Raw genomic sequence first — 112,691 nt, 5'->3', positions numbered from 1 at the left:
TGAACGTCCATTGGCAAAGACAAAAGTCTCAAAAGATTCGCTATATGACTGCGGCTTTTACCCAGTGCTTCGGCGAGTTTCTCCTGCGTATGACCAAAGCGATCCATAAGCTGTTTGTAGCCCGCCGCCTCTTCTACTGCGTTCAAGTCGGCGCGCTGGATGTTTTCGATAATAGCGACTTCCAGAACCTCAGTGTCGTCGAAATCCCGGACGATCACCGGTATATTGTGCAATTGCGCCATCTGAGCAGCGCGCCATCGACGTTCGCCCGCGACGATTTCATAGTCCCCTTCAGAGATCTCGCGTACGATCAGCGGCTGAATGATGCCCTTTTCTTTGACTGAAGCCGCAAGTTCATCCAGTTGCTCGCGCGAGAATGTTCTGCGTGGCTGATTAGGATTCGCGTGCAGTTTTTCGATTGGTACCGTCATGTCCGGACGACGCGGTTCGGATACAGAGCGACCTTCGGGTTCTTGCGTCACATCAGCCATCAAAGCGGACAATCCGCGGCCCAAACCTCGGGGTTTTGCTTTCTTTGCGGCCACGTGACCCTCCTTTTACCGCTTATGCAGCGGCTTTTTTGTTTTTATGAATGACTTCCCGTGCCAAATGACGGTATGCCATCGCCCCTAAAGAGCCGGAGTCATATTGCAATACAGGCAACGCATAAGACGGAGCCTCACTCACCCGAACATTTCTAGGTATCTTGGTTTTAAATACCATCTCACCCAGATTGTCACGCGCGTCCTTTTCGACCTGCCGGGACAAGTTGTTGCGGTTGTCATACATGGTCAACACAACACCTTCGATTCTGAGGTCGGGATTCGCCGTTTGTCGTACCTCTCGGATCGTCAACATCAGTTGTGATAAACCTTCCAAGGCGAAAAACTCGCTTTGCAAAGGAACAAGGACAGAATGCGAAGCCACCATAGCATTCACAGTCAGCAAGTTCAGTGACGGTGGGCAGTCGATCAGCACAAAATCAAATTCAAACTTGTCGATCGCCGTTTGTCGCAACGCGTCGTGCAACAGATAGCTGCGCTTCTCGTTTGAAATAAGCTCAATATCCGCCGAACTCAGATCCACTGTGGCCGGAATGACGTAGAGTCCGCCAATTTCTGTCTCTTGGATAACTGCCTCTAGCGGAGCGTCATCCAGAATAAGGTCGTAAGTTGTCCAATCCCGGTCTTCAACACCAAGCCCGGTTGAGGCGTTGCCTTGGGGATCCAGATCGACAACCAGGACATTACACCCAGCTTCGGCTAGTCCCGCTGCGAGGTTGATCGCAGTTGTTGTCTTCCCTACCCCACCTTTTTGATTGGCAACCGCAATAATTCTGGGGCCGGTGGGGCGAGACAGGTCAACCACGTGAAACTCCTTTGATCTTAAGGATAACGGCTTGGGGTTCTGTTAAACTTGTAATCGGGTCGGCTTGGAAATTCCATTCTTCCCGAGCGTCGTCCAATTCTTTTTTCCAGTTTGCGCCTTTCGGCAACAACGCCACGCCGGACTCGCTTAAATGCCTGTCACAATAGGATAAAAGCGTCTTCAGATCCGCTAGTGCACGGGCTGACAAGACTTGCGCATTCAATGGTCCAACTGTTTCAATTCGCTTAGATATGATCTTGCAATTGGCACCACATTCGCGCGCAACATTCCTTAGAAACGCCGATTTCCTTTGATCGCTTTCGACAAAAGTAAACTCTGCATTTGGGTTCTCTTCTACCGCCATCAAAGCGCAGACCATACCCGGAAAACCTCCTCCGCTACCCAAGTCAGCCCAGTTGTCGAAGGTCTCTGCACACCGATAAACCTGAACCGAGTCCTTGATGTGCCGAACCCAAATTTCATTAAGACTGTTGCGAGAGACAAGATTTATTTTGGGATTCCAGCGATTTACCAAGTCAACGTATGTCGTCAGCCGTTCCAATGTTTCACGTGAAACATCCAGACCTTCGAAAATCACCCCGATCATGCTTTTCGCACCTTTTGGTCCCGCCGAAGTTTCGCTAAGACCAAAGTCAAAGCTGCGGGCGTTACGCCTTCTACGCGTCCGGCCTGAGCGATATTTTCAGGTCTGGCAATGGATAGTTTCTGCTTCATCTCAGAAGACAGCCCTTCCAAAGCAAAAAAGTCAAAATCCTGCGGAATTTCGTAAGACTCATCCCGCTTCATCGCCTCAACATCTTTTTTCTGACGTTCGATATAATTCGCATACAAGGCGTCGCGCTCTACCTGAAGGCGTATGTCTTGGTCGACGGCCTCCAAAGCAGGAATTAATGGAAGTAAATCTTCGAACGACACATCTGGGAATGCTAGAACGGCCATACCATACCTGCGGTTACCGTCTTGGTTTACATTGATACCAGCAGATCGGATTTCCTTTGGTGTAAAACTGCGTTCAATCAACTTAGCCTTTGCAGCGCTAAGCTTTTCCATCTTTTCATAAAACGAGTTTCTGCGAACAGATTTCACACAGCCTAAATCCAAACCAATCGGTGTTAAACGTTGATCGGCATTGTCAGCACGCAAAGACAAGCGGAATTCAGCCCGAGAAGTAAACATTCGATACGGTTCAGCAACGCCACGAGTTGTCAGGTCATCTATCATAACGCCGATATAACTGTCTGAACGTGTGAAATGGACGGGACCCCTATCAAATGCCAACAAAGCAGCATTTAAACCCGCAACCAATCCTTGGGCCGCGGCTTCTTCGTAACCTGTTGTTCCATTGATTTGCCCGGCAAGGAAAAGTCCAGGCACCTCTGGAAGTGCCAATGATGACGTCAGTACACGCGGATCGACGTAGTCATATTCAATTGCGTACCCAGGTTGAAGAATCTCTGCGTTTTCTAGGCCCCTAATCGACCGAACATATTCCAATTGAACATCTTCGGGCAAAGAGGTGGAGATTCCGTTGGGATAGATTGTGTGGTCATTCACACCCTCGGGCTCAAGGAAAATTTGATGAGAGTCCTTGTCTGCAAACCTAACAATCTTGTCTTCTATAGATGGACAATACCGAGGACCAATCCCGTCAATGTGGCCACCATACATCGCTGATCGCGACAGGTTTTGCTCGATAATCTCATGCGTTCGTGAGTTGGTATGTGTTATGCCGCAGGAAATCTGAGGCGCTTGGACAGTCTTAGATAAAAATGAGAATAACGTCGGAACGTCATCACCGTCCTGACGCTCTAGACCAGACCAATCAATGGTGCGGCCATCAAGCCGCGGGGGCGTTCCAGTCTTGAGCCGACCTAATGGAAGTTCGAAGCTATCCAGTCTCTCGGCCAGTTTAACCGATGGTCTATCACCCATTCGGCCACCAGGTCTAGAAACATCACCTATATGAATGATTCCCCGCAGGAACGTACCCGAGGTCAAGATCACTGCAGCGGCGCTTAATTCGGACTCATCCGAGAGCTTTATGCCGACAACCTTGTTGCCAGACATCAGAAAGTCAACGACTTCACCAATAACTACGGTGAGGTTCTGTTGTGCTTGTGTTTCTTTCTGCATTGCAGATCGGTACAAAGCTCGGTCTGCTTGTGTTCTGGGCCCTTGCACCGCTGGGCCTTTTCGGCGATTCAGCAAACGAAACTGAATTCCTGCCGCATCGGCGACCCGGCCCATGACGCCATCCAACGCGTCGATTTCTCGAACAAGATGCCCTTTACCTAGACCTCCAATAGCTGGGTTGCAGGACATGACGCCAATATCTGACGCAGAAAGGGTCACCAGTGCAGTGTTGGCACCCATCCGTGCCGCAGCATGAGCAGCCTCGGTTCCTGCGTGGCCTGCACCAATAACTACAACATCGAAATCTGAATGTTTCACGTGAAACACTCCTTACTTACCCAGGCAAAAACTTGAAAAGATCTCGTCCAACAAATCTTCCACGCCTATTCTGCCAACCAACGCCTCGAGCGCCCGAATTGAACTGCGCAACTCCTCAGCCACGATATCATACATGTCGGGGCCTGATTCAAGAAACGACATCGCAGCGATCAAGGAGGTCTGAGCATTTACCAGCGCAACACGATGCCGTTCCCGTGTTGCAATACCAGAACTAGTGGTTCGTTGACCAAGTACCCCCGATATATCGGATACTAGTCTATCCACGCCCTGACCTGTTATCCCCGATACTCCACCATCTGATACACTGCGAAGATCAGATTTCGGCAACACATGGATATCCCCCTTTTGCATAGAGATACCCAATAATTCGGGATCTTCGGCAAGGAAAACTCTAAGATCAGCTGTTTCCGCCCGTTTCCTGGCAAGCTCGATTCCCAGATTTTCAACGTGATCCTCAGTCTCGCGAAGGCCCGCTGTATCCAGCAAGGTAACCGGAAGCCCATCCAAGTCCATCCTTACTTCAATGACGTCTCGGGTAGTTCCGGCGTATTCGGAAGTGATTGCCGCTTCACGCCCTGCCAATGCGTTAAGCAAAGTCGACTTACCTGCATTTGGAAGACCTACTATAGCCACTTCAAAACCAGATCTGATGCGTTCAGCAATCCGGACACCTTCGGCTTGATACTGCAAGTCCGTAACAACACCCGAGATCAAAGAGCGGACCTCAGGAGTTACATCTGTTGGAACCTCTTCGTCGGCAAAATCGATCACGGCCTCCAACAATGAGGCCGCTCTGATCAAATCACGACGCCATCTTTCCGCAAGCGTTCCTAGTCCACCTGCAAGTATTACCTGCGCCTGCTTGCGCTGCGCTTCTGTTTCCGCATCTATGAGATCGGCCAACCCCTCGACCTGGGTCAGATCCATCTTACCATTCTCAAGCGCGCGGCGGGTGAATTCTCCGGGTTCTGCCAGGCGCAGACCGTTCGTATCCGACAGGCAACGCATGACGGCATTCACCGCGGCTGTACTGCCATGTATTTGTAGCTCTGCCACGTCCTCGCCAGTGAAACTGGCTGGTGCCTGAAATGTCAAAACCAGCCCATCATCCAGACGTGACCCATCTGGTGTCCGCAAGGTCCGCAACTTCATCCCGCGCGGCTGTAAATCCCCACCCGTCAAATCTGCCGCTGCAGAATGCGCCATGGGCCCCGAGAGGCGGATCACCGCCACCCCGGCTTTGCCTTGCGCGCTGGCCAAGGCGAATATCGTATCCATTCGAAGGCCTCGCGTTGGTTAAGACCTGTGTCAGGTATTCATTGAATCGAAGAACTCGCCATTCGTCTTCGTCTGTTTCAACTTGGACAGCAGGAATTCGATCGCGTCGGTCGTGCCCATCGGGTTGAGGATTCGGCGCAGAACAAATGTCTTGGCCAGATCGCCCTTGTCGACCAGCAAGTCCTCTTTCCGGGTCCCGGATTTGAGGATGTCGATGGCTGGGAACACGCGCTTGTCGGCGATCTTGCGATCCAGCACGATTTCCGAGTTACCGGTGCCTTTGAATTCTTCAAAGATCACCTCGTCCATCCGGCTGCCGGTGTCGATCAGCGCTGTGGCGATGATGGTCAGCGAACCGCCCTCTTCGATGTTCCGGGCCGCACCAAAGAACCGCTTGGGTCGTTGCAGAGCATTCGCATCCACACCACCGGTCAGAACCTTACCCGAAGATGGGACCACAGTGTTAAACGCCCTACCAAGTCTTGTGATCGAATCGAGCAGAATAACAACATCTCGTTTATGCTCGACCAATCGCTTGGCCTTTTCGATCACCATTTCCGACACGGCCACGTGGCGCGTTGCAGGTTCATCAAAGGTCGAAGACACGACCTCACCCTTCACCGAACGCTGCATGTCCGTCACCTCTTCGGGGCGTTCGTCGATCAGCAGGACGATCAGATAGCACTCGGGGTGGTTCTGTTCGATCGAATGCGCGATGTTCTGCAGGATCACCGTCTTACCCGTCCGCGGAGGCGCCACGATCAGTGACCGCTGGCCTTTCCCAATGGGCGACACGAGGTCGATCACACGGGCCGATTTATCCTTGATGGTGGGGTCCTCGATCTCCATCTTCAGGCGCTCATCCGGGTACAGAGGCGTCAGGTTGTCGAACAGAATTTTATGCTTGGCCTTTTCGGGCTCTTCAAAGTTGATCTTGGTCACTTTGATCAGCGCGAAATAACGTTCATTGTCATCCGGCGCTTTGATTTCACCTTCGACGGTGTCGCCAGTGCGCAGCGAATGCTGGCGGATCATATCAGGCGACACATAGATGTCATCCGGACCCGGCAGATAGTTCGCCTCGGGCGAACGCAGGAAACCAAAGCCGTCTTGCAGCACTTCCAGAACGCCGTCGCCGCCCACGGTCCAGCCCTCGTCCGCGCGTTCACGCAGGATCTGGAACATCATCTCGCCCTTACGCATGGTCGAGGCGTTTTCGATCTCCAGCTCTTCGGCCATGGCCAGAAGGTCTTTGGGGCTTTTGGCTTTCAGATCGGCCAAATTCAGAGATTCATTGGACATGATACAAACCTTCACCGCTGACTGTGCGGCACGAAGTGGAATTTCAGTACGGAAGATACGCCGCCCGGACGGGCGTGTTGTGCGTTACATACGCATCCCGGTGGTCCGAGTCAAATGCTCGCTCAGAACTTCAGAACGACCGCCAGAACGATGATCACCATCAAAACGGTCGGAACCTCGTTCATCATGCGATACTGCCGCCCAGTGAGCTTATTTCGCCCCTCTATGAAGTCCTTGCGTCGCGCCATCAGCCAATGATGGAACCAGGTCATCCCGATCACCGCAGCCCCCTTGGCCCAGGGCCAGGCCCAGTCCCAGCCAACAATGCCGGGTGTAAGGACCATGATCAGCCCGCAGACCCACGCCACGATCATCGCCGGACGCATGATCACGCGCAGCAGCTTCTCTTCCATTTCAAAGAAGATCTCCTGCGCTCCGTCTACGGCTTGCGCCTTTTCTACGTGATAGACGAACAAACGGGGCAGGTAGAACAAGCCTGCCATCCAAGAGATCACAGCCATAATATGGACTGACTTCACCCACGGGTAGATTGCGAAAAGGAGGTCGGTCATGCTGGCTCCGAGGGTTGCTCGAAACCCTCCCTAATAAAAAAATAAGAAAAGAAAAAGGAAGATGGTTTTGTAGGGTGAACAATTTCCGTGGATTACTTTTTTACACAAGTGTTTTCCCCAGGTGGATAGAATCCAGCTTGAACAAAACGATTCTGTTGAAGAAAAAAATTATTTATAAAAAACAGTGTTTTAAATAATAATTGAATGTGTACTTCTGGGGATAACTCTTTGGGTAATTAAGGAAATTCGGGTTATACCATTCGACAGACTTATCCTTGTCCCGGATGGACAGGATTTGGGCGAATCGGGGAAGTTTCAGTCGAAAACACCGGGCTTGCGTGTCAACCTGAAAACCATACAAACCATCCTAGAACGCTCAACGATTTGCACACGGGGTTTTCCACATGTCTGTCCCCATCATCCTGGCCTCGGGGTCATCTATTCGCGCGCAGCTTTTGCAGAACGCAGGCGTGCCGTTTACCGTCCAAGTCGCGCGCGTGGACGAAGAGACGATGAAACGCGCCTTGCTGGCCGAGGGTGCCAGCCCGCGCGAAATTGCCGATGCGCTGGCCGAGATGAAGGCGCGCAAGGTCAGTGACAAGAGCCCCGGCGCGATGGTGCTGGGCTGTGACCAAGTGCTGGATTTCGACGGTCAGCTTTTGTCCAAGCCCAAAACGGCCGAAGATGCTTTTGCGCAGCTTAAGGCGATGCGGGGCAAGCGGCACATGTTGTTATCTGCTGCTGTAATCTATCAAGACGGCGAGCCGATCTGGAGGCATGTGGGTCAGGTTCGCCTGCGGATGCGGATGAGCTCGGATGCGTATCTGCGTGACTATATCGACCGCAACTGGGAGAGTATCCGCCATGCGGTCGGGGCCTATAAGCTTGAAGAAGAGGGCGCGCGCTTATTCGCCACCATTGACGGAGATTATTTTAACGTTTTGGGTATGCCTCTATTAGAGCTGCTGAACTACCTGGCTGTCAAAGGGGTGATTGATCAATGAGCAAGACAAAAATTCCTTTGGCTGGGGTGATTGGTCATCCGGTCGCGCATTCGAAGTCGCCTCAGTTACATGGACATTGGCTAAAGACATATGGGCTGCCGGGTCACTACGTGCCGATGGATGTGGCCCCGGAAGATTTGCAGGATGTGTTGCGCGCATTGCCCAAGGCTGGGTTCGTGGGGACAAATGTCACTGTCCCGCATAAAGAAGCTGCGCTGCGACTGGCCGACGAGGTTTCGGACCGGGCACGCAAGATCGGCGCGGCAAATACGCTGGTGTTCCAGAAAGATGGCCGAATTCACGCCGACAATACCGATGGCTACGGGTTTCTTGAGAACCTGCGCAGCGGTGCGCCGGATTGGTCCCCGTCGGGCGGACCTGCGGTTGTGTTCGGGGCTGGCGGTGCCGCGCGGGCGGTGCTTCAGGCTTTGGTTGACGCAGAGGTGCCCGAGATTTTGCTGACCAACCGTACCCGTGAACGGGCCGAGATATTGCGCGATGAATTTGGACCCAGCATCAAGGTTGTCGATTGGGTTCAGGCTGGAAATGTAATCGAGGATGCGGAATTGGTAGTCAACACCAGTTCTTTGGGGATGCAAGGTCAGCCCGAACTGCGTGTGCCGCTGGACGGGTTGCAGCCCGGTGCGGTTGTGACGGATTTGGTTTATGCACCGCTGAAAACGCATTTATTAAAAACCGCCGAAGAGGTCGGCTGCACCACTGTCGATGGCCTAGGCATGTTGCTGCATCAGGCGGTGCCGGGTTTCGAAAGCTGGTTCGGCGTCCGCCCCGAGGTCAATTTGGACCTGCGCGCGGCTGTTTTGTCATGAGTTTCGCGCTGGGCCTGACAGGCTCGATCGGAATGGGCAAAAGCACGACGGCGCAGATGTTTGTCGATGAAGGCTGCGCGCTGTGGGATGCGGATGCGGCCGTACATAGACTCTATTCAAGGGGTGGAGCTGCCGTTGACCCAATGCACGCAGCTTTCCCGACCGCAATCGTTCACGGCGCAGTCAGCCGGGAGGCGTTGAAACAAATCATCGGAAATGACCCGGCTGCGCTGAAAAAGATCGAAGGCATAGTGCACCCTTTGGTCGCTGCAGACCGTGCGTCGTTTCGGGCGAACGCCACGGCGGATATTCTGGTTTTCGACATTCCCTTGCTGTTCGAAACCGGTGGAGACGCTGCGATGGATGCCGTCGCCTGTGTGTCGATCCCAGCCGATGAACAAAAGCGTCGCGTGATGGCGCGCGGTACGATGACCGAGGCGCAGTTTGAACAGATCCGTGCCAAACAGATGCCCAATGAAGAAAAATGCGCTCGGTCGGACTATGTGATCGAGACGGACAGTCTGGACCACGCCCGCGCGCAGGTGCAGGATGTGGTCAGGCAGATACGGGCGGGGCTGGCAGATGCGTGAAATTGTACTGGATACCGAAACCACGGGCTTTGACCCAGAAAGCGGCGACCGGATCGTCGAGATCGGCGCGGTTGAGCTGTGGAACCACATGGCCACGGGCGAGACCTATCATGTCTATATCAACCCCGAACGCGGGATGCCCGAAGAGGCCTTTGGCGTGCATGGTATCGGCCCCGACCTGCTGGATAACCCGCGCCCGCCGGAAAAGGGCGAGGTCACGCTGAAGGATAAGCCGGTTTTCGCAAAGGTCGGTCAGGGGTTTCTGGATTTCGTGCGGGATTCGCGTTTGGTGATCCACAACGCCTCGTTCGACATGAAATTCCTGAACGCCGAACTCAAATGGATGGGTTTGCCGACCCTGCCTATGGCACAGGCACTGGATACTCTGGCCATGGCGCGCAAGAAATTCCCCGGCTCGCCCGCGACTCTGGACGCGCTGTGCCGGCGGTTTAATATCGACAATTCGAACCGAACGCTGCACGGCGCGCTTTTGGATTCAGAGATCCTGGCCGAGGTTTATCTTGAACTTATCGGCGGACGACAGCCGGATTTTGGTCTGTCGACTTCGGTGGCGGCAACAGCAGCCGGGGGTGAGGAATGGCGGCCTACAGCCCGTCCGACGCCGTTGGCCTCAAGGATCACGGAAGAAGAGCGCGCGGCGCATGAAGGTTTTGTTGAAAAACTGGGCGAAAACGCCCTGTGGACCCGCGCCTGAAGGTGTCCCCGGCGCGGGTCAGATTGTTTAGGCTTCTGCTTTCTGCGCCTCGGCCTGACGGCGCATCAGCTCATTCCGGTACAAAGCTACAAAGTCGATATTGTCCAGATTGACCGGCGGATATCCACCGTCGCGTGTTACGTCGCTGACAATACGGCGCAGGAACGGGAACAGCATCCGGGGACATTCGATCATCAGGAAGGGGTGCAGCTGATCCTCGGCCACGCCTTCCACATGGAACAGACCACAATAGTCGATCTCGCACAGGAACAGGACGTCTTCCATCCCCTTGGCTTTGGACTTGAGGTTCAGCTTGACCGAGACCTCATACTGATGCTCGACCTGACGCTTTTTAGCGTCAAGATTGACCTGAACAGAAATCTCGGGCTGCACGTCGCCCGACACACCCTTTTGGGCCATCACGTTTTCAAAAGACAGATCACGAATGAATTGTCCCAGAACGCGCATTTGAATCTGAGGTGCAGCCGGTGCGGCTGCGGTGTTTTCTTTGGCGTCTTCTTCGGCCATGGGTCTACTCCGAAACTAAAATCCGCCATTGCTTAGCAAGTTGGGCGCGGCACCTCAATGCAGGTCACGGGCCATCCACCCATTTCGATGGTTTTGATGGGTCACGACGGGGTTGAACTTCGGTGTATTCCCCATCAATCACGTCATCACCCGATGGGTCGGGGCCACCGCGAAACTGCGCGCCTGTGCCCATCTGAAATTGAGTGATCTGTACTTTTGATTTCAGATATCGAAATACAGCGACGCGAACCCCCGGAATAAGAAGGGCAAATCCGACCGCGTCGGTGAAAAAACCTGGCGTCAGTAACAGTACACCGGACAGCAGGATCATCGCTCCGTGGGCCAATGGCTCGGTCGGATCGTCAAGGTCAGCAAAGGAACGCTGCAGATTTGCCAGCGCCATGCGACCTTGTGTCCTGACCAAAGCAGTACCCATAACAGCCGTCACAACGACAATTGCAAGCGTGGGCCACAGGCCGATCAGACCCCCGACCTGAATGAACAGGGCGATTTCGATGATCGGAACCAGCAAAAATGCCAGAAACAGATACATAAGCGTTATCCTTTACTACAGGTCGGGCAGTAGACTTGTCCCGAACTGTCACCTACATAGTGGCATGAGGCCGCGTATACAAAGCTGCGGTCTGATAAAGAGGATGAAATGAACGAACCGATGATCCAGTTGCTGGTCCTGGCCGGAATTGCCGTTTTCCTGATCCTACGCCTCAAAAGCGTGCTGGGGACGCGTGAGGGTTTTGAGAAGCCCCCCGTTCAACAGCAGCCGGAAGCGCATAAATCGCGCCGAGACTTCGAGGTGATCGAAGGTGGCCCGGATCACGACATTACCGACCACGTCGCCGAAGACAGCGAGCAGGCCCAATCCCTGGCCGCGATGAAAAGGATTGAGCCCGGCTTTTCTGTCAGCGAATTCGTCCAAGGCGCCCGCGGTGCTTATGAGATGATCGTCATGGGGTTCGAAAAGGGCAACCTGGATGAAATCCAGCCCTTCTTGTCCGAAGAAGTGTTTGACACATTTGTTTCGGTGGTCGCCTCTCGCGAAGATCAGGGTCTGACCATCGAGGCCGAGTTTATCGGTGTGCGGGAAACCGCCCTAGCTGATGTGAAGTTCGACAAGGACACTAACGAGGCCGAAATCACAATGCGCTTTGTGGGTGAACTGACCTCGGTCGTGCGGGATCGCGGTGGGGATATCATCGAAGGCAACCCCAACACCGTCAAACGCCAAAAGGACAGCTGGACCTTTGCCCGCGTCATGGGCTCGGACGATCCTAACTGGCTGCTTGTTGCCACGGACGCATGATTGCTGCGCTTCGGTCGCTTTTGCTGGGGGCTGTGATGGCAACCTCTGCCAGCGCCGAGGCGACGCGTTCCATTCTGTCATTTGACGATCTTGATGGCTGGGCCGCCGATGACCACGGTGCGGCCCTTTCAGTTTTCTTGAACACATGTGGTGATCTGGAAGATCCGGACTGGCGCGCCCTGTGTGCTGTCGCCCGCACCTACCAGGCGGATGCTGCACGTTCCTTTTTTGAACTGTTCTTTCGCCCCGTTCTGGTCGAGGACGGCGATGATGCCCTGTTCACGGGGTATTTTGAACCCGAGCTGCATGGCTCTCGCACGCGGACGGAACGGTACAAATACCCGATCTACAAAATGCCCCCCGAGGCACGGGCCGACGGACCTTGGTTGAGCCGCCGCGATATTCTGACAGGCGAGGCTATGAACGGCCGCGGGCTTGAGATCGCATGGGTCGATGACCCGGTCGAGTTGTTTTTTTTGCAGATTCAAGGCTCGGGGCGTATTCGCCTGCCTGATGGCGGTGGATTGCGCGTGGGCTATGGCGGGGCGAACGGCCATCCGTATCGTTCGATCGGGAAAGAGCTGATCCGACAAGGTGCATTGGCTGCGCATCAGGTCAGTGCGCAGATGATCAAATCCTGGGTACGCAAAAACCCCGAGGCTGGTGCCGAACTGCTGTTTCACAACCCCTCTTACGTGTTTTTCCGAGAGGTCACGCGCGTGGCACCCGAGTTTGGGCCGTTGGGCGCAATGAATCGGTCTGTCACGACCATGCGCAGTATTGCCGCTGATCCGGCCTATACTCCGCTGGGCGCACCGGTCTGGGTCGAAAAGGACGGCAAAGATCCTTTGCGCCGCTTGATGATTGCACAGGACACCGGGGCTGCAATCAAAGGCGCGCAGCGGGCAGATATCTTCTTTGGAACCGGGGACGAGGCTGGCCGCGCTGCTGGTCGTCTTAAGGATTCGGGGCGCATGGTCGTTTTGCTGCCAATCCAGCGCGCCTATGCGCTGTTGCCGGATGCATTCTGATGACCCGGCGCAAACTGACCGAGGACGAGATCGAGCTATGGCGCAAAGTTGCCAAACAAGCTGAACGGATGCATCCCGAGTTGCCACAATCCGTACATCCGACCCAACTGCCCAAGCCCAAGCCGACCAAAACGCCCAAAGCGCGGGTCGACCCGTTCGAGCTTGGCCAAACAGCGCCAGCCAAGCCATCGCGAAATTCGCTGCAGCCCTCTGTCACGGATCGGCTGCGGGCTAGCCCGGTGCAGATGGACGCCAAGGCATTTGGCCGCATGAAGCGGGGCAAGATCAAGCCAGAGGGCAAGCTGGACCTTCATGGAATGCGCATGGACACGGCCCATCCTGCCCTTGTCCGATTTGTGCTGACCGCGCAGGCACAGGGCAAACGGCTGGTTCTGGTGGTGACCGGTAAAGGCAAGGATCGGGATGAACCCGGTCCCATTCCCACCCCGCGCGGCGTTCTACGCAATCAAGTGCCGCATTGGCTGTCGATCCCGCCGCTGGCGCAGGCGGTTTTGCAGGTTACTCCTGCGCATATCAGTCATGGCGGTGATGGCGCGTATTACGTCTATCTGCGACGCACGCGCTAAAACCAGCGAACAGCGCGTGTAATTCCGATCCAGACCAACGCGCTAACGGCAATAAAGAAAACACCGATCCATAAGAACTGATTGTCCAGTGCCATACCTTGGTCAATCAGAACTCCTGTCAAACCGGGACCGATTGCTGAACCCAATACCATGACCGCCGTGGCCATCGCCTTGATCGCACCAATATGGCGGGTTCCATAAAACTCGGCCCAAAAAGCGCTGGGCAGGGTACTGTTTGCCCCGACGGTCAGGGCCAGAAAGATCAATGCCAGTGCCGCTCCTCCCAGTGTATCTGTGGCCGAGACGATCATGAAACCAATTGCCATAGGTAATTGGTAAAACGGCATAATCCGCGCAGTGCCCCATTTGTCCAAAGCCCAACCCGCTGCAAACATCGAAAGCAGCGAAACCCCGGTATAGACCGGAAACAGGGCCACCAGTTCAATATGTTGCCAGTCTTTGATTTCAGCCAGGTGCACTTGATGAAAGAAGAACGCAGTGATGAAGGCGGATGGTCCCAGTGTTGCAGGGGTCATGAACCAGAAAAGCGGGTTCAGGAGTGCTTGCCTCCGGGTCCAGTGGCGCCCTTGCATACCGACAGAGGAATATTCGGTGGCAAGGCTTTGCGGGGTTCGTTCTTTCCGCAGCAGAAGCAGTAGGACCGGGATTCCCAAAACCACTACTCCGGCGGACATCACCCAAAGCACTCGCCAGTCTAAAAACACCATCGCGGCCACAAAGATCACTGGCAGCAATGCTTCGCCCACTGCGAACCCGACCGAGGCGATTGACAACGCCTTGCCCCGCGTCGCGGTGAACCAGCGCGCCATTGCGACCATGGCCAGATGGATGCTCAAGCCTTGACCAAACAAACGCAGCAAAAAAATTATGACCGGCAACAGGAACAACAGGCTATTGAGCGCCATGGCCAACGCCGCCAGCGCCAAACCGCCCAGAACTGCAGGCCCCAGCACACGCACACGGAAGATATCCGTCAAACCTCCGGCCCAGATCATGACGACAGCGGAAACTGTGGTGCCCAGCGAATACAACCCACCCCACGCTCCATGGCTCAGCCCATAGGCGGTACGAATCTCGCCCGAAAAAACCGAAATGAAAAAGGTCTGACCGAAACTGGACAGGAATGTCAGCACCACTCCCGCACCCAACCACGCCCCGTTGTCACGTAGAAACCGGGCAGCCTGAAACTGCGTCACGGAGAGCTGACCTGCGCTTGTCCTGTTTCGGTCAGAACGATCTCGGTCGCGCCGGTCGGGTTGCGGACGCTTGCTGGGGCAATCACGTCGATGCCCCGCTGTTCGGTGCCAAATGTATTGCTGACCCGGCGGGCCGACCCGATGATCGCAAGCAATGCAGGCGAGGTTGCAGCCACGAAATGCGAGGATTCTGCGTCGTCATTAAAGGCCGTCGTGTCCAGAATGCTGATCTTGTACTCGGCCAGCGCGTCGGTCGAGCTGATATTACCCAGCCGTTCGCCCTTGGTGGTGCCGCGCAGCCGGGCCGAGATGCTCAGCAGCTTGTCCTTTTGTGAAACGATGACGATGAAGGGGTCAGGCGGGGTCTTGATGACGTCCATCTGGGACCGGAACAGATCCACATCCAGATCCGGCGCGATCAGAACAACCCCCTCGATGTTGCGCTTGGACCATCCGGGTTCGCGCAGCTCGGCCTGTCGCATCATCTCCATCGTCAGGGCGGTGCCCATGGAATGCGCCACCAGAACAACGCGTTTGACACCCATGGATTTCAGGTGGCGGACGGTTTTTTCCAGCCCGTCGCGGGCAAACAGCATACTGTCCAGATCATAGGCATAGCCATATCCCGTGGCCTGACTGGGCCAGGAATAGACCATTGTCGCGCCGGGGATGTTCAGATCGTGACTAAGCTGAGCGGCACGAAAGGCGGTTTCTGCCTGGGTGGTGTTGTACCCATGAATAAATATCGACACCTCATCTGCGCCTTTGAGGCGTGATTTCATGTCTTTGGGCCCTTGCAATTCCTCGACCCCGGCCATGACAAACTGTTTTTCAGGGTTTGGATTGGCGTAAGAAAAATCCAGCGTTCCCGGCGTGTGGTTGGGCGGGATAGAGACCGTCATTTCCAGAAATTGCAGTGTCTCACCGCGTTTGAACCCATATGATCCATCCACTTCACGCGCGCGGGTGGTGGTGGCAAAAATGGTCTCGGCCGTGCCGACGCTCAGCGCAGATGGCACAGTTTTGGACACGGTGCGATCCACGCAGGCGGTCAGAGACGTCGCGGTCAGTATAATCAGAAGGTAACGCAGCACGGGGAACGGCCCTTTAGAGGTTTGGCCCTAGGCTAACGCATTCCCGCCCCACGTCCAGCGAGGCAGGTTGGCACAGGCAGCAAAAATCAGCCGGGTGCGTTACAAAACGTAACGGCTGAGATCGGTGGATTTGGTCAATTCGCCCAGATTGTCATCCACGAACTGTGCATTCACAGTGATTTCCACTCCGGCCTGATCGGGTGCTGTGAACGAGAGTTCCTCGAACACGCGTTCCATCACCGTATAAAGCCGTCGCGCGCCGATGTTTTCGACGCTTTGGTTCACATCCGCCGCGATCTTGGCGAGCGCCGCGATGCCGTCATCGGTGAAACTGACAGTCACCTCTTCGGTGCCCATCAGCGCGGTGTACTGGCGGGTCAGGGCATTGTCGGTCTCGGTCAGGATACGCACGAAATCCTCTTCGGTGAGCGCGCGCAGTTCAACCCGGATCGGCAGACGCCCCTGCAATTCCGGAAGCAGGTCCGAGGGCTTGGCGATGTGGAACGCGCCTGAGGCGATGAACAGGATATGGTCGGTTTTCACCAGGCCATGTTTGGTGGATACGGTGGTGCCCTCGATCAGCGGCAGCAGGTCGCGCTGCACCCCCTCGCGGCTGACATCGCCACCGCGCGCATCCGAGCGGGCGCAGACCTTGTCGATCTCATCCAGAAAGACGATGCCGTTCTGTTCGACTGACTCCAAGGCCACACGGTTGACGGTTTCGTCATCCAGCAGCTTGTCGGCCTCTTCCCCGATCAGCGCGTCATAGCTTTCGGCCACGGTCATGCGTTTTTTGACGGTGCGCCCGCCGAACGCCTTGCCGAATATTTCGCCCAGATTCATCATCCCCATCTGGCTGCCGGGCTGACCGGGCAGGTCAAACATCGGCATCGGGTTTGAACTGTCGGCCAGCTCCAGCTCGATCACCGTGCCATCCAGCTCTCCGGCCTTTAGTTTTTTGCGGAACATCTCGCGCGTGCCTTCGCGGGCGTCTTCCCCGGCGATGGCTTCGATTACTCGGTCTTCGGCGGCTTGATAGGCGCTCGCTTTCACATCCTCGCGCATATACTCGCGTGTCTGGATGATCGCCGCATCGGCCAGATCGCGGATGATCTGTTCGACGTCGCGGCCGACGTAACCCACTTCGGTGAACTTTGTGGCCTCAACCTTGATAAAGGGGGCGCGAGCCAGCTTCGCCAGACGGCGGCTGATCTCGGTCTTGCCGACGCCGGTGGGTCCGATCATCAGGATGTTCTTGGGATAAACCTCGTCCCGGATGTCATCGGCCAGTTGTTTGCGCCGCCAGCGGTTGCGCAGCGCCACAGCGACCGCGCGTTTGGCATCCTTCTGACCGATAATGAAACGGTCCAGTTCCGAGACAATCTCGCGCGGGGTCAGGTCGGTCACGGGTGCAGTCCTTTCGATCAGCGGTTTGGCTTACGTAGTCACCGCACAGGTGAAAACAACAGCGGCAGCGTTGGTTAGCAACGCCCCATCGTGTTTGCAATTGCTTTCCATAGGTGAAACGCGCCCATTCTGTTACGGTGGCCTGAAGGTCAGGAGCTTGAAAATGACGAAAATTGCCAAGATCACCCTGCTGTTTGTGGTGTTTGTGGACTTGCTGGGTCAGGGTCTGGTCTTTCCGATCATCAACTCGCTGATCATGGAGACGTCGTCCAGTTTTCTGCCCGAAAGTACACCGATGGGACGGCGGCATTTCTACTACGGTTTGGTGATCGGGTGCTTCTTTCTGTCGTGGTTTCTTGGGGTGGTTTATGTGTCCAAGGTCTCGGACTCGATCGGACGCAAGAACGCGCTACTGGTTTGTCTGGGTGGGGCGCTCGTGGGCTATGCGCTGACGATCGCCTCACTTTACCTCAACAGCCTGCTGCTGTTGATCATTGGGCGGTCAATCACTGGGTTCACAGCCGGAAACCAACCCATCGCACAGGCGGCGATGATTGATGGCAGCACGGATGCCGCCGACCGGGATCGTAACATGGGGTACATCGTCACCGGCGTCAGCTTTGGCCTGGTCGGAGGGCCCATCATCGGTGCCGTTCTGTCCGACGCCACTTTGCTGGGCAGCTATGCCACGCTCAAGATGCCGTTCTACGGCGCGTTTGTTCTGGTGCTGATCGCCATCTTTATGGTGATGACCTTTTTCAAAGACACAAGGACCGAGCGGACTGCTTTCGTGTTTCGCCCCCGCGATATTACCGACAGCCTGATTGCGGTGCGCGGGCATCCGATGGTCTTGAAGATCCTGCCAGTCTATTCCTTCTTCATGATCGCCAACGTCACCTTCTACGTGTTCGTCGACAATTATCTGACCAGTCGCTTTGGCTATGGCGTCATCGGAGGGAGCATGGCCATGGTCGTCATCGGCTTTGCCCTGGCCTTTTCCAGCACCTTTCTGGTGAAACCAGCACAACAAAGGTTCAGCAAGCATCAGATCATTTATGTCTCGCTGATCACAATGGTGATCTGTGGCTTTGGTTTCGCCTTTAGCCCCAGCGGTGTTCTCAGTTACGTGCCGGTGTTCTTTTTCTATTTCTTCTTCGGGGTATCTTATCCGACTTTACTGGGCTTATTTTCAGCAAGTGTCAGCGAAACCGATCAGGGCTGGGTCATGGGCGTGACAACAGCCGTCTTCTGCCTGGCTGGAGGGATCATGTCCCTGATTGGCGGCGGATTGATGAGCATCGATATCCGCGTGCCCTACTATATCGTCATCGTCGCGGCGATACTGGGCCTGATCGGCATGCACCGCCGCTGGAAAGGGAAAGAGATCAAAGCGTTATTGGCCTGAGATTTCCTCGACCGTCAGATTGCCGTTGGTGTAGACGCAGATATCGGCGGCAATAGCCATTGCCTCGCGCGCCACGGTTTCGGCGGTTTTGTCACTGTCCATCATCGCGCGGGCGGCGGCCAATGCGAAATTGCCACCCGACCCGATGGCGGCGACGTTGTGTTCGGGCTCTAGCACGTCCCCTGCCCCGGTGATCACCAAAAGGTCTTTGCCGTCGGTGACGATCAGCATCGCCTCAAGCTTTTGAAGGTACTTGTCGGTGCGCCAGTCTTTCGCCAGCTCGACCGAGGCCCGGGCCAGTTGGCCCGGCGTTGCCTCAAGCTTGGCTTCCAACCGTTCCAGCAAAGTGAAGGCGTCGGCTGTTGATCCGGCGAAACCTGCGACGACCTCGAACCCACCGGGGGACAGGCGGCGCACCTTGCGGGCAGTGCCTTTGATCACCGTCTGGCCCAGACTGACCTGCCCATCCCCGGCAATCACCACTTGGCCGCCTTTCTTGACGCCAATAATTGTCGTGCCATGCCAACCGGGAAAATCGCTGTTTGCCATAGGGGCCTCCGTTTTCAACTGGCATCCTATATGGGCCGGGCGTGCGTTCAGCGCAACAGTTCTCAAACTGCTCAAAAGATATGCATTGAGTGCAATTCGGGGTTACCAGACTAGCAATTGTGAGACTCGGGCTTTGATCCTACATGAGCCTCACAACCGACGAAGGGTCGGCTGTTTCAGTTACAAGGAATGCGCAAATGGCAACCACCGCAAATATCCATGCGCCGCTCGGAGCAGCTACCATCCTGCATGTAGTGGACGCGTTCTTCGGAACCTATGAAAAGGCACTGGCGTGGAATGAATCCCGCAAGACACGCAAGCTGTTGTGGGAACTCTCCGACACCCAGCTGGACGATGTCGGTCTGTGCCGTGCGGATATCGAAAAATTCTGATCCGCAATCAGGATACCCGCTTAGACAAGCCGCTCGAAGCCGAGCGGCTTTTTCTTTGTCAGGACAGTTTGTATTGGCCGTCCATGTCAGGCAGGAATGCCTCGATCACGGCGGTGGCCACAACATGACGCCCCGCGTCCGGGTCAACGACATCAAGCCCACCTTGAACCGCACGAACCTGCGCCCGACCGCGTGGCAAATCAGCAGCCACCTGATCACAGTCCACAGCTGACGGCTGTTGTACCCCGATCGTCACCTGAACCCTCATCGCTGTGTGATCCACACCAAGCTTGGAAAAAAGCGTGATCGAGGAATGGTGCAGCGCATCCTGCACCGCGCGTCTTGCGGCCTTTGTGTAATCCTGCCCGTACAGGTCATTTCCAGTGCCCATCTCAAGGATAATTCGCTTTTCGCTCATCAAACGGCCTCCATATCAAACGAGACTATGATTGCGGCATTGGCGATAACGGTGTGACCTTGCGCATCAGGCTTTTCTATATCCAATCCCCCTTGATTGACCTGGATCGAAGGTCGCCCATAGGGAAAAACGGCCTTTAACGCCTCGACATCCACCTTATCCGGTTGGACTACGCCGATTTCGGCATCAATGATCATGGCCTCTTTCGGAAAGCCGAACAGCTCTGCCATATTCACCGAGTTGTGCCACAAGGCATCCTTGATCGCGCGCAGCGCAGCCTCGGTATAGTCTTGGCGGCGCAAGGACGTTCCCATGCCAAATTCAACAAGAACACGTGTTTTAGCCATTTGATCCTCGGTCACAAAAAAGGCGCCCCTAGTGGGACGCCTCTTATTTCGGTTGATCCAATGGATCAGATGGACTCTTCGATCCAGCTTTGCAGCGCGGCTTTGGGTGCCGCGCCTGCGCGGTTCGAAACAACCTGACCGTCCTTGAAGATGAACAGCGCGGGAATACCGCGTACACCCATCGCTGCAGCGGCGTTCGGGTTGCTGTCCACGTCTACCTTGGCAATTTTCACCTTGCCGCCATACTCGGTCGCCAGCTCTTCCAGAGCGGGGCCGATTTGCTTACAGGGGCCACACCATTCTGCCCAGAAATCGACAACAACAGGGATGTCGGAATTCTTGACTTCGGCGTCAAAGGTATCGTCGGTTACGGCTACGGTCGACATATTCTGTCTCCTGAATGGGGAATGCTTGGCTTCAGAACCTAGGCACGGGGTATCCCGAGGTCAAGGTATCTGGGCGCGGGTCAGTGCTTGGGTCACAAGTTCGTGTGGCAACCACATCAACTGCGCGGTGCGGGTCCAAAGGATGGCGGTTTTCACTTTTCGGTCGGGATAGATTTGGGCCATCGCTTGCGCATAAGCTCCCATCTGCCGCAAAAGACCCTCGGGGCACGCAGTCGGGGCCTCTGGAACGGTGGCGTTTGATTTAAAATCAATCACCTGCACCTCAGTTTCGGTTACGATCAGCCGGTCAATCACCCCATGCATTCGTTGACCGCCCAGATCTGCGCTAACAGGAACTTCGGCCAGTGTGTTTTCCGCAAAGACAGGCCGCAAGTGGTCTGAGGTCAGAACGGCCTTTGCCTCTGCCAGCAGATCGTTGCGTTCGATGTCTTGCATATCGGGTAGTACTCTGGCGCAAAGCTGCGGCCAGTCCTGATGTGGTGCGCCGGGCAGGTGTTCCAGCAACAGATGCAGGCGGGTGCCCCTGAGTTTGGCGGCCTCTTCATCCTGCCCCGCATCACCCGGCAGCGCTTTGGCTCCACCCAGATTAGAAGGGCTGAGCGTCTCGGACTGCGGCAAAGGCGGCGCGGCGGGGGATTCAAACACTGGGGGCAGATCAGTCTGCGTGGTTTCGGCCTGTTCCTGTTCGACAAGCGACAGCCCGTCCCAATTCCCATGCGACAGGCGCAGAGTTTCCGAGCCTGGCAGTTGCGTGGCCCCTGCCCGCGCCATTGCCGCCGCGACCATCTGATACCAGCTGGTGCCATCCTTGCCGACGTCGCCCGCAGCCCCGACGATCAGCCACTTTTCTGCCCGTGTCAGAGCCACATAGAGCAATCTCAGGCGCTCATTCTCTTCCCGCGCGCGGGCCTCAGACCGGGCTTGAGCAATCAACGCGGGTGAGGCATCCGCGGGCACTTTCCACAAAGGCACCCCCTCGCCTACCATGATCTCGGCATCGCGGGGGGCCTGCCGTTTTCCGGTATCGGGCAGGATTACGATCGGAGCCTCTAGCCCCTTTGAGCCATGCACTGTCATCACCCGGATCATGTTGCCGACACCGCTCATCTGCCGTTTGATTTCCAGATCGTCGGTCTGCATCCAGACCAGAAAGCCGGTCAGGCTGGGAATATCCGTGCGCTCATAAGCCAGGGCCTGCGACAGCAGCGCGTTGATTCCGTCTTCTGCCTCGGCCCCCAGACGACCCAGCAATTTGCGCCGTCCGTCATGGCGGGTCAGGATGCGTTCGATCAGGTCATAGGGGCGCAGAAAGTCGATCTGGCCGCGCAGGTCATTCAGAATCTCAAGCGTTTCGGGGAAATCCTCGGCCCGGTGGCGCAGGGCGGCCCATAGGAACTGCTCGGACCGCCGGTGTGCCAGATCGAATAGCTGCTGCTCGCTCCACCCGAATAACGGTGATTTCAGCACAGTGGCCAGCGACAGACTGTCTTCGGGCGTGGCCAGAAAGGTGAGCAGCGCGGCGAGATCTTTCACCGCCAGTTCCGCCCCGACCTTCAGCCGGTCGGCCCCGGCGATGGGCAGATTGGCGGCCTTGCAGGCGCGGATGATCTCGGCAAACAGATCGGACCGGCGCTGCACTAGGATCAAGAAATCGCCCGGCTGCACCTTGCGCCGCAAGAATGCGCCGGGGGTGTCGTTATCCTCGGGGATCGTTTCGCCCCGGTCGATCATCTCTTTGATCGAGTGTGCCACCTTTTCCGCCAGAATAACCGTGTGATGCCGTGCGCCGGGGCGATCGACGGGATCGGTCCAGTCGCCATCCTCTTCATCCTCGACCTTTTCAACCACGGGCCACAGGTCGACTCGCCCCGGCAGGCTGGTTTTGAAAGCGCGGTGCAGGGCTTTGTCCTGAAACCCGGCCTCGGCATGGCCTTCGAACAGGATATTGACCAAGGACAGGATCGCGCTGGACGAGCGAAAGGAATATTCCAGCTCCAAACTCTCCAGTTTAGAGCCTGAATTGCTCAGCCGCCGCCCGAATTCCTGCTGCATCTGGTCAAAGGCCGCAGGGTCCGCGCCCTGGAAGGAATAGATCGACTGTTTCTTGTCGCCGACCACAAAGATCGTGCGCTCGACCCCAGACCTTGCCCCCTCGCCGCTGGTGAATTCCTGCGCCAGCTTCTCGACCACATCCCATTGGTCGGGGCTGGTGTCTTGCGCCTCGTCCACCAGAATGTGGTCGATGCCGCCATCCAGCCGGTACAGCACCCATTCGGCAACCGCCGGGTCGTTCAGCACTTGCCGTGCGCGCAGGATCAGGTCGTCGAAATCCAGCCAGCCGCGCAGCTGCTTGCGGCGCTCATATTCCGGCAGAAAGGCAGAGGCGAACCGGTGCAGCACATGGGTCTTGCGCGCCGCCACCAGCGCCAGCCGCTGTTCCCGCGCAGCCTCGATGCGCAGCATCAACGCCTCAAGCTGTGGCATCTGCCCGGCCAATGCGCCTTCGCGCAGGGCTTTGGTCGGGAACGTGTTGATCTTGGCGGTAAAGGGTTTTTTGGCGGCCTTTCCGGTCAGAAAAACGCTTTCCAAGATGGGCAGACTGCTGATCCGGGGATCGGAGAACGCCGCTAGTTTTGCGGCCGCTTTGGCGTTGTTGCCGCCGCTTTCCGTCAACGCGGGTAGGATCGCGCGGATCAGGTCGACCTCACCGCCCAGAAACACGCGCGCGATCAGAGCGTCTTCGTCTAACCCATCGGGCAGGTCGAACCGGTCCAACAGATCAGCGCAGCCCAAGGGCTGCGCAAACAGGTTGCGCTTGTGGGTGATCGCGGCGGTCAGATTGTCGAACCCTGTATCGGTAACGAAACGGGCCACATCCTCGATCAGAGCGGCCTGCGGGCCTTCGGCGAAATCCTCGACGATTTCTTCGCGCAGCAAGGCGGCGGCGCGGTCTTCCATCTCGGAAAACTGGGGGCTGACCCCGGCCTCGAGCGGGAATCGCCGCAGAAGCGAGGCACAGAAAGAGTGGATCGTCTGGATTTTCAACCCGCCCGGCGTTTCAATCGCGCGGGCAAATAGCGTGCGGGCTTGTGCCAGACGGTCGGGATCAATCCGGCCGGGGACGCCCAGATTGGTCAGTTGCGCCAGCAGCGCCTTGTCACCCAGCATCGCCCATTCGCCCAGCCGTTTGAACAGACGGTTCTGCATCTCACTGGCGGCGGCTTTGGTGTAGGTCAGGCACAAGATGTGCTGCGGCTGCACCCCGTCCAGCAGTAACCGCGCCACCCTGTCGGTCAGAACCCGCGTTTTGCCCGAGCCCGCATTTGCCGCCAGCCAGGTCGAGGCATCGGGCCGCGCTGCCTGCACCTGCCGTTCGGTCGCGTCGTTGCGGGCGCTCATGTCAGATCCTCGGGCTTGGTGTCTGCGGTGCGGTCCCATTCGCCGAACCGGGCCAGATGGTCGTAATCGCCAGAGTCGGTGCCCTTGTGCAGCATCCGACGCGAGGAAAAGCCTTGGTTAGGCTCTAAATAAGCCGAAATCAGCTCTTTTAACTCGGCCAACACCTTGTCCGTCGGTTCTTTCGCCAACGGTGCGGGGACTTCTTTGTAGCTGCCGCCCATGCCGATAAACACCGCCTCAGCCACGGGCAGAGGGTCAAAACCCTCGATCCCGCCCTGCTCGGCCATGGCGGCTTCGATCAGCAGTTGCTTGTCAAATTTGGACTGCTGGCTTTCGGTCGGAGGCGCACCGGTTTTGTAATCCACCAGCCGCAGCGCGCCCCGGCTGTTCAGGTCGATACGGTCGGCGCGGCCTGCGATGGTAAAATTCAGCGGCTCTAGCACCAGCTTCATAGCGGCCTCAAACGCCACGGGCCCGCCATCGCTGCGTCGGGCGGTTTCGGCGCGTAAGAAATCATCGGCGATCCGCTCCAGCCGTGCCAGCCACAATTTGCGGGCGGTGGGCCACGCAACATGTTGATCCAGAAGGGTTTCTGCGCGTTTCAGAAATGTTTCGAGGGTCAGCAGTGCGGTGTCCAGTACGCTGTCCTTGACGAAATGTTCCAGAATCTCGTGGATCACGATGCCACGCAATAACGCATCGGGGGCCTGCACCAACGGGTCCAGAGGCCGCAGCCGCAGCACATGTTTGGCATAAATCGCATAAGGGTCCCGTATCAGGCGCTTGATCTCGGTCACGCTCAGACGACGCGGGCGCGACGTGACCGGAGGGCGAGGAGACGGGCGCGATGCCGCCGGAATTTCGGGCGCGATTTCAAGTTGTTCCGACCAGCTCAGCCATTTCTGCCCGCGCCCGCGCATGGCCGAAAGGGCGGCTCGACCGCCCTGTTCCGGCAGGCCCTGCAACAGGTTCGTCAAACGGTTCAACCAGCGCGACGGCACGGTTTCGGCATCATCGGATCGGGTGGCCCGGGTCAGCCAGACCTCGGGCGCGCCGATGGCCTGTTGGAAATCATGCGCCGATAGACCAATCCGCCGTTCGGGCAACAGCAATCCTGCCTTGGCGCGCATCTGGCGGTTCAGCCAGGGATCAGGGCTTGGGGCCTCGGGCCAACTGCCTTCGTTCAAGCCACCAAGGATAAGTAGATCTGCACCCTGTACTCGTGCCTCGAGTGTTCCCCAGATCATGATATGGGGATGCGGTGCGTCGCGGTCCCGGACCTCTTCACCTGACAGCAATGCACCCAGCAAATCCGCAAAGTCATGCGCCGTCATCGGACCACCATGACCAGCTTCTTCCGTAAGTGCGGTCAGAACCGACAAAGCCTTTTGTCCTGCGTACTTGTCCCAAAGCGTACCGGGCCCCCCGGTATTTCCGGCTGAAATCGCTTCGGCCAGATCGCGCAACCGGATGACCCAGTCCGACAGTGGCAGATCTGTAGTCACTTGTTGGTCGCAGAAGTGATGCGACACCCAACGCACCCAATCGTCCGGCACCTCTTTGCGGATCGCAAACGCGGTCAGGCTGCGGCTGTCCGGGAACGGAGGCCCATGCCGCCGCAGGTCAAGCTCCAGATCGCGCGTGTGCAGCAGATGTGTACCGCGATCGCCACCATCGTGGCAAAGGGGATGTTTTAGTAGTGTCAGCAGGGCCTCGCCATCCAGCCGTCGCGCAAACAATCCGGCCACATGGCGCAGGAATCGCCCCGGTGGTGAAAGCTGCAGCGGCAGACCTGCGCTGTCATCTGGCAGAATGTTCCATCGATCCAAAGCAGCACTGACTTGCCGCGTCAGCATCCGGTCCGGGGTGATCAGAGCAGCGGTCTGACCTGTCTCGGCCGCTTGCCGCAAGCGCAGGGCAATGGCCAGCGCCTCGTCCCGCGGCGATTGTGCCTCGACCAGGGTCAGGTCTTTCGTCGCGCCGTCCAAATCTGTCAGCTTGGGCCCTTCGGACATCCAGGCATCCGTGATTGGTGCTGGGCGTAATGCTAGGGAAACCAAACGGTTACGCGCGGGTGACGGAGGTGTATCAGGTGTCCAGGGCGTGACTTGATCGGGCCTCAGATCAAGCTGAGTTATCAATTTGTGAAATCGGTATTGCGGGTGATCTTCCGAGGTCAGGGCATCGTCCAACCCCCGCCAGACGTGATCAGGCTGATCGAAGTCGTACCCCGGCAGGATCAAAGCACCCTGTGGAAGGCGCGCCACCGCCTCCATCAGCATCAGTGTGGTGCCGCGTGATCCGGTAGATCCCGCCAGAATGACCGGATGTTGCGGAGGTGCGTCCCGCCACCGCGCAATAAGGTTTTCGACGACGATGCGCTGTCGGGCCTGCGCGTCCAGCGCATCGGGTCCTGCGTCGATGAATTGATCTGCGATCCCAAAAAAGGCCTGCGCGCGTGCCCAATGGCCAGACAAGTCGCTGACATCCAGCTGCCCGATTGCCTCGGGCGACACGCCCTCGCCCTGCATTTCGTCGATCAATGCGGCCAGACTGTCGGACAAATCGAACAGCGAAGATCGCGCCGCCAGATCAGGTTGTTGGTCCAGTAGTTTTGAGACCAGCTGTGTCAACTCCAACCGCCTGCGTAGTGCCGGAATAGCTGGCGGAACGCTAGCCAGGTCAACGCTTTCGCCCAAGTCTGTGACCAAGGATAAACGCGGCAGAAGGCAGGCTGGCCCTTGGTCAAACAACTCTCGCACACGTCGGGCCATTCGCCTTGTGTTTACCACCAGCTGCACCTTGGCCAATGCTTCGGGCGGATAGTCCTTGCTGCGGTCGCGCAACCCTTTCACCAAAGCGGCCGGAAAATCTGTGCCGGGGGGAACGGCAAATACACGGGGTAGACCGCTGGGGTCAAACATCCGCCAACATCCTTTCAGCCAGAGCGATCCCTTCGGGACGGCCCACATCGCACCAGCGCCCGGGATATGTCAGGCCAAACAACCGACCGTTCTGATGCATTCGGTCCCACAAAACATTCAACGAAAACGCCTTGTCCGGGATATCGGCCAATCCATCGGTTTTCATGATCTGCGCGCCACCATAAACCAACCCCGGGCCGCGCGTGATGCGGCCGTCGCGATCTGCAGTGAAATCACCCTGACCCGCATGTCCAAAGGCTTGGTCTGTTGGTATGCACATCAATAGCGCATCCATCTTTTCGGGATCCCAAGCATCCCGCAGCATCCCAAGTGGATTTGGCCCCGACCAGATCGCATCTGAATTCAGGGTGAAAACAGTACTAGACCCTAACAAAGGTAATGCTGCGCGCAATCCACCTCCTGTTTCAAGGATTTCGGGTTGTTCATGGGACAGCAAAACACCCTTGGGGGCAAGATGAGTCTCAAGCTGATCTGGCAGGTAATGCAGGTTGGCGACCTTACGAATTGGATCAAGGTCGTTGACCAGATCAAGCGCGTGGTCAATCAGCGGGCGGCTTGCGCATTCCACCAGAGGTTTCGGCCGATTCTTGGTCAGCGCACCCATACGAGTTCCAAACCCGGCAGCAAACAGCATGATGGCATCAGGCGTTTCGGTCATGACTCTCTGAGCTTAGCAAGGTTTTCAGGCGTCGGTGCAGGTAGCCCATCACGTAACAGATCGGACACGGTGACCAACGCGGGATGTTCCAGATCGCGCATCAAATGCGTCCATGTCGCGGGGATCAGGTCGACATATTGCGGTTTTCCATATTCCGTCGCCAATCGGGCAAATACACCGAGAATACGCAGGTTTCGTTGCGCTCCCAGAACGGCATATGCGGTGCGGAAATCGTGGTCGTTCACTCCGGTTGTCTGAATATACCTGTTAACCATCCGCATTTCGGTTCCAGGTGCTACATCCCGGCGCACATCTTGCAGAAGCGAGACCAGATCATAAGCGGGATGGCCCAGCATGGCTGTCTGAAAGTCCAGCAACCCAACGCGGGCAACGCCGTCGCGTTCAGGCAACCAAATCAGGTTTTCGGCGTGATAATCCCTTTGGACAACAACTTTTGTTCCCGCAGTTTCCCGGTGCAGGATATCTGCAAACCGGTGTTCGAAACGATCCCGTGCGTCCTTGTCATGCGATCCTTGGATCGACTGGGCGTATTTGGTGAACGACAGTGCGGCCAGTTCTGTCATCAAGGATGGGCCATAGGATGGCAATGAAAGCGTCGGTGCCTTGTGCAGCGTGATCAAAACGTCTGTGGCTGCCTCGTAGAATTCACGTTCCATCGTCGGAGATCGCCGCAGCACACGCGCAAACAGATCGTCGCCCAAATCCTCAAGCAACAAAAAGCCATATTCGGTATCTTCGGCATAAATTTCGGGCGCGCTAAGGCCGATGGATCGCAAATGGTTTGCCATTCGGACAAACGCTTCGACGGGTTCAGCCTGACCCGGTGGCGAGTCCATCAAAACCGCTGTCTTGCCGGTATCCGGATCGGTCAGACGCTCATAACGGCGGTTCGAGGCGTCCCCGGCCAAAGGCGCACGCTGCGCATTGGCCCACGGGGTTTGAGCGATCAGCGCTTCGGCCAGCACAGCTCGGTTTGTCATTGCGCGGCCTCCAGTCTGCTGGCCCATTCGGTATTTACCCACGAAAGGGTTATAAGGCGTTTTTCCACAGTGTTAGGGTCTGTTTCAAACGAAAGTGTCAAGGCATTTTCAGGTTGCATCGACCCGAGTTTGTCAGGCCATTCCACAAGGCAAATCGCTGTTTCAAATGCCTCGGTCAGGCCAAGCTCATCGACCTCATCCACTGCGCCAAGGCGGTAAAGATCACAGTGCCAGATTTCTCCGATTTCGGTGTCATAAACCTGAACCAACGTGAATGTTGGCGAAGGAACGTCTTCGGGGATGCTCATTACCGATTGAATAAGACTGCGGGAGAAGTGGGTTTTTCCGCTGCCAATTTCGCCTTCGAGCAAGAGAGTATCGCCCAGACGTAGAATCCGGCCCAACCGAGCGGCAAAATCTGCCGTCTCACAAGGCGAATTGAAGGTGATTGCAAAGGGCGCGGTCGTCATGGCGCCACAATGACGTCGCACCGGTTTGCCTGCAACCCGGTTCAGGCGCTGATCTGGTGTAACTTAGGTTGAAGAACTGTTTTATCTTCTGTTGCAAACCGGATAATTGTCGCTCCGTTTTGCATCGGGCAGATTGTGCATTCAAGCGAAGCACCATTGCGCATACGCAACTCTGCCGACCATTCTGCCCGGTTGTCGCGCATCCCTACAAACTCTCGAATCTCACCGAAAACAGGGGATGCGGTACAAAGTTCCTGCCAACTGCGGGTGACATCCAGAACTGAATCGGCGTCAAACCCCGAGTCTCCGCTGTCGCCCCACAGATTTTGATAGGCGTAATTGGTAAAGGCCAGGGTTCCGTCATCGCCAAAAACGGCGACCGCATCCGCCAGTTTGTCCAGAACCGATTGCATCAGGTCCATTTCTGAACGGAACCGCCGGGTCAGGGTGATCTCGGCCGTGATGTCTTCGAACAAAAAGGCGACGGCACCGTCGGGATGGGGGCGGCCGCTAACCGAATAAACCGACCCTGAGGGCAGCGACCACGTTTCCTGATAATTCCCGTCCTCGGCAGCCTCAAGCAGGTCATTCATCTGACTGCGCCAGCTTCGGTAGTTCTTGGGTTCGGGCATCACGTGTTGATCCCTTAGCCGGTCGAAAAAACTGGACAGGCTTGGCCGGCAGCTGAGGAAGTCCGGGGGCAGGGCGGTCAGGTCAATTAGGGCCGGGTTGAACAGGGCCAATTGTCGGTTGCGGTCGAAAATCGCCAACCCAATGGACAGTTGGGCAAAGGTCTTGGTCATCGTCTGAACGAATTTGCGCTGGGCGGTTTCGGCGTCGACAATCGCGTTGATGTCGACGGCGTAACACAAGTGCCCCTCTGGATGGTGGACTCGTGTCAGATCGAACCAAAGCTTGATTTCGCTGCCGTCCGACGAAATTGAAATCCGCGTCTTTCCACCCAGTCGGGCATCTTCTTCGGATCCGGGAAACAACGGCGCGGTCAGATCGGTATCCTGACCCCGCACCTTGCGAACCAACGAAATATAGGCTGCGTTGCACCAACGAACTGTGTCTTGTTCATCCAGTAACCAGACGGGATACGGCGCGCGTTCCATTGCCAGGCGGATTGGATCGTTCGCCTCACGGTTGATGGTGGCAGGGCAGATGCTGTTTTCACGCAATTGAACCCTGACTATGCCGTCGATCCATTCGCACATGACGTCACGCTCGACCGTACAGTCTATGGCGGGGATGATCAGATTACCCTCCTGTCGGATGCAGTCCGGAGTTTCGGGAAAAGTGGGAAAGTCTCGCTGCAGTAAACGGCGCAGGTCGTGCCAGGACCGGACTTCTTCGAACCCTTCTAGCGCGATATCCGAGTGGCTGATCAGACGTTGATCGTCGAACAAAAACACCGCGTCAAACAAGGACGTGGGCGAGGATAGGCCGAAATTGTCACCCCTGTGCCGACGGCGCGGCAGCAGCCATTGCACCGCAAGGCCGGCAGAGACCAAGCCTATGACAGCCAGAATGAACCAGTCGACCATGAACGCCCCGCAACAGAAGTTACGAAACCGGATTATGGTTACCAATGGTTAACGGGGTCTTAACTCAGACCTGAATCCGTTGGTTCGCGCCAGACGGGACCGGGGTGTCTCCTTGTTGCGCATCAACCAGATTTCTTGGCCAAGTGACCTTGACGATAGCCCCCCGACGTTCGGGGTTTTCGGATAAGGTCTGATAGGGGTCTGAACCGTTGGCAAATTCCAGTTCCGCTCCGCTGCGCTCCAGCAGGGTTTTGGCGATGAACAAGCCCAACCCCATGCCTTCGTATTCTGGGCGTGCGCGCTGATCGGTTTCGGCGCGCCGGCGGCGCATGAATGGGTCGCCAATTCGCCCGATCATCTGAGACGGATATCCGCGCCCGTCATCCATGATGCTGACAATGATCTGATCAGAGCTCCATTCCGCCTCGACCCAAACGTTCGCGCGGGCAAAATCCACCGCATTCTGGATTAGGTTCCGCAACCCGTGAATGATTTCGGGCTTGCGCAGGATCGAGGGTTGCTGAACATCCCCGTCATCCGCAGGGCCTTCGGTAAAATGGACGGTTTTGCCCCGGTGAATGTGTGGTTCTGCAGCCTCGTTCACCACGGTTGAAAGAGGGGCTTGCCGCAGATGCAGATCATCCTTTCCGGCCCTGCCCATGTCGCGCAATATGTCCCGGCACCGGTTGGCCTGTTCTCGGATCAGCGCGGCATCCTCTTTCAGTTCGGGCCGGTCATCCAGTTCTTCGATCAACTCCGAGCTGGTCAATTTGATTGTGGCCAGCGGCGTGCCCAGTTCATGCGCGGCCGCAGCAACAACCCCACCTAGGTCGGTCAGCTTCTGTTCTCTCGCCAGGGCCATATGCGTGGCGGCCAGAGCCTCGGACATGGATTGAACTTCGGAACTGACACGATGTGAATAGGCACCCAAAAAGACGATCGCGATGACGATCGCGGCCCAGTTTCCGAACAACAGGATATCCGGGATTTCAAGATCCATTCCGACATCCGTACGCAAGGGCACATGGAATTCGGCCAGCAGAGTGGTCAGAACAATTGCAACCACGCCAACGATCAACGTCGACCGGGTGCTCATGACATTGGCCGAGATCGTTACTGGCCCCACAAGCAGCAAGGCAAACGGATTGTTCAGCCCCCCGGTCAGGTACAGCAGAACGGTCAATTGCAGCAGGTCGAACAGAACCATCAGGAAGTTCTCGAACTCTGACAAGCGCTTGTTTCTTGGGAAGATCAGGATCGCAGTCAAGTTGCCCAGGATCGATACCCCGATGGCCAGGTAGCACAGCATCACATCCAGCTCGACGTGATAGGTCTGTTGGGCGACGGTGATGGCTGTGATCTGGCCGATGATGGCAACCCAGCGCAGCAGGATCAGCGTGCGCAGCCTGATCCAGCTGCTGCGTTCCTGTCCACGCCATAATGTGATGTTGGAATTGGCCATGGGTTCACTATGTCCTGTTGCATCGGCTGATCATCTTGATAGGTGTCCGGGCCGAAACGATCAACAACCCCTCTGATCATTAGGATTGAAGTCATGGTCCGTCTTTATGCCGTTCTTGCCACCGTTGTTCTTGCCATTGGTCTGGGGGCCATGTGGCTGCTGACCCGAGGTGCCGGATCAGATGATCAGTTCGCACAATGCCGGTCCAGCCAAATCGCCGGTGGCACCGCAGCAATCGGCGGCCCATTCGAATTGATCAACGGAGAGGGTCAGACTGTCACTGACACTGACGTTATCACCGAGCCAACACTGGTTTATTTTGGCTATACGTTCTGTCCTGATGTCTGCCCGTTCGACATGTCGCGCAACGCCGAGGCCGTGGATATACTGGCGGGTCGTGGCCAGTCGGTGACGCCTCTTTTCATCTCAATCGACCCAGACCGGGACACGCCAGAAGTGGTGGCCGACTATGCCTTTAACATGGGCGGTAAAACCATCGCGCTGACCGGTTCGGCCGAGCAGGTCAAAGCCGCCAGCCAGGCTTACAAGACCTATTACAAGGCCCATGACAAAAGCGACGAATACTATCTGGTCGACCATTCCACCTTTACCTACCTGATGACGCCCGAGGCCGGATTTCTTGAATTCTTCAACCGCAATGACTCAGCTGAACAGATGGCCGACAAGGTCGGGTGTTTTCTGGACAAACTGTGATCCGTTTGACCTTTGCAATGGCGCTGCTATTACTCATAGCTAGGCCAACGGCGTGAAATAGCGGAAAGAATAAAATATGGCAGACAGCTCTGACCTGGATATCGGCCCGGACAAATCCCTGCTTCTGGTAGATGATGATGAGCCTTTTCTGAGACGTCTGGCCAAAGCCATGGAAAAGCGCGGCTTCGAGGTCGAGACCGCAGGTTCGGTCGCCGCAGGCCGTGCCATTTCAACAGCCCGCCCACCAGCATATGCGGTCGTGGATTTGCGGCTTGAGGACGGCAATGGTTTAGACGTGGTCGAAGTGCTGCGTGAAAAGCGCCCGGATAGCCGGGTTGTGGTTCTGACCGGATACGGCGCGATCGCGACCGCCGTGGCCGCCGTTAAGATCGGTGCGACCGATTATCTTTCGAAACCCGCCGACGCCACTGACATCACCAACGCGCTGCTGGCCAAGGGCGACGAACTACCACCGCCCCCGGAAAACCCCATGAGCGCGGACCGCGTGCGCTGGGAACATATTCAACGGGTTTATGAGCTGTGCGACCGGAATGTGTCCGAGACTGCCCGTCGACTGAACATGCACCGTCGGACGTTGCAGCGGATTTTGGCAAAGCGCAGCCCGCGATAAGCTTGTTTGAGTCCTCGGCGCTGAGATTCAGTATTTCTATGTGTTCTAGCCGGCAGATAAGTTGCGGTGTGTCGTCATGTGTCACGCCTTCGTGACTTGCACCTCTGCGACCTGAGGCCAAGTGTTCGCCTCGGGAAAACACTTAACAAGACAGGAACCTCTCAAATGATCGGTTACGTGACCATCGGCGTGTCAGACATGGAGCGCGCAAAGAAATTCTATACCGAGCTGCTTTCGGATCGCGATGCTAAGGTGACGCTGGATGTGGGGCGCATCGCCTTTATCGGCAACCAGCCCGGTGCGCCGATGCTGGCTGTGTGCGAACCTTATGACGGTGGTGATTGTGCGCCGGGAAACGGCACTATGGTGGCTTTTGCAGCGGATTCGAAAGAGCACGCGCAGGCGATGTACGACAAGGCGATCAGCCTTGGTGCCACCGACGAAGGCGAGCCCGGCCAGCGCGTGCCGGATGTGTTCTACGGGGCCTATGTCCGTGATGCGGACAACAACAAGATCTGTTTCTACGTCTTCGGCTAAAGCTGTGCCAACAGGGCGGCGTGCCGGTCAGTATAGGCGCGTCGCACCTCGACCGGAGGGCGCAGGACGATGTTCAGCCCCTCTGTCACCGACTTGTCGGGGCGACCAAAAAACTTGGTCGCCTCGGCCTCGGAAAAGCCCGCGATCTGGGTGGCCTCCATCCAGGCGCTGATCTTGTCGGCCTTTTTGATCTGACGTTTCACTGTCTTCGGCACCGCAGCGGGCAGGCCAAAGCGAATGTGGATCGCCGCCGCCAACCGATCATCCAACGCACCATAGTCGGGACCGACGGCGGATTTGACCGGCGAGATCATGTCTCCGATCACATATTCGGGGGCGTCATGTAACAAGGCAGCCAGCCGCCATTTGACCGGCGCATTGGGGGCCATGCGGCCATAAAGCTCTTCGACCAGCAGCGAATGTTCGGCCACGGAATAGGCGAAATCCCCTGCCGTCTGGCCGTTCCAGCGCGCCACAAAGGCCAGTCCATGCGCGATATCTTCGATCTCGATATCCACAGGGGTGGGGTCCAGCAGGTCCAGCCTACGGCCCGACAGCATCCTCTGCCACGCGCGGGGTTGTGTTGCCATTATGCCATGCCTCGTCCGTACAGCCGCGATTGCGCCTCAATTTTATGGTATGGTTTACCTGTCAAGATCACCAGCTGCCAACTTTTTCTTGAGCATTCGTGCTTTGAACAAGTGCGCGGTGATACCGACATCAAGTACCGAGGGGGGCGCATGCTTCTCCCGGTGTGCCCCTCTCGATTGAAACCAGAATCGAAAGGAGCTTGTTATGTTCAAGCGTTTATTTGGAGTTGCCCTGGCTTTTGGAATGGCCGCGACTGCGCCTCCGGCTTTTGCACAGCAGAACACTTGTGCGCAGCGTGATCACGTAATCGCCAAGCTACAGGACAGCTATTCGGAACAGCTAGCCTTTGGCGGATTGCAGAAATCGCGCGGCGGGCAATCGGTGATGGAGGTTTGGACCTCTGAGGAAACGGGAAGCTATACCGTTTTGGTGACCCATGCGAACGGCCTGAGTTGTATCGTCGCCGTTGGCACCGATTTTTTTGAGGCGATCCCCAAGATCAAGGTAGACGGCACGCCAAGCTGATTTTAGCGACAAAAATCCCGTTTCCGGCCATCTGCGTTGCCACGCTCATAAAGGGATGTTAGGGGCAACCCGGAACAGTATTTACCGGAATGGAGTACCTGATGGCCGGGGACTATATCGTCAAAGACATTTCGCTGGCCGGGTTCGGCCGCAAAGAACTGGATATCGCCGAAACTGAGATGCCGGGCCTGATGTCCCTGCGAGCAGAATATGGCGAAAGCAAACCGCTTAGCGGCGCGCGCATCGTTGGCTCGCTGCACATGACCATCCAAACAGCCGTTCTAATCGAAACGCTGGTGGCGCTTGGCGCAGATGTGCGCTGGGCGTCGTGCAACATCTTCTCGACTCAGGACCACGCGGCGGCGGCCATTGCCGAGGCGGGCATTCCCGTTTTCGCCATCAAAGGCCAGACCCTGGAAGAGCATTGGGACTATCTGGACAAGTCCTTTATGTTCGAAGATGGCCCGAACATGATCCTGGACGACGGCGGCGACGCGACGCTGTATATCCTGCTGGGCGCACGTGCCGAAGCGGGTGAAGACATCATTCCCGTTCCGGGCTCGGAAGAGGAAGAGGTGATCAAGAAGCAGATCGCCAAGCGTATGGCTGCAAGCCCAGGCTGGTTCACCAAGATGCGCGACCAGATCAAAGGTGTGTCCGAGGAAACCACGACCGGCGTGAACCGTCTGTATCAGCTGGTGAAAGAAGGCCACCTTCCTTTCCCTGCGATCAACGTGAATGACAGCGTCACCAAGTCGAAATTCGACAACAAGTATGGCTGCAAAGAATCGCTGGTCGACGGCATCCGCCGCGCCACCGACACCATGCTGGCCGGTAAGGTTGCCGTGGTCTGCGGCTATGGCGATGTGGGCAAAGGCTCGGCCGCGTCGCTGGCCGGTGCCGGTGCCCGTGTGAAAGTGACCGAAGTTGACCCGATCTGCGCGTTGCAGGCCGCAATGGACGGGTTCGAGGTCACTCTGCTGGAAGACGAAGTTGCCAGCGCTGATGTGTTCATCACGACCACCGGCAACAAGGACGTGATCCGTATCGAGCACATGCGCGAGATGAAGGACATGGCCATCGTCGGCAACATCGGCCACTTCGACAACGAAATTCAGGTGGCCAGCCTGAAAAACCACAAATGGACCAACATCAAGGAACAGGTGGACATGATCGAGATGCCCTCGGGCAACCGCATCATCCTGCTGTCCGAAGGGCGTCTGCTGAACCTCGGCAACGCCACCGGGCATCCGTCGTTCGTGATGTCGGCCTCGTTCACCAACCAGGTTCTGGCGCAGATCGAGCTCTTCACTAAAGGCGATGAGTACAAAAACGAAGTCTATATCCTGCCCAAGCATCTGGATGAGAAAGTCGCCCGCCTGCATCTGGACCGTATCGGCGTGAAGCTGACTCAGATGGACTCGGAACAAGCGGCCTATATCGGCGTGAAACCCGAAGGTCCCTATAAGCCCGAGCATTACCGCTACTGATCGCGGATCGGGTATGACGAAACGCACGGGACGCCGCCGGTTCATGCGACTGGCGGCGTCTTTCTTTTCCATCATCGTATTTCTATTTCTAGTTGGCTCTGCCGGGTTTCTGCTGGTGACACACCCGAAGTCACCCTTGCCTGACCATTGGAACCCCCTGCGCGATCTGTCGATTACGGCCCCGGTTACTCTGGTTACGCGGTTTCAGTTGAACCGTGCTCTGGCGGATGAGGCGCAATGCAAGGCGGTACTGTCTGCGGACGAAGTGGCGTTTGCTGAGATGGAAGATTTGGTCGTCGATCAGAATTGCGGGATCAGCGGACGGGGCCTGTTGTCGCGCGTTGTTACCGCAGATGTCCCGGGGGTCGAAACGCGCTGTACCACGGCTCTGCGTCTTGCCATGTGGGAACATCACGTGGTTCAGCCTGCTGCGCGGGACATTTTGGGTACTGAGGCGCGTGCTCTGCGGCACCTGGGCAGCTATAACTGCCGCCGGACGCGGACCGCGCAGGGGCAGGACAGCCGATGGAGCAGTCATGCAACTGCGGATTCTATTGATATCATAGGGGTCGATCTGGCAGATGGCCGCACGGTGAACCTGTTGCGGGATTGGCCGACCCAAGGGCCCGAATCCGAATTCCTACGCCAGATCGGGCAGGGCGCTTGTGATTGGTTCCGCGTGGTGCTGAGCCCCAATTTCAACAAGCTGCACGCGGACCACTTCCATTTGCAGGGGCCCGGCTGGAGCTATTGCAGATAATCCGGCCCCGCGAAACGGGGCCGGAGATTGGCTTAGCGTCCGCTGACCGCATCAGCCAGCGATTTGAACCGGACGATCTTGTAGATACCCTTCGAGGCATCCTCGCCATTGTTCAGTACGGGCGAGCGGTGCAACTCGTTAATCGTGGCATAGACATACCCATCCGCACCGATCGAAAACCCGTCTGGCCACGGCAATTCATCGTCCGACTGGAACAGCACTTCATAACTGCCATCCGGCTTGGTGACGCCCAGCGCATTGTCCGTCATCGCGGTGATATAGACATTGCCGCCGGTATCCACGGTTGACCCATCCGAGATCGGCTTGTCGCCATAGCGTTCAACCTTGGCTTCAAGATCGGCATCTGACAGGCTTTCATCCAGCAGCGCGGCGGTGGGAATGCGGTACATTGCGCTGGCTGTCATGGGCGCGAAGTAAACCCACGTGTTGGTCGGATCGACGGTGATCGGATTGATGCCGATCTTCGCAGGATTGCCGCCCAGCGTAATCTCGCGCCCGTCAATCACCATCGGCGTATCTTCAGGAATCGTATATTTAGAGCCTTCCAGGACCCGACGCGCCCGCCCGGTATCCAGATCAACCACGATAATGGCCGAGTTCTGCCCGTCGCCGGTATCCGAGATGTAGATAGCCCCATGATCGCGATCCACAGCCAGATCGTTCAGGAACGATGTGGGCCGCGCCACAGGCGCGCCGATATAGTGGATTGCGTGCAGCGTTTCGGTTTTGGTGTCCCAACCAACGACGCGTCCGGTCTGGTTCTCGCCCTGACCATCCAGCATCCACAGGATTCCATCGCGATCCGCCCGCAGGCCCAACACGCCGTTCAACCCGTCCGCATCATCGTTCGGGGCGCGGGCCCAGTCTTCGGTCGGGTAGGGTTTGGTGGAGCCGTCCGGCATCACTTCAACCACGCGCAATTCGGGGCCATAGAATTCATGCACGGACATGAACATGCGCCCATCCGGGCCAATGGCCAGATTGCCCGGAGGCATGGCCTTTTCAAACTCAAGATAGGTTTCCAACTCGGCTGCCGCTGCGGGCATGGCCAGCGCAAGCGCGCATGTGGCTGCGTAAAGTGATTTCATCAGGTCCTCCTCTGGTCGTGGTTCAGCAGATACCATTTGAAATTTTCCGCGATAACTGGCTCAATCTTGAAACCAGCGTTAGGAATTTTCGAATGTACCATGTGAATGACCTGCTGACCTTTGTCTCGGTCGCGAAAACCGGCGGCGTCGGGTCCGCGGCCAAGGCGCAGGGGATCTCGGCGGCGACGGTCAGCCATCGCATCACGAAGCTTGAGGAGGTTCTGAACCTCAAACTCTTCCACCGCAACAGCCGCAAGGTGCAACTGACCGAAGAAGGTCTGATCTTTCTGGACCGGATCGAACCTTTGTTGGCCGATTTGCGCGACGCCGAGCTTGAGGCCGGCAGTGGCACTGGCGCATTGCGCGGACATTTGCGCGTGACGCTGTCACCCTGGATTTTGTCGCGCTTCATCATGCCGGTTATGAGCGCGTTTCAGGCCGAGCATCCGGACCTGACGGTCGAGTTTCTGGCCGTTGATCGCTATGTCGCGTTGGTGGATGAGGGTATCGACTGCGCGATCCGGGTGGGACAGATGGCCGACAGCACACTAAAGGCCCGTAAACTAAGCGATAATGACAGGATCATCTGTGCTTCACCGGTGTTTTGCGAGACATATGGACTGCCGGCCACGGCTGAAGACTTACGCCTAATGCGCTGGGCCTGTCTGCCGTGGCAAACTCGGCTCGACATCACGGATGGTCACGGTGCTGCGCAGTTTTCGATCCCGCGCGGGATTGCAGTATCGAACTCGGATATGTTGACCGAAGCGGCGGTACAGGGGTTGGGGCTTGCGGTCAAATCCCGATTAGCTGTTCAGCGCGAGTTGGAAAGCGGAGCACTGGTTGAGGTCATGCCTGGTGTTTTGCGGTCACCTGACGCTCCGATCTCATTCGTGCATGCAGGGAACGCAACACCTGGGCGAAAGGTGCGCGCTTTCTCAGATTTGGCCAATCGCGCCTTTCAGTGAGTTTTCCGTGTTTCCTTGGGGGGAAACAAACCAGTTTTTCCCGTTGTGACCTACCCTCAGCTGAATAGATTTCCCGCACTTGTTTCAACCTTTTGTGACTTCGCAGCAAGACGCTGCTTTACGGGAGAGCCAGTCATTGGAAAACGCGACGACTTGATTGCAAAATACGCGGAAGATCTGAAGAACAAATGCGGGATGGATCCCGATATGGACTTGCTGACCAAGGTCACGATCGGTTGCGGTCCGGCGATCTACGATGCCGACGCATCGACCGTGGCGGCCTCGCAAGAGGGCGAGATTGAGACTGTCAAAAACAACTTCCTGATCAAGAAACTGGGCCTGTCCGATAGTCCTGCGTTAGATGAGGCGATACAATCGGTGCTTGGCACTTATGGCATGTCAGAGCGCAATAAATACCGCGCTGTGGTCTATTACATGCTGACCAAACACTTCGGCAAGGAATCGGTCTACGGTTGATCCAATAGCGCCCGTCGCAGCGGCGGGCGTTTCCAATTTTAAGTACTTGGTGTTTGTATCGGCGCCGCTGTTTCGGCTAGTGTCATCTTGTGGCCAGGACGGTCAGAACCGAAGAATTTCTATACGCGTGTGGTGAGTCGGGAGCACGCGGGGTAGGGAAGGTTCTGCATCCGTCGGAACCTTCCCTTTTTTATTCCGGCTGAGTCTGCCCCAGATCGCAGATCACCTGCCATTCGGCATCCGTAACCGGCTGCACCGACAGGCGCGAGTTTTTCACCAGCACCATCTCGTCCAGCCGTCCATCGGCCTTGATCTGGTCCAGCGTGACCGGTGTTTTGAAGGGCCGTACGGCCTTGATATCCACGCATTCCCAGCGCTCGTCATCGGTGGTGCTGTCGGGATGGGCGGCGGCGCAGACCTCGACGATGCCAACCACCGCCTTGTCCTTTTGCGAATGGTAAAAGAACCCCCGGTCGCCCACCGCCATCTGACGCATGAAATTGCGCGCCTGATAGTTGCGCACGCCGTCCCATTCCTCGCCTGCGTCCCCTTTGGCAACCTGTTGGTCCCAGCTCCAGGTCGAGGGTTCGGATTTGAACAGCCAATATGCCATCAGCCGATGACCTTTTTCCACGCGATCAGGTCGACGGACTGGAACAAACCGGCCTTGGCATAGGGATCATTGTCAGCCCAGCTTTGGGCGGCGGCCATGTCTTCCACCTCAAGGATGATCAGCGATCCGATCATTGCGTCGCCATCCAACAGGGGTCCAGCCTGTGCAACGACACCGGTTTCTTCGATGTAAGCCAGGTGGTCGGCGCGATTGTCCAGCCGGGTTTGCAATGCGCCGTCCTTGTCACGGGCGATCAGAGCGATGAGCATATTATTCCTCCTTCAGGGGTCTGTTGAGCAGAGTATCAATGGCCTGCGCCACACTATATGTGCCTTGGCTCAGGTCGGCGACAGTAGCGCTGATAGGCATGTCCAGCCCCTCGACCCGGGCAATGTCGGACATGGCACGCGCGGTTGCGACGCCCTCGACCGTGGTGGTGGTGTCAAAGGGCTGATTTCGACCCAAACACAGGCCGAAACGATAGTTTCTGGATAACTCGGACGAGCAGGTCAGCACCAGATCGCCCAGTCCCGACAGGCCCATAAGGGTTTCGGGCCGCGCGCCGCGCATTAGGGCAAAGCGCTGCATCTCAGCAAATCCGCGCGTCATCAGCGCGGCGCGGGCGCTGTCGCCCAAACCGGCTCCGATCGCTGCTCCGCAAGCGATGGCCATGACGTTCTTCAACGCGCCGCCCAGTTCCGCCCCGATCAGATCGGTGGTGCGGTACAGGCGCAGGTTCGCCGTGGTCAGGTCATGCTGTAGCTCATGCGCATCCTCAGAGCAGGCCAGCGTTAGCGCGGTGGGCAATCCGCGTGCGATATCATCGGCAAAGCTCGGGCCGGTCAGCAGGGCAGGGCGCGCGTCGGGAATGGTCTGCCGGATGACCGAGATCGGACCCAGCCCGGTGGATAGCTCGATACCTTTGCAGCAGGCCACCAGCGTTTTCCCAGCCAGAACCACGCCGTGATCCGTCAGCACACCGCGCAGTTTTTGCATCGGCACCGAGACCAGTAACGTTTGACTGCGCGTTGCCTGCGTAATGTCCGCCGTTACGGTGATCGCATCCGGCAAGGCCACACCCGGCAGCCGCGCCGCGTTTTCACGCGTGCTGTGCATCACCCGCGCCTGTTCCGCGTCTCGCGCCCAAAGCGTTACCGGTCCGTTTCCGGCCAGCGAAATTGCCAGCGCGGTCCCGAATGCACCCGAGCCCAGAACCGAAACGCTCATGCCTTGGCCCCTTTTTTGCCACTGCCAAGCATTGCGGGGCTGGTCTGGTCCAAAGGCCAGCGGGGGCGGGCGGTCAAGTCCAGCCCGTCGCGTGCGCCGGTGCGAAATCGCTCGATCCCGGCATAGGCGATCATGGCCGCGTTGTCGGTGCAAAGGGCGAGAGGCGGCGCGGTGAAACGCGCGCCTTTCTCACTACAAACAGTCTCTAATGCTGAACGAATGGCCGAATTTGCTGCGACGCCTCCAGCCACGGCAATCACCGGCTCCGCGGGGTTTTCGTTTAAATACAGATCCATCGCTCGGCGCGTTTTCTCGGCCAGTGTATCGACAACGGCCTGTTGGAATCCGGCGCACAGATCGGCGCGGTCCTGACGGGTCAGCCCGCCTTTCTCGGCCACGACCTGATCGCGCATCCGCATAAGTGCAGTCTTAAGGCCTGAAAAAGACAGATCACATCCGGGGCGGTCCAACAAAGGCCGCGGAAAGCGGAACCGTGTGGGATCACCTGCGCGGGCCTCGGCCTCGACCGAAGGGCCGCCGGGTTGCGGCAAGCCCAGTAGACGGGCGGTTTTGTCGAACGCCTCACCCGGCGCGTCGTCGATGGTGCCGCCCAGACGGGTAAAGTGGTCCGGCCCGTGGGCGATCAGGTATTGGCAATGTCCGCCCGAAACCAGCAGCATCAGATACGGAAACGCGATCCCGTCGGTCAGGCGCGGCGTCAGCGCGTGGCCTGCCAAATGGTTCACCCCGATCAAGGGCAGCCCTGTCGCGGCACTGATCCCTTTGGCGCACATCACGCCGGACATGACGCCGCCGATCAAACCCGGCCCCGCAGTCACGGCTATGGCGTCCATGTCGGACAGAGCCAAACCGGCCTCCTCAAGCGCCTGCATGACGCAAGTGTCCAGTTTCTCGGCATGAGCGCGGGCAGCGATCTCGGGGACAACGCCGCCAAAGGCACTGTGCAGTTCGTTTTGGCCATGAACGATCGAGGACAAAACCTCGGCCCCGTTTTCGCCATGGCGCACAACGGCTGCGGCTGTGTCGTCACAGCTGCTTTCCAACCCGAGGACAGTAAGTGTTTGCACCATTGGCCTGATCCGTTACACCTTGGTTGCCAAGCGGGGTATCACCCTGTGCGGATGCAAACAATCCCAAGGCCCAAGGCGCCGACCGTTGTATTTGTTGATGACCCGCCCGCGCGCGGCCTCTGAAAGGTTCGTTGCGCAGCTTCCGACCCGCGTCAGGTCTCGGGTGCAGGTCATCTATTCCCCGATTCTGGAAATCAAACCCCTGCCGGTTCATGTGGATACGATTGATACGCGTGGGCTGATTTTCACTTCAGCCAATGCGGTGAACGCGGCGGCCTCGGCTGGGGTTGAGCGGTCTCTACCTGCCTTCTGCGTGGGTCCTGCAACAACAGGTACGGCAAAAGGTGCTGGGTGGGACGCGCAAATGATGGGCCAGACCGCCGAGGAGTTAATCGCAGCCCTTTTGCAAACCCGACCGCTCAGTCCGCTACTGCACCTGCGAGGCGAGCACAGCCGGGGCAATATTGCCGCGCGGCTGACCGAATCCGGCCTGACCGTGCGCGAACAGCCCGTTTACCAGCAAAACCTGTTACCGCTGACACCCGAAGCGACTGCCGCCGCAAGCGGTAAATCCCCTGTTTTGGTTCCAATATTTTCACCCAGAACGGCGCGACATTTTGCCGACATCTGGCGCGGTTCTGCCCCGCTTTGGGTAGCTGCCATCAGCCAGGCCACGGCCGAACCCCTTTATTCTTTGCCCTATGCGCGGTTGAAGGTCGCGAAAGCGCCGACACCCAAGAAAATGCGTAAGGCCGTTAAAAAACTTGTGAAACATGCGTTGCGGGTTGAGGGCGACGTGGCCACCGACTAACTTAGCCGGGTCTGTTGTTCCAAGCATTTCGGATTCGATAAGGGGAATATTGCGGTGGCTGATAAGAAGAACTCCGATCAAAAACCGGTGGATGATCCCAAGACAGATGAGTCGGTTGAAGCTGTTTCCGCATCTGAGGAACCGACTATTGACGATGCAACAGCGTTAGAAGAGACCCTTTCCGAAGCCGAAGCCGAAGCCGAAGCCGAAGCCGAAGCCGAAGCCGAAGCCGAAGCCGAAGCCGAAGCCGAAGCCGAAGCCAATCTTGAACGTTTCAAGGAGAACCTGTCCGAACGTCATTCGGAAAAGAAAGGTGGCTTTGTTCCGGCGTTGATCGGCGGTGCGATTGCAGCCGCAATCGGGTTCGCGGCGGGCAGTGCTGGTTTGTTCGACTCCGGCAGCTCGGACGCGTTGACCACGCTCGAGGCAAAGCTGACCGATCAAGCCAACCAAATCGACGCGCTCTCGAAATCTCTGTCCGATGGCTCGGACTTGGAAAGCAAGATTGCTGCTTTGACAGAACAGTTGGCTCCGATCACTTCGGATCTGGACGCCGTCCAATCCGGCCTTGATGGTTTGTCAGGACAGATCCAGCCTCTGGCTGATCGCTTGGCCGCGCTGGAAAGCGGCGCGCTGACCCAAGGAGCCACCCCCGAAACCACAGCCGCATTTGAAGCCGAGTTGAAAAAACTGCAGGACTCGCTGGCTGCCCAACGCGCCGAGGTTGAAAAGATGGTTGCGGAAGCTCAGGCTCTGGAAGCAAAAGCTTCGGATGAGGCTTTGGCCGCGACCAATGCAGCGATACTGTCTAAGCTCCACGGGCAGTTGGATGCAGGGCAACCCTATTCCGACCTTCTTTCCGAGCTGTCAGCTGGCGGGGTCGAAATCCCGGGTGCGCTGTCCACGGCGGCCGACAATGGAGTTGCGACGGTTTCGGCCCTGCGTGAGGATTTTGCGCCAGCCGCCCGCGCTGCTCTTGCCGACGCCCGAGAGGCGGAGAAAGGCACGGGGATCGTCGCGTTCCTCCAGCGCCAGACGGGTGCGCGTTCGGTAACACCGCAAGAGGGTGATGATCCGGATGCGATCTTGTCTCGTGCGCAAGCGGCGCTGTCCGCCGGTGATGTGGCTGGGGCTTTGAACGAACTGAAATCTCTGCCCGAGGTGGCCCGTGCTGCGCTGGCTGAATGGGAACAAGCGGCGCAGACACGGGTATCTGCCGTGGATGCCGCAGATGCGCTTGCTTCTGGCGCGAACTCGAACTGAAGGACCTGCCATGCTGTGGTCACTGATAAAAATCCTTGTATTTGTTGCCATTGTTGGCCTTCTGGCTATCGGTGCCGGGTTCCTGATGGAAACCAGCGGCGGTATTCAGATCACGGCAGGTGGCACGGAATACACTCTGGGGCCTTTGCAATCGGTTATTGCGCTGGGCGTGTTGGTCTTTGCGATCTGGCTGTTCTTCAAACTGCTGACCCTTCTGATCGCCACGCTGAAATTCCTAAATGGCGATGAAACCGCCCTGTCGCGCTATTTCGACCGCAGCCGTGAACAGCGCGGCTATCAGGCGCTGGCTGATGGGCTGATGGCACTGGCTTCGGGCGAGGGGCGCATTGCCATGTCCAAGGCCACCAAGGCCGAAAAACTGCTGAACAAGCCTGAACTAACCAATCTGCTGGTGGCACAGGCGGCCGAGATGAATGGTGACACCAAGAAAGCCTCGGACACCTATAAGAAACTGGTGACGAACAACGCCACCCGGTTTGTGGGCGTGCGTGGTATCTTGAAGCAGAAACTGGCCGAGGGTGATGACGATACCGCCCGGAAGCTGGCCGAAAAGGCGTTGGCGATCAAGCCGCGCCACGCCGAAACGCAGGATATTCTGCTGGGTTTGCAGACCAAGTCGCAGGATTGGACGGGCGCGCGTTCGACTCTGACGGCCAAGCTTAAGGCTGGTCATCTGCCGCGCGACGTGTTCAAACGCCGTGATGCAGTGCTGGCGCTGTCCGAAGCCAAGGGCATTCTGGACGAAGGCGCCACGGTCGAACAGCAAGAACACGCGATCGAGGCCAACCGCTTGTCGCCTGATCTGGTTCCTGCCGCTGCGATGGCCGCGCGGGCCTATATCGAAAAGGGCAAGCCGCGCGCCGCGACCAAGATCCTGAAAAAAGCGTGGGAGGTGCAGCCGCATCCCGATCTGGCCCATGCCTTTGCGGAAATCGCGCCGGATGAAACGCCGGATGCGCGGATCAAGCGGTTCACCGCCCTGACCCGTATCCACCCGGAAAACCCTGAAACGCGCCTGATCCTGGCCGAGTTGAACATCGTGGCCGAGGATTTCCCCGAAGCTCGCCGTGCGCTGGGCGATGTGGTAGAAAAACAGGCCGATGCCCGTGCCTATACGCTGATGGCGGCGATTGAACGGGGCGAGGGCGCCTCGGACGCGGTGGTGCAGGGATGGCTGGCCAAGGCGCTGAACGCGCCGCGCGGGCCGCAATGGGTCTGCGACAACTGCCATGATATCCAGCCCGAATGGGCTCCGGTCTGCCAGAACTGCCACAGCTTTGACACGCTGAGCTGGCAAACTCCGCAAACGCCCGAGATCGCCTCGGCGACCGGTGTTCACATGCTGCCCCTGATCGTTGGCGCGCTTGAAGACAAGGTCGAGCCGGAGGTTGAAGAGCCGGAAGAAGAAGTTGCGCCCGACGTGATCGAAATGGAGGTCGAACCCGTGCGCCCCGATGTCGAGCCTGCGATCGAAGAGAAGGTCTGAGGACTCGGATCAACGGACACTTTAGAACCTTGATGCCACTTACGTGTCGCTGGGCAAGTACGTCCAGCGATACTTTGGCGGGGTCGGTCCCTTGTTTCGGCCACCCTGCTGAGACTGTTCCCACGCATGTGCAAGAATGCCGACAGAACGGGACAGGCAAAACAGGCCGCGTGCCAGCGGCGCGTCAAAACCAAGCTCGGCATAGATCACCGCTGTGGCTCCGTCGATATTCATCGGAATGGGTTTGCCTTTACGCTGCGCCAATTCGCCTTCGATGTCGATCGCGACAGATTTGTAGCGCCCATCACAGGCACCTGCCTCAATCGCTTCGTCCACAAGGCTCATCAAACGTGGTGCGCGTGGATCCGCTGGGGTGTGAAAGCGGTGGCCGAATCCGGGCAGAATTTTCCCTTGCGCGGCAATCCAGTCATCCAGCGCCGGGCCAACGGCGGATGGGTGAGCATTGACAAACTGATACAGGGTCACCGCTTGCTCGCCAGCACCGCCGTGGATGTCCCCTAGCATGTTCACCGCGCTTGCCATGGCATTGTTGAGTGGCAGTCCACACGTTACTGCCATGCGGGCCGTAGCGATCGAAGGGGCTTGTGGCCCGTGATCCACGGCAGCAACTAAGGCGGCCTCGAACAATTTCAACTGTGCGGCGGATGGCCTGTCTCCGCGCACTATGAACCAGATCATTTCTGCGAAACCAAGGTTGCCGATAAGGTCCTGAATAGGTGTGCCCCGCAGGTCTATTCGTCCGGGTTCCATGTCGATGATGGATGTTGACCACCAGTCAGCGACATCGCTCATATGATCCCCTCCTTCGTCAACGCGTTTATTTCGTCACGGCTCAGACCAAGCTCAGACCAGATCACGGCATTATCTGCCCCCAAGTCCGGTGGGGCGGTCCGGGGCATTCTGCGTTGACCATCCATCACAACAGGGCTGCCGGTCAGTTTCAGCTCGTCGCTGTGGGACGGCAAAGATCCAATCAATCCGCGGCCTGTAAGCTGTTCGTCAGCCAACGCTTCGGGCACGGTCATCACCTGCCCGGTCGGAACGCCAATCGCGTTCAACTCGCGAACCCATTCCCGGGAGGGTCGGGTGCGCAGCGTGGCTTCAAGATCGTCCCTCAGGGTATGGCGGTTCCTCTTGCGATCTTCACGCGAGGCATAGTCAGGGTTACCCAGCAAATCTTCCCGTCCAAGATGTCGAGCAAGCGCCTGCCATTGTTCGTCACGATTGGCCGCGATGTTGATCGGGTTATCCGCAGTGGCAAAGGTTCCTGACGGGGCGGATGTGGTGTTTTCGTTGCCATGCGCTGCCGGTGTGACATCCCCGATCAGGTAGTTCGACACCACCCAGCCCATGGTGGAGATCACCGCCTCGGACATTGCGATATCCAGAAACGTGCCGCGTGGTCTGGCGTTCAGGGCCGCACTGATCGCAAAAGCGGCCGTTAGCCCCCCGACGGTATCGGCCAGCGGGTAGCCGACGCGATAGGGCGCTGTATCGGCTGCTCCGGTGATCGACATGACACCGCTGATACCCTGAACGATTTGGTCGTAGGCCGGGTCTTTTTTGCGAGGACCGTCCTGCCCAAAACCGCTGATTGCACAATAGATCAGGCTGGCATTTTCAGCGCGCAGAACGTCATAGCCAAGGCCAAGCCGGTCCATTACACCGGGCCGGAAATTTTCGACCAGCACGTCGGCGGTTTGAACCAGCTTCTTCAGCAAGTCTTTGCCCTTTGCTGGCTTCATATCCAGCGTGACGGATTTCTTATCCGCGTTCTGGGCGAGAAAACTGATGCCCATCCCGGCCTTGTTGCGGTCTGGGTCTGCGCCCAACACCCGAGCAAGGTCGCCGCCCTCAGGCCGTTCGACCTTGATCACCTCGGCCCCCATCAGGGCAAGCTGATAGCAGCAATACGGGCCCGCCAGAACATTCGTCAGGTCAAGAACTCGTATTCCTGCCAAAGGCTCAGTCGCCATCGGCGATACCGGCAGCCCGTGCCCGTGCGCGACGCGCGCGATAGCTGGGCAGCAGCACCAGCAGCGCGGCGATGACCAGCAGGCCCAGCGTCATGGGGCGTTCCCAGATAAACCCGATCCCGTCATAAAGCTGCATGGACCTCGCAAAGTTGTCTTCCATCATTCCGCCAAGGATGAACCCGATCAGCAGCGGGGCCAGCGGATAATCGGCAAACTTCAAAGCCGTGGCGCAGACGCCGAAACCCACAAGGATCAACAACTCCGTTGCATTGTTCTGCCCAATATAAGCGCCCATCAACGTAAAGAACAAAATGAACGGTATCAGGTAGTTGCGCGGAACGGATAGCACCTTTGCGATGTAAGGAATCAGCGGCAGGTTCAGGATCAACAGGACAAGGTTTCCGATAAACATGGACATGATCACAGCCCAGAAGATCTGAGGCTCATCCAGCATCAGACGCGGACCGGGTGTCACGTTCAGAGCAATCAGCGCGCCCAGCAGGATCGCCGTGGTGCCGGAACCTGGAATACCCAAAGTCAGCAGTGGAACGAATGATCCTGTGCAGGCCGCGTTGTTCGCTGTTTCCGGGGCTGCCAGACCCTTGATCGAGCCTTTGCCAAATTCTTCCTGTTCCTCTTTCGGAGCGATGTTGCGTTCAACAGCGTAGCCGAGGAAGCTGGCGATTGTCGCACCGGCGCCGGGAAGAACGCCGATGAAGAAACCTTGTACGGACTGCCGTCCCACAACTGGCGCAATTGCTTTGGCTTCTTCTTTGGTGATGCGCAGGTCCTTGATCTCACCATCATCACCTTTCAGATCTTTTGGCTTCAGGACCAGAAACAGCGCTTCGGGCAAGGCAAACATGGCCATGGCCAGCGTGATGAAGCCAAAGCCGGATTGCAGGTCCATGATTCCCATGGTGAACCGAGGCAGGTTGAACAACGCGCCTTCGCCGACAGTTGCCATGATCAGCCCTAGGACTGTCATGATGACGGCCTTGGCGACTTGCCCGCTTCCAGCAAAGGCTGCGATGGCTGAAAGACCGACAACCATAAGCGCGAAATACTCGGCCGAATGGAACAACAGCGCCACTGATGACAGGGCAGGGGCAAACACCATTAGAAGCACAGCACCCAGCGTGCCGCCGGCAAAACTGGCGATCGCAGCGATTGTCAGCGCCTTGCCTGCTTTGCCTTGTCGTGCCATCGGATAGCCATCGAAACTTGAAGCTACCGTGCCCGCGACACCTGGCGCGTTCAGCAGAATCGAGGATGTCGATCCTCCAAAGATCGCTCCGTAATACACCCCAGCCAAAAGGATCAGTGCGGCGGATGGGTCGCCCATCGAGATCGCAACCGGGATCATGATGGCGATGATCGACATCGGTCCAAGACCGGGCAACATCCCGATGAACGTGCCGATCAGGCACCCAGCGATAACCATCAGTAGGTTTTGGATTGAGAATGCCGTTTGCAGGCCGATCAGAAGTCCTTCAAGCATGTCAGCCTCCGAAAATGCCCGGCAGGGGGCGCATGTAAATGCCAAGAACTTCCTGAACCAGATACCAGACGGCCCCAGTAGCGATGAAGGCAACAGGCAGCATGATGTGCCACTTGCGCTCACCCAGAATGAAAGAGCCAAGGATCAGGAATGCCGATGTGGAAATCAGGAAACCGACAGGACGCAGGCACAAAGCGTAGATCACCATCAAAGCCAGCAGCATTAGCGCCTGATCCAGATGGTAATCACCCAGCCGGCGATAATCGATGTCGGCTTCCTTGATCTCGGACTTTTCAAAGCCCAGCAGGATAATTGTCGTCGTGACGATACCCAGAATGGACAGCACTTTGGGGAAGGTGCTTGGCCAGATGGGATTTCTTTGCATGAAGGGGGGAAGGCTACCGTCCATCGTGAACCAGGCGGCGTAGCCATATGTTAAACAAACACCCAGCAGAACGAGCGCGATCCAGCGATCCAACGCCATGATGCCCCCTCCTTTTTTGTTGTCTTTGGGGAAGGCAGAGCGGCGGTCCGCTCTGCCGATTTTCAGTTAGAGAAAGCCCAGCTTCTTCATCAGATCACCGATCTGCTGTTCCTGCTGCTCAAGGAACGTCTGGAAGTCAGCGCCCGAGTTGTGGATGTTGACCCATCCGTTGCGCGCCCGAACCTCTTCCCATTCAGGAGTGTCGTACATCTTGGCGATTGCGTCTTGATATGCCGCCAGCTTGTCTTCCGGTAGACCAGGTGCTGCGAAGAATCCGCGCCAGTTGACGAAGGTGGTATCAATACCCTGCTCCTTCATGGTCATCGCATCAGGAGCGGCGTCAACGCGTTCTTCCGATGTGACACCGATGATTTTGACTTCGCCCGCGTTCGACAGGTCAACAGCTTCCGAGAAACCCGTCGACAGAGCCGCGATTTCGCCGGACAGAAGCGCCGCCATGGCTTTGCCGCCTGCGTCATACGGAATGTACTTTACGCCCAGAGCGTCTTTGCCAGCTGCTTCCATGACCATGGCTGCAACCAAGTGATCCATGCCGCCCGGTACCGAGCCACCACCAATTGCTGTGGCCGAAGGATCTGCGTCAAAAGCTGCCAACAGATCGTCCATCGAGTTGATCGGGCTGTCTTTGCCTACGACGATCGCCGCATAGTCACCGATGGTGCCTGAAACCAGAGTCAGGTCGCGGAAGTTATGCGGGAAAACACCGGTCAGCGAACGGATTACGATGGGCGTTGAGTTCACCATCAATGTGCCGTGATTGCTGTCAGCGTTTTCAATCAGAAAGCCGATGGCCTTACCGCCGCCGCCACCTGACATGTTCTCATAGGATGCAGTGCCAACAAGACCCGCATTCGTAAGGGCTTCACCCGTGCCGCGGGCAGTTCCGTCCCAGCCACCACCGGCACCGCCGGGGATCAGAAAGTGGATGCTGTCCACGACTTGATCTTCGGCCAATGTCGGGCCGGTCAGGCCGATTGCGGCCACAGCTGCGATTAGGGCGCGACGGCCCAGTTTAATCGTTGTCATGATTTCCTCCCGTTTGACAACCGGCCGCATGGCGGCTCAGATTGGATGGAACAAAAACACACCAACCTGACATCAACCTGTCACGCGGCAAAATACTGAAAAAGCCTGATGAAATTTCTACTTGTCGAAGACAACCTGGACCTCGCGAACGCGGTCAGTTCGCGCATGCGTCTGGACGGTCATGTCATTGATCACGCAGCGAATTTGGAGGACGCAACCGCCTTTGTCGAAACCGAAGAATACGACCTGATTCTGTTGGATATCATGCTCCCAGATGGGGATGGCCGAGACTTTCTGAAACGGCATCGGGCAAGTCGACTGGACACTCCCGTGATTGTATTGACCGCGCGCAGTCAGGTTTCTGATCGAATCGGTTCTTTGGATCTTGGGGCCGACGATTACGTCACAAAGCCATTTGATCACGCTGAACTCGAGGCTAGATGCCGTGCCGTTTTGCGTCGCAAATCAGGCATCACAAAAACGACGATCGAGATGGGCGGCATTGTCTTCGATCCGGTCGCGGGGCATTTGGTCGTCGCCGGGGACATCGTTTCTTTGCGGAATCGTGAATTGCGTATGATGGAGCTGTTCATCAACGCACCCGGTCATGTGTTCTCGAAACAGAAGCTGGCAGATCGGCTGTTTTCCTACGATGACAACATTTCAGACAACGCCATCGAGGTCTATGTGGGCCGATTGCGCAGGCATCTTGAAAAGTCGGACCTCAAGATAACTACTCTGCGCGGTCTGGGGTATAGGCTGGATCATGACAACTAATCCGACCGTTTCAGGGTCATTGCGAAACAGGCTGGTGCTCGCGTTGATTGGCGGTGCGGCTGTTCTTGCAATTCTTCTGTTTTTCACAGTTCGCAATTACGCGGCGCAGGTGGCACAACAAGGTCAGGACAACATACTTGAAGCTTCAGTGACATCAATACTGGATGCTGCGGCGCTCAGAGATGGTGCACTCGAGGTAGATATCCCGTACGCAGCATTTTCAATGCTGAGTACTCCGTCAGATGACCGAGTGTTCTATGCGATCTTTCAGGACGGTGAGTTCCTATCGGGCTACGAAGACCTTCGGTTTGCTGGTGGGCTCGGAGAAAGCGATTGGTCGTTCAAAACCGGCGAAGTTCGCGAAGAACTTATCCGACAGGTCAGCGCCAGCCGGACTCTTGTTGGACTTGACCGACAAACCGAGGTCGAAGTCGTACTGGGTCAAACTCAGGATGCGCTTTCCGAAACTCTTGATCAGATTTCGCGCAATGCTGCTTTTCTTGGGTTGGGGTTCTTTCTACTCACCGCAGCTTTATCTTTCTGGATCACGTCGACAACCATTGGTCAGCTCAACAAGTTGACGACTTCGGTAACCCGAAGGGGGCCGCAGGATCTGAGTCCTTTCAAAAAACCAGTGCCACGAGAAATGGCGCCGCTTGTCATGTCCTTGAATTCCTTGATGGGCCGGTTGGATCAGTCGCTTAGCCAATCCGAGGACTTTATCGCCGAAGCGGCCCACCGCGTCAGGACACCTTTGGCGACTGTCAGATCATACGCCGAAGCCACGCTCCACCGCGTGGAAAGAAAAGAAAACCGCGAGGCGCTGCGTGCTATGGTTCGCGCGATCGACGAAAGCTCGCGCGCAGCAGGTCAGCTTTTGGATCACGCCATGATTACGTCTCGCGCGGACCGGCTAGAGCGCGAGAATGTTGACCTTGTCGAATTGATCCAAGAGCTGGTTCAGCGTTTGACGCCTATCGCTGAAATGAAGGAACTGTCGCTCTGTCTGACGGGCGATAAATCGGTTCCGTATTCTGGAGATCCTATTCTTATTCAAAACGCTGTCAGAAACATGATCGACAACGCGTTGAAATATGCACCTGCAGACAGCATCGTAGAAATAGAGGTCACAGCGAAACCCGAGATTAAGGTCAGCGACACCGGGCCCGGCTTTCTTCCCAGCGAAGTTGACAGACTGACCCGGCGATTTGAGCGTGGGGAAAACGCTGTAGGAACCATTGGCTCTGGACTGGGACTAACCATTGCAAAGGATGTGGCGACTGCACATGGGGGAATGCTGGTTCTATCGAACCGGCCAATGGGGGGCGCATGCGTTACATTATCGCTTTGATGCTGGCTTTTCTGCCCGGCGCTGGATGGGCAGAAGACTGGGAAGATCAGTTGATTTTCAACGAAGGCGCAGAGGGTCCCAGGCTGCGGGTAATCTCGAGCACGGACACAGTTCTATTTGCGCCACTGATCGAGGAGTTTGTGGCGAAGAATCCCTCAATTAGTGTCGAATACCTGGTCTCGGGCACGGCCGATATCAACATGCGGGTCCGAGCCGCTGCTGATGCATTTGACGTGGTCGTGTCCAGTGCGATGGATCTGCAACTCAAACTGGCCAATGATGGGTATGCCCTACCAATCGACGACATCGATACACCGCACTGGGCACAATGGCACAACAGCCTTTTCTCGTTCACCACTGAGCCGGCGGCCATTGTGATCAACAGGGCGGCATTTGAAGGCCAGCAAGTTCCCGTAACGCGCCAAATGTTGATCGAAGCTTTACGGAAACGTCCGGAGGAATTCCGTGGCAAGGTAGGCACTTATGATGTTCGCCAGTCCGGTTTGGGTTACCTCTTTGCAACGCAGGATGCGCGAGCTTCGGAAACCTATTGGCGCTTGATGGAAGTTATGGGCGGGCTTGATGTGCGGCTGTATTGTTGTTCGGGCGAAATGATCAATGATCTGGCCGATGGCACGATTTTGGTCGCATATAACGTGTTGGGCAGCTACGCCGCTGTCCGAGCCGAAGGTAAAGATGCGCTTGAAGTTATTTTTCCGACTGATTTTCAAACGATTATGATGCGTACAGCTTTGGTTTCTAATGCAACTCGGGAACCAGACGCAGCAGAAGCTTTCATCCGCCATCTCGTTGCCGAAAAGTCTGCCGCGCAGGAAACGCAGTCCTCCCTCCCGCCGCTGACGTCTCCGGGAGGGGTGACTGACAGAGAAACGATTGGATTGAACCCGGCTTTGCTGACTTTTTTGGATGACCTTAAGCGTAAAAAGTTTCTTTCCGCATGGGAAAATGCGGTGATTCAATAGGCAGCGGAGACCATCAAGTAGATCTGAGCGCGAACTTGTAACGCGCTGAATTTCTAAGTCGCAAACGAAAAAAGGTTACGGCCGAGGCGAGCACCGAATTCGTGTTCAAGAGCCAATTGTCCCAATCAAATCCGTTTGCTAACGTCGTCCACGCGTCGGGGAGGGCGCCTAAACCAAAAATGCTGGACTATTCGCATAACGCTTGGCTTGTGGCAGCCTCGTTAGCTGTGGCGCTCATGGCGGGGTTTACCGGCCTTTATCTTACACATGGCGCATCGAAGCTGGACGACCAGCGCCGTAAGATCATCGTGGCGCTGGCTGCGGTGGTTCTGGGCGGCGGCATCTGGTCGATGCATTTCGTCGCCATGCTGGGCCTGCAACTTCCGATCCTGTTCTACTATGACGCGCTGATCACACTGATTTCGGCCCTTGTGGCGATCCTGATGGTAGGTTTGGCGCTGCTGTTGCTGCATTTCCGGCCACGTTCGGTGCAGACCATAGTGGGGGCGGGCGTGATCGTGGGCCTTGGCATCGTTGTGATGCACTATATAGGCATGGCCGGGATGGAACTGTGTCGCCCGGTCTACAACGTGTGGGACGTACTGTTGTCAACGCTGGCCTCGGTCGTGCTGTCGGTTGTGGCGATCTGGGTGGCCTACGACAACCGCACGCAGCGTAACATCTTGCTGGGAACGGCCTGTTTCGGATTGGCGGTGTTTACAATGCACTTCGTGGCCACCGGTCTGACCGATTTCACCGTCAGCGACAGCACCGGCGGGGCCGGTCCGGCACTGAACAATCAGGTGCTGGCGATGGGTGTCACCGTGGCGGTGTTCCTGATCTGTGGAGCGTTCCTGTTGACTGGCGTTAGCTTCCTTGAACCTGCTGCTGTTGTGGCGCCTGCTCCACCCAGCCCTGAACCTGCAACCTTGCGGGCAGGCATTCCGTTTGAGCGCGAAGGCCAGACCTTTTTCGCCACCCCGACCGAGATTGCCGCAATCCGGGCCGAAGGGCATTATACCGTTCTCTATATCGGGGCCGAGAAACTGTTCTGTCCCTGGTCCATCACCGAGGCTGAAACCCGCCTGACCCCCGATGGCTTTTTGCGTGCCCATCGCAGCTATCTGGTGAATCCCAAACATGTCTCCAGTTTTGAGCGTCACAAGGACAATGGCACTTGTTATTTCGACGGTGTGGACGCGTTGACCAAGGTGCCGGTCAGCCGGTCACGCCTATCTGACATTCGCGACGCGCTGGGCCTTTGATCGCAACTCGTGCAGCCTATTCGTATTTCGTGAAACAAGCTGCGCGCCCCGTTCTCGTTGACTGGAACGGCTGACGCGGGCGTTCTTTCCTAACGTCAGGTCCCCCAAGGCATATTGCTCGGACCCAGGGAGGAAAAACATGATACCAGCCGGTTTTGAGTATCACCGGCCAGGCGATATCGCCTCGGCCATCGGCATTTTGCAGGAACACGGAGACGAAGCGCGCGTGATCGCGGGCGGGCACAGCCTGATCCCGATGATGAAGCTGCGCATGGCCGAGATGGGCCATCTGGTCGACCTGCAAGCCATCGACGAACTAAGGGGCATTGAGGTCGGCTCCGACACCGTGACCTTGGGTGCGATGGTCACGCAGCACGAGTTGATCACTCATGACGGTCTGGCCGCTGCCATTCCGCTGATCCGCGAGGCGGCTTTGCAGATCGCTGATCCGCAGGTGCGCTATGTGGGCACCGTCGGTGGCAATGTGGCCAATGGTGATCCGGGCAATGACATGCCGGGGTTGATGCAATGCCTGAACGCGACGTTTGATCTGTCCGGCCCCGATGGCAATCGCAGCGTCGCTGCGCGTGAGTTTTACGAGGCAGCGTATTTTACCGCTCGCGAGGACGAGGAAATCCTGACCCGTATCTCGATCCCGGTGCCCAGCGCCGGAGTCGGTCAGGCGTACGAAAAGCAAAAGCGCAAGATTGGCGACTATGCCACGGCGGCGGCTGCTGTGATGGTGGGTAACGGAACGGCCTCGGTCGCAATGACCAATCTGGCCGATACGCCGGTCTGGTCCGAAGGCGCAAGCGCTGCGCTGGCGGACGGTGATGTGAATGGCTGCGTTGCTGCCATGTTGGATGCGATTGATCCGGTTGCCGACAATCGTGGCCCCGTCGAGTTCAAGAAACATGTGGCAGGCGTCATGCTGCGCCGCGCCATCGACCGCGCCCAAAGCCGCGCGGGTTGAGGGGAGGAGAACCCATGTCAAAAATGCACGTCAAACTCACCGTGAACGGCAAAGAGGTCGAAGGTCTGGCCGAGCCGCGCACGTTGCTAATCCACTTCCTGCGGGAAGATCTGAAAATCACCGGCCCCCATATCGGATGCGAAACCAGCCATTGCGGCGCTTGCACTGTTGATATCGATGGCAAGTCCGTCAAGTCCTGCACAACTTTTGTAGCGCAGGTGAACGGTGCCGATATCACAACGGTCGAAGGGCTTACCAACGACGATGGCAGCCTTGGCGTACTGCAGGAGATGTTCCGCGAACATCATGGCCTACAATGCGGTTTCTGCACGCCGGGCATGATCACCCGCGCCCATCGCTTGTTGCAAGAAAACCCGAACCCAACCGAAGAAGACATCCGTTTCGGTATGGCTGGGAACCTCTGCCGCTGCACCGGCTACCAAAACATCGTCAAGGCGATCTCGGCCTCGGCTGACATGCTGAACGCTCAGAAGGAGGCTGCGGAATGAACGACCAGACTCTGACCCCCGAAGAACGCGCCGCCAATCTCAAAGGGATGGGCAGCTCGCGCAAACGCGTCGAGGATGTGCGCTTTACCCAAGGCAAGGGCAACTACGTCGACGACATCAAGCTGGATGGCATGTTGTTCGGCGACTTTGTGCGCTCCCCCTACGCACATGCCCGCGTTGTCAGCGTCAACAAAGAAGCCGCGCTGGCGCTGCCCGGCGTGATCGCTGTTCTGACTGCCGAAGACTTATCGCCGCTGGGCCTGCATTGGATGCCGACACTGGCAGGCGATAAACAGATGGTGCTGGCCGATGGCAAAGTGCTGTTCCAAGGTCAGGAGGTCGCTTTCGTTGTGGCCGAGGATCGCTATATCGCGGCGGATGCTGCAGAACTGGTCGAGGTTGAATACGAGGAACTTCCTGTTCTGACCGACCCGTTCGAGGCGCTGAAATCCGATGTGGTCCTGCGTGAAGACCTTGAGGGTCAGACCGAAGGTGCGCACGGGCCGCGCAAGCATCACAATCACATCTTCACCTGGGAACAGGGCGACAAAGACGCGACCGAGGCTATTCTGGCCGAGGCCGATGTGGTGGCTGAAGAGATGGTCTATTACCACCGTACCCATCCTTGCCCGCTGGAGACCTGCGGCTCGGTGGCCAGCATGGACAAAGTGACCGGCAAGCTGACGCTCTACGGTACGTTCCAAGCCCCGCACGCGATCCGGACGGTTGTGTCGCTGATCTCGGGCATTGCCGAGCACAATATCCGCGTCATCAGTCCCGATATCGGTGGTGGCTTTGGTAACAAGGTTGGGGCCTATGCGGGTTATGTCTGCTCGGTCGTGGCCTCGATTGTCACCGGCAAGCCAGTGAAATGGGTCGAGGACCGGATGGAGAATTTGATGTCCACCGCCTTTGCCCGCGACTACTGGATGCAGGGCAAAATCGCGGCAACGACGGACGGTAAGATCACCGGTCTGTGGTGTCACACGACGGCGGATCACGGCGGCTTTGACGCCTGTGCGGACCCGACCAAATTCCCGGCTGGGTTCATGAACATCTGCACCGGATCCTACGACATCCCGACCGCCTATCTGGCCGTGGATGGGGTCTATACCAACAAGGCTCCCGGCGGGGTAGCCTATCGCTGTTCCTTCCGTGTGACCGAGGCGGCCTATTTCATCGAACGGATGATCGAGGTTCTAGCCATCAAGCTGAACATGGACGCGGCCGAGCTGCGCCGGATCAACTTCATCAAGGCCGACCAGTTCCCCTATCAGTCGGCACTGGGCTGGGAATACGACTCGGGTGATTATCACACCGCTTGGGACAAGGCATTGAAGGCGGTCGACTACGAGGGTCTGCGGGCGGAACAGGCGCAACGGGTCGAGGAGTTCAAAGCCGGTAAGACTCGCAAACTGCTGGGCATTGGCCTGACGCATTTCACAGAAATCGTGGGCGCGGGGCCAGTGAAGAACTGCGATATCCTTGGGCTAGGTATGTTCGACTCGTGCGAAATCCGCATTCACCCGACCGGGTCGGCTATCGCACGGCTGGGCACAATCTCTCAGGGTCAGGGTCATGCCACTACCTTTGCGCAGATCATCGCCAGTGAGATCGGTTTGCCTGCTGATGATATCACGCTGGAGGAAGGCGACACCGACACAGCACCCTATGGTCTGGGGACTTACGGGTCTCGGTCCACTCCTGTGGCCGGTGCTGCAACGGCAATGGCTGCGCGTAAGATCCGCGCCAAGGCGCAGATGATTGCGGCCTATCTGCTGGAGGTCCATGACGACGATGTCGAGTGGGACGTGGATCGGTTCTCGGTCAAGGGCGCGCCTGAGCGGTTCAAGACGATGAAGGAGATCGCCTTCGCCGCCTATAATCAGGCAATCCCCGGTCTGGAGCCCGGTTTGGAGGCGGTCAGCTACTATGATCCGCCGAACATGACCTATCCGTTCGGGGCCTATATCTGCGTCATGGAGATCGACGTGGATACTGGCGAATGGGATGTCCGGAAGTTCTATGCGCTGGATGATTGCGGCACGCGGATCAACCCGATGATCATCGACGGGCAGGTTCATGGTGGCGTGACCGAAGCGTTGGCCATCGCGATGGGTCAAGAGATTGCCTATGACGAGATGGGTAACGTTAAGACTGGCACGCTGATGGATTTCTTCCTGCCGACCGCGTGGGAGACGCCGAACTATATCACCGACTATACGGTGACGCCGTCCCCGCACCATCCGATTGGCGCGAAGGGTGTTGGGGAAAGCCCCAATGTGGGTGGTGTGCCCTGTTTCTCGAACGCGGTGCATGATGCGTTCCGGCCCTTTGGGTTGGTGCAGAGCCATATGCCGCATGACCACTGGCGCATCTGGAAGATTGCCAATGGGTTGGGGATGCACGGGTGAATGGGTTCGGATCGGCTTGGCCGATCCGACCGAACGGAGGGGGCCAGCCCCCCTCCGAACCTCCCCCGAGGTATTTTTTGCCAGATGAAGAATGGATCCTGGTTTTGACTTTGAGTGATGTGCAGAACGGATTGGCCGCGCAAGGCTATGTTGCTGATGATCGGTTGGCGATGGCGCTGCATCTGGCGCAGACTTTGGGGCGGCCCTTGTTGCTGGAAGGTCCGGCCGGGGTGGGTAAGACCGAGGTAGCCAAGGCTGTGGCAGCGTCGCGTGAGGCGCGTTTGATACGCTTGCAGTGCTATGAAGGGCTGGATGCCAGCCATGCGATTTATGAGTGGAATTATCAGCGGCAACTGCTTGCGATCCGGGCGTCGGAGGCGCAGGGAGGGGTTGGCGAGGCGCAGTTGTTTTCCGATGCGTATTTGCTGAAACGGCCTTTGTTAGAGGCTATTTCTCAGGATATTCCTCCGGTTTTGTTGATTGATGAGATTGATCGGGCGGATGAGGCATTCGAAGCTTATTTGCTGGAAATACTGTCCGACTTTCAGATCACCATCCCCGAGCTTGGGACGGTCAAAGCGACGACTCGGCCCATTGTGATCCTGACCGCCAATGGGACGCGTGATTTGTCGGATGCCTTACGTCGGCGGTGTCTTTACAGTTTCCTTGATTACCCTTCGAAAGAGGTTGAAATGGCGATCCTTCGGGCGCGGATGCCCGAGGTTGAAGGCGTGCTGGCGCGGCAGATCATTGGGGTCGTACAGGCGTTGCGCAAAGAAGATTTGGAAAAGACGCCGGGCATTGCAGAGATGTTGGACTGGGCTGCAGCTCTGTCAGGTTTGGGCGTTAACGACATGGCGCAATCGCGCGATGCCGTGCAGGCGACGCTTGTATGTTTGTTGAAGACGGCTGCGGACTATGACGCGGCTCCGCCCGAGCTGATGGACCGGCTGATCGGCAAGGTGGCGTGATGCAGGTCACGCGGTTTCCTTCTCGGGCCGATGGCCTTGCCGACCGAATGTCCGGGTTCATCGCGCATTTGCGGTCGAACGGGCTGCGGGTTGGTCCGGGTGAGACCGCGGATGCGTTGTCTGCATTGTCTCAGATCACGGCGACGGATGCGGATCAGGCCCGCCGGGCGCTATGTGTGTTGCTGGCGAGCGACGCCGAGGATTGGCGACGTTTTGATGATCTGTTCGATGCCTATTGGTTCAACGTTGGAAAGCAGCGCGAAGGGGTCGCACAAACGAGCCACGTGAGGGTGCAATCTGCCAAACCCATGATTTGGCAGGATGCCGCACATTCCGACGAACAGGGTGCGGAAAGCGCAGAGCAAGAGGGTTCTGCCGATCAGGGCGAAGGCGATGCCGAGGGGACTGATGGCAAGTTGATTGCGACACGCACAGTCAACCTGTCACGCAGGGACCTGCGCGAGTTGATGGATGACGAGGCTCTAAGGCAGGCTGAAAAGGCGGCCTTGATGTTGGCACGTGCCATTCGTGATCGGCGGTCGCGTCGCAGAAAGCAAGCGTTGCGGGGCGCTACGTTGGATATGCGGAGGATACAACGGGCAAGTCTTGCACGAGGGGGTGAGCCGATTGATTTGTATCGCCGCGCCAAGCCGCCGCGTCCGATGCGGATCGTAGCGCTGTGCGATGTCAGCGGGTCGATGACTGTTTATTCGCGGGTGTTTCTGGCCTTTCTCAAAGGTTTGATCGGTAGCGGGACTGAAGCAGATGCTTATCTGTTTCACACGCGCCTGATGCGGGTGACGGACGCCCTGCGTGATCACGACTCGATCCGTGCGGCTGGGCGGTTGTCCTTGATGGCCGAGGGGTTCGGCGGCGGCACCGACATTTCGGGTAGCTTGGAAAGCTTTCTGAACGGCTATGGCGCGCGTGCTTTGAACGGGCGGACCATCGTTCTGATCCTGTCGGACGGCTATTGCAGTTCGGATCCGCAGGCGCTGAGCGCAGTTCTGGCGCGCATCCGGCGCAAGTCACGGCGCATCGTCTGGTTGAACCCGTTGAAGGGATGGAAAGACTACCGACCCATCGCAGCGGCGATGCAGGCGGCCGGACCCCATTTGGACGCGCATTTGCCTGCCAACACGCTCGAGGCGCTGGCAGCTCTTGAGCCGCAGTTTCGCAAGTTGTGAAAGGAGTCTGATATGGCAAATTTCGACATATTCGACACGATCGAAACCCTGCGCCGAACCGGTGAGCCTTTCTGCGTCGCCACGGTGCTGCGCACAGCGGATGCAACCTCGGCCAAGGCCGGGGGAAAGGCGGCGATTGCGCGCGACGGGCGGATATTGGGTCATCTGGGCGGTGCCTGTGTGCAGCGCGCGGTGCGCAGTTCAGCGATACAAGCGCTGGCCAGCGGTGCGCCGCAGATGATCCGCGTGAAACCCTCGGATAAGGTGGTCGACATGACGGACCCGGATGGCGTGCAAACCTTCAAAAGCGGCTGCCCCTCGGGCGGGACGGTGGATTTGCTGGTTGAACCGTATCAGCACGCGCCAAGATTGGTGATCTTTGGCACCTCGTTAATTGCCAAGGCGCTGGGCGAACACGGGACGCTCGCCGGGTTTCGGGTGACGAGCAGCACGCCCGAGACGGTCGAAGACTTGGGTATCGAGGCGCGCGACTTTGTTGTCGTGGCCTCGCAAGGTCAAGGAGACGGCGCAGCCCTTGGGGCCGCGCTGAACACGCAAGCCGCGCGGGTGTCGATGGTGGCCAGCCGCCGCAAAACCGAAACACTCGCGGAAAAGCTGATTGGTCAGGGTCTGGATCCAGCCCGCGCGGCGCGTCTGAAATCCCCTGCCGGGCTGGACATTCATGCCATTGATCCGCACGAAATCGCCCTGTCAATCCTGGCCGAGATCGTGATGTGGCGAAACACGGACAAATCGACGGAGGTTTCTCAGGATGAAAAACTTGCTTAAGCGCCTGTGGCCCGAGCGCCCGAAACAAACACCGGAACAGGCGACGGAAACCGCCCTTCTGGTTTTTCCGAAATGCTGTTGAACAGAGGAAACGTGAATGGAACTGAGTGACGAAATCCGCATCGCAGCCCCGCGCGACGTGGTTTACAAAGCACTGAATACGCCCGAGATATTGCAGGAGTGCATTCCGGGTTGTGAAGAATTGATCCAGAACTCGCCGGAGGATCTTGAGGCCAAAGTGGTCCTGAAAATTGGTCCGGTCAAAGCGAAATTTGCCGGGCAGGTCACACTAGACAATTCCAACGCTCCCAGTGGATTTTCTTTGACCGGAGAAGGCAAGGGCGGAGCGGCTGGTTTCGCCAAAGGTGGCGCCGAGGTCACGTTGACCGAGGACGGGGCTGAGACAATTCTGGCCTACACCGCGAAGGTCGATGTCGGCGGCAAGATCGCCCAACTTGGCAGCCGTCTGATTGCAGGAACGGCCAAAAAGCTGTCGGGCAAGTTCTTCACCCGATTTGGCGAAATCGTAGCGGAACAAGCGGTGTCCTGATCAAAAAAGGTCAAGAACCGGCACAAACTGCCGGTTCTTGCGCATTTGAGTTGACGACAGGCGTGATGAGGGCGATCACCTTGCTGGCAGAGAGTTTCTCTGTTTCAGGAGAGGTGTGATGTCCGTCGACGCGCAAGTTAGGCAGCTTGAACAATGGGTTGCGATTAAACCAGATGATGGTGCCAGTGTCCGGCGGCTTGTGAATCTGTTGGAAACACCCCGAGGATGCACGACAGCTTTTGGCGCATTCGGAACGGCCCAAAGCCGGATAAATGAATCTTTGGGGTTTGATTGGCGATTGGGCATGTTGGACCGCAGAGTATACGGCGATGCCTACCGCCAGTGGATGAGTATTCTGGAAACCTTGGGCATTACTCAGGTTGTTCCTGTGGCCCAGATGTTCTCTGGTCGGGTCTTGACCATCAATGGTCAGCATACGCATTGCGACGTGCGTTTGAAATTCTTCAAAGAAACCAAAGTTATCCCGAGCTTGTGCCATGATTGTTTCAAAGTTCAGATTTTGCCCGAGAATCTGGATGATCTTTTTCTGGCCTATTTTATGCTACTCAACCTCGACCTGCCGAACGACAACGCACGAAAATGCATGATAGAGCTGAGGAGTGGCATAAAGTATCCCTACAAGGGTTATATTTATTGTCAGAGCCTTGCCGAAGCTAAAAGCTGTCTTGCTGCTTTTGACGACTTGAAAACCAAGCATGCGATCTGTGGTCTGCCCGCAAAAATCTCGCACGGGTGCTCCGAATTCGGACAGGAATACCCTGATTTCAAATACGAAGATTCGGATGAGCAGAAGCCGTTTAAGACTCCGCAAGGCTGGGCTGCAGATGAAAAGAATTATTTCCGGGATCTGAAACTTGCGAAACCTGGGCGGCAGACAAACAACAAGTCAATAATCAGTCTGCGCGATGTTTTTGTGTTCCGAACATGGGTCAGATACGCTCAGCTTATAGGGGACGAAACAAGTGCAAGATTTGGTGTCGACTCTGGTCCAAGTTTATTTCCCGCGTTCGACCAGCGTGTCAGGCGACAGTCAAAAACCAGAAACGCCGAAATGAACGAGCTGGAATGCAGATCCTGAACAAAAAGACCAGGCGTCTCCGTCATACGCATGCGGGAATACCAATTCTCAACTATGTGGAGGATACGGTGCCCAAGATAAGAAACACAAACACTGCATAGTCAATTGGTTAGGTCATGTGGGCAGTGTCAAGACGGACGTCTTGAAAGAAAACTCCGCTACGGGTGTTGTCACAACGGCGTCAAAAGTGCCCATGAAGCCCTTAGACTTAAATCACTGGTTTTCAAAACAGGTGCATTCGCCACTTGGCCAACTCTGAGGGGATCTTCGAAGGTTGATCACTTAGGGCAAGCATTCAACTTGAAAGCCCACTGCTCGTCTCAAGTAGGAAACCGCTTCATTCTAGTTCGTGCGCTCGGCTTTGTAACAGGCAGTTCGCACAGTCCGACTATTGCCGGAAAGATCAGGTTCTAGTGTGAATTTACCAACCATTTTGCCAGAGGCTGTCAGACATTCGTTCAATTGGCTCAGAACGGTTTCGACTTCATCCCCATCCTTACGGATCAATGTCTGGACCGAGCCATTTACCAGCGCGCGGTCCTTGTTGGTAGTGTTTCAGGAGACCCCGAGGAACCCGCCTCTAAAGCAATAGATGGCGTTCTTGTTGAACGAAAAAGAGGACCGAATTGTCATACGCCATGTTCTACAACCGCACAGCTAGGACAAGTAAACTGAGAACAATTAATACGTTATCGGGGGATTTGGTGCCCAGGAGAGGCACATAACTTTTATATCACACTACATCATGTAGTATCATAAACAGGTACGATCATATGTAATATTTTAATATTATTATATTTTTCATTGCAGGCAGTCTCAACTCGTGTCACCGTACCGCAATATGTATTGGGGGACGAATTGGGGGACGGATTTTGCCAAGCAACCTACACAAGCTTTCAACGGTCGGATTGAAGTCGCTTCCTCCTGGTAAGCACGAAGATGGAGGCGGACTACGGTTCGTGCGGCGTCAGGATGGTACGACAGCTTGGGTATTTCGCTTCACGATCCATGGCAGACGCAGGGAAATGGGTCTTGGCCCCTACCCCGATGTTTCCCTGAAGGCTGCGCGAGAAATGGCGACCGAGTACAGGCAGCAGGCCAAGCGCGGTATCGATCCTATAGCCAAGCGCGAAGCAGAGAAGCGGGAAGCCATCCGTAATCTGCACATGGTTCGGGATGTGGCACAGGATTGCTTTGAGGCCCGCAAGGCAGAACTTAAAGGTGATGGAACTGCGGGACGCTGGTTCTCGCCGTTGGAAATCCACATCTTGCCCAAGCTTGGAAAGATGCCCATCGCTGAGGTGGATCAGATCTCTGTGCGAGACACGCTGGCGCCGATCTGGCATGAAAAGGCCGAGACGGCTCGCAAAGCTGCGAACCGCCTGAGTCTCGTTTTGAAGCATGCAGCCGCTTTGGGTCTGAATGTGGATTTACAGGCGGTGGACAAGGCCCGCGCTCTTCTCGGCAAACAACGGCATGAAGCGAAGAGCATCCCAGCGTTACAGTGGCAAGAGGTGCCCGCCTTCTATGCATCGCTTGGTCAAAATGCCACTGAACTCGCGCTTCGCTTGCTGATTCTTACCGGAGTGCGATCTGCCCCGGTCCGCTACGCGACGCCGGATCAAATTGATCTGGACACCCGTATCTGGACGATACCCGCCGAGTTTGTGAAGAGTCGCAAAGGTGCGACGGGAGATTTTCGAGTACCACTGACCGACGAGGCTGTGATGGTCGTAGAGGATGCTTTGCGTCACGGTGGTGAAGTGTTGTTTCCGGGGCAGCGAGGAAAACCGATCAGCGACATGACGATGAGCAAACTGATGCGTGACCGGAGCATGACTGCCCGCCCTCACGGGTTCAGATCCAGTTTGCGAACGTGGGCCGAGGAAACCGGCCAGCCTTACGAAGTCGCCGAAACAACGCTTGGGCATGTTGTCGGCAACGCGGTGGAACGCGCGTATCAGCGATCCGATCTCATCGAAAAGCGCCGTGCTCTATTGGCCGCTTGGGCCGATTATGTCACGGGAAAAGGTGGGGCAGATGTTATTCCGCTGAATGGAGTAAAGAGATGAACGACAACGTGTTTCTTGCCGCCGTTGAAACCGTGGAAGACTGTGAAGTTGTAGTTGCGCTTTGCGAGGCCGGCTCTGTCGAACTTGAACGCGAATACTACACAACTGAACTCGGTCGAATTTCACTGTCGCAATATCGCTATGCAAAGCAGAAAGTAATGGCGTCTGAAATAGCTGGCGATGCCCCGGTTGCCAAGAAACCAGGCCGCTTGCCCGATCACGACTACGGTGTACTCATTGACCTTGTCGAAGATCTGGCAAAAAGTAACGCTGAGTCTCGCAGGGTGGAATTGGCAAGTTTATACAAGCAAAAGACTGGTCGGAGCATTTCCGATGAAAATAAACGTCTGAAAAAAATAGAAAAATGGGCAAGGATTGCGGGGTCGAAATAGCCTTACAAACCGCCCCCTTCGACCCTGAGACAAAACAGACAGAAGCGGTTTTAGTCACCCCATGACTTCGAAATTCATGGAGTAAAATATGATCGACCGCCTGTTAACTGACCGCGAAGTTGCCGAGCGCCTTGGTGTGTCCAAGGCTACAATTTGGCGACATGCCAAGGCCGGATTGCTACCGAAACCCGTCAAGCTTGGATATTCCGCCCGCTGGCCGGAAAGCGATATTCAGACTGCAGTGGAAAGCTTGAAAGCCGAACGAACTTGAACAACCCGAAAACCGAAAACCCTAAACGCGAGCTCAGCAGTCCGCGAACGGAGGAGGCATGCCTGATCAGAACTTGCGAATTCTAGAAACCGAATGGCGTCAGGAACATACGCCGACCCAAGACAATCAAATGCATCCAATCGAAAAGGAGAACTACGATGCTATTTCCTAACAGCGGCACAGGCCGCCCATACATTCGCCTCGACGCAAGAACGGCGACATTCAAAGCCTCGCGCGTCGATAGTGATGCGGTTGAAGTCATTTTGATCGGCAAAATCGTAGATCTGGATCTGGCCAACGCAGAACAGGGTTGGCTCAAAGTGGATCAGCATGGCGCGGATTTCGTGCCCTTGACGAAACAAGATGATTGGAATGGCACACCAAGCCCATCGCCTGAATACTCGCCCGCTGTATCGCTGGATCTCAGGAGTGAAGCCTGGGATGAGCCCCCTGTCCGCGAACTGCGTGGCGGTTCGCGAGCCATTACCTCTTTCATCGCATCGGTCGCAAAAGAGGCCGGTGATATTCCAAACGGTAAGGCTGTTCGAGTTCGTATTGTTGCGGTCGAAACCGTGAAATTTGGGCGAGGCACATCGACCGAAATCAGGTTTGAAATTGCGCCGAAGAGCAAATGGCCTGACCTTTCAACATTTACGTCTGATGTCGGTTCATCGGGATCTGATCCTGAGTCTGGAGATGATGGCACCGAAGATCCGGATGCCTGGGCCTGAAGTCACCGCAGGCAAGCATAAACGCTCGGGTTCTGATTTGTGCCGCAAATCAAACCCGGGCCGCCTGCATCGTCTTGCCACGACCTTCCTGCGAAACAGCAATAAGCGAGCACAAATATGAGTGATACGTTGATCGATTTCACTGACGGCGAACGCGAAGACCTGCGGGTGGCCGCGGGTCGCATGGCGTTGTTCTGGAAGCGAGAAGGACTTGCTGACGCGGTTCGCCAGATTGGGCCAGACCTCGGGTATGAAGGATTACGCGTCGCGTTAGGCGCGTATTTTGAGCTGCGGCAACAGAGAGTGGACCGGGACCGCCGGAACGAGTTTCTGGATGACGAAATCCCGTTTTAGTCCAATTGATCGAGCAGCATTTTGGGCGACGGCGTCTAATGAGCTGCTTCGTGTCACGGCAACTGAAGCCTTCGGTGAACCCAACATGTCCCTTTCGACCCAAGGCGAACTCAGGTTTGGCCAACGGGGGTCTAAGTCTGTCGTTCTGCACGGTGAAAAACGCGGGTCCTTCTACGATCATGAGGCGCAAGACGGAGGCTACCTTCGCATTCCCGATGCGGATTTTGATCAGCTTGCAGCCCAGGGCGACGGAACATTCAGATTGGGCAACAGCAAAATGGAAAAACCGAACCGCGAAAAGGCCCGGCAGCTTTGGTCAAAGGCTCTTCCGATCAAAGATACGCTTGCCCAGAAGTATCTCGAAGCACGCGGCATCCTGAGACACCTTCCAGAAAATGCAGCCCGCTTTCATCCGAATGCTGCCGATGGTCGTCCCTGCTGCGTTTTTCCGGTGTTGGATTCAATGGGTGAAATCTGTGGCGTCCAACGTGTTCCGCTTTCAACTGAAGGTGTGCGTGTCGATGATCGGAAGTCCCTGGGACCAATTGGCGAAGGTTGGTTCAAAGTCTCGGATGCCCAACCGGCTCATACGCTGGTTGCGGAGGGCGCAGAAGACGCTCTGGCAATCTGGCGGGCGATGAAGGAGGACATTTCCACACCTGACGTCCGGGTGGTCGCAATGCTTGGCCAGCGATGGTCGCGCGCTGCGAAGGATTTTCCCGGCGCGATCTTCTGCGCTGACGCGGATAGTGTCGCAGCGGCCAGCGATGCCGCGGCGTCCTGCGGCGGGCGTGTTTTTGATCCATCGCCGCACAAAGACGCAAACGAAATTCTAATAGAAGATGGCCCAACGCAACTCTGGGATCGTTTAAGGCGCGCTCAACGCGCAGTCGCAGGCAGCGAAACGCCAGAGCGCGTAGCGACAGATGGCTTCTGGTTGGGAGAAGTTGAACCCATACTTCAAAACGCTGATGCGATCCGGGGTTGGTTGCCGAAACGTGGAATCGCAACGCTGTTTGGACCGCCGGGTTCCGGAAAAACATGGTTGGCGTTGGACATGGCAGCACATCTTGCTGCAAACCAGCCATGGTATTCTCACCGCACGCAAGGCGGGCCGGTTGTCTATGTCGCGTTCGAAGGTGTGGGCGGGGTGCGCAACCGCCTAGTGCCTCTTTTGAGAAAGGTTGGACCCGCTCCGATGTACGTTCTCAATGGTGGCCTTGATCTTTGCGATGAGGACGCTGTTTCTATTTTGATAAAGCAAATCCGAACGCTCGGTCGGGAAGCTGGCCAAGCCGTACAATCTATCTTCATAGACACATTGGCTCGTGCAATCGGCGGGCGTGACGAAAACTCGCCAGAGGGCATGGGGGCGGCTCTGAAGGGCGCTAGCACGATCGAGAACGCAATCGAAGGACTTGTTTTGCTTGTTCATCATACTGGCAAGGACACGTCGCGTGGAGCACGCGGGCATTCTTCTCTCAAAGGCGCCGTCGATGCAGAAATCTCAATCACACGTGATGGCGATATAATCACGGCAGTAGCAGAGAAAGTGCGGGATGGAGAAGACGGGGCTAAATTCTCTTACCAACTCCAGCAGGTGGCGCTGGGTCTCGACAGCGACGGGGAGCATGTCACGTCATGCTATATCGAGCCGATGCCCAACTCACCGCATGAAACTGCTGACGCGGCGGTACAACTGCCCGACAAACAGCAAAACCTCATTGAGGCTCTTTCGCTCTACATCGATGAGCATGGCAGCTGGAATCCCGGAGGCGAAGAATGGCCCGAACCGGAAATGCACCGGATTGTTAACCAGGAGGAACTCATTGCGTACGCTTCGAAGTTGGGCATCTCCAAAGCATCGCGCGATCGCGACCAAAAACGAGAAATTACCCGGATGATAGATGCACTGCAGACTGCGGGTCGCGTAGGAACAAACAGAGATTGGATTTGGCTTGTTTAAACGTGAGCGAGATACGCGAGAAACGCGCGAGATCTCTATAGATAAACTCGTATCTCGCGCGTTGCTTGAACCATTGCAACAGGGGCGAGAGCGCGAGCCCGGGCAAAGCCCTCGGGCTCGCGCTCTCGCTGTCATAAGTTGTGCGAAATGGCGGGCGAACGGCGGGTTTAAGCAGAGAAACGGACGTTCGCAAAATGGCTTCAATCAACGCTCTGAGCCCTTCTCTACCGAAGCTACGCTTCGTATGGATTTTTGCTATGCGCAGTTAGGTGAAATTGGAATGCTCAGCAGCAGGCGCAAAGCAGTCCTCAGTTGCTATTTGCCTTACGGCACTGCAACAGCCCGAAAATGGGCCGTTCTAAGGCAGCCACCTTGAGTAGGAGTCGCGGTTCCGTCCTTCCTAGGAAGTTTGCCGCCAATGAGTTGAGACTACATCCCAGAAAGCCCAGCATTAGTATTCAATAGAAACTGGCGGAAAATTGGGCTGCTCGCCGCACCAATGCCTCGGGCGTTTTCCCCGACCGCTGCGGCTTCTACAACTGGAGGAATTAAACCGCGTTTGTCTTGGTTGATTAGGTATCGGCGAACACGTGAGACCAACTCTTCCCGCACTTCAGGTGGGAATGCACCGTCGATGAAAATCGCCTCAAAGTCGATGACCGCGCAAATTGACAGTGCGGCCTTGGCCAATTCCTGAGCCGTCGTGCCGATCCATGGTTCGACATAGCGAGAGATGCTATTCCAATCCTGAGGCTTCTTCCAGAGAATTTCAGGATCGACACCTGCTTCGATCAATCTGTCCTCGAGCAGGAACAGCGAAGCTGTGTCGATCAGTTGCTGGCTTTCACCCAATGGGCCCGTAGTCCGCATAGCGCCTAGCGCACCGGCATTGCCTTGGTTGCCCTCGAATACGGTGCCGTTCAATGCGACGCCACCGCCGATCATCGAGCCGATGAAAAAATAGAAGTAATCACGATACTCAGCCCCGCGGCCATAAAGGTGCTCCGCGTGACAGGCTGCCGTTGCGTCGTTAACCACAAAAACCGGCAAGTCGCTGAACTTGGCGACCTCGGAGAAGAAATTCACGTTTTTCCATGACCTGAATTTCTTGGCGGCGAGCCCGGACAGATCATGCCATTTCCAAAGCTCGAACGGGGTGCCGATCCCGATACCGCATACTCGGTCGCGAAGAAGTTGAGGTTCGCGAGAGAGAAGTGTTTGCAGGCCAGACTCCAGAAACCCAAAAATGACCTCTGGCAACGGATAATCGTATGTCGTGGAAAGTTGGTGGCGCGGGTTGCCCATAAAGTCGATCAAAAGCAGATCGGCGCTGCGCCGCCCGATCTTCATCCCAACTGAAAGGATGCCTTCCGGGTTGAGCTCCATAGGGACTGAGGGCTTACCTACTTTTCCGCGCAAAGGGTTTCCGCGTTTGAGAATCTCGTCCTTTTCCAGCTTGCGAAGAATAATTGAGACAGTCTGAGGGGACAGGCCCGTTAGTCGCGCGACTTCGGCACCCGCAGCAGGGCCATGCCTTTGTAAAACCGTCAAAATCAAACGTTCGTTGTGATCGCGAACCCCGCTTTGACTTACCCCGCCAGTCAGTGTTTTTAGCGCTTCTCTTTCCATAAGCCTGAACATAAACCCCTTGTTTTCTTATGAAAAGATGCCGAAGCAAATTAATAAATAAACTTTATTTATTTATTGACATGAAGGCTAGAATCGCGGTTTGCTTGAACGCAACCTGCATTGGAGGATGGAGGTGGGTCTCGCTGTCATGCCACGCGGGACAAAAACAACTTTCTGGGAGGACAACATGAGAAATCTACTCAAGCTTGCTGCATCAGCGACTGTACTCACACTCGCTGCTGCATCTGTTCAAGCGGCCGGGGAGACGGTTTGCCTGATCACGAAGACTGACACCAATCCATTCTTTGTAAAGATGAAAGAAGGCGCCACAGCCAAAGCTGAAGAGCTTGGCATGACTCTAAAGGCCTTCGCGGGCAAGATCGACGGCGACCACGAAACTCAGGTTCAGGCCATTGAAACGTGCATCCTTGATGGAGCAAAGGGAATTTTGCTGACGGCGTCTGACACCAGCTCGATTGTCCCTGCGGTTCAGCAGGCGCGGGACGCTGGCCTGCTGGTAATTGCTTTGGACACACCGCTGAGCCCGATTGACTCTGCCGACGCAACATTTGCCACGGATAACTACAAGGCAGGCCTGTTAATTGGCCAATGGGCAAAGGCAAAAATGGGTGACGCGGCAGCGGACGCCAAAATCGCGACGCTGGACTTGAACGTTAGTCAGCCAACAGTGGATGTTCTGCGTAATCAGGGCTTCCTTGACGGTTTCGGAGTGGACCTAGCGGATCCAAATGTTATCGGCGATGAGACCGATGCCCGACTGGTTGGCAGTGACGTGACCGACGGCAACGAAGAAGGCGGGCGCCGCGCCATGGAGAACCTTCTGGCAAAAGACTCGACGATCAATGTGGTTCACACAATCAACGAGCCGGCAGCAGCAGGTGCGTATGAAGCCTTGAAGTCAATTGGGCGCGAAAACGATGTGCTGATCGTCTCGGTCGATGGCGGCTGCCCCGGCGTGCAAAATGTACAGGCCGGTGTAATCGGGGCGACAAGCCAGCAATACCCACTGTTGATGGCTTCGCTTGGTGTTGAGGCTGTAAAGAAATGGGCCGAAGAGGGCGTTAAGCCTGAAAATACACCGGGCAAAGACTTCTACGATACCGGTGTAGCGCTCATCACGGACCAGCCTGTTGATGGCGTGGAATCAATTTCAGTCGCCGAAGGTTTGGAACTCTGCTGGGGCTAAAGCAGACTTAATTGATGAGGCGCGCACACGCGCCCCATCATTCCTTTCACCAGCAAACCGAAACTTCCTGTACACTGATCTCGTGGGCGCAATGCTAGTCGCGAAAAGGGGAGAATATGTCTGAAGCAAACCAAGGCGCTCAGGGATTTGAAACCGCCGCAAATAAAACGGAAACGGTGGCGGAATTTGAAGATCATCGGCGCGGCGTGCTAGGGAAGTTACAGCACCTTCTCCACGTGAACCCGTCCTTTGTCCCGCTTATCGTGCTGGTCGGTGCAATCGTGATTTTCGGCCTGGCTCTGGGTTCAAAATTCTTTTCACCCTTTGCAATGACATTGATCCTCCAGCAGGTTCAGATTGTAGGTATCGTTGCCGCAGCGCAAAGCTTGGTCATTCTCACCGCTGGCATCGACCTAAGCGTCGGCGCGATCATGGTGTTTTCATCAGTCATTATGGGGCAATTCACGTTCCGGTACGGCATTCCAGTACCAATTGCTGTTGTGTGCGGGCTTGCAGTAGGAACCATGATCGGTGCGCTCAACGGTTGGCTTGTAAGCCGCGTTAAATTGCCCCCGTTCATTGTCACGCTGGGAATGTGGCAGATCGTTCTCGCAACCAACTTCCTGTACTCCGCAAACGAGACAATCCGCAGCCAGGATATCGAAGCGAACGCACCTTTCCTTCAGTTTTTTGGAACCAAATTCAGCATCGGTGGAGCGACCTTTACTGTTGGCGTCATCTTCATGCTCGCCCTTATCTTCGTATTGGCCTACGCGCTAAAACACACAGCTTGGGGAAGGCATGTCTATGCCGTGGGTGATGATCCTGAGGCCGCCGAACTATCAGGTGTCAACGTCCATCGAACGCTTATGTCCGTCTATATGTTGTCTGGCCTGATCTGTGCCTTCGCGGGCTGGGCTCTGATTGGGCGCATCGGATCAGTCTCGCCAACGTCCGGCCAATTGGCCAACATTGAAAGTATCACTGCTGTTGTGATCGGAGGCATCTCTCTGTTCGGCGGGCGAGGCTCCATTCTGGGGTCACTGTTCGGTGCTTTGATCGTTGGCGTATTCACACTTGGGCTGAGGTTGCTCGGCGCGGACGCGCAATGGACCTTTCTACTCATCGGTCTTCTCATCATCGCAGCGGTCGCAGTTGACCAGTGGATTAGAAAGGTATCGGGTTAATGTCAGACGCAACTCCAGTCGTCCAAGGGCGTGGTATCGTGAAGCGCTATGGCCACGTTACCGCTATTGACCATTCCGACTTTGAACTGCTGAATGGAGAAATCCTTGCAGTTATCGGGGACAACGGCGCTGGCAAATCGTCTATCGTTAAGGCGATATGCGGTGCCACAATCCCAGATGAGGGTGAGATTCTGATCGAAGGAAAGAAGGTAAACTTTACCTCTCCAATAGACGCCCGCAATATGGGTATCGAAATCGTTTATCAGCAGCTTGCCATGTCTCCTGCCCTTTCAATTGCGGACAACATGTTCATGGGGCGCGAGATACGCAAACAGGGTTTTATGGGCAAGTACATGCGTCAGCTAGACCGGCCAGCTATGGAGAAGTTTGCTCGTGAAAAGCTGACTGAGCTTGGGCTGATGACCGTACAGTCGATTAATCAGGCGGTTGAAACACTGTCTGGTGGCCAGCGCCAAGGCGTTGCCGTTGCGCGCGCAGCCGCCTTTGCGACCAAGTTCATCATCATGGACGAACCCACAGCAGCTTTGGGCGTGAAAGAGAGCCGCAAGGTGCTTGAACTCATACAAGACGTACGCGCACGTGGCATTCCTATCATCCTGATCAGCCACAACATGCCACATGTCTTCGAAGTAGCTGACCGAATCCATGTGCACCGGCTTGGCAAAAGGCTCTGCACAATTGATCCCAAGGATTACACGATGTCCGATGCCGTAGCCTTTATGACAGGCGCCAAAGAACCACCAAAAGAAGACGCTGCGTGATCGAGCAAGATGCAGCGCGCGTGTGCGACCTGATCTCCTCTCGGAGGCAGGTTGGGGTTCGGACGATTGTCGCAATCGCAGGACCTCCTGCGTCCGGAAAGTCGACCTTGGCAGAGACCGTTGTGCAATCGCTGAACGCACAACAGAGCTCGGCGTTTCCATTAGCCACGCTGGTGCCTATGGATGGCTACCATTTGGACAATCGTATACTTGAAGCGCGAGGTTTGTTGGCGAGAAAAGGCGCACCAGAAACCTTCGACGCAATTGGTTTTTGCAATGCAATCAAAGGGTTGAAATCCTCGCAACTTGAGTCCTTTCACCCCATATTTGACCGCCAAATGGATTTAGCCATTGCCAACGCGATTACGGTTCACCCTGACACTCCGACTGTTGTTGTTGAGGGGAATTACCTTCTTATAGATCGCGACCCGTGGAGAACGCTGGCGGACGTCTATGCCGCAACGGTTTTTGTCAGCCCAACTATGGAAGAACTCGAAAACAGGCTTCAGCATCGCTGGATCAAATATGGTTTTGACACGAATACAGCGTTGCAACGCGTTAAAGCCAATGACCTGCCCAATGCTGAACATGTCATTTTTGAGAGCCGGAAAGCCGATCTTACCTTGAAACAGAATTACACTGAACTCGGGATGCGCTAGTTTCAGCCGGCCATTGGTGCAGCGCCTCTGAGCGATTGTCCGCTTTAGTCTGGCTGACGACTTTGGGTTAGACGATGGGAGCAGCGGTTTGTCCGCAAAGCGGTCATTCAGTGAAATTCGCCAAATGACTGTTTTGCGGACTTAGCTGCCATCAGTATTTGCCCGAAGCCAATTTTTTGAAGTTGCAACACTTGCTCAAGGCGAACATCTGTGCTGCCTACAATGCACGAATGAATTTTTTCAAGATTTCTTGGATTCGCTGGAGCAACACCTCAAACTTATTTGGTGCAGGCTACCAGAACAACTCGGTCCGCCTCGCATTTGTTTCTCTTGGTGCAATCGCCTTCAGAATTTCTACCGCTCTCATAGACATATATTGGTGGATTTGTTGACCAACCCTCCGGCGTTGCTACACTCCACCGCTGTGGCTGCCGCACCGTTGGTTGCTGAAACTGCCACAGCAAGGAAGACAGTTCCTGCAGATAGTTTTGCCATATATTCAGGAACTAAAAGAAACGTCAGAGTACGCGCGCAAGGAATGCCTTGGTGCGCGCTTCTTGCGGTGAGGCGAAGAGCTCCACGGGTGGCCCCTGCTCCAAGATTCGGCCTGCATCAAGAAAACACACCTTATCTGCCAGTTCCCGGGCAAAGCCCATCTCATGCGTGGCAAGCACCATCGTCATACCCTGCTGCCGCAGATCACGTAATACGTCGAGAACCTCGCCCACCAGTTCAGGATCAAGTGCGCTTGTGATCTCGTCAAAGAGCATGATCTGAGGGTCCATTGCCAGCGCTCGGATGATCGCCACGCGTTGCTGTTGCCCACCTGACAGTTGGTCGGGATAATGCTCCATCCGGTCGCTAAGCCCAAAGCGTGAGAAAAGCTGTGCTACCCTGGGGCGCAAATCCTCTCGGCTCAGGCCTCGCACGCGGCGCGGGGCGAGCATGACGTTCTCTGCCGCAGTCATGTGGGGAAAGAGGTTGTAGCTTTGGAAGACAATGCCGATCTCTTGGCGCACTGGCTGTGGGTCTAAGCCCGGCTCGGATATGTCCCTCCCATCCAGCCAGATCGTCCCATCATCGATAGGTTCCAACAGATTCATGCAGCGCAAAAGGGTGGACTTGCCCGAGCCCGAAGCGCCGATCAGACACACCATCTCGCCCTCGGCCACATCGAGATCAATGCCCTTGCAAACTTCGTGATCATCGAAACGCTTGCGGATACCCCGTAACGACAACTTCGGCTTCATCTGCGTGCCCGGTTCTGCTTGTTCATCAAGTAATCCGCATATCGCGTCGCGGGAACGGTCAGCGCCAGGAAGATGAGTGCCGCACCTACATAAGGCGTAAAGTTCGCGTAAAGTGACTTGTAGACTCCGGCCTGACGGAAAATCTCTACCGGACCGATGAAAGACAAAAGTGCCACATCCTTCTGCAAGGCGATGAACAAGTTCATATTGGCGGGCACCACGTTTCGAATGGCTTGCGGCAACACAACAAATCGCATTGTGTCTTGATTGCTCAGACCCAATGAGACGGCGGCGGAACGCTGCGACTGGTGGATCGAATCGATGCCAGAGCGAATAACCTCAGCGACATAGGCTGAGTAGACCAATACCAGCGCCAAGGTCCCCCAGATATAGGGGCTGTTCCAAGGCCTTGGCAGGCCCAGCCCGGGCACCCCGAACCCGATGATGTAGATGACAAGAACCACCGGCAGGCCACGAAAGATGTCTGTGTAGGCAATCCCAAACAGGCGAAGTGGAAAAAGCGCAGGTGCACGGGTGTCCCTGCAGAGTGCGATAGCGAGGCCGGTGACTGCGATGAGCGGGGCCGACCACGCAAAAATCATCACGTTCAACAGAAATGCATCAAGCAGCCCAGGAAACGTCGCTACAAAGACACGGCCATTGAAGAAGGCACGCTGCACAGCATCCCAACCGGGTGAGAGCGGAAGTAGAACGACAATGGCCAGCACCACGCTAATGGTAGAGATCAGCGCGATGCGGTTTGAGCGTCGACGCACTCCGGCTTCATAGACCTCGCGGCGCGTTGGCGCTGCGGCAGACCGCCTGGCCGGTCTGTTCTGCACCGATGTTTCGTCCATTTATTTAATGACCGGAACACCTGTGGCCTCTGCCAGCCACTGGGTCTCGATCGCGGCAAGTTCACCGCTTTCGGTCAGTTCCGAGATAGCAGCGTCGACACACTCCTTAAGCGGGTTGGCTTCTTCCATCAGAAGGCCGAATTGGTCGGGGCTATCTGATTGCTCCGGCGGGAATTGGCCCAGCAGCACACCGCCTTCTACAACCACTGCCGACAGATAGAGTGCAGTGGGTAAATCATAAAGAGCAGCGTCGATCTGACCGGCCATGATTGCAGCATTCACGTCGGCATTGTCGTTATAAAGTAACGGGTCACTTGCTGGCTGAATCACATCGTTGAGAATTGGAAGCGCAGTGGTGGTGGCCACGGCCCCCCAATTCAATCCCTTGAGACTATCCAGCGTTGCCTCGGCCCCAGCATCGACCACATTTTGGGTTGTCAACACCGCCATGGCAGAGCTGTAGTATGGCAGACTGAAATCAACCATTTCCTCCCGTTCGGGGGTAATAGAGTACTGCTGGATGTTAAAGTCAAAGTTCTTTGCACCAGGTTGTATCGCTTCATCAAAGCTCGTGCGTACCCAAGTGACATTGTCCGAACTGAATCCCATTTTGTCAGCGATGGCATAGGCTACCGCAGCTTCGAACCCCTCGCCGTTTTCGGGCGCGTCGTCCATTACCCACGGATAGTAGGCTGGGTTGCCTGTGGCGATGGTCAGAGTTCCTTCTACAAGGGTCTTGTCCGCCGCGCAGGCCCCATGGCCCGCGGCGTGTGCCATCGTCGCAGAGACAATCAAGGCCAGAGCTGTGCTGGAAAGCAGTTTCATCAAAGCGTCTCCCTGTTTTCTGATTGGCGACAGGTTCCTACGGGTGAAGAGATTTGTCTAGTGTGAGGACAAGTTGGATAGCCATCCAAAAAGCCATGACCGCTCATCGACGCCAAAGTAACAGAGATCTCCCGACTGCTTTGCGGGCAGAACGAATGCCGCTTCTTTCCTAATATGCGTTAGCCAGCTATAATCCTAGCATGTCAAAGCAGGACAAACTTAAGCGTAACCGTATGAAACGGTACGAAGATTTAGCATCGCGTCGAAACTACGTTGAACCGATGCAATACTTGTTTGGGCAGCTGAAAGGCGCGGTTGATAAGGGCAATCATGACAAGGCTATCAAGATTGCGATGTTTCTCATTCCATTTGGGCATGCCAAAGCTTTGCCGCGGAAACAGGATGGTGATGAGGTGGGTACCGACCGCCTTATAGTCAACTTCACGTTGGACTGAATAAATCCGAGACATCCGATGCATTAGATTCTTTAGTTTCGAGCGGCTCATCCATCACAAATCAAATGGGGGACTATTTGGGGGACTGGGGGAGTCAAAATATCCCAGTGGATTGATTATATGAAATTATTTGGGAAAAAGTGGTGCCCAGGAGAGGACTCGAACCTCCACGTCCATACGGACACTAGCACCTGAAGCTAGCGCGTCTACCAATTCCGCCACCTGGGCAGGTGTCGTGGAGGGGCGTTTAAGCCCACTGGCGAGGAGGGTCAACCGGATTCGGGAAGTTTTTTAAAAGTTTTTTGACCCCATCCAAAACGCACCCGAAAAAGCCAGGGTTTTTCCCCTACACGCGGCGTTATTGCGCCTTGTTCCGCGCCTCTTTGGGCGGTAGATCGGATCAGGAGCCAAAAGCAGGAGCCCTTCTATGTCAAAACTGGTCACGATTTATGGCGGATCCGGATTTGTCGGCAGGTACGTCGCACGACGTATGGCGAACGAAGGGTGGCGTGTTCGGGTCGCTGTCAGGCGCCCGAATGAAGCGATTTTCGTCAAACCTTACGGCGTGGTTGGACAGGTTGAACCCATCCTGTGCAACATTCGCGACGATGCGTCGGTTGCGGCGGCGATGCAGGGCGCGGATGCGGTGGTGAACTGCGTGGGTGTGCTGAACGAGCTGGGCAAGAACGCGTTTGACGCCGTACAGGCCGACGGGGCCGAACGGATCGCGCGGATCGCGGCCGAACAAGGGATCACGCGGATGGTCCATATTTCTGCCATTGGTGCAGACGCGGATTCGGACAGTGAGTATTCGCAAACCAAGGCACAGGGTGAGGCCGGAGTGCTTGCTCATATGCCCAATGCCGTGATCCTGCGCCCCTCGGTTATTTTCGGGACCGAGGATCAATTCTTCAACCGCTTTGCCGGGATGACCCGGATGGGGCCGTTCCTGCCGCTGGTCGGGGCCGAAACGAAGTTTCAGCCGGTCTATGTCGATGATGTGGCCAAAGCTGCCGTTCAGGGCGTTCTGGGGCAGGCTGCGGCCGGCACGTATGAACTGGGCGGCCCTGAGGTCAAGACACTCCGTGCGCTCACGCAGCAGATGCTTGACGTGATCCACCGCCGCCGCGTGATTATCGGGATGCCTTTTTTTGCCGCGCGGATCATGGCCGGGGTTCTGGACATCGTTAAGTTCGTCAGTTTCCAACTGTTCCCGAATAGCATTCTGACACGGGATCAGCTGAAAAACCTGCGCCGCGACAACGTCGTGTCGGATGGGGCGAAAAGCTTTGCCGATCTTGGGATCCAGCCGGCCACGTTGGAGTCGGTTCTGCCGGACTATCTTTGGAAGTTCCGCCCCTCGGGTCAGTATGATGAAATTCAAAGATCCGCTGACAACCTGCGGACCTGATCAACTGTAGGCAATGGCCAGCAGAGTTACGCCCAGAACAACGCGATAAATTACGTATGGCGTAAAGCTGACGCTGCGCAGCAAGCGCATCATGAAAGACAGCGCCAGAAGGGCCGCAACAAAGGCAAAAAGCGCGGCGATTGCTCCGTCAATAGCCAGTTGAGCGTCGGCTTCTTTGATCACATCGACTGAAAGCAATATGCCCGATGCCAAGATAGTCGGGATCGACATCAACATCGCGATCCGCGCGCCGTCTTCTCGGGTGTACCCCAAGTGCCGGGCGCCCGTAATCGTGATGCCGGACCGGGATGTGCCGGGGATCAGGGCCAGCATTTGCCACAAACCCATAATGGCCGCATCTTTCAGACCCCAGTCATTTGCCTTTTTTCTTTGCTGTCCTTTCTGGTCCATCCAATAGAGCAGCAGACCAAATCCCAACATGGTCCATCCAATCACCGCCATCGAGCGCAAAGACTGGCTGAGCCCGGTTTGATAAAGAATGGCGCCAAGGATAACCGTCGGAATCGTCGCAATGATCAGACCAAGCGCAAGCCGTGCCTGTGGCGTGTCTGTTTGACCCCGCAGCGCGTCTGGCAAACCTGCTGCGGCTGATTTTACGTCAGACCAAAAATAAAGAACCACCGCGCCTAGGGTGCCCACATGAACCGCCACATCAATGGCAAGGCCTTGATCCGCCAGACCGGTCAGGTTGGGCAGCAGAATCAGGTGCCCGGATGACGAAATCGGCAGAAATTCGGTGATACCCTGAATGATCGCCGCAAGAATCAGTTGAAATAGACTCATTAACCTGCCCGTGCCATCGTCACCTGTTCTTTGCGGTTCATGGGTATAAGCGTGATGAAGAAAAGGAAAGAACGCATATAGGTCCGATTCGGATCTAAATTTTTGCTTTTTTCCATGCGAACCTAGGATTTTTGATCGCAAATTCACTAATTAGGTCAGCATAATTGACTTTTCATCCTACCGTGCATCACTTAAAGAAACTCGACCAAGCCAATTCATGGAGTCTGACCCGTGGCCAAGCAACCGATGCTGAAATTTGTGCAAGTCGATCGCGCCATGCCTGAAAAGCGTGCCGCTGACACGCGCAAGGAAGACTTTGACGAGATCTATGCCGAATACGCTTCGGCCAAAGCCGAAGAGCAGGCCAGCCGCTGCAGCCAATGCGGTGTGCCCTATTGTCAGTCGCATTGCCCGTTGCACAACAATATCCCCGACTGGTTGCACCTGACCGCCACTGGCCGTCTGGAAGAGGCCTATCAGACCAGCCAGGCGACCAATACCTTCCCCGAGATCTGTGGCCGCATCTGCCCGCAAGATCGCCTGTGCGAAGGCAATTGCGTGATTGAACAGTCCGGTCACGGGACAGTAACCATCGGCACAATCGAGAAATACATCACCGATACCGCGTGGGACAAAGGCTGGGTCAAACCCACCACCCCCACAGTCGAGCGCAGCGAAAGCGTTGGTATCATCGGTGCGGGCCCCGGCGGTCTGGCGGCCGCTGACATGCTGCGCCGCGCAGGTATTCAGGTGACGGTCTATGACCGCTATGACCGCGCCGGAGGCCTGTTGATGTACGGTATTCCGGGCTTCAAACTGGAAAAGGACATCGTGCAGCGCCGCAACGACCTGCTGGCCGATGGCGGCGTGACATTCGAGTTGAATTGTGACGTCGACGCCGCGAAATTCGAAGACATTCGTGGCAAGCATGACGCGGTTATCATTGCCACTGGCGTTTACAAATCGCGTGACCTGTCTATGCCGGGCAGTGGTCTGGCCGGGATCGAAAAAGCGATCGACTTCCTGACCGCCTCGAACCGCAAAAGCTTTGGCGATGCGGTCGAAGACTTTGACAATGGCCGCTTGAACGCCTCTGGTAAAAAGGTCGTCGTGATCGGTGGCGGGGATACTGCGATGGATTGCGTGCGCACCTCGATCCGTCAAGGTGCGACCTCGGTCAAATGCCTGTACCGTCGCGACCGCGCGAATATGCCTGGCTCGCAGCGTGAGACTCAGAACGCCGAAGAAGAAGGCGTGGTGTTTGAGTGGCTTAGCGCGCCCAAGGGCTTTACCGGCGACGACCAAGTCACAGGCGTGATGGTGCAGAAGATGCGCTTGGGCCAGCCCGACGCAACCGGCCGTCAGGCACCTGAGGTGATCGAAGGTGCGGATTATGTCGAAGACGCCGATCTGGTGATCAAGGCGCTGGGGTTTCAGCCCGAAGACCTACCCACCCTGTTCGGTCAGCCCGACCTGCCCGTGACACGTTGGGGCACCGTCAAGGCCGCCTTCCAGACCGGCGAGACCGAGATGGACGGTGTTTACGCCATCGGTGACATCGTGCGCGGGGCCTCTCTGGTCGTGTGGGCGATCCGTGACGGGCGCGACTGTGCCGATGCGATCATCGACCGTTTCAACGCCAAGGCTGCGGTTGCAGCCGAATAACCCAGCAATCAGGAGCGCCGGAATGCCCGAGTTGCGAGGCCAATGCATGTGTGGCGCGGTCACCGTGACCGCGACTCCCGCGCGCGATGCGCTGGGCGCGTGCCATTGCGACCAGTGCCGCCGCTGGACCAGCTCGATGCTTGTGACGTTTGAGGCCGAAGAGGGCTATGCCGCGTTAGGCCCCGTGAAAACCTTCACCTCGTCCGATTGGGCCGAGCGCGCCTTCTGCGCTGACTGCGGCTCGGCGCTGTGGTACCGGATCACGCTTCCAGGTGAAATGCACGGACACACGCAAATCGCGGCAGGCCTGTTTCAGGATACAGGCCACACGCTGAAACTTGAACTTTACTTCGACAAAAAGCCCGAAGGATACGCGTTCGCAGGTGAACGCAAGCAAATGACCAAAGCCGAGGTTGAGGCCATGTATGCCTCCTCGGAAGAAGGAGACAGCCAATGACTAAATACGATGCCGATTGGGTGCGCGCCGAAGAAGCCAAACGTCATTGGATGGCCGAAAACGGTCTCTATTCCAAAGAGGAAGAGCATTCTTCCTGCGGTGTGGGCCTTGTCGTTTCCGTCGACGGCAAGCCGTCGCGCAAGGTTGTAGATGCGGGGATCGACGCGCTCAAGGCGATCTGGCATCGGGGCGCTGTGGATGCCGATGGCAAAACCGGCGACGGCGCGGGCATCCACGTGCAGATTCCGGTCCCCTTCTTCTATGATCAGATCCGTCGCACCGGTCACGAGCCCAATTTGGACGAGCTGATCGCCGTCGGTCAGGTCTTCCTGCCCCGGACCGATTTCGGTGCGCAGGAAAGCTGCCGGACCATAGTGGAAACCGAAGTGCTGCGCATGGGTTACTACATCTATGGCTGGCGCCACGTGCCGGTCGATGTGACCTGCCTGGGGGAAAAGGCCAACGCGACCCGCCCCGAGATTGAGCAGATCCTGATCTCGAACTCCAAAGGCGTGGACGAAGAAACCTTTGAGCGTGAGCTGTATGTGATCCGTCGCCGGATCGAAAAAGCGGCGGCAGCGGCTGGGATTTCGGGAATGTATCTGGCGTCGCTGTCGTGCCGCTCGATCATTTACAAGGGCATGATGCTGGCTGAACAAGTGGCCGTCTTCTACCCCGACCTGATGGATGAGCGTTTCGAATCCGCATTTGCGATCTATCACCAGCGTTATTCCACCAACACCTTCCCGCAATGGTGGTTGGCGCAGCCCTTCCGCATGTTGGCCCATAACGGCGAGATCAACACGCTGAAAGGCAACGTCAACTGGATGAAAAGCCATGAGATCCGCATGGCATCCTCGACCTTTGGGGACTATGCCGAGGACATCAAACCGATCATCGCGGGCGGATCGTCAGATTCCGCTGCATTAGACTCGGTTTTCGAGGTTCTGGTACGTGCAGGCCGGTCTGCCCCAATGGCGAAAACCATGCTGGTGCCGGAAAGCTGGTCCAAACAGGCGGTTGAGCTGCCGCAGGCGTGGCGCGACATGTATTCCTACTGCAACTCGGTGATGGAGCCATGGGATGGCCCTGCCGCTCTGGCCATGACCGATGGTCGCTGGGTCTGCGCCGGGCTCGACCGGAATGGCCTGCGTCCGATGCGCTATGTCGTGACAGGGGATGGTCTGGTCATCGCCGGATCTGAGGCTGGGATGGTGCCGATTGATGAGGCGTCGGTAACGGAAAAAGGCGCGCTGGGTCCGGGTCAGATGCTGGCCGTGGATATGAAGCGCGGCAAGCTGTACCGCGACACGCAGATCAAGGATAAACTGGCCCGTGCTCTGCCGTTTGGTGAGTGGGTTGGCAAGATCAATGATCTGAATGAAAGCCTGTCAGGCGTGACAGAGACCGCGAAGTTCAGCGGAGAGGAACTGCGCAAGCGCCAGATCGCGGCTGGTTATTCTGTTGAAGAATTGGAGCAAATCCTTGCCCCCATGGCTGAAGACGGCAAGGAATCACTGGCCTCGATGGGCGATGACACCCCGTCGGCAGTTTTGTCCAAGCAATACCGCCCGCTCAGCCATTTCTTCCGCCAGAACTTTAGCCAGGTGACCAACCCGCCGATCGATAGCCTGCGCGAATACCGCGTCATGTCGCTGAAAACACGGTTCGGAAACCTGAAAAACGTGCTGGACGAAGACAGCAGCCAGACCGAGATCATCACGCTGGACAGCCCCTTTGTAGGCAACGCCCAATGGGACCGTCTGGTGGAAAATCTCGGTTCGCCGCTGGCGGAAATCGACTGTAGCTTTGAACCCGGTCGGGGCGCGCTGAGCGCTGCTTTGGTCCGTGTTAGAGCCGAAGCAGAAGAGGCCGTGCGCTCGGGCGCGGGGCATCTGGTGCTGTCCGATATGAACTCGGGAGAGGGCCGCGTGGCGATGCCGATGATCCTGGCGACCAGCGCCGTTCATTCGCATCTGACCCGTCAGGGGCTGCGGACTTTCTGTTCGCTGAACGTGCGTTCGGCGGAATGTGTTGATCCGCACTACTTTGCCGTTCTGATCGGCTGTGGCGCGACCGTTGTGAACGCTTATCTGGCAGAAGACTCGCTGGCTGACCGCATTGATCGCGGCTTGCTGGATGGCACTTTGACCGAGAATGTCGCGCGCTACCGCGAGGCGATTGATCAGGGCCTGCTGAAGATCATGGCCAAGATGGGGATTTCGGTGATCTCCTCGTACCGCGGTGGTCTGAACTTTGAGGCCGTGGGCCTGAGCCGCGCCATGGTGGCCGAGTTTTTCCCGGGCATGACCAGCCGGATTTCCGGCATCGGTGTCACCGGTATTCAGGCCAAGGCCGAGGAAATCCACGCCAAAGGTTGGGACAGCGGTCTGGACGTGCTTCCCATCGGTGGTTTCTACAAAGCGCGCAAATCGGGTGAGACCCACGCTTGGGAAGCGAGCTCGATGCATATGATGCAAATGGCGTGTAACCGCGCATCCTATGAGCTGTGGAAACAGTATTCGGCCAAGATGCAGTCAAACCCGCCGATCCACCTGCGTGACCTGATGGATTTCAAACCGCTGGGCAAACCGGTGCCGATTGAAGAGGTCGAATCGATCACCTCGATCCGCAAACGCTTTGTCACGCCGGGCATGTCGCTGGGTGCTCTGAGCCCCGAGGCGCATAAGACGCTGAACGTGGCGATGAACCGGATCGGAGCTAAGTCTGACTCTGGTGAAGGCGGCGAAGATCCGGCACATTTCGTGCCGGAGCCGAATGGCGACAACCCGTCGGCCAAGATCAAACAGGTGGCTTCGGGCCGCTTTGGCGTGACCGCCGAATACCTGAACCAGTGTGAAGAGCTTGAGATCAAGGTCGCCCAGGGTGCGAAACCGGGTGAAGGTGGTCAGTTGCCGGGCATGAAGGTCACCGACCTGATCGCGCGCCTGCGTCACTCGACCAAGGGCGTGACGCTGATCTCACCGCCGCCGCACCACGATATCTACTCGATCGAGGATCTGGCGCAGCTGATCTATGACCTCAAGCAGATCAACCCGCGCTGTAAGGTGACCGTGAAGCTGGTGGCGTCCTCGGGCGTTGGCACGATTGCTGCCGGTGTGGCCAAGGCGAAAGCGGATATCATCCTTATTTCGGGCCACAACGGTGGCACGGGTGCGTCGCCTGCGACGTCGATCAAATACGCCGGTCTGCCGTGGGAGATGGGCCTCACTGAGGCGCATCAGGTTCTGGCGATGAACAACCTGCGCGACCGCGTGACTCTGCGGACCGATGGCGGGCTGCGCACCGGGCGTGACATCGTGATGGCCGCGATGATGGGGGCCGAGGAATACGGCATCGGCACCGCTGCCCTGATCGCGATGGGCTGTATAATGGTACGTCAGTGCCAGTCGAACACCTGCCCGGTCGGTGTGTGTACGCAGGACGAATCCCTGCGCGCCAAATTCACCGGCAATGCCGACAAGGTCGTCAACCTGATCACCTTCTACGCGCAGGAAGTGCGCGAGCTGCTGGCCAGCCTTGGTGCGCGCTCGATTGACGAGATCATCGGACGGGCCGATCTGCTGGCGCAGGTCAGCCGTGGCTCGGCGCATCTGGACGATCTGGACCTGAACCCGCTGCTGATCACCGTCGATGGCGCACATGACATCGTCTACAACCGCGACAAGGATCGCAACGCAGTGCCCGATACGCTGGACGCCGAGATTGTGCGCGATGCGGCGCGGTTCCTGAAAGACGGTGAGAAGATGCAGCTGTCCTACGCCATCCAGAACACGCATCGGACCGTGGGGACCCGCGTGTCCAGCCATATCGTGCGGAATTTCGGGATGCGGAACACGTTCCAGGACGACCATCTGCATGTGAAGCTGCAGGGCTCGGCTGGTCAGTCGCTGGGGGCTTTTGCGGCGCCGGGTCTGAAACTGGAAGTGTCGGGTGATGCCAATGACTATGTCGGCAAAGGTCTGTCGGGCGGCATGATCGTCGTGCGCCCACCGCAGGTCAGCCCGCTGAAGGCAGACGACAACACGATTATCGGCAACACGGTTCTATACGGCGCCACCGACGGCCACCTGTTCGCAGCAGGTCGCGCAGGTGAACGGTTCGCGGTCCGGAACTCGGGTGCCAAAGTGGTGATCGAGGGCTGCGGCTCGAACGGGTGCGAATATATGACTGGCGGTGTGGCTGTGATTCTGGGCGACATTGGTGCCAACTTTGGCGCGGGCATGACCGGTGGCATGGCGTACCTGTACGATCCCGAAGGCAAGGCGCAGGCGTTGATGAACATGGAAACACTGGTGACCTGCCCGGTGACGGTGGATCACTGGATGGATCAGATGAAAACGCTGATTGAACGCCATGCTTTGGAAACCAACAGTCGCAAAGCTGCAGATATCCTGCAGCATTGGGATGTGGAAAAGGCAAACTTCCTTCAGGTTTGCCCAAAGGAGATGCTGAACAAGCTCAGCCATCCTCTGACCAACGAAGTTGAAGCAGTTCCGGCGGAATAAGACCCCGTCCGATCGTTAGTCGAGAAACCCGCGTGTCTCCTGAAACACGCGGGTTTTTCTATTTTTTGGCATTTTTGACGGCTTTCTTGCGTTTTTAATCGTTTCACGCCTAGCTAACGAAAACGTTATCTCGGCGCTCTGGTCGCCAGCCCATTTAACGCGTCGCAGGGAGCAGGCACATGCCAACAACCTACACAGATCAGTTTTTTGTCATCGACCCGGCCAATCCCGGAGCGAACGGCACGACACCTGGCTCGACCCTGACGGTTCAGAAATTCGACATCGTCGACCAGAACGACAACGGCCTGATCAACCGGCTGAACAACGACTCGGTCGACGGATCAGACATTACGGCGTCCTATTTCAATGACATGGTGACCATAGAGTTGGATGACGGCACTCAGATCACCTACACGGGTGTGACCTTCTATCTTGCCGATGGGCGCGAGGTGTTTACACCCACCGACGGACAAGTTTTGGAAAGCGGGACGTTCGTCAGCTCATCTGCGACTGATTTCAGCGACACAGGAGGTTCATTTGGTTCGGTCGATATCGGAGCCGGCGATCTGGGCCCACCTTGTTTCACGCCCGGCACAATGATCGAGACGGCATCCGGCCCTCGCCGGGTCGAGGACTTGCGTCCCGGTGATCTGGTTCTGACCTCTGACAACGGGGCACAGCCTTTGCTTTGGGTCGGCAGAACAACGGTGAAAGCCCAGGGGAAACTTGCCCCGGTACGCTTTGAAGCCGGTGTTTTGGGGACGAACAAACCGCTGATCGTCTCTCCGCAACACCGTATTCTGATCGAGGACTGGCGCGCGCCCTATCTATTTGGGTATTCCGAAGTTCTGATTGCGGCGCATTGTCTTGTGAACGGCAAGACGGTCACGCGCGTCGAAGGTGGCGAGGTCGAATATCTGCATCTGCTGTTTTCACGACATGAGATCGTGACGGCAAATGGCGCAAAAAGCGAAAGTTTTTATCCGGGTCATGCCGTATCAATGGCCGACAGCCAAACGCAGGCCGAGATTTTGACCTTGTTTCCCGAGCTTGGTCGCGAAAACCCTGTTTTGCCGGATACCGCCCGTCCGGTAGTGCGCCCGCGCGAAGCCCGCGTAATCGCGATTTAACCCGTTCCATACCCGTCTTCGGCGTCGTATAGCAACAGCATGGCAAAAAAAGCAGCGCGCAAATCGAGCAGCAAGAAACGCAAGGCCGCTAAAAGAAAAACACCGATTATTCCGAGAATCCGCCGCTGGGTAGGGCGTGGGTTTTTGGTGGTGATCGCATGTGTTGTTGGGCTGGTGGTTTTGTATTCGGTGGTGAATCCGCCGGTGACCCACACGATCTGGTCCGAGTGGCGGCGCCTAGGTAAAGTCGAACGGGATTGGGTTCCGATAGAACAGATTTCTCCGGTCATGGCGCGCTCGGCTGTGGCGGCGGAAGACGCCAATTTCTGTCTGCACTGGGGCTTTGATGTCGAAGCCATTCGCGATGCACTTGAGGACGGAGGGTCAAGGGGTGCGTCAACGATTACACAGCAGGTGGTGAAGAATGTGTTCTTGTGGCAAGGGCGCAGCTGGATACGCAAAGCGCTTGAAACCTCGATCACACCGGTTGTCGAAATCTTTTGGAGCAAACAACGTATCCTTGAGGTGTATCTGAACGTGGCCGAGACCGGGAATGGCGTTTTTGGAGTCGAAGCAGCGGCTCAGCGTAACTTCAATGTACCCGCCTCCAAGCTGTCGCCGGTTCAGTCCGCTCGGATCGCTGCAATTCTGCCCTCCCCCCGAAACAGATCGGTCACTGATCCATCAGTACGCACACGTAGGCGGGCGGCCTCGATCCTGGATGGGGCGGCCACCATCCGCGCAGATGGTCGCGCAGATTGTTTCGAGGATTGAAATACTAACCCTCTCGGCGCTAAAGCTGGATTGTATTCACTGGTTCGATTGGAAGCTCATGGCGCGTCTGTTTCACGTTCCCCTGTCCCCATATTGCCGCAAGGTCCGTCTGTCGCTAGCGGAAAAGAAGATCGAGGTTGAGCTGGTCGAAGAGAAATACTGGGAGCAAGACCCGGATTTCCTGCGCCGCAATCCGGCGGGTAAAGTTCCCGTTCTGCGGTTGGACGGTCAGGTGATGGCGGAAAGCGCGGCGATTTGTGAATACATTGAGGAAACGCGCCCCGAGCCATCTTTGATGCCGAAGACCCCCGAAGCTCGGTATGAGGTGCGGCGTTTGGTGGGTTGGTTCGATGACAAGTTTCATCACGAGGTGACGTCGAAACTGTTGTATGAGCGGGTCAACAAGAAGATGACCGGTCAGGGATACCCGGACAGCAAGAACGTGAAAGAGGGTGCCAAGGCCATTAAATATCATCTGGATTATATGGCATGGTTGCTGGATCATCGGCGTTGGTTGGCCGGCGATCAGATGACGCTGGCGGATTTTGCGGCGGCTGCGCATTTGTCGGCGTTGGATTATATTTCGGATGTGGATTGGAACCGGTCGGCGGCGGTGAAGGATTGGTATGCCAAGATCAAGTCCCGGCCTGCGTTCCGGTCGATACTGGCGGATCAGGTGCCGGGGTTCCGGCCTCCGCCGCATTACGCGGATCTGGATTTCTGATAGGGTGGAAGGGGGGCTGTCTGCCCCCCATCGCGCCGGGGCGCGATTCCCCCCGAAGGTATTTTTAGCCAGATGAAGAGCGGATCGGATTTAAAGCGCAAGGTGGTCGCTCGGGCATTGAGCGAGGGGTTTGTGTCCTGTCGGATTTGTCGGCCGTGGGATGTGCCGGAAGTGCCCGCGCGGTTGCAGGCGTTTTTGGATTCCGGGTATCACGGACAGATGGGGTGGATGGCCGAACGGACCCATTGGCGGGGCGATCCGTCGGCTTTGTGGCCCGAGGCGCGGTCGGTGATCATGCTGGCCGAGAGCTATACGTCTGAACATGATCCTACCGAGGTTTTGAGCCATCCAGACCGGGCTGCGATTTCGGTCTACGCGCAGAACAAGGATTACCATGATCTGGTGAAAAAACGCCTGAAGCGGTTGGCGCGGTGGTTGATTGCCGAAGGTGGCGGCGAGGTGAAGGTGTTCGTGGATACCGCGCCGGTGCCTGAGAAGGCCCTGGGCCATGCGGCGGGGTTGGGTTGGCAGGGGAAGCACACCAATTTGGTCAGCCGTGATTGGGGAAATTGGGCCTTTATAGGCTCTGTTTTCACCACATTGGACCTGCCTGCGGATATAGCCGAGGTGGATCATTGCGGATCGTGTCGCGCTTGTTTGGATGCCTGTCCAACGGATGCGTTTCCTGCGCCGTACAAGTTGGATGCGCGGCGGTGTATTTCCTATCTGACCATCGAACATAAGGGGCCGGTGGACGAAGAGTTGCGCGGCAAGTTGGGCAATCGGATTTACGGATGCGATGATTGTCTCGCAGCCTGTCCGTGGAACAAGTTTGCCGTTGCGGCCAGCGATATTCGCTATGCTGCGCGGGATGATTTGGTGGCCCCGCCTCTGGCCGAATTGGCGGGGTTGGATGATGCGGCGTTTCGGGCCAAGTTCTCGGGCTCGCCCATTAAGCGGATCGGGCGGGATCGGTTTGTGCGCAATGTATTGTATGCGATCGGCAATTCCGGTTTGCCCGCAATGAAGCCGGTGGCGCAGGGGTTGGTGGATGATCCGGACCCAGCCGTGGCAGATGCCGCGCGCTGGGCAGTGCAACAACTGCCATAAGTGCCGCAAACAGGCTGGACGTGTCGGTCCAAACCGCTACACCCAATTCAGCGAACAGGAAGGAGAACCCGATGGCGCTGGCTTTGGGGGTGGATACGGGTGGAACCTATACGGATGCGGTGCTGATCCGGGATGAGGCTGAGGTGATCGCCTCGGCCAAGTCGCTGACCACGCGGGCGGATTTGGCGATTGGCGTCGGTAAGGCGATTTCGGCTGTGTTGGAACAGGCAGCGGTTGGCCCTGAGCAAATCTCTATGGCATCTTTGTCGACCACTTTGGCCACCAATGCTCTGGTCGAGGGGCAGGGCGGGCGTGTGGCGCTGGTCTATATCGGGTTCAAAGAGGGCGACCTGGATCGGCACGGGTTGCGCGACGCGTTGAAGGGTGATCCGGCCTTGGTTATTGCCGGGGGCCACAGCCATGCAGGGGGTGAAGCTGCTCCGCTGGATGTGGCGGCGTTGGAGGCGTTTTTAGAATCTCATAAAGGCATTTCCGGCTTTGCTGTGGCCGCGCAATTTGCTACGCGTAACCCCGCACACGAGTTGGAAGCGGCGCGGATTATCACCGAGCGGACAGGCGCTCCGGTCACATGTTCTAATCACCTGTCGGCCAAGCTGAATGGGCCGAAACGGGCGGTGACGGCGGTATTAAATGCACGGCTGATCGGGATGATCGAGCGGCTGATCGGACGGGCGCAGGATCAGTTGCTGGCGCTGGGCATTACTGCGCCGATGATGGTGGTGCGTGGCGATGGTGCGTTGATGAGCGCCGAGCAGGCGCGGGAACGCCCGATTGAGACGATCCTCAGCGGGCCTGCGGCCTCGATCGTGGGGGCCAGTTGGTTGACCGGGGCTGAGAATGCCTTGGTATCGGATATTGGCGGGACAACCACGGATATTGCGCTGATCCGCGACGGTAAGCCCGCGATTGATCCCAATGGTGCGCAGGTTGGCGGTTTCCGCACCATGGTCGAGGCGGTGGCGATGCGCACCCATGGTCTGGGCGGCGACAGTCAGGTCCATGTGGTGACCGAGGGGCTGGGAGGCGGCGTGGTCCTTGGGCCGCGTAGGGTATTGCCAGTGTCGCTGATCGCGGCCGAGGCCCCGGATGTGGTGCATGCTGAGTTGGACAAACAACTGCGCGCGACCACGGTAGGTGAACATGACACGCGGTTTGCCCGTCGCGTGCCCGGTATCCATGCCGAGGGGCTGGGTGCGCGGGAAGAGGTGTTGTTGGACCGTCTTGGCGATCAGGTTTTGCCGCTGAGCGATCTGTTGCGCACACGGATGGAGAATGGGGCTCTGACGCGGTTGGTGGATCGCGGGATCGTTCAGGCCTCGGGCGTGACGCCGTCGGATGCCAGCCACGTTTTGGGGCGGCTGGACGCCTGGGATGCCGACGCCGCGCGCAAGGCGTTGGAACTGGTGTCACGCAAACGGGTCGGGTCGGGTGATGTGCTGGCGAAAACGCCCGAGGCTTTGGCGCAGATGATCGGGGATCAGTTGACCGAGCAGACCTCATTGATCTTATTAGAGACTGCTTTTGCCGAAGAAGCCGAGGATTTTGGTATCCCTTCCGCCGATCTGGCGCGGCATGTTCTGACCCGCAAGGGGTTGGCCGGGCATCGGGGCCTGCTGGCGTTGGATGCGGCGCTGAACGTGGATGTGATCGGGTTGGGTGCGTCGGCCCCTAGCTATTACCCGGCGGTCGGGGAGCGTTTGCATTGCAAGATGATCTTGCCCGAACATACCGGCGTGGCCAATGCCATCGGTGCGGTCGTCGGTCGCCTGACTTTGCGCCGGGCGGGGACAGTCACGTCGCCGTCCGAGGGCAAGTTCCGAGTGCATCTTGAGGACGGGCCGCAAGATTTCAACGATTCAGAGGCGGCGCTAACCCTGCTGGAATCCGTGCTAAGATCCGAGGCCGAAGGCGCGGTGCGTGACGCCGGGGCCGAGGATATCCGCGTGATCGTTGACCGCGACATCCGCACTGCCCGCGTCGAGGCGCAGGAGGTGTTTGTCGAAGCCATGATCACGGTTGAAGCCAGCGGCCGCCCAAGGGTTGCCGCCGGCTGATCGCTTATTCCGCCGCGTCGCGTTTGGGCAGAACCCAGTCGGGCCGCGGGAAATGGCAGGTATAGCCGTTGGGGATACGCTCCAGATAGTCCTGATGCTCGGGCTCGGCGTCCCAGAAATCACCGACGGGCTCCAGCTCGGTCACGACTTTGCCGGGCCAGATACCGCTAGCGTTCACATCGGCAATCGTATCCAACGCCACCTGTTTCTGATCGTCATCCACATAGTAGATGGCCGAACGATAGCTCATCCCGCGGTCATTGCCCTGACGGTTTACCGTGGTCGGATCGTGGATCTGGAAGAAGAACTCCAGCAACTCACGATAGCTGATCTGCGCAGGATCAAAGAAAATCTCGATCCCTTCGGCATGGGTGCCGTGGTTGCGGTAGGTGGCGTTGGGGACATCGCCGCCGGTATAGCCGACGCTGGTGCGGGACACACCCGGCAGCTTGCGGATCAGGTCCTGCATTCCCCAGAAACAACCTCCGGCCAGGACAGCGCGTTCTTCGGTCATCAGATTTCCTCCACATGGATCAGATAGTCGGCATAGCCTTCTGCCTCCATGTCATCGCGGTGGACAAACCGCAAGGAGGCTGAGTTGATGCAATAGCGCAGCCCGCCATGTTCGCGCGGACCGTCGGGGAAGACGTGGCCCAGATGGCTGTCGCCGTATTTCGAGCGCACTTCGGTACGGATCATGCCGTGAGTGGCGTCGTGAAACTCTTCCACATGTTCATGCACGATGGGTTTGGTGAAGCTGGGCCAGCCACAGCCGGATTCGTATTTGTGGGTCGAGGCGAACAGCGGCTCGCCCGAGACGATATCCACATAGATCCCCGGTTCCTTGTTGTTCAGCAGCTTGCCAGTGCCCGGGCGTTCTGTCCCGCTGTTCTGCGTAACGTGATATTCTTCAGGTGAGAGGGCGGCGATGGCCTCGGGGGATTTGGTGTATTGAGTCATGGATCCTCCGGTCGGTTGGTTTGCACCATTATTTGGGGGCTGGGGCGCAGAAATCAAAGCCTGATTCACGCACCTCGCGTGCTCGTGCGTTGATCCGGTGGGCGATTTGGCGCGTATACTGTGGCAGAGGAGAGTTCACCATGTTCCGCATCTTGCTGTTGACCGCTTTGATTCTGACCGGGCGCACCGTGCAGGCCGCGCCGCTGACCGGAGAGTTTCCGTCCATCGACGGCGGCACCCTGTCGATCGCGGATTGGCGGGGGCAGCCGGTTTTGGTGGTGAACACGGCCTCGCATTGTGGCTTTACCGGGCAATACAGCGCGCTGCAGCAAGTCCACGAAGACTATGGTCCGCGTGGTCTGGTCGTGCTGGCGGTACCGTCGGATTCCTTCAATCAGGAATTGGGATCGGCGGAAGAGGTCAAGGAGTTCTGCGATTTCAACTACAACCTGACCCTGCCGATGACGGACATTACCCCAGTTCGGGGCGCTGAGGCGCATCCTTTCTACCAACAGGTCGCGGCGCTGACCGGGTTTGAGCCCAGTTGGAACTTCAACAAAATCCTTCTGGACACTGAAGGCGAAGTTGTAGCGACCTATGGCGCGACCACGCGCCCCGATTCCCGGCAAGTTCTGTCTCAGGTCGAGGCTTTGCTGCCCTGAGCAGGTTGCCGCGATAACTGAACGGCCAAAATCCCGGCTGTGGTGATCAGTACGCCAACGGCATCCAGTGGGCCGAGTTTCTCCCCCAGAAGCAACGTAGCAATCGTCACACCGAAAACAGGGTTTAGGAAGTGGAAGGTGGCTGCGCGGGTCGCTCCGATCCGGTCTAGCAACAGGAACCAGATCAGAGTGGCCAACAAGCCGGGGAACAGGGTTGTGTAGGTGAAAGCCAGCGCCAGCGGAACGGTGAGGTGGATATGGATCACCTCGAACAGCGGTGCCGCGACAAACAAAACGGCCGAGCCCACCAGCATCTGCAACCCCACGACCATCATGAAATTCCCGCCCGAGGTCGCCCCGCGCACCGCCAAGGTGGCGAAGGTCAGTGCCAAGGCTCCAACACCACAGAGCATCACGCCGAACATATCAACGCCCGCGCTGATGCGGCTGCTCATGATCAGTGCGACGCCTGCAAACCCTGCCAGCAGGCCGATCACGCCCATGGGCCGCAGACGATCACCCAAAAACAGCCAGCTTGCCAGCGCCACCAGCAGGGGCATAGTCGAGGCGATAATGGCGGCAACCGACGCCTCAATCGTTTGCATTGCGTAGAAATTCAGACCCAAATACAGGGCATTTTGGCAGATTCCAAACAGGATGGTCGCGTACCATTGTTGCGGCGTCAGCCGCCAACTCTGTCCCATTGCGCGCGCAATGGCCACGCCGATCAACCCGGAAATCAAAAAGCGCAGTGCCAGCGAAAACAGCGGTGATGCCTCCATCACGATGATCCGCGCCGAAGTAAAGGCCGACGACCAGATCAGTGCAAATGTTAGCCCCATGGCCATGGCGCGCAGATCCATCGCCCATCCCCTTTGTTGGTTTCGCGCACTGTTCCTTAAATCAGTAAGGGTCGCAAGATGTACCGTCTGGCCGTAGTAACTAGGAATCTCATAAGGGCACCACACGCGGGGCGCACAATTTAATTCTTACCGGAGTTGGAGTTACTTTTCGGCCCGCTAGATCATAAGTGACCACAACAAAGGCGAAGCCCGTTATGTTGCAAGAGAAGCGAAAAGACCTGGATTCGGAGCGGCAGAAAAAGCTGCTGTTTCGGCTTGTGGATGAACTCAGTCAATCTTCGCCTGATCTGTACTATCGCCCAACCAGTGAGATCGCGACGTACCTTGAAACGTATATTCGTAAGGAAGCAAAACTGTCTGCAGACGATCGGGCCTTGATGAACCGGCTCAGCCGTCGTGATCTGGAAGTGCTATTAAGTTTGCACTGATCCCCAAGAAAAAGGGCCCCCAAACGGCGGCCCTTGATCGTATGTTTGCGACAGCTGAGATCAGCCGTTGACGCTGTCCTTCAGTGCCTTCGCAATGGTCATTTTAACCACCTTGTCGGCCTCTTTCTTGAACTGCTCGCCGGTGGCGGGGTTGCGCACCATGCGCTCGGGGCGTTCGCGGCAGTAGATTTTGCCAACGCCGGGCAGGGTCACTGCGCCGCCGGCCGAAACTTCGCGTGTGATCAGGCCGGTCATGGCCTCCAGCGCGGCGTTCGCGGCTTTTTTGTCAGTCCCCATTTCCTCAGCGAGAGCAGCAACCAGCTGAGTCTTTGTCATAGGCTTTGCCATTTCTTGGTCTCCTTAACGTGCCCGATGTCTTGGGCCTCACCGCGTAACTGTAACGGGATATTGTGGCCGAACACAACGAATAGTAGCGCGAAAAACCCTAAAAATAGGGGGAAAACGTTGCTTTTTTGCTTCAGAGAAAGGCTGTTTCGTCAAAAGAACGCAATTTCCGGCTGTGCAGACGCTCAAGCGGCATGCCTCGCAGGTGTTCCATCGCGCGAATTCCGATCGCCAAATGGCGGCTGACCTGTGTGGTATAGAAGTCCGAGGCCATGCCCGGAAGCTTCAATTCCCCGTGCAGCGGTTTGTCCGAGACACAGAGCAAAGTGCCATAGGGCACCCGGAACCGATATCCATTGGCGGCGATCGTGGCGCTTTCCATATCCAGCGCAATCGCGCGAGACTGGCTGAGGCGCTGCACCGGGCCGGACTGGTCGCGCAGTTCCCAGTTGCGGTTGTCGACCGAGGCGACGGTGCCGGTGCGCATGACGCGCTTTAGCTCGTAGCCGTCCAGTTCTGTCACTTCGGCCACGGCGCGTTCCAACGCCACCTGCACTTCGGCCAAGGGCGGGATCGGCACCCAGACGGGCAGGTCATCGTCCAGCACCTTGTCTTCACGTAGATAGGCATGGGCCAGCACGAAATCCCCCAGCGCCTGCGTGTTGCGCAAGCCGGCGCAATGGCCAACCATCAGCCACGCATGTGGTCGCAGAACTGCGATATGGTCGGTCGCGGTTTTTGCGTTGGATGGCCCCACCCCGATATTGACCAACGTGATCCCCGACCCATCGGCGCGTTTCAGGTGGTAGGTCGGCATCTGAGGCAGCTTCAGCGGCTGCTCCAAAACGCCATCGGCCGAGGTGATCTGCGCATTCCCGGTTGACACAAAGCTGGTATAGCCGCTTTCCGGGTCGGCCAGTTGTTCGCGGGCGTAGTTCTCGAACTCGGACACGTAGAACTGGTAGTTGGTGAACAGCACATGGTTTTGGAAGTGGCTGGGATCGGTGGCAGTGTAGTGCGCCAGACGGGCCAGCGAATAATCCACACGCTGGGCGGTGAACAGCGCCAAGGGGCCAATCTCGGTTTCGTGGTCATGCACCCCGTTGACGATATCGTCATTGGTGGTCGTCAGATCCGGCACGTCGAACACATCGCGCAAGGTGAATCCCGCCGCGCCCTGATGCGGCACCACGAGGTCGGGGTTATTGGCCACCGCGAAATGAACCGGGATGGGTGTATCCGAGGCGCCAATCGTCACTGGTTGGTCGTGGTTTTTGATCAGCAGGGCAATTTGTTGGGTCAGATAGGCCCGGAACAGATCGGGCCGTGTGACCGTCGTGGCATGGGTGCCGGGTTCCGAGACGTGACCAAAGCTCAGCCGGCTGTCCACATGCGCGTATGAGGTCGTTTTGATGCGAATCTCGGGGTAATAGGCTCTGAAACGCTCAGTCGGAGTGCCTACCTCCATCGCTTTGGCGAAGTTTTCGCACAGGAAACTTGTGGCCTTTTCGTAGAGCTCTTCCAGGCGCGCCACGGCTGCAGCAGGGTCGGTGAATTTCTCAGGGTTTGGGACGTCGGGTGTTCTTATTATTGTCATGCGAGGGGTTCCAAAAGGTCGATCTTTTCAAATGTCCGCACATCCACCAGCCCAAGGTCGGAAATCCGCAGTTCGGGGATCACGACAAGGGCCAGCAGCGAGTGCTGCATATAGGCGTTGTTCAACTGACAGCCGCAGTCCTGCATCGCCTGAACCATCCGGTCCGCCTTGGCGGCCACATCGGCGGCGGGACTGTCGGACATCAGGCCAGCGATGGGCAGTTCCACCATCGCCAGTTCCTCGCCGTCGCGGAAAAGGGTGATACCTCCGCCCACCTCGGCCAGCCGGTTCGCCGCCAGCGCCATCTGTTCGCGGTCGGTGCCGACCACGATCATATGGTGGCTGTCATGCGCTACGGTCGAGGCCATGGCCATGCGCCCTTGATACCCAAAGCCCGAGACAAAGGCGTTCGTGACCCCTCCGGTTGCGCGGTGCCGTTCGACCAGCGCAATCTGGCAGACGTCGCCTTCGCCCTCGACCAGCCCGCCGATGATCGGCAATTCTGCCTTCAGCGCCTTGGTCGGGGCCTGATTCTCCACCACGCCGATCACATTGGCCCGCACGCGGTTGGCACCCTCGGGGGCTTTGATTTCAAAATCGGTATCAGCCAGCACATGGCCCAGATGCACCGTATTGCGCGCGCTGTCCGGCCAGTTCAGATGCGGGCAGTCCACGGTGATCGCGCCATTTTCGGCGACGATCTGGCCGCGGGCGATCGCCACCTCAATTGGAAGCTCGCGCAAATCAGAACTGAGGATAACATCCGCCCGCCTGCCCGGTGTGATCGACCCGATCTCGCGTTCCAGCCCGAAATGGGTGGCTGTGTTGATCGTCGCCATTTGCAGTGCGATCAGCGGGTCACATCCGCAGGCAATCGCGTGGCGCACCACGCGGTTCATATGCCCCTCATTCACCAATGTACCCGAGTGGCAATCATCCGTGCACAGAATAAAGCCGCGCGGGTCTAACCCTTTCTCGGTCACCGCCGTGATCTGGCTTTCCACGTCATACCAGGCCGAGCCCAGCCGCATCATCGACCGCATCCCCTGCCGCACCCGAGCTATGGCGTCGGCTTCGCAAGTTCCCTCGTGGTCGTCAGCGGGGCCGCCGGCAACATAAGCCGCAAAATCAGGCCCTAAATCGGGTGATGCATAGTGTCCTCCCACGGTTTTGCCCGCATTCTGAGTCGCCGCGATCTCGGCCAGCATCTTGCGGTCGCCGTGGATCACACCGGGGAAATTCATCATCTCACCCAATCCGATGATGCCGGGCCAGTTCATCGCCTCGGCCACGTCCTCGGGGGTGATTTCATAGCCCGTTGTTTCAAGCCCTGGGGCCGACGGCGCGCAGGACGGCATCTGGGTGAAGATGTTAACCGGTTGCATCAACGCCTCGTCATGCATCATGCGCACGCCGTCCAGTCCCAGCACATTGGCAATCTCATGCGGGTCGGTGAACATCGACGTCGTGCCATGAGGAATGACCGCGCGGGCAAACTCCGCCGGGGTCAGCATCCCTGATTCGATATGCATATGCGCGTCGCACAGACCGGGCAGCATATAGCGCCCATTGGCCTCGATGATCTGCGTCTTTGGGCCGATGCAATGCGAGGCATCCAGTCCCACATAGGCGATGCGCCCGTCTGCGATCGCGATGTCATGATCCGGCAGCGCTTCGCGCGTGTGTACGTTCACCCAGATCCCGCCGCGCACGACCATGTCGGCTGGATCACGTCCAGCGGCAACAGCGATCAATCGGGGGGCGGTATCGGGCCAACTTGGGAAAGGCGTATATTCCATGGCTCAACTTTTCTGAATGTGTCCGAAGGTGCAACCCCTGCCGAACATCTATCATCAAACCGTCACGCAGCGCGTCAGCGCTGCCCGGCCCAACCAAAGGAGGGGGCGCGAAAGCGCCCCTGACGATGGGCGGGAGCGCCTACCCCGCCAGATCGCGGGCAATTTCCCGCCTTACCCAATCGGCGAACAGGACGGCACCCGGCGTTTCCTCGGCCTGAGGCGACAGTAGCAGGTAATAAGCCTCGGGCATCTCCGCACGATACTCAAACGGAGCCACCAGTTGTCCGCGCTCGATCAGGTCGCGAGCTATGGTGTCATGGGTCAGGCAATACCCACCCCCGGCCATCGCAACAGACAGGCTAACCAGATAGGTTGTTGAATAGGTTATGGGTGAATTTTCCCAATTTAGACCCTGTTCCGTGATCCAATTCTGCCAATTCGACAACAGGTTAGAGCAATCAAACAGGGGTTGTTCCTGAATATCTTCCAGCCGCACTTCATAGCCCGGCGCGCAGACCGGGTAATAGTGATCGGTGCGCAGTAACTCGGTGCGCACCGTGTCGGACGGGCGCAGGGAATAGCGGATTTCGACCGCAGCGCCCTCGGCCATTTCGCGCGGCTCCCAGAGTTCGGTGAAGATGTTCAATTGCACATCCGGGTGCGCAGCCCGGAACCGGGGCAGGCGCGGTCCCAACCAGTTCACGGCAAAAGTGATGTTGCTTTGAACCTGAACCGCGTTCTGCTGCGCGCCGGTGACGGCCTGCGTGCCACGCACCAGCGTGCGAAACGCCTCACGCACCACGGGCAGATAGGTGATTCCGGCCTCGGTCAGCTCTAGCGCGCGAGGACGGCGCAGAAACAGAGGTTGGCCCAGATAACCCTCAAGCGATTTTATCTGCTGACTGACCGCGCTTTGCGTCATGTTCAGATCACGCGCCGCACCGGTGAACGACAAGTGTCGCGCGGCGGCCTCGAACGTACGCAGCCAACCCAGCGGAGGAAGCGATGTCTGCATTGGCATAATCTCACCATTAGTTCAGCTTATGGAATAGGTGAGAATTTTTCGTTGGTCAAATCTGCCTTGCGTCGCCACCTTCTTGAGAAACCAGATGGAGGAGCCCGCCATGACCGTCACCGAATTGCGTCCCAATATCGACTACTGGCCCGAGCGGGTCGACCTGGCTGCCACCTTCCGCTGGACTGAACGCCTGAACATGCACGAGTCCGTGGCCAACCACTTCAGTTTAGCCGTCAACGAGGACGGAACGCAGTTCCTGATGAACGCCAATCAGATGCATTTCGCACGGATCAAGGCGTCGAATCTGTTGCTGCTGGATGCCAATGATCCCGATGTGATGGATCAGCCGGGCGCGCCCGACCCGACCGCTTGGGGCTTGCATGGCTCGATCCACCGCCATTGCCCGCATGCGCGCTGTGTGATGCATGTGCATTCGATCTTTGCAACCGTTCTGGCCTCGTTGGCCGATAGCAGCCTACCGCCGATCGACCAGAACACTGCCACCTTCTACAACCGCTATGTGGTGGACCAGGAATTCGGCGGGCTGGCCTTCGAAAGCGAAGGTGAGCGTTGCGCCGCGATGCTGTCGGACCCGAAGAAGAAGGTCATGATCATGGGCAACCATGGCGTGCTGGTGACTGGCAGCGACCCGGCCGATACGTTCAACCGCCTCTATTACTTCGAACGCGCGGCCGAGACATATATCCGCGCTTTGCAAACCGGCCAGCCCCTGCGTGTCTTGTCCGATGAGATTGCGGAAAAGACCGCGCAGGAACTGGACGACTACCCCGATCAGGCCGAGGCGCATCTGCGGGAAATCAAGGCTCTGCTGGATGCAGAGGGTTCGGATTACGCCAGCTAAAGGCAATTGCCATGACTGATTCTGCACAAGACCCCGAAGCCGCCCGCTGGCACTATCACCCCGAAGGTCCTGTGGGTTTGAACCCGCTGTTCGCATGGCCTCCGCGCCCCGCCTCCGTGTTGAAGTGGTACAGCGGGGCGTGGTTGCAGATTACCTCACTGACCCTGTGTATGGGGCTGGCGGTCATTGCCTATGCCGTATTTTTCCCTGGTTTAGAGTCAATGAAGAGCTTTGCTCCGGGGTGGATGTTCCGCATTTGGATGCTGAACATGGTGCCTCAGATCTTGGTGGCGGGCGGGCTGCATTGGTGGCTTTACATGCGCAAGGGGCAGGGCATGTACAAAAAGTTCGACCGCCGCGACCTGACGCGAGACAACGGCAATTTCACCTTCTGCAATCAGGTCTGGGACAATATCTGGTGGACGCTGGGCAGCGCCATGACCGTGGCGACCGTGTATCAATGGGTGATCTATTGGGCGATGGCCAACGGATATGTGCCGACAGTCACTTGGGCCAGCGCGCCGATTTGGTTTATCGTCTGGATGTTGTTCATCCCGATGTGGTCTGGCTTGCATTTCTATTGGGTGCATCGGCTGGAGCATCACCCAAAGCTCTATAAACACGTCCACGCCGTGCATCATCGCAACGTCAATATCGGCCCGTGGTCGGGGATATCGAACCATTGGTATGAAAACCTGCTGTATTTCACGACCTATTTCATTCATCTGATCGTGCCGTCCCACCCTCTGCATCTTCTGTTTCACACGTTTTTCCAGCAGATCAGCCCGGTTCTGTCCCATTCAGGGTTTGAAAAGCTGAAAGCCGGAGAAACTGAAGCGGCCCGTGCGGGGGACTTTTTTCACCAGCTTCATCACCGGTATTTCGAGTGCAACTATGGCACCTCGGAGATCCCCTTCGACAAGTGGTTTGGCACCTATCACGATGGGTCTGCCGAGGCGACGACGCGGACGCGGGCCTATAAAAAGCAGATGTATACCTAACCGGATCGCATTGCGCGCGGGGTGGTCCCGAACTCGGTCCGAAAGGCTCGGGTCAGGGCGCTGGGGTCGTCATAGCCTGCGCGCAGGGCGATCTCGGCGATGGTCAGGTCGGTCTCGGCTGCCAGTTTCCGGGCCAGGTTCAGGCGCAGGCGGCGATAGACCTGTGCGGGGCCTGCGCCCAGTTCGGTTTGCATTCGGGCCGCCAGTGCCTTTTGCGATCGTCCAACCCGGCGGGCGATCTCGGGGATGGGCAAGGGCGTTTCCAGGTGTTCCTGCATCAGCGCCAGCGCCTTGTTCACATAGCTGCTGGTCGCACCCGCCCCGCCCGAATGAGACCTGGCGGAATCGCGGGTCATGAAAAGCTGCGCAACCTCCAGCGCCAAAGCCTGCCCGTGGTCTCGCCCAATCAGGTGCAGCACCAGATCAAACGCCGCCATCGCGCCAGAACAGGTAATGCGGTCGCCGTCGATCACGTAGCGTTCGCGCTGTGCGTCTATCTCGGGGAACCGCTCGGTAAAACTGCCCAATTCTTCCCAGTGGATCGTCGCACGGTGCCCGTCCAGTAATCCGGCCAGCGCCAACAACCAGCTTCCTGTGTCCAGCCCGGCCAGCGCACTGTAACGCCCCGCTGCGGATCGCAACCCCGCCAGCGTCCGCCACCCGCCATGGGCGCGAAACCCGTAAGAGGGCATGACGAGCAACGTATCGCCCCGTGCATTCTGCAAGATGTCATGTGGTGCGACTTGGAGCCCCGAAGATGACGTGACGGGCGCACGATCTAGTGACAGAAATTGCCAGTCATACAGCTTGCGCCCCGCGATGGAATTCGCCGCCCGCAAGGGTTCGACCGCATTCGCAAGGCAGTGGTTGGAAAAGCCGTCGAACAGAAGCACTCCGAATTGCTGCGGCGCAGCGGGGGATTTGATCCATTTTTGCATGATTTAGGTCTATTTTTGCATATTCAGATTGGCAAGCCACGTCAGGATATCCGCAACCCCAGATGTGGAGACCCCAGATGCAATATGGCCTGTCCGACGAACAAGAGATGATCGCCGCGACCGTTCGCAACTTTGTCGAAAACGAAATCTACCCGCACGAAGAGTTGGTCGAGCGGACCGGCGAAGTCCCACACGAGATCGCCGCCGAGATCAAGCGCAAGACGATCGAGTTGGGTTTTTACGCTTGCAACTTCCCGGAAAGCGTCGGCTGTGCCGGGCTAAACCATCTGGAATTTGCGCTGGTCGAACGCGAGTTGGGCCGGGGATCGATGGCGTTGAACCATTTCTTCGGGCGGCCTCAGAACATTCTGATGGCATGCGAAGGCGATCAGGTCGACCGTTACCTGATGCCGGCCGTCCGGGGTGAAAAGATGGACGCGCTGGCGATGACTGAACCGGGTGCGGGTTCGGACGTGCGGGGGATGAAATGCGCTGCCGTGCGAGATGGGGGCGACTGGGTGGTCAATGGCACCAAGCACTTCATCTCGGGCGCGGAACATGCAGACTTTATCATCGTCTTCATCGCAACCGGTGAAGATCAGACACCGAAAGGCCCCAAGAAACGCATCACTGCCTTTCTGGTCGATCGCGGCACCCCCGGCTTCACAATCCGGGATGGGTACAAGTCGGTCAGCCATCGCGGCTACAAGAACATGGTGCTGGACTTCGACGATTGCCGCCTGCCGGATGCGCAGGTTCTGGGCGAGGTCGATGGCGGGTTTCAGGTGATGAACACTTGGCTCTATGCCACCCGGATCACCGTTGCCGCCATGTCGGTCGGTCGCGCGCGCCGAGCGTTCGACTATGCGCTGGACTATGCCGCCACGCGTGAGCAATTCGGCCAGAAGATCGGCAAGTTTCAGGGCGTCTCATTCCAGATTGCAGACATGATCACCGAGATTGATGCCGCCGATCTGCTGACCCTTGCTGCCGCCGATCGTCTGGACAAGGGGCTGCCCGCCAACCGTGAGATCGCCTCGGCCAAATTGTACGCCTCGGAAATGCTGGCCCGGGTGACAGATGCGGCGATTCAGGTGCATGGCGGGATGGGTCTGATGGACGACTACCCGCTGGAGCGATTCTGGCGTGACGCGCGTGTCGAACGCATCTGGGACGGAACCAGCGAGATTCAGCGCCACATCATCAGCCGCGATCTGCTGCGGGCGCTGGGCGCATGACGACAGCGCTGGCCCGAGCGCTGAACCCTAAAACTATCGCCGTGATCGGCGGAGGCGCGTGGTGTGCGGCAGTCATCGAACAGGCGCGCAAGTTCGGGTTCAAGGGCGAGATTTGGCCGGTTCATCCTAAAGCGGTCGAAGTTGCTGGGGAGCGGGCGTTCCCAACGCTCGAAAATTTACCCTCTGCACCTGACATGGCATTTATCGGTATCAACCGCCACGCAACCGTCGAGGCGGTTGCGGTTCTGTCCGCGATGGGTGCGGGCGGCGCGGTCTGTTTTGCCTCGGGTTTTACCGAGGCTCAGGCCGAAGACCAATCAGGCGCGGGCTTGCAGGATCAACTGATCGCCGCCGCCGGTGAGATGCCAATATTGGGTCCGAATTGTTATGGCTTCATTAACGGTTTGGATCGCGTGGCCGTATGGCCCGATCAGCACGGCATGCGACCTGTGGATCGCGGAGTCGCGATCCTGACGCAAAGCTCGAACATTGCCATCAACATGACCATGCAGCGCCGCGCTTTGCCGTTGGCCTTCATGCTGACCTGTGGGAACCAGGCGCAGACGCATCAAGCCCAGATTGCCTCGGCGTTGTTGGATGACGACCGCATTACGGCCATCGGCGTGCATATCGAAGGGTTTGGCGATCTGCGCAAATGGGAGGCGCTGGCTAAAAAGGCTCGTCAGTGCGGTGTCCCGATTGTCGCGCTGAAGATGGGACGGTCGGTCCATGCCCAGGCGGCAACGATTTCGCATACGGCCTCGCTGGCGGGTCAAGACGCGGGTGCGCAGGCGTTTCTGGATCGGTTGGGGATTGCCCGCTTGGATGACATCCCCAGCTTTCTGGAATGCCTCAAGCTGTTGCATGTAACCGGGCGTCTGGACAGCAACGGGCTTGGTACGATCAGCTGCTCGGGGGGCGAGGCCAGTTTGGCCGCTGATATGGCTGAGGGTCGCGATCTGCACTTTCCGCCTCTGACGGATACGCAACGCACCGATCTGCGCGCGGCTTTGGGGCCGATGGTGGCGCTGGCGAATCCGCTGGACTACCACACCTATATCTGGCGCGACACGCAGGCGATGACGCGCGCGTGGTCTGCGATGATGGGGCCGGAACAGGCACTGACTATGGCCATTGTGGACTATCCGCACACTGATCAAACCGATTGGACCTGTGCGACGCAGGCCGCGTTGAATTGCGTGGCACAAACCGGGCGGCCCTTTGCAGTAACGGCGACTCTGCCCGAGTTGATGCCCGAGCACGTCGCGCAGCGACTGATGGATGGCGGGGTTATTCCCTTCGCCGGGCTGCATGAGGCACTGTCGGCTGTCGAAGCGGCGGCGCGCCCTGCAGGTCAGGACTCTGATCCGGTGGTCCTTCCCAGTACTGCCAATCCAAACGTTACGCTGACCGAGGCGGAGGCCAAGGACCAGCTTGCAGCCTTCGGTGTGTCCACTCCGAAAAGGTTGGTGATTCAGGCCGATGCCGCCTGTGCGGGTGACTTGACCGGTCCTTTCGCCGTCAAGGGCGTTGGACTGGCCCATAAGTCGGATCACGGGGCGGTTCAGTTAGGGGTAAGCGCGGGCGATTTGCCGGCCGTCGCGGCCCATATCGGCACCCATGAAGTTCTGATCGAGGAAATGGCGCCCGAAGGCGTTGCCGAGTTGCTAATCGGTGTCACCTGCGATCCGGCCCATGGTTATGTTCTGACCTTAGGCGCTGGCGGGGTGTTGACGGAAATCCTACGGGACTCGGTGTCTCTGCTGATCCCGTCGCCTCGGAATGTAGTTGAAAAGGCGCTGGGCGAGCTGGCCTGTGCGCCGTTGTTGGCTGGCTATCGCGGCAAGCCCGCCGCAGATATGGGCGCGATCCTGGATACGGTCGAGGCCGTGCAGGCCTATGTTATTGCCAACGCAACCCATGTCAGCGAAGTTGAAATCAATCCGCTTATCTGCGGGCCTAAAGGGGCCGTGGCGGTGGATGCACTGATCCGAAAGGCACGCACATGAACCCGGTCAAAACCCAGCGCGACGGCGCGATATTGCAGGTCACTCTGGACCGTCCCAAAGCCAATGCGATTGATCTGGCCACCAGCCGCGTTATGGGCGAGGTGTTTCGGGATTTCCGCGATGACCCGGACCTGCGCGTGGTGATCATCACCGGCGGCGGCGACAAGTTCTTTTGCCCCGGCTGGGATCTGAAGGCTGCGGCGGATGGCGACGCAGTGGATGGCGATTATGGTGTGGGCGGCTTCGGCGGGTTGCAAGAGCTGCGCGATATGAACAAGCCGGTGATTGCCGCCGTGAACGGTATCGCCTGCGGTGGCGGGCTGGAACTGGCGCTGAGCGCGGACATGATCATCGCCGCAGATCACGCCAGCTTCGCCCTGCCCGAAATCCGATCCGGCACCGTTGCGGATGCGGCCAGTGTCAAACTGCCCAAGCGCATCCCCTATCACATCGCGATGGAATTATTACTGACGGGCCGCTGGTTCACCCCGGATGAGGCCAAGAACTGGGGTCTGGTCAACGAAATCGTGCCCGGCGATCAGCTGATGGACCGCGCATGGGAACTGGCGCGTTTGCTGGCCAGCGGGCCGCCTCTGGTCTATGCCGCGATCAAAGAGATTGTGCGCGAGGCTGAAGACTCCAAGTTTCAGGACGCCATGAACCGGATCACACGGCGGCAGTTGCCGACCGTGGATACTCTGTACGGGTCCGAGGACAATCTGGAAGGTGCTCGCGCCTTTGCTGAAAAACGCGATCCGGTCTGGAAGGGGCGCTAAACTCGTTCGAACAGGGCGATCAAAGCCGTATCGTCCTTGTTTGGGCCGTTGGCAAGTTCGCCGTAGATTCGAACCTCGGGTAGGGCGAGATTCCTAATCTGGCCCTGTGCCAGTTTGTGCAGAGCTTCGGCAAACCCCAGTTTTTTATAGTGCTGCGCGTTGATCGACAGGGCGAATTGCGCTCCGGGGCGGGCGACGCGCAGCAAGGGCATCAAAGCCTCGGGGCCCAGATGGCCATGGGTGAAGGTGCCTGACGACACGACGCCCGAGTAGTTTTCGCGCGGAACCGGGATACCCTCGTTCAGGTCAGCTTCTATCGCGTCGCGGTAGATATCCTTGCGCATGGCCTGATCCAGCATCTCGGCGCTGATATCGGTGGCGTCGATAGGTCCGACACCCAAACCTGCAAGAACGGCTCCGCACAATCCTGTTCCGGCTCCGACATCCAGCACCGGACCCTGACCTCCTGCGCCTACAAACGCGCGGGCGGTGCGGATATGCAGCTGGTAATCCTCTCGGGTGGCAAAGCCTTCGTCATAGTCCCCGGCCCATTCGGCATATAGCCGTCGGTTATCTTCGGGTGTTTCTAGCGCATAAGCCGTGTGCAGATCGGGGGTTTTGTCACTCATGCCTAAAAGAAAGGCGCATTGAGAGATTCGAATCAAGTATCCCGTCGACCCCGCTTGCATCCGGTGGATTTGCGGATCATCAATGGCGGCATGACAGGTACTCTATTTTCGTTTGGTCATGGCTATTCCGCGCAGGAGTTGACGCGACTGCTGTCGCCCAATGGATGGCGGGCTATCGGAACCACGCGGGATCCGGCGCAATCACCGGCTTTACGGGCATCTGGGGCGGAACCAGTTGTCTGGCCGGGACAGCAGGTCAATCTGGACGGGGTGACGCATCTGCTGATCTCAACGGCACCCAATGCTGATGGCGATCCGGTTCTGGCAGCGCTGCAAGACGAAATCATGGCACGGGCTGCACAGTTCAAGTGGGTTGGGTACTTGTCCACAACCGCCGTTTACGGTGATCATCAAGGTGCGTGGGTGGATGAATCAACTCCTGTGACGCCCACGGCCCAACGCGGCAAATGGCGGGTTCAAGCCGAGCAGCAATGGTTGGGTATTCCGAACCTGCCGACCCATATCTTTCGGTTGGCCGGCATTTACGGCCCCGGACGCGGTCCATTTTCCAAACTGAAACGCGTTGGGATGCGGCGGATCATCAAGCCGGGTCAAGTATTCTCTCGCATTCATGTGGCCGACATTGCGCAGGTTCTTGCTGCGTCCATGTCTGCGCCCAATCCGGGCGCCATATATAACGTCTGCGATGATGAGCCGGTCCCTCCACAAGACGTAATTGCCTATGCGGCGGAATTGCAGGGGCTGCCTCTACCACCCGCGGTCCCGTTTGATGAGGCGGAACTAACCCCCATGGCGCGTAGCTTCTACAATGAGAACAAGCGCGTCAGGAACGACCGGATCAAGGATGAACTGGGCGTGAAGCTTCTGTATCCTGATTACCGGGTTGGCTTGGACTCGTTAACGCGAGACGGATGATCTTTTTATGATAATTTTTAGTTATCACAATCATCCGAAAACAAAACTTTTTAGCATAGCTTGAATTTGCTAGGAGTGGCGTCGACAAGACCCGAGAGTCGCTGTTGCCCGCCCTGCTGCCTGCGCGAATTTTCGCGGCGCCTGTAGGATGGATAAAAGTGTCATCTATATGTGTTCTTGACCGACCGAGTTTTTAGCGGCGCCACAGCGCCGGAATTTTGCCAGGAATGGAGATCGACATGGACGGAAGTGATAACCCCAAAGCAGGCGGATGCCCTGTCATGCACGGCGCAGGAACCCGGTCTAACCGGGACTGGTGGCCGAACCAGCTGAACCTGTCGATCCTGCATCAGCACGGACCGGCCTCGAATCCGATGGATGCGGATTTCGATTACGCCGAAGCGTTCAAGGCTCTGGACATGAAGGCGCTGAAGGAAGACCTCTATGCGCTGATGACGGATTCGCAGGACTGGTGGCCTGCGGACTATGGCCATTACGGCGGGTTCTTCATCCGTATGGCGTGGCACAGCGCGGGCACCTACCGAACGGCAGATGGCCGTGGTGGGGCCTCGACCGGGAACCAGCGGTTTGCGCCGCTGAACAGCTGGCCAGACAACGGCAACCTCGATAAAGCGCGTCGTCTGCTGTGGCCGATCAAGCAGAAATACGGCAACCAGATTTCCTGGGCCGACCTGATGATTCTGGCGGGTAACTGCGCCATCGAGTCGATGGGCGGCAAGACCTTCGGTTTCGCCGGTGGTCGCGAAGACATCTGGGCCCCAGAGGAGGACATCTATTGGGGTTCGGAAACCGAATGGCTGGCCCCAACGGACAACCCGCATAGCCGTTACTCGGGCGAGCGGGATCTGGAAAACCCACTGGCCGCCGTGCAGATGGGTCTGATCTACGTGAACCCAGAAGGTCCGGACGGACAGCCCGACGCGCTGGCCTCGGGCCGTGATATCCGCGACACCTTCGGTCGTATGGCGATGAATGACGAGGAAACAGTCGCTCTGGTCGCAGGTGGCCACACCTTTGGTAAGGCCCATGGTGCGGGTGAACCCGATCTGGTCGGTCCCGATCCAGAGGCCGCTCCGATTGAAGAGATGGGCTTTGGCTGGATTAACAAGTTTGGCTCGGGCAAGGGTGACGACACCACCACCTCGGGGATCGAGGGCGCGTGGACGGCCAACCCCACTAAGTGGGACAACGGCTATTTCGACCTGCTGTTCGGCTATGACTGGAACCTGACCAAAAGCCCCTCGGGCGCGTGGATCTGGGAGCCGGTGAACGTCAAAGAAGAAGACATGGCCCCGCAGGCGCACGATCCGTCGAAAAAGGTCAAAACCATGATGACCACCGCCGATATGGCGATGCGCATGGACCCGATCTATGGCCCGATTTCGAAACGCTTCCACGAAAACCCGGAAGAGTTCGCCGATGCCTTTGCTCGCGCATGGTTCAAGCTGACCCACCGCGATATGGGCCCCCGCTCGGCCTATATCGGTGAAGAGGCCCCGACCGAAGAGCTGATCTGGCAGGACAACGTCCCCGCTGTGGATCACGATCTGGTGGATGACGCGGACGTAGCCGACCTGAAAGCCAAGATCGCGGCAACCGGCCTGTCGGTGTCGGAACTGGTATCGACCGCTTGGGCTTCGGCCTCGACCTTCCGCGGGTCGGACAAGCGCGGTGGTGCCAATGGTGCCCGTATCCGCCTTGCCCCCCAGAAAGACTGGGATGTGAACGAGCCGATGAAATTATCCAAGGCGCTTGATGCGTTGGAAGGCGTACAGGCTGCGTTCAACGAAGCGCAGTCGGGCGGTAAAAAGGTCTCGCTGGCGGATGTGATCGTTCTGGCCGGTGCCGTAGGTATCGAACAGGCGGCCAAGGCTGGCGGTCAGGATGTCGAGGTTCCGTTTACTCCGGGCCGCACTGATGCGTCGCAGGACCAGACTGATGTCGATAGCTTTGCTGTGATGGAGCCCATCGCTGATGGCTTCCGCAACTACCAGAAAGGTGACTATACCGTTTCACCCGAAGAGCTGCTGGTCGACAAAGCCCAGCTGCTGACCCTGTCCGCGCCCGAGATGACAGCACTTGTCGGTGGCCTGCGTGTGATGGGTGCCAATTTCGGCGATACCAAGCACGGCGTGTTCACGGATCGAGTCGGTACTCTCAGCACCGACTTCTTCACCAACTTGCTGGACATGAGCACCGAATGGAAACTCGCAGGCAAGGGCGTCTATGAGGGCCGCGACCGCGCCAGCGGTGAGGTCAAGTGGACCGGCACCCGTGTTGATCTGGTCTTTGGCTCGAACTCGCAACTGCGGGCGCTGGCCGAGGTCTATGGCCAGTCCGGGGCCGAAGCCAAGTTCACCGCCGACTTTGTGTCCGCTTGGACCAAGGTGATGAATGCGGACCGGTTCGACCTGAAATAATTAAGACTACCACCACTCACAAAACGACGCCGCGCGAGGGAACTCGGGCGGCGTTTCTTTTGGCTGGATCCAGCAGGCGTACCAAGCATTGGGTACGATTCCACAGAAAGCGATCGTGCTACAGGATTAAGACGCGTCCATGGACGGGTTTTTGATCCTGTTTGTGAAGGTAACTTATTGTTTTTATTAAGGTCAGGAAGTTTCTTCTGAGAAATGTAAAGTTTTTTCAAAATGGGGGTTGCAGGTCCCAGACCTAATCCGTAAATACCCCTTCACCGGCGCTGCTGAGGCGGTGCTGGGGCGCTGGAGACGGTGCTGACGG

General features: G+C 57.3%; 109 protein-coding genes, 1 tRNA gene and 2 pseudogenes (1 of these 112 running past the window's edge). 61 read left to right on the top strand and 51 right to left on the bottom strand.

Features of this window, described 5'->3' with window-relative positions; all coding sequences use genetic code 11:
- The 7 genes from AC2TAD_RS16270 to AC2TAD_RS16240 all read right to left on the bottom strand — a co-directional run.
- A protein-coding gene (locus AC2TAD_RS16270) for a ParB/RepB/Spo0J family partition protein (RefSeq protein ID WP_170355618.1) crosses the window boundary here: on the bottom strand, positions 1–545 show its 5' portion. The gene continues 352 nt to the left of window position 1, outside the view; the window shows 545 of its 897 coding nt (coding positions 1–545); the start codon lies at positions 543–545; the stop codon falls past the left edge of the window.
- Between the two features lie 19 nt (positions 546–564).
- The gene (locus AC2TAD_RS16265) at positions 565–1,368 is read right to left on the bottom strand and encodes a ParA family protein (RefSeq protein ID WP_170355617.1); all 804 of its coding nucleotides are present in this window, start codon (positions 1,366–1,368) and stop codon (positions 565–567) included.
- Positions 1,361–1,975: a 16S rRNA (guanine(527)-N(7))-methyltransferase RsmG gene (gene rsmG, locus AC2TAD_RS16260; protein ID WP_480868908.1), complete on the bottom strand. Its 615-nt coding sequence runs from the start codon at positions 1,973–1,975 to the stop codon at positions 1,361–1,363. The genes AC2TAD_RS16265 and rsmG overlap by 8 nt, the downstream gene beginning before the upstream one ends.
- Positions 1,972–3,840 carry a tRNA uridine-5-carboxymethylaminomethyl(34) synthesis enzyme MnmG gene (gene mnmG / locus AC2TAD_RS16255; RefSeq protein WP_480868906.1) on the bottom strand — a complete coding sequence of 623 codons (1,869 nt, stop codon included), beginning with the start codon at positions 3,838–3,840 and terminating at the stop codon, positions 1,972–1,974. The genes rsmG and mnmG overlap by 4 nt, the downstream gene beginning before the upstream one ends.
- 12 nt (positions 3,841–3,852) lie before the next feature.
- Positions 3,853–5,139 carry a tRNA uridine-5-carboxymethylaminomethyl(34) synthesis GTPase MnmE gene (gene mnmE, locus AC2TAD_RS16250; RefSeq protein WP_170755514.1) on the bottom strand — a complete coding sequence of 429 codons (1,287 nt, stop codon included), beginning with the start codon at positions 5,137–5,139 and terminating at the stop codon, positions 3,853–3,855.
- Positions 5,140–5,169: 30 nt separating this feature from the next.
- Positions 5,170–6,441: a transcription termination factor Rho gene (gene rho, locus AC2TAD_RS16245; RefSeq protein ID WP_170755515.1), complete on the bottom strand. Its 1,272-nt coding sequence runs from the start codon at positions 6,439–6,441 to the stop codon at positions 5,170–5,172.
- A 122-nt stretch (positions 6,442–6,563) separates the two neighbouring features.
- Positions 6,564–7,013: a CopD family protein gene (locus AC2TAD_RS16240; protein WP_170355612.1), complete on the bottom strand. Its 450-nt coding sequence runs from the start codon at positions 7,011–7,013 to the stop codon at positions 6,564–6,566.
- 404 nt (positions 7,014–7,417) lie between these two features.
- Here AC2TAD_RS16240 and AC2TAD_RS16235 point away from each other — a divergent pair, with 404 nt between their 5' ends.
- The 4 genes from AC2TAD_RS16235 to dnaQ are packed head-to-tail and all read left to right on the top strand — an operon-like array spanning position 7,418 to position 10,152.
- Positions 7,418–8,017, top strand: coding sequence for a Maf family protein (locus AC2TAD_RS16235; RefSeq protein ID WP_480868903.1), 600 nt, complete (start codon positions 7,418–7,420; stop codon positions 8,015–8,017).
- A complete protein-coding gene (locus AC2TAD_RS16230; RefSeq protein ID WP_480868901.1) occupies positions 8,014–8,847 on the top strand; it encodes a shikimate dehydrogenase in 834 nt (277 codons plus the stop codon). Before AC2TAD_RS16235 ends, AC2TAD_RS16230 begins: the two co-directional genes overlap by 4 nt.
- A complete protein-coding gene (gene coaE / locus AC2TAD_RS16225; RefSeq protein WP_480868899.1) occupies positions 8,844–9,437 on the top strand; it encodes a dephospho-CoA kinase in 594 nt (197 codons plus the stop codon). The genes AC2TAD_RS16230 and coaE overlap by 4 nt, the downstream gene beginning before the upstream one ends.
- Positions 9,430–10,152, top strand: coding sequence for a DNA polymerase III subunit epsilon (gene dnaQ / locus AC2TAD_RS16220; RefSeq protein ID WP_480868897.1), 723 nt, complete (start codon positions 9,430–9,432; stop codon positions 10,150–10,152). The genes coaE and dnaQ overlap by 8 nt, the downstream gene beginning before the upstream one ends.
- Positions 10,153–10,179: 27 nt before the next feature.
- Here the strand turns inward: dnaQ and secB are convergent, their stop codons facing one another.
- Together secB and AC2TAD_RS16210 are read right to left on the bottom strand one after the other, a co-directional pair.
- Entirely contained in the window at positions 10,180–10,680 is a 501-nt protein-coding gene (secB, locus tag AC2TAD_RS16215) for a protein-export chaperone SecB (RefSeq protein ID WP_170355607.1), read from the bottom strand.
- A 64-nt stretch (positions 10,681–10,744) separates the two neighbouring features.
- Positions 10,745–11,233: an FxsA family protein gene (locus AC2TAD_RS16210; protein WP_480868894.1), complete on the bottom strand. Its 489-nt coding sequence runs from the start codon at positions 11,231–11,233 to the stop codon at positions 10,745–10,747.
- Between the two features lie 108 nt (positions 11,234–11,341).
- On the opposite strand from AC2TAD_RS16210, the gene AC2TAD_RS16205 reads away from it, so the two are divergent.
- Genes AC2TAD_RS16205 through AC2TAD_RS16195 form a run of 3 tightly spaced genes read left to right on the top strand, consistent with a single transcriptional unit; the run spans position 11,342 to position 13,619 of the window.
- Positions 11,342–12,001 (top strand): Tim44/TimA family putative adaptor protein, encoded by a 660-nt coding sequence (locus AC2TAD_RS16205; protein ID WP_170355605.1) that lies wholly within the window; start codon positions 11,342–11,344, stop codon positions 11,999–12,001.
- Positions 11,998–13,032 carry a murein transglycosylase A gene (mltA, locus tag AC2TAD_RS16200; protein ID WP_480868892.1) on the top strand — a complete coding sequence of 345 codons (1,035 nt, stop codon included), beginning with the start codon at positions 11,998–12,000 and terminating at the stop codon, positions 13,030–13,032. Before AC2TAD_RS16205 ends, mltA begins: the two co-directional genes overlap by 4 nt.
- Complete coding sequence (locus AC2TAD_RS16195; RefSeq protein WP_170755523.1) at positions 13,032–13,619, top strand: Smr/MutS family protein; 588 nt, start codon at positions 13,032–13,034, stop codon at positions 13,617–13,619. The genes mltA and AC2TAD_RS16195 overlap by 1 nt, the downstream gene beginning before the upstream one ends.
- Here AC2TAD_RS16195 and AC2TAD_RS16190 read toward each other — a convergent pair.
- The 3 genes from AC2TAD_RS16190 to hslU all read right to left on the bottom strand — a co-directional run bounded on the left by AC2TAD_RS16190 (position 13,616) and on the right by hslU (position 17,337).
- Complete coding sequence (locus tag AC2TAD_RS16190) at positions 13,616–14,836, bottom strand: MFS transporter (RefSeq protein ID WP_480868889.1); 1,221 nt, start codon at positions 14,834–14,836, stop codon at positions 13,616–13,618. The two genes, AC2TAD_RS16195 and AC2TAD_RS16190, sit on opposite strands and share 4 nt — an antisense overlap.
- Positions 14,833–15,930, bottom strand: a complete 1,098-nt coding sequence (locus AC2TAD_RS16185) for an alpha/beta hydrolase (protein WP_209196010.1) — start codon at positions 15,928–15,930, stop codon at positions 14,833–14,835. Before AC2TAD_RS16185 ends, AC2TAD_RS16190 begins: the two co-directional genes overlap by 4 nt.
- A 99-nt stretch (positions 15,931–16,029) precedes the next feature.
- A complete protein-coding gene (gene hslU, locus AC2TAD_RS16180) occupies positions 16,030–17,337 on the bottom strand; it encodes an ATP-dependent protease ATPase subunit HslU (RefSeq protein WP_480868887.1) in 1,308 nt (435 codons plus the stop codon).
- 163 nt (positions 17,338–17,500) lie between these two features.
- Between hslU and AC2TAD_RS16175 the strand changes: the two genes are divergently transcribed.
- The gene (locus AC2TAD_RS16175) at positions 17,501–18,742 is read left to right on the top strand and encodes an MFS transporter (RefSeq protein WP_209196012.1); all 1,242 of its coding nucleotides are present in this window, start codon (positions 17,501–17,503) and stop codon (positions 18,740–18,742) included.
- Here the strand turns inward: AC2TAD_RS16175 and hslV are convergent.
- Positions 18,731–19,291 carry an ATP-dependent protease subunit HslV gene (gene hslV, locus AC2TAD_RS16170; RefSeq protein WP_480868885.1) on the bottom strand — a complete coding sequence of 187 codons (561 nt, stop codon included), beginning with the start codon at positions 19,289–19,291 and terminating at the stop codon, positions 18,731–18,733. The two genes, AC2TAD_RS16175 and hslV, sit on opposite strands and share 12 nt — an antisense overlap.
- Positions 19,292–19,488: 197 nt before the next feature.
- On the opposite strand from hslV, the gene AC2TAD_RS16165 reads away from it, so the two are divergent.
- On the top strand, positions 19,489–19,683 hold the full coding sequence (locus AC2TAD_RS16165; protein WP_170355739.1) for a DUF1127 domain-containing protein: 195 nt from the start codon (positions 19,489–19,491) through the stop codon (positions 19,681–19,683).
- A 58-nt stretch (positions 19,684–19,741) separates the two neighbouring features.
- Here AC2TAD_RS16165 and AC2TAD_RS16160 read toward each other — a convergent pair whose 3' ends face one another.
- From AC2TAD_RS16160 to regB, 10 genes are all read right to left on the bottom strand, one after another.
- Positions 19,742–20,101, bottom strand: a complete 360-nt coding sequence (locus AC2TAD_RS16160; protein ID WP_480868882.1) for a Lin0512 family protein — start codon at positions 20,099–20,101, stop codon at positions 19,742–19,744.
- On the bottom strand, positions 20,101–20,448 hold the full coding sequence (locus tag AC2TAD_RS16155; RefSeq protein ID WP_480868880.1) for a Lin0512 family protein: 348 nt from the start codon (positions 20,446–20,448) through the stop codon (positions 20,101–20,103). The genes AC2TAD_RS16160 and AC2TAD_RS16155 overlap by 1 nt, the downstream gene beginning before the upstream one ends.
- A 65-nt stretch (positions 20,449–20,513) precedes the next feature.
- The gene (gene trxA, locus AC2TAD_RS16150) at positions 20,514–20,834 is read right to left on the bottom strand and encodes a thioredoxin (protein WP_170355595.1); all 321 of its coding nucleotides are present in this window, start codon (positions 20,832–20,834) and stop codon (positions 20,514–20,516) included.
- 60 nt (positions 20,835–20,894) lie between these two features.
- Positions 20,895–24,254 (bottom strand): double-strand break repair helicase AddA, encoded by a 3,360-nt coding sequence (gene addA / locus AC2TAD_RS16145; RefSeq protein WP_480868879.1) that lies wholly within the window; start codon positions 24,252–24,254, stop codon positions 20,895–20,897.
- Complete coding sequence (gene addB / locus AC2TAD_RS16140) at positions 24,251–27,178, bottom strand: double-strand break repair protein AddB (protein ID WP_480868877.1); 2,928 nt, start codon at positions 27,176–27,178, stop codon at positions 24,251–24,253. The genes addA and addB overlap by 4 nt, the downstream gene beginning before the upstream one ends.
- The gene (locus AC2TAD_RS16135) at positions 27,171–27,857 is read right to left on the bottom strand and encodes a nucleotidyltransferase family protein (protein ID WP_480868875.1); all 687 of its coding nucleotides are present in this window, start codon (positions 27,855–27,857) and stop codon (positions 27,171–27,173) included. The genes addB and AC2TAD_RS16135 overlap by 8 nt, the downstream gene beginning before the upstream one ends.
- A complete protein-coding gene (locus tag AC2TAD_RS16130) occupies positions 27,854–28,858 on the bottom strand; it encodes an aminoglycoside phosphotransferase family protein (protein ID WP_480868873.1) in 1,005 nt (334 codons plus the stop codon). Before AC2TAD_RS16130 ends, AC2TAD_RS16135 begins: the two co-directional genes overlap by 4 nt.
- Positions 28,855–29,328 carry a tRNA (adenosine(37)-N6)-threonylcarbamoyltransferase complex ATPase subunit type 1 TsaE gene (tsaE, locus tag AC2TAD_RS16125; RefSeq protein WP_480868872.1) on the bottom strand — a complete coding sequence of 158 codons (474 nt, stop codon included), beginning with the start codon at positions 29,326–29,328 and terminating at the stop codon, positions 28,855–28,857. Before tsaE ends, AC2TAD_RS16130 begins: the two co-directional genes overlap by 4 nt.
- Positions 29,329–29,369: 41 nt before the next feature.
- Positions 29,370–30,878 carry a PAS-domain containing protein gene (locus AC2TAD_RS16120; protein WP_480868870.1) on the bottom strand — a complete coding sequence of 503 codons (1,509 nt, stop codon included), beginning with the start codon at positions 30,876–30,878 and terminating at the stop codon, positions 29,370–29,372.
- A gap of 64 nt (positions 30,879–30,942) precedes the next feature.
- The gene (gene regB, locus AC2TAD_RS16115) at positions 30,943–32,340 is read right to left on the bottom strand and encodes a sensor histidine kinase RegB (RefSeq protein ID WP_170355588.1); all 1,398 of its coding nucleotides are present in this window, start codon (positions 32,338–32,340) and stop codon (positions 30,943–30,945) included.
- Positions 32,341–32,433: 93 nt separating this feature from the next.
- Here regB and AC2TAD_RS16110 point away from each other — a divergent pair, with 93 nt between their 5' ends.
- The 3 genes from AC2TAD_RS16110 (at position 32,434) to AC2TAD_RS16100 (ending at position 34,222) form a co-directional block, all read left to right on the top strand.
- Positions 32,434–33,054 carry an SCO family protein gene (locus AC2TAD_RS16110; protein ID WP_480868868.1) on the top strand — a complete coding sequence of 207 codons (621 nt, stop codon included), beginning with the start codon at positions 32,434–32,436 and terminating at the stop codon, positions 33,052–33,054.
- Between the two features lie 76 nt (positions 33,055–33,130).
- The gene (locus AC2TAD_RS16105) at positions 33,131–33,685 is read left to right on the top strand and encodes an ActR/PrrA/RegA family redox response regulator transcription factor (RefSeq protein WP_142637470.1); all 555 of its coding nucleotides are present in this window, start codon (positions 33,131–33,133) and stop codon (positions 33,683–33,685) included.
- A 165-nt stretch (positions 33,686–33,850) separates the two neighbouring features.
- Positions 33,851–34,222 carry a VOC family protein gene (locus AC2TAD_RS16100; protein WP_170355586.1) on the top strand — a complete coding sequence of 124 codons (372 nt, stop codon included), beginning with the start codon at positions 33,851–33,853 and terminating at the stop codon, positions 34,220–34,222.
- Here AC2TAD_RS16100 and AC2TAD_RS16095 read toward each other — a convergent pair.
- Complete coding sequence (locus AC2TAD_RS16095; protein WP_480868866.1) at positions 34,219–34,812, bottom strand: HD domain-containing protein; 594 nt, start codon at positions 34,810–34,812, stop codon at positions 34,219–34,221. The genes AC2TAD_RS16100 and AC2TAD_RS16095 overlap by 4 nt on opposite strands.
- A 205-nt stretch (positions 34,813–35,017) precedes the next feature.
- On the opposite strand from AC2TAD_RS16095, the gene AC2TAD_RS16090 reads away from it, so the two are divergent.
- The 3 genes from AC2TAD_RS16090 to AC2TAD_RS16080 all read left to right on the top strand — a co-directional run bounded on the left by AC2TAD_RS16090 (position 35,018) and on the right by AC2TAD_RS16080 (position 37,588).
- The gene (locus AC2TAD_RS16090) at positions 35,018–35,338 is read left to right on the top strand and encodes a hypothetical protein (RefSeq protein WP_170355584.1); all 321 of its coding nucleotides are present in this window, start codon (positions 35,018–35,020) and stop codon (positions 35,336–35,338) included.
- 101 nt (positions 35,339–35,439) lie between these two features.
- Positions 35,440–36,828: an adenosylhomocysteinase gene (gene ahcY / locus AC2TAD_RS16085; RefSeq protein ID WP_170755541.1), complete on the top strand. Its 1,389-nt coding sequence runs from the start codon at positions 35,440–35,442 to the stop codon at positions 36,826–36,828.
- 13 nt (positions 36,829–36,841) lie between these two features.
- Positions 36,842–37,588: an extensin-like domain-containing protein gene (locus AC2TAD_RS16080; RefSeq protein WP_480868864.1), complete on the top strand. Its 747-nt coding sequence runs from the start codon at positions 36,842–36,844 to the stop codon at positions 37,586–37,588.
- 32 nt (positions 37,589–37,620) lie between these two features.
- Here AC2TAD_RS16080 and AC2TAD_RS16075 read toward each other — a convergent pair whose 3' ends face one another.
- A complete protein-coding gene (locus AC2TAD_RS16075) occupies positions 37,621–38,697 on the bottom strand; it encodes an L-dopachrome tautomerase-related protein (RefSeq protein ID WP_480868862.1) in 1,077 nt (358 codons plus the stop codon).
- A 92-nt stretch (positions 38,698–38,789) separates the two neighbouring features.
- On the opposite strand from AC2TAD_RS16075, the gene AC2TAD_RS16070 reads away from it, so the two are divergent.
- Together AC2TAD_RS16070 and AC2TAD_RS16065 are read left to right on the top strand one after the other, a co-directional pair.
- Positions 38,790–39,665, top strand: coding sequence for a LysR family transcriptional regulator (locus tag AC2TAD_RS16070; RefSeq protein WP_170355581.1), 876 nt, complete (start codon positions 38,790–38,792; stop codon positions 39,663–39,665).
- Between the two features lie 135 nt (positions 39,666–39,800).
- Positions 39,801–40,142, top strand: coding sequence for a DUF2853 family protein (locus AC2TAD_RS16065; RefSeq protein WP_353392476.1), 342 nt, complete (start codon positions 39,801–39,803; stop codon positions 40,140–40,142).
- Between the two features lie 190 nt (positions 40,143–40,332).
- Here AC2TAD_RS16065 and AC2TAD_RS16060 read toward each other — a convergent pair whose 3' ends face one another.
- The 4 genes from AC2TAD_RS16060 to tsaD are packed head-to-tail and all read right to left on the bottom strand — an operon-like array spanning position 40,333 to position 43,073.
- On the bottom strand, positions 40,333–40,755 hold the full coding sequence (locus tag AC2TAD_RS16060) for an EVE domain-containing protein (protein ID WP_480868860.1): 423 nt from the start codon (positions 40,753–40,755) through the stop codon (positions 40,333–40,335).
- Positions 40,755–41,024 (bottom strand): YciI family protein, encoded by a 270-nt coding sequence (locus tag AC2TAD_RS16055; protein WP_170355578.1) that lies wholly within the window; start codon positions 41,022–41,024, stop codon positions 40,755–40,757. Before AC2TAD_RS16055 ends, AC2TAD_RS16060 begins: the two co-directional genes overlap by 1 nt.
- A gap of 1 nt (position 41,025) precedes the next feature.
- A complete protein-coding gene (locus tag AC2TAD_RS16050; RefSeq protein WP_480868858.1) occupies positions 41,026–41,982 on the bottom strand; it encodes an NAD(P)H-dependent glycerol-3-phosphate dehydrogenase in 957 nt (318 codons plus the stop codon).
- Positions 41,979–43,073, bottom strand: a complete 1,095-nt coding sequence (gene tsaD, locus AC2TAD_RS16045; protein WP_480868856.1) for a tRNA (adenosine(37)-N6)-threonylcarbamoyltransferase complex transferase subunit TsaD — start codon at positions 43,071–43,073, stop codon at positions 41,979–41,981. The genes AC2TAD_RS16050 and tsaD overlap by 4 nt, the downstream gene beginning before the upstream one ends.
- A gap of 85 nt (positions 43,074–43,158) precedes the next feature.
- On the opposite strand from tsaD, the gene AC2TAD_RS16040 reads away from it, so the two are divergent.
- From AC2TAD_RS16040 to AC2TAD_RS16030, 3 genes are read left to right on the top strand one after another with little or no spacing between them, the layout of a single operon-like run.
- A complete protein-coding gene (locus AC2TAD_RS16040; RefSeq protein ID WP_480868854.1) occupies positions 43,159–43,884 on the top strand; it encodes a uroporphyrinogen-III synthase in 726 nt (241 codons plus the stop codon).
- Between the two features lie 54 nt (positions 43,885–43,938).
- The gene (locus tag AC2TAD_RS16035) at positions 43,939–45,147 is read left to right on the top strand and encodes a COG4223 family protein (protein WP_480868852.1); all 1,209 of its coding nucleotides are present in this window, start codon (positions 43,939–43,941) and stop codon (positions 45,145–45,147) included.
- A 10-nt stretch (positions 45,148–45,157) separates the two neighbouring features.
- The gene (locus AC2TAD_RS16030; protein ID WP_480868851.1) at positions 45,158–46,654 is read left to right on the top strand and encodes a heme biosynthesis HemY N-terminal domain-containing protein; all 1,497 of its coding nucleotides are present in this window, start codon (positions 45,158–45,160) and stop codon (positions 46,652–46,654) included.
- A 39-nt stretch (positions 46,655–46,693) separates the two neighbouring features.
- Here the strand turns inward: AC2TAD_RS16030 and AC2TAD_RS16025 are convergent, their stop codons facing one another.
- From AC2TAD_RS16025 to AC2TAD_RS16005, 5 genes are all read right to left on the bottom strand, one after another.
- Positions 46,694–47,467 carry a citryl-CoA lyase gene (locus AC2TAD_RS16025; protein ID WP_480868850.1) on the bottom strand — a complete coding sequence of 258 codons (774 nt, stop codon included), beginning with the start codon at positions 47,465–47,467 and terminating at the stop codon, positions 46,694–46,696.
- On the bottom strand, positions 47,464–48,651 hold the full coding sequence (locus AC2TAD_RS16020) for a CaiB/BaiF CoA transferase family protein (RefSeq protein ID WP_480868849.1): 1,188 nt from the start codon (positions 48,649–48,651) through the stop codon (positions 47,464–47,466). The genes AC2TAD_RS16025 and AC2TAD_RS16020 overlap by 4 nt, the downstream gene beginning before the upstream one ends.
- Entirely contained in the window at positions 48,641–50,152 is a 1,512-nt protein-coding gene (locus AC2TAD_RS16015; protein ID WP_170355570.1) for a tripartite tricarboxylate transporter permease, read from the bottom strand. Before AC2TAD_RS16015 ends, AC2TAD_RS16020 begins: the two co-directional genes overlap by 11 nt.
- Position 50,153: 1 nt before the next feature.
- Positions 50,154–50,636 (bottom strand): tripartite tricarboxylate transporter TctB family protein, encoded by a 483-nt coding sequence (locus AC2TAD_RS16010; RefSeq protein WP_170755555.1) that lies wholly within the window; start codon positions 50,634–50,636, stop codon positions 50,154–50,156.
- Between the two features lie 66 nt (positions 50,637–50,702).
- Positions 50,703–51,683, bottom strand: coding sequence for a Bug family tripartite tricarboxylate transporter substrate binding protein (locus tag AC2TAD_RS16005; RefSeq protein ID WP_170355568.1), 981 nt, complete (start codon positions 51,681–51,683; stop codon positions 50,703–50,705).
- A gap of 108 nt (positions 51,684–51,791) precedes the next feature.
- Here AC2TAD_RS16005 and AC2TAD_RS16000 point away from each other — a divergent pair, with 108 nt between their 5' ends.
- From AC2TAD_RS16000 to AC2TAD_RS15915, 18 genes and pseudogenes are all read left to right on the top strand, one after another.
- Positions 51,792–52,460, top strand: coding sequence for a response regulator transcription factor (locus AC2TAD_RS16000; RefSeq protein ID WP_170355567.1), 669 nt, complete (start codon positions 51,792–51,794; stop codon positions 52,458–52,460).
- A complete protein-coding gene (locus AC2TAD_RS15995; protein WP_480868846.1) occupies positions 52,450–53,811 on the top strand; it encodes a sensor histidine kinase in 1,362 nt (453 codons plus the stop codon). Before AC2TAD_RS16000 ends, AC2TAD_RS15995 begins: the two co-directional genes overlap by 11 nt.
- Positions 53,790–54,794, top strand: coding sequence for an ABC transporter substrate-binding protein (locus AC2TAD_RS15990; RefSeq protein ID WP_480868844.1), 1,005 nt, complete (start codon positions 53,790–53,792; stop codon positions 54,792–54,794). Before AC2TAD_RS15995 ends, AC2TAD_RS15990 begins: the two co-directional genes overlap by 22 nt.
- Before the next feature lie 179 nt (positions 54,795–54,973).
- Positions 54,974–56,059 (top strand): MHYT domain-containing protein, encoded by a 1,086-nt coding sequence (locus AC2TAD_RS15985; RefSeq protein ID WP_170355564.1) that lies wholly within the window; start codon positions 54,974–54,976, stop codon positions 56,057–56,059.
- A gap of 139 nt (positions 56,060–56,198) precedes the next feature.
- Complete coding sequence (locus AC2TAD_RS15980; RefSeq protein WP_480868842.1) at positions 56,199–57,032, top strand: FAD binding domain-containing protein; 834 nt, start codon at positions 56,199–56,201, stop codon at positions 57,030–57,032.
- 14 nt (positions 57,033–57,046) lie between these two features.
- A complete protein-coding gene (locus tag AC2TAD_RS15975) occupies positions 57,047–57,541 on the top strand; it encodes a (2Fe-2S)-binding protein (RefSeq protein WP_170473684.1) in 495 nt (164 codons plus the stop codon).
- A complete protein-coding gene (locus AC2TAD_RS15970; RefSeq protein ID WP_480868840.1) occupies positions 57,538–59,955 on the top strand; it encodes an aerobic carbon-monoxide dehydrogenase large subunit in 2,418 nt (805 codons plus the stop codon). The genes AC2TAD_RS15975 and AC2TAD_RS15970 overlap by 4 nt, the downstream gene beginning before the upstream one ends.
- 104 nt (positions 59,956–60,059) lie before the next feature.
- On the top strand, positions 60,060–60,926 hold the full coding sequence (locus tag AC2TAD_RS15965) for an AAA family ATPase (protein ID WP_480868839.1): 867 nt from the start codon (positions 60,060–60,062) through the stop codon (positions 60,924–60,926).
- Positions 60,926–62,113 (top strand): vWA domain-containing protein, encoded by a 1,188-nt coding sequence (locus AC2TAD_RS15960; RefSeq protein WP_480868837.1) that lies wholly within the window; start codon positions 60,926–60,928, stop codon positions 62,111–62,113. The genes AC2TAD_RS15965 and AC2TAD_RS15960 overlap by 1 nt, the downstream gene beginning before the upstream one ends.
- 12 nt (positions 62,114–62,125) lie before the next feature.
- Positions 62,126–62,902, top strand: a complete 777-nt coding sequence (locus tag AC2TAD_RS15955) for an XdhC family protein (protein ID WP_480868835.1) — start codon at positions 62,126–62,128, stop codon at positions 62,900–62,902.
- A gap of 97 nt (positions 62,903–62,999) precedes the next feature.
- The gene (locus AC2TAD_RS15950) at positions 63,000–63,452 is read left to right on the top strand and encodes an SRPBCC family protein (RefSeq protein WP_170755563.1); all 453 of its coding nucleotides are present in this window, start codon (positions 63,000–63,002) and stop codon (positions 63,450–63,452) included.
- Positions 63,453–63,570: 118 nt separating this feature from the next.
- On the top strand, positions 63,571–64,551 hold the full coding sequence (locus AC2TAD_RS15945) for a hypothetical protein (RefSeq protein ID WP_480868833.1): 981 nt from the start codon (positions 63,571–63,573) through the stop codon (positions 64,549–64,551).
- A gap of 872 nt (positions 64,552–65,423) precedes the next feature.
- On the top strand, positions 65,424–66,623 hold the full coding sequence (locus tag AC2TAD_RS15940) for a tyrosine-type recombinase/integrase (RefSeq protein WP_480868832.1): 1,200 nt from the start codon (positions 65,424–65,426) through the stop codon (positions 66,621–66,623).
- Positions 66,620–67,015: a hypothetical protein gene (locus AC2TAD_RS15935; protein WP_480868831.1), complete on the top strand. Its 396-nt coding sequence runs from the start codon at positions 66,620–66,622 to the stop codon at positions 67,013–67,015. The genes AC2TAD_RS15940 and AC2TAD_RS15935 overlap by 4 nt, the downstream gene beginning before the upstream one ends.
- A gap of 88 nt (positions 67,016–67,103) precedes the next feature.
- Entirely contained in the window at positions 67,104–67,286 is a 183-nt protein-coding gene (locus tag AC2TAD_RS15930; protein ID WP_170704290.1) for a helix-turn-helix domain-containing protein, read from the top strand.
- Positions 67,287–67,444: 158 nt separating this feature from the next.
- Positions 67,445–68,017, top strand: a complete 573-nt coding sequence (locus AC2TAD_RS15925; protein ID WP_480868828.1) for a hypothetical protein — start codon at positions 67,445–67,447, stop codon at positions 68,015–68,017.
- Positions 68,018–68,134: 117 nt separating this feature from the next.
- Positions 68,135–68,371: a hypothetical protein gene (locus AC2TAD_RS15920; protein WP_480868827.1), complete on the top strand. Its 237-nt coding sequence runs from the start codon at positions 68,135–68,137 to the stop codon at positions 68,369–68,371.
- Positions 68,352–69,812 (top strand): annotated as a pseudogene (locus AC2TAD_RS15915) (AAA family ATPase); the annotation flags it as partial. The gene AC2TAD_RS15920 and the pseudogene AC2TAD_RS15915, both read left to right, overlap by 20 nt.
- A gap of 954 nt (positions 69,813–70,766) precedes the next feature.
- On the opposite strand, the gene AC2TAD_RS15910 reads toward AC2TAD_RS15915, so the two are convergent.
- Both AC2TAD_RS15910 and AC2TAD_RS15905 read right to left on the bottom strand, forming a co-directional pair.
- Positions 70,767–71,687 (bottom strand): ROK family protein, encoded by a 921-nt coding sequence (locus tag AC2TAD_RS15910; RefSeq protein ID WP_480869036.1) that lies wholly within the window; start codon positions 71,685–71,687, stop codon positions 70,767–70,769.
- Between the two features lie 93 nt (positions 71,688–71,780).
- Positions 71,781–71,966: pseudogene (locus AC2TAD_RS15905) on the bottom strand (winged helix-turn-helix domain-containing protein); the annotation flags it as partial.
- Positions 71,967–72,153: 187 nt separating this feature from the next.
- On the opposite strand from AC2TAD_RS15905, the gene AC2TAD_RS15900 reads away from it, so the two are divergent.
- The 4 genes from AC2TAD_RS15900 (at position 72,154) to AC2TAD_RS15885 (ending at position 75,801) form a co-directional block, all read left to right on the top strand.
- A complete protein-coding gene (locus AC2TAD_RS15900; RefSeq protein ID WP_170413026.1) occupies positions 72,154–73,173 on the top strand; it encodes a sugar ABC transporter substrate-binding protein in 1,020 nt (339 codons plus the stop codon).
- Positions 73,174–73,289: 116 nt separating this feature from the next.
- A complete protein-coding gene (locus AC2TAD_RS15895) occupies positions 73,290–74,360 on the top strand; it encodes an ABC transporter permease (RefSeq protein ID WP_170486666.1) in 1,071 nt (356 codons plus the stop codon).
- Positions 74,360–75,142, top strand: a complete 783-nt coding sequence (locus AC2TAD_RS15890) for an ATP-binding cassette domain-containing protein (RefSeq protein ID WP_480868825.1) — start codon at positions 74,360–74,362, stop codon at positions 75,140–75,142. The genes AC2TAD_RS15895 and AC2TAD_RS15890 overlap by 1 nt, the downstream gene beginning before the upstream one ends.
- On the top strand, positions 75,139–75,801 hold the full coding sequence (locus AC2TAD_RS15885) for a nucleoside/nucleotide kinase family protein (RefSeq protein ID WP_480868823.1): 663 nt from the start codon (positions 75,139–75,141) through the stop codon (positions 75,799–75,801). Before AC2TAD_RS15890 ends, AC2TAD_RS15885 begins: the two co-directional genes overlap by 4 nt.
- 518 nt (positions 75,802–76,319) lie before the next feature.
- Here the strand turns inward: AC2TAD_RS15885 and AC2TAD_RS15880 are convergent.
- Genes AC2TAD_RS15880 through AC2TAD_RS15870 form a run of 3 tightly spaced genes read right to left on the bottom strand, consistent with a single transcriptional unit; the run spans position 76,320 to position 78,733 of the window.
- Positions 76,320–77,051 (bottom strand): amino acid ABC transporter ATP-binding protein, encoded by a 732-nt coding sequence (locus AC2TAD_RS15880; protein WP_480868821.1) that lies wholly within the window; start codon positions 77,049–77,051, stop codon positions 76,320–76,322.
- A complete protein-coding gene (locus AC2TAD_RS15875) occupies positions 77,048–77,908 on the bottom strand; it encodes an amino acid ABC transporter permease (RefSeq protein ID WP_480868820.1) in 861 nt (286 codons plus the stop codon). Before AC2TAD_RS15875 ends, AC2TAD_RS15880 begins: the two co-directional genes overlap by 4 nt.
- On the bottom strand, positions 77,909–78,733 hold the full coding sequence (locus tag AC2TAD_RS15870) for an ABC transporter substrate-binding protein (protein ID WP_480868819.1): 825 nt from the start codon (positions 78,731–78,733) through the stop codon (positions 77,909–77,911).
- 200 nt (positions 78,734–78,933) lie between these two features.
- Between AC2TAD_RS15870 and AC2TAD_RS15865 the strand changes: the two genes are divergently transcribed.
- Positions 78,934–79,188, top strand: a complete 255-nt coding sequence (locus AC2TAD_RS15865; RefSeq protein ID WP_170412921.1) for a hypothetical protein — start codon at positions 78,934–78,936, stop codon at positions 79,186–79,188.
- A 141-nt stretch (positions 79,189–79,329) separates the two neighbouring features.
- On the opposite strand, the gene AC2TAD_RS15860 is transcribed toward AC2TAD_RS15865, so the two are convergent.
- Positions 79,330–79,416 (bottom strand) — tRNA-Leu (locus AC2TAD_RS15860).
- 199 nt (positions 79,417–79,615) lie between these two features.
- On the opposite strand from AC2TAD_RS15860, the gene AC2TAD_RS15855 reads away from it, so the two are divergent.
- Entirely contained in the window at positions 79,616–80,599 is a 984-nt protein-coding gene (locus AC2TAD_RS15855) for a complex I NDUFA9 subunit family protein (RefSeq protein ID WP_480868817.1), read from the top strand.
- On the opposite strand, the gene AC2TAD_RS15850 is transcribed toward AC2TAD_RS15855, so the two are convergent.
- A complete protein-coding gene (locus tag AC2TAD_RS15850; RefSeq protein WP_480868815.1) occupies positions 80,600–81,403 on the bottom strand; it encodes an undecaprenyl-diphosphate phosphatase in 804 nt (267 codons plus the stop codon).
- 231 nt (positions 81,404–81,634) lie between these two features.
- Here AC2TAD_RS15850 and AC2TAD_RS15845 point away from each other — a divergent pair, with 231 nt between their 5' ends.
- From AC2TAD_RS15845 to AC2TAD_RS15830, 4 genes are all read left to right on the top strand, one after another.
- Complete coding sequence (locus tag AC2TAD_RS15845) at positions 81,635–83,068, top strand: NAD(P)-dependent oxidoreductase (protein WP_480868814.1); 1,434 nt, start codon at positions 81,635–81,637, stop codon at positions 83,066–83,068.
- A 22-nt stretch (positions 83,069–83,090) separates the two neighbouring features.
- Positions 83,091–83,525, top strand: a complete 435-nt coding sequence (locus AC2TAD_RS15840) for a GFA family protein (protein WP_480868813.1) — start codon at positions 83,091–83,093, stop codon at positions 83,523–83,525.
- Complete coding sequence (gene gltB / locus AC2TAD_RS15835) at positions 83,522–88,054, top strand: glutamate synthase large subunit (RefSeq protein ID WP_480868812.1); 4,533 nt, start codon at positions 83,522–83,524, stop codon at positions 88,052–88,054. The genes AC2TAD_RS15840 and gltB overlap by 4 nt, the downstream gene beginning before the upstream one ends.
- Before the next feature lie 179 nt (positions 88,055–88,233).
- The gene (locus AC2TAD_RS15830) at positions 88,234–89,184 is read left to right on the top strand and encodes a Hint domain-containing protein (RefSeq protein ID WP_480868810.1); all 951 of its coding nucleotides are present in this window, start codon (positions 88,234–88,236) and stop codon (positions 89,182–89,184) included.
- On the opposite strand, the gene AC2TAD_RS15825 is transcribed toward AC2TAD_RS15830, so the two are convergent.
- Positions 89,181–89,399: a hypothetical protein gene (locus AC2TAD_RS15825; RefSeq protein WP_331252861.1), complete on the bottom strand. Its 219-nt coding sequence runs from the start codon at positions 89,397–89,399 to the stop codon at positions 89,181–89,183. The genes AC2TAD_RS15830 and AC2TAD_RS15825 overlap by 4 nt on opposite strands.
- Between AC2TAD_RS15825 and mtgA the strand changes: the two genes are divergently transcribed.
- The 4 genes from mtgA (at position 89,332) to AC2TAD_RS15805 (ending at position 93,867) form a co-directional block, all read left to right on the top strand.
- A complete protein-coding gene (mtgA, locus tag AC2TAD_RS15820) occupies positions 89,332–89,958 on the top strand; it encodes a monofunctional biosynthetic peptidoglycan transglycosylase (RefSeq protein WP_480869034.1) in 627 nt (208 codons plus the stop codon). The genes AC2TAD_RS15825 and mtgA overlap by 68 nt on opposite strands.
- Positions 89,959–90,016: 58 nt before the next feature.
- A complete protein-coding gene (gene fzlA / locus AC2TAD_RS15815; protein WP_480868809.1) occupies positions 90,017–90,682 on the top strand; it encodes an FtsZ-binding protein FzlA in 666 nt (221 codons plus the stop codon).
- A gap of 72 nt (positions 90,683–90,754) precedes the next feature.
- Positions 90,755–91,792, top strand: a complete 1,038-nt coding sequence (gene queG, locus AC2TAD_RS15810) for a tRNA epoxyqueuosine(34) reductase QueG (protein WP_480868807.1) — start codon at positions 90,755–90,757, stop codon at positions 91,790–91,792.
- Positions 91,793–91,863: 71 nt separating this feature from the next.
- Positions 91,864–93,867 carry a hydantoinase/oxoprolinase family protein gene (locus AC2TAD_RS15805; protein ID WP_480868805.1) on the top strand — a complete coding sequence of 668 codons (2,004 nt, stop codon included), beginning with the start codon at positions 91,864–91,866 and terminating at the stop codon, positions 93,865–93,867.
- A 4-nt stretch (positions 93,868–93,871) separates the two neighbouring features.
- Here the strand turns inward: AC2TAD_RS15805 and msrA are convergent, their stop codons facing one another.
- Positions 93,872–94,381, bottom strand: a complete 510-nt coding sequence (msrA, locus tag AC2TAD_RS15800) for a peptide-methionine (S)-S-oxide reductase MsrA (RefSeq protein ID WP_480506066.1) — start codon at positions 94,379–94,381, stop codon at positions 93,872–93,874.
- On the bottom strand, positions 94,381–94,827 hold the full coding sequence (gene msrB / locus AC2TAD_RS15795; RefSeq protein WP_170355545.1) for a peptide-methionine (R)-S-oxide reductase MsrB: 447 nt from the start codon (positions 94,825–94,827) through the stop codon (positions 94,381–94,383). The genes msrA and msrB overlap by 1 nt, the downstream gene beginning before the upstream one ends.
- Positions 94,828–94,967: 140 nt before the next feature.
- On the opposite strand from msrB, the gene AC2TAD_RS15790 reads away from it, so the two are divergent.
- A complete protein-coding gene (locus AC2TAD_RS15790) occupies positions 94,968–95,489 on the top strand; it encodes a glutathione peroxidase (RefSeq protein ID WP_480868802.1) in 522 nt (173 codons plus the stop codon).
- Here AC2TAD_RS15790 and AC2TAD_RS15785 read toward each other — a convergent pair.
- Positions 95,465–96,352 (bottom strand): DMT family transporter, encoded by an 888-nt coding sequence (locus tag AC2TAD_RS15785; RefSeq protein ID WP_480868800.1) that lies wholly within the window; start codon positions 96,350–96,352, stop codon positions 95,465–95,467. The genes AC2TAD_RS15790 and AC2TAD_RS15785 overlap by 25 nt on opposite strands.
- A gap of 194 nt (positions 96,353–96,546) precedes the next feature.
- Here AC2TAD_RS15785 and AC2TAD_RS15780 point away from each other — a divergent pair, with 194 nt between their 5' ends.
- A complete protein-coding gene (locus tag AC2TAD_RS15780) occupies positions 96,547–96,780 on the top strand; it encodes a hypothetical protein (protein WP_170355542.1) in 234 nt (77 codons plus the stop codon).
- Positions 96,781–96,840: 60 nt separating this feature from the next.
- On the opposite strand, the gene AC2TAD_RS15775 is transcribed toward AC2TAD_RS15780, so the two are convergent.
- The 4 genes from AC2TAD_RS15775 to AC2TAD_RS15760 all read right to left on the bottom strand — a co-directional run bounded on the left by AC2TAD_RS15775 (position 96,841) and on the right by AC2TAD_RS15760 (position 101,536).
- Positions 96,841–97,128: an HU family DNA-binding protein gene (locus AC2TAD_RS15775; RefSeq protein ID WP_039533371.1), complete on the bottom strand. Its 288-nt coding sequence runs from the start codon at positions 97,126–97,128 to the stop codon at positions 96,841–96,843.
- A 130-nt stretch (positions 97,129–97,258) separates the two neighbouring features.
- The gene (locus tag AC2TAD_RS15770; RefSeq protein ID WP_480868799.1) at positions 97,259–98,722 is read right to left on the bottom strand and encodes an AMP nucleosidase; all 1,464 of its coding nucleotides are present in this window, start codon (positions 98,720–98,722) and stop codon (positions 97,259–97,261) included.
- Positions 98,719–100,521, bottom strand: a complete 1,803-nt coding sequence (ade, locus tag AC2TAD_RS15765) for an adenine deaminase (protein WP_480868797.1) — start codon at positions 100,519–100,521, stop codon at positions 98,719–98,721. Before ade ends, AC2TAD_RS15770 begins: the two co-directional genes overlap by 4 nt.
- Before the next feature lie 139 nt (positions 100,522–100,660).
- Positions 100,661–101,536: a LysR family transcriptional regulator gene (locus AC2TAD_RS15760; protein ID WP_170771530.1), complete on the bottom strand. Its 876-nt coding sequence runs from the start codon at positions 101,534–101,536 to the stop codon at positions 100,661–100,663.
- 109 nt (positions 101,537–101,645) lie between these two features.
- On the opposite strand from AC2TAD_RS15760, the gene AC2TAD_RS15755 reads away from it, so the two are divergent.
- Together AC2TAD_RS15755 and AC2TAD_RS15750 are read left to right on the top strand one after the other, a co-directional pair.
- Positions 101,646–102,401 (top strand): class II aldolase and adducin N-terminal domain-containing protein, encoded by a 756-nt coding sequence (locus tag AC2TAD_RS15755; protein WP_480868795.1) that lies wholly within the window; start codon positions 101,646–101,648, stop codon positions 102,399–102,401.
- An 11-nt stretch (positions 102,402–102,412) separates the two neighbouring features.
- Entirely contained in the window at positions 102,413–103,402 is a 990-nt protein-coding gene (locus AC2TAD_RS15750) for a sterol desaturase family protein (protein WP_480868793.1), read from the top strand.
- On the opposite strand, the gene AC2TAD_RS15745 is transcribed toward AC2TAD_RS15750, so the two are convergent.
- The gene (locus AC2TAD_RS15745) at positions 103,399–104,340 is read right to left on the bottom strand and encodes a GlxA family transcriptional regulator (RefSeq protein ID WP_480868791.1); all 942 of its coding nucleotides are present in this window, start codon (positions 104,338–104,340) and stop codon (positions 103,399–103,401) included. The two genes, AC2TAD_RS15750 and AC2TAD_RS15745, sit on opposite strands and share 4 nt — an antisense overlap.
- A 77-nt stretch (positions 104,341–104,417) precedes the next feature.
- On the opposite strand from AC2TAD_RS15745, the gene AC2TAD_RS15740 reads away from it, so the two are divergent.
- From AC2TAD_RS15740 to AC2TAD_RS15730, 3 genes are read left to right on the top strand one after another with little or no spacing between them, the layout of a single operon-like run.
- Complete coding sequence (locus AC2TAD_RS15740) at positions 104,418–105,578, top strand: acyl-CoA dehydrogenase family protein (protein WP_480869032.1); 1,161 nt, start codon at positions 104,418–104,420, stop codon at positions 105,576–105,578.
- On the top strand, positions 105,575–107,587 hold the full coding sequence (locus AC2TAD_RS15735) for an acetate--CoA ligase family protein (RefSeq protein WP_480868789.1): 2,013 nt from the start codon (positions 105,575–105,577) through the stop codon (positions 107,585–107,587). The genes AC2TAD_RS15740 and AC2TAD_RS15735 overlap by 4 nt, the downstream gene beginning before the upstream one ends.
- On the top strand, positions 107,584–108,363 hold the full coding sequence (locus AC2TAD_RS15730; RefSeq protein WP_480868787.1) for a carnitinyl-CoA dehydratase: 780 nt from the start codon (positions 107,584–107,586) through the stop codon (positions 108,361–108,363). The genes AC2TAD_RS15735 and AC2TAD_RS15730 overlap by 4 nt, the downstream gene beginning before the upstream one ends.
- Here AC2TAD_RS15730 and AC2TAD_RS15725 read toward each other — a convergent pair.
- A complete protein-coding gene (locus AC2TAD_RS15725; RefSeq protein WP_480868785.1) occupies positions 108,360–108,992 on the bottom strand; it encodes a class I SAM-dependent DNA methyltransferase in 633 nt (210 codons plus the stop codon). The two genes, AC2TAD_RS15730 and AC2TAD_RS15725, sit on opposite strands and share 4 nt — an antisense overlap.
- A 90-nt stretch (positions 108,993–109,082) precedes the next feature.
- On the opposite strand from AC2TAD_RS15725, the gene AC2TAD_RS15720 reads away from it, so the two are divergent.
- The gene (locus tag AC2TAD_RS15720; protein WP_480869031.1) at positions 109,083–109,928 is read left to right on the top strand and encodes an SDR family oxidoreductase; all 846 of its coding nucleotides are present in this window, start codon (positions 109,083–109,085) and stop codon (positions 109,926–109,928) included.
- 239 nt (positions 109,929–110,167) lie between these two features.
- Entirely contained in the window at positions 110,168–112,369 is a 2,202-nt protein-coding gene (gene katG / locus AC2TAD_RS15715; RefSeq protein WP_480868783.1) for a catalase/peroxidase HPI, read from the top strand.
- The last annotated feature ends 322 nt before the right edge of the window (positions 112,370–112,691 follow it).

Source organism: Ruegeria sp. HKCCD7628 (assembly GCF_057221005.1).
The sequence above is the reverse complement of the archived record's forward strand: the minus strand, read 5'-3'. Positions and strand labels throughout refer to the sequence as shown.

Excerpts from the sequence above, each read along its gene's own strand:
- rsmG (WP_480868908.1), bottom strand. The coding sequence starts at position 1,975 with ATGATCGGGGTGATTTTCGAAGGTCTGGATGTTTCACGTGAAACATTG.
- mnmE (WP_170755514.1), bottom strand. The coding sequence starts at position 5,139 with ATGGATACGATATTCGCCTTGGCCAGCGCGCAAGGCAAAGCCGGGGTG.
- rho (WP_170755515.1), bottom strand. The coding sequence starts at position 6,441 with ATGTCCAATGAATCTCTGAATTTGGCCGATCTGAAAGCCAAAAGCCCC.
- AC2TAD_RS16240 (WP_170355612.1), bottom strand. The coding sequence starts at position 7,013 with ATGACCGACCTCCTTTTCGCAATCTACCCGTGGGTGAAGTCAGTCCAT.
- AC2TAD_RS16235 (WP_480868903.1), top strand. The coding sequence starts at position 7,418 with ATGTCTGTCCCCATCATCCTGGCCTCGGGGTCATCTATTCGCGCGCAG.
- AC2TAD_RS16230 (WP_480868901.1), top strand. The coding sequence starts at position 8,014 with ATGAGCAAGACAAAAATTCCTTTGGCTGGGGTGATTGGTCATCCGGTC.
- coaE (WP_480868899.1), top strand. The coding sequence starts at position 8,844 with ATGAGTTTCGCGCTGGGCCTGACAGGCTCGATCGGAATGGGCAAAAGC.
- dnaQ (WP_480868897.1), top strand. The coding sequence starts at position 9,430 with ATGCGTGAAATTGTACTGGATACCGAAACCACGGGCTTTGACCCAGAA.
- secB (WP_170355607.1), bottom strand. The coding sequence starts at position 10,680 with ATGGCCGAAGAAGACGCCAAAGAAAACACCGCAGCCGCACCGGCTGCA.
- AC2TAD_RS16210 (WP_480868894.1), bottom strand. The coding sequence starts at position 11,233 with ATGTATCTGTTTCTGGCATTTTTGCTGGTTCCGATCATCGAAATCGCC.
- AC2TAD_RS16205 (WP_170355605.1), top strand. The coding sequence starts at position 11,342 with ATGAACGAACCGATGATCCAGTTGCTGGTCCTGGCCGGAATTGCCGTT.
- mltA (WP_480868892.1), top strand. The coding sequence starts at position 11,998 with ATGATTGCTGCGCTTCGGTCGCTTTTGCTGGGGGCTGTGATGGCAACC.
- AC2TAD_RS16195 (WP_170755523.1), top strand. The coding sequence starts at position 13,032 with ATGACCCGGCGCAAACTGACCGAGGACGAGATCGAGCTATGGCGCAAA.
- AC2TAD_RS16175 (WP_209196012.1), top strand. The coding sequence starts at position 17,501 with ATGACGAAAATTGCCAAGATCACCCTGCTGTTTGTGGTGTTTGTGGAC.
- hslV (WP_480868885.1), bottom strand. The coding sequence starts at position 19,291 with ATGGCAAACAGCGATTTTCCCGGTTGGCATGGCACGACAATTATTGGC.
- AC2TAD_RS16165 (WP_170355739.1), top strand. The coding sequence starts at position 19,489 with ATGGCAACCACCGCAAATATCCATGCGCCGCTCGGAGCAGCTACCATC.
- AC2TAD_RS16160 (WP_480868882.1), bottom strand. The coding sequence starts at position 20,101 with ATGAGCGAAAAGCGAATTATCCTTGAGATGGGCACTGGAAATGACCTG.
- AC2TAD_RS16155 (WP_480868880.1), bottom strand. The coding sequence starts at position 20,448 with ATGGCTAAAACACGTGTTCTTGTTGAATTTGGCATGGGAACGTCCTTG.
- trxA (WP_170355595.1), bottom strand. The coding sequence starts at position 20,834 with ATGTCGACCGTAGCCGTAACCGACGATACCTTTGACGCCGAAGTCAAG.
- addA (WP_480868879.1), bottom strand. The coding sequence starts at position 24,254 with ATGAGCGCCCGCAACGACGCGACCGAACGGCAGGTGCAGGCAGCGCGG.
- addB (WP_480868877.1), bottom strand. The coding sequence starts at position 27,178 with ATGTTTGACCCCAGCGGTCTACCCCGTGTATTTGCCGTTCCCCCCGGC.
- AC2TAD_RS16135 (WP_480868875.1), bottom strand. The coding sequence starts at position 27,857 with ATGACCGAAACGCCTGATGCCATCATGCTGTTTGCTGCCGGGTTTGGA.
- AC2TAD_RS16130 (WP_480868873.1), bottom strand. The coding sequence starts at position 28,858 with ATGACAAACCGAGCTGTGCTGGCCGAAGCGCTGATCGCTCAAACCCCG.
- tsaE (WP_480868872.1), bottom strand. The coding sequence starts at position 29,328 with ATGACGACCGCGCCCTTTGCAATCACCTTCAATTCGCCTTGTGAGACG.
- AC2TAD_RS16120 (WP_480868870.1), bottom strand. The coding sequence starts at position 30,878 with ATGGTCGACTGGTTCATTCTGGCTGTCATAGGCTTGGTCTCTGCCGGC.
- regB (WP_170355588.1), bottom strand. The coding sequence starts at position 32,340 with ATGGCCAATTCCAACATCACATTATGGCGTGGACAGGAACGCAGCAGC.
- AC2TAD_RS16110 (WP_480868868.1), top strand. The coding sequence starts at position 32,434 with ATGGTCCGTCTTTATGCCGTTCTTGCCACCGTTGTTCTTGCCATTGGT.
- AC2TAD_RS16105 (WP_142637470.1), top strand. The coding sequence starts at position 33,131 with ATGGCAGACAGCTCTGACCTGGATATCGGCCCGGACAAATCCCTGCTT.
- AC2TAD_RS16100 (WP_170355586.1), top strand. The coding sequence starts at position 33,851 with ATGATCGGTTACGTGACCATCGGCGTGTCAGACATGGAGCGCGCAAAG.
- AC2TAD_RS16095 (WP_480868866.1), bottom strand. The coding sequence starts at position 34,812 with ATGGCAACACAACCCCGCGCGTGGCAGAGGATGCTGTCGGGCCGTAGG.
- AC2TAD_RS16090 (WP_170355584.1), top strand. The coding sequence starts at position 35,018 with ATGTTCAAGCGTTTATTTGGAGTTGCCCTGGCTTTTGGAATGGCCGCG.
- ahcY (WP_170755541.1), top strand. The coding sequence starts at position 35,440 with ATGGCCGGGGACTATATCGTCAAAGACATTTCGCTGGCCGGGTTCGGC.
- AC2TAD_RS16080 (WP_480868864.1), top strand. The coding sequence starts at position 36,842 with ATGACGAAACGCACGGGACGCCGCCGGTTCATGCGACTGGCGGCGTCT.
- AC2TAD_RS16075 (WP_480868862.1), bottom strand. The coding sequence starts at position 38,697 with ATGAAATCACTTTACGCAGCCACATGCGCGCTTGCGCTGGCCATGCCC.
- AC2TAD_RS16070 (WP_170355581.1), top strand. The coding sequence starts at position 38,790 with ATGTACCATGTGAATGACCTGCTGACCTTTGTCTCGGTCGCGAAAACC.
- AC2TAD_RS16060 (WP_480868860.1), bottom strand. The coding sequence starts at position 40,755 with ATGGCATATTGGCTGTTCAAATCCGAACCCTCGACCTGGAGCTGGGAC.
- AC2TAD_RS16055 (WP_170355578.1), bottom strand. The coding sequence starts at position 41,024 with ATGCTCATCGCTCTGATCGCCCGTGACAAGGACGGCGCATTGCAAACC.
- AC2TAD_RS16050 (WP_480868858.1), bottom strand. The coding sequence starts at position 41,982 with ATGAGCGTTTCGGTTCTGGGCTCGGGTGCATTCGGGACCGCGCTGGCA.
- tsaD (WP_480868856.1), bottom strand. The coding sequence starts at position 43,073 with ATGGTGCAAACACTTACTGTCCTCGGGTTGGAAAGCAGCTGTGACGAC.
- AC2TAD_RS16030 (WP_480868851.1), top strand. The coding sequence starts at position 45,158 with ATGCTGTGGTCACTGATAAAAATCCTTGTATTTGTTGCCATTGTTGGC.
- AC2TAD_RS16025 (WP_480868850.1), bottom strand. The coding sequence starts at position 47,467 with ATGAGCGATGTCGCTGACTGGTGGTCAACATCCATCATCGACATGGAA.
- AC2TAD_RS16020 (WP_480868849.1), bottom strand. The coding sequence starts at position 48,651 with ATGGCGACTGAGCCTTTGGCAGGAATACGAGTTCTTGACCTGACGAAT.
- AC2TAD_RS16015 (WP_170355570.1), bottom strand. The coding sequence starts at position 50,152 with ATGCTTGAAGGACTTCTGATCGGCCTGCAAACGGCATTCTCAATCCAA.
- AC2TAD_RS16010 (WP_170755555.1), bottom strand. The coding sequence starts at position 50,636 with ATGGCGTTGGATCGCTGGATCGCGCTCGTTCTGCTGGGTGTTTGTTTA.
- AC2TAD_RS16005 (WP_170355568.1), bottom strand. The coding sequence starts at position 51,683 with ATGACAACGATTAAACTGGGCCGTCGCGCCCTAATCGCAGCTGTGGCC.
- AC2TAD_RS16000 (WP_170355567.1), top strand. The coding sequence starts at position 51,792 with ATGAAATTTCTACTTGTCGAAGACAACCTGGACCTCGCGAACGCGGTC.
- AC2TAD_RS15995 (WP_480868846.1), top strand. The coding sequence starts at position 52,450 with ATGACAACTAATCCGACCGTTTCAGGGTCATTGCGAAACAGGCTGGTG.
- AC2TAD_RS15990 (WP_480868844.1), top strand. The coding sequence starts at position 53,790 with ATGCGTTACATTATCGCTTTGATGCTGGCTTTTCTGCCCGGCGCTGGA.
- AC2TAD_RS15985 (WP_170355564.1), top strand. The coding sequence starts at position 54,974 with ATGCTGGACTATTCGCATAACGCTTGGCTTGTGGCAGCCTCGTTAGCT.
- AC2TAD_RS15980 (WP_480868842.1), top strand. The coding sequence starts at position 56,199 with ATGATACCAGCCGGTTTTGAGTATCACCGGCCAGGCGATATCGCCTCG.
- AC2TAD_RS15975 (WP_170473684.1), top strand. The coding sequence starts at position 57,047 with ATGTCAAAAATGCACGTCAAACTCACCGTGAACGGCAAAGAGGTCGAA.
- AC2TAD_RS15970 (WP_480868840.1), top strand. The coding sequence starts at position 57,538 with ATGAACGACCAGACTCTGACCCCCGAAGAACGCGCCGCCAATCTCAAA.
- AC2TAD_RS15960 (WP_480868837.1), top strand. The coding sequence starts at position 60,926 with ATGCAGGTCACGCGGTTTCCTTCTCGGGCCGATGGCCTTGCCGACCGA.
- AC2TAD_RS15955 (WP_480868835.1), top strand. The coding sequence starts at position 62,126 with ATGGCAAATTTCGACATATTCGACACGATCGAAACCCTGCGCCGAACC.
- AC2TAD_RS15950 (WP_170755563.1), top strand. The coding sequence starts at position 63,000 with ATGGAACTGAGTGACGAAATCCGCATCGCAGCCCCGCGCGACGTGGTT.
- AC2TAD_RS15945 (WP_480868833.1), top strand. The coding sequence starts at position 63,571 with ATGTCCGTCGACGCGCAAGTTAGGCAGCTTGAACAATGGGTTGCGATT.
- AC2TAD_RS15935 (WP_480868831.1), top strand. The coding sequence starts at position 66,620 with ATGAACGACAACGTGTTTCTTGCCGCCGTTGAAACCGTGGAAGACTGT.
- AC2TAD_RS15930 (WP_170704290.1), top strand. The coding sequence starts at position 67,104 with ATGATCGACCGCCTGTTAACTGACCGCGAAGTTGCCGAGCGCCTTGGT.
- AC2TAD_RS15925 (WP_480868828.1), top strand. The coding sequence starts at position 67,445 with ATGCTATTTCCTAACAGCGGCACAGGCCGCCCATACATTCGCCTCGAC.
- AC2TAD_RS15920 (WP_480868827.1), top strand. The coding sequence starts at position 68,135 with ATGAGTGATACGTTGATCGATTTCACTGACGGCGAACGCGAAGACCTG.
- AC2TAD_RS15910 (WP_480869036.1), bottom strand. The coding sequence starts at position 71,687 with ATGAAGATCGGGCGGCGCAGCGCCGATCTGCTTTTGATCGACTTTATG.
- AC2TAD_RS15900 (WP_170413026.1), top strand. The coding sequence starts at position 72,154 with ATGAGAAATCTACTCAAGCTTGCTGCATCAGCGACTGTACTCACACTC.
- AC2TAD_RS15895 (WP_170486666.1), top strand. The coding sequence starts at position 73,290 with ATGTCTGAAGCAAACCAAGGCGCTCAGGGATTTGAAACCGCCGCAAAT.
- AC2TAD_RS15890 (WP_480868825.1), top strand. The coding sequence starts at position 74,360 with ATGTCAGACGCAACTCCAGTCGTCCAAGGGCGTGGTATCGTGAAGCGC.
- AC2TAD_RS15880 (WP_480868821.1), bottom strand. The coding sequence starts at position 77,051 with ATGAAGCCGAAGTTGTCGTTACGGGGTATCCGCAAGCGTTTCGATGAT.
- AC2TAD_RS15875 (WP_480868820.1), bottom strand. The coding sequence starts at position 77,908 with ATGGACGAAACATCGGTGCAGAACAGACCGGCCAGGCGGTCTGCCGCA.
- AC2TAD_RS15870 (WP_480868819.1), bottom strand. The coding sequence starts at position 78,733 with ATGAAACTGCTTTCCAGCACAGCTCTGGCCTTGATTGTCTCTGCGACG.
- AC2TAD_RS15865 (WP_170412921.1), top strand. The coding sequence starts at position 78,934 with ATGTCAAAGCAGGACAAACTTAAGCGTAACCGTATGAAACGGTACGAA.
- AC2TAD_RS15855 (WP_480868817.1), top strand. The coding sequence starts at position 79,616 with ATGTCAAAACTGGTCACGATTTATGGCGGATCCGGATTTGTCGGCAGG.
- AC2TAD_RS15850 (WP_480868815.1), bottom strand. The coding sequence starts at position 81,403 with ATGAGTCTATTTCAACTGATTCTTGCGGCGATCATTCAGGGTATCACC.
- AC2TAD_RS15840 (WP_480868813.1), top strand. The coding sequence starts at position 83,091 with ATGCCCGAGTTGCGAGGCCAATGCATGTGTGGCGCGGTCACCGTGACC.
- gltB (WP_480868812.1), top strand. The coding sequence starts at position 83,522 with ATGACTAAATACGATGCCGATTGGGTGCGCGCCGAAGAAGCCAAACGT.
- AC2TAD_RS15830 (WP_480868810.1), top strand. The coding sequence starts at position 88,234 with ATGCCAACAACCTACACAGATCAGTTTTTTGTCATCGACCCGGCCAAT.
- fzlA (WP_480868809.1), top strand. The coding sequence starts at position 90,017 with ATGGCGCGTCTGTTTCACGTTCCCCTGTCCCCATATTGCCGCAAGGTC.
- queG (WP_480868807.1), top strand. The coding sequence starts at position 90,755 with ATGAAGAGCGGATCGGATTTAAAGCGCAAGGTGGTCGCTCGGGCATTG.
- AC2TAD_RS15805 (WP_480868805.1), top strand. The coding sequence starts at position 91,864 with ATGGCGCTGGCTTTGGGGGTGGATACGGGTGGAACCTATACGGATGCG.
- msrA (WP_480506066.1), bottom strand. The coding sequence starts at position 94,381 with ATGACCGAAGAACGCGCTGTCCTGGCCGGAGGTTGTTTCTGGGGAATG.
- msrB (WP_170355545.1), bottom strand. The coding sequence starts at position 94,827 with ATGACTCAATACACCAAATCCCCCGAGGCCATCGCCGCCCTCTCACCT.
- AC2TAD_RS15790 (WP_480868802.1), top strand. The coding sequence starts at position 94,968 with ATGTTCCGCATCTTGCTGTTGACCGCTTTGATTCTGACCGGGCGCACC.
- AC2TAD_RS15785 (WP_480868800.1), bottom strand. The coding sequence starts at position 96,352 with ATGGATCTGCGCGCCATGGCCATGGGGCTAACATTTGCACTGATCTGG.
- AC2TAD_RS15780 (WP_170355542.1), top strand. The coding sequence starts at position 96,547 with ATGTTGCAAGAGAAGCGAAAAGACCTGGATTCGGAGCGGCAGAAAAAG.
- AC2TAD_RS15775 (WP_039533371.1), bottom strand. The coding sequence starts at position 97,128 with ATGGCAAAGCCTATGACAAAGACTCAGCTGGTTGCTGCTCTCGCTGAG.
- AC2TAD_RS15770 (WP_480868799.1), bottom strand. The coding sequence starts at position 98,722 with ATGACAATAATAAGAACACCCGACGTCCCAAACCCTGAGAAATTCACC.
- ade (WP_480868797.1), bottom strand. The coding sequence starts at position 100,521 with ATGGAATATACGCCTTTCCCAAGTTGGCCCGATACCGCCCCCCGATTG.
- AC2TAD_RS15760 (WP_170771530.1), bottom strand. The coding sequence starts at position 101,536 with ATGCAGACATCGCTTCCTCCGCTGGGTTGGCTGCGTACGTTCGAGGCC.
- AC2TAD_RS15755 (WP_480868795.1), top strand. The coding sequence starts at position 101,646 with ATGACCGTCACCGAATTGCGTCCCAATATCGACTACTGGCCCGAGCGG.
- AC2TAD_RS15750 (WP_480868793.1), top strand. The coding sequence starts at position 102,413 with ATGACTGATTCTGCACAAGACCCCGAAGCCGCCCGCTGGCACTATCAC.
- AC2TAD_RS15745 (WP_480868791.1), bottom strand. The coding sequence starts at position 104,340 with ATGCAAAAATGGATCAAATCCCCCGCTGCGCCGCAGCAATTCGGAGTG.
- AC2TAD_RS15740 (WP_480869032.1), top strand. The coding sequence starts at position 104,418 with ATGCAATATGGCCTGTCCGACGAACAAGAGATGATCGCCGCGACCGTT.
- AC2TAD_RS15735 (WP_480868789.1), top strand. The coding sequence starts at position 105,575 with ATGACGACAGCGCTGGCCCGAGCGCTGAACCCTAAAACTATCGCCGTG.
- AC2TAD_RS15730 (WP_480868787.1), top strand. The coding sequence starts at position 107,584 with ATGAACCCGGTCAAAACCCAGCGCGACGGCGCGATATTGCAGGTCACT.
- AC2TAD_RS15725 (WP_480868785.1), bottom strand. The coding sequence starts at position 108,992 with ATGAGTGACAAAACCCCCGATCTGCACACGGCTTATGCGCTAGAAACA.
- AC2TAD_RS15720 (WP_480869031.1), top strand. The coding sequence starts at position 109,083 with ATGACAGGTACTCTATTTTCGTTTGGTCATGGCTATTCCGCGCAGGAG.
- katG (WP_480868783.1), top strand. The coding sequence starts at position 110,168 with ATGGACGGAAGTGATAACCCCAAAGCAGGCGGATGCCCTGTCATGCAC.